Source organism: Bradyrhizobium agreste (genome assembly GCF_016031625.1).
Classification (GTDB): domain Bacteria; phylum Pseudomonadota; class Alphaproteobacteria; order Rhizobiales; family Xanthobacteraceae; genus Bradyrhizobium; species Bradyrhizobium agreste.
The window spans coordinates 519045-625273 of the sequence record NZ_JACCHP010000001.1 but is presented as its reverse complement, the minus strand read 5'-3'; the positions used below and the strand labels follow the sequence as shown (position 1 = coordinate 625273).

Genomic DNA, 106229 nt, shown 5'->3' with positions numbered 1-106229 from the left:
ATGCGGCCGCCGCGACTGGTTCTGAGCCCAATCCTCCTCGGCGGCCTCTGCCGTGGTCGCCCTAGCCAGCCATTTGTACGCGGTCTTCGGACTTATTCCGAAGCGACGGCACAACTCCCGCCGGTTCACGTCCGCCTGTCGGAACAATCGAACGAACTCTTTCCTCTGGTCCATGAGTGACACCTCGCGCCACGGCATGTCGGCCCTCCCAAGCCCTTCCATGCCGTCGATGTGTTACCCATGTCTCCGAACGGTGTTACCCATGTCCCCGGTCCGCACAACAAGCCCGGCCATGACGAAAGATACAGATGTCTGCAAAAGCGCGGTAAGCGTCGCCTCAGCGCATGCGATCCAACCGGCTCGCCTGGTACTTGGCGCGCCATGCCGGACCGGGTCCGCGCATGTAGTGCAGCTCGGGGCGATAGGGGTTGGCCGCGACGCGGATCAGCGTCTGCCATCTGGTGGCGACGAAGCTCAGGGGCTGGCGCAGCAGGCTCAGGGAAGCGAGCAACATGACATCACCTCAATGCGGCTTGCCGAGCATGGCGGTGAAGGGGAGATCGAAGATCTCTTCGCCGTCGTCGTCGCTGACATGGATCACCCAGTCGCGCCAGTCTTCGGCGCCGGGCGTCAGGATCATCGAGCGCATGATCTGGGACGCACGGTCGCGGGCCTCTGTGAGGTTGGACACGGCGGCGCCGTAGCGGTCGATCAGCGTGCCCTCCGTGTTCGAGCAGTGAAAATAGACCTGGACCATGTGCGTCTCCTATCGGGAGCAACTGGGATGGCAAACCGATACCACCCGAAGCATTCGCGAAACATTCGGGTCGAACCCGGTAAGGGAATTTACGGACATTGGTCGGCACGAAGATCGTTACAGGTTTAATCACAGGCGAGTGATGACTGGACGGCGCTGCGGCGGCATGGAACAACGTCCGCGGGAAGCCGGGGGTCACCGTGAAACAGTTCACATTCGCGCGCGAACGGCGAACTCTGCGCTTGCCTGCAGCGGTCGTTCTTGCAGCGCTTTGGGCCGCCGCGCTGCTCGGATTCGCCTCGGCTTCGTCCGAGCCGGTGAGAAAGAGCGGGTACGCCATCGGCACGGAAGCCTGCGGCAGCCGCGATCTCGCCTTTCCCAGGATCCAGATCGACATGAAGGTGGGATTTTGCGCCGGCCTCGTTGCCAGCGAAGAGGATCGTCTCAAATTTCCGCGCGCGATCGTCCAGGTGCCCGGCCGCGACCTGTTCGTGGTCGCCGACATGGGCGGCTGGGGCCACAGCGACGGGCGGCTGCTGCTGCTCGATCCGCGTGCCCCGCAGGGGCAACGCTTCAAGGATCTGCTGACGGGCCTCGAATATCCGTTCGCGCTCGTCATCGGCCCGGACAGGAAGCTCTATGCCTCGACCGCGGAGACGATCTTCCGGTTCGACCCGCTTGCGGACAATCCACGCAGCACGGTCGAGACCATCATCCGCCACTTGCCCGGCCGCCGGATCACGCTGCCGGATGGCAAGAGGCTCGATGAGAGCGCGCATCCGCTCAAGCAGTTCGTGTTCGACCGGAACGGCCGGCTGTTCGTCAATGTCGGCTCGCACAGCGACGATTGCATCACGCCTGCGCCGATCACAAAACCCTGCGCGGCGGCCGAGGGCGCCTCCGCGCTGGCCTCGATCTGGCTGTTCACGCCGCCCGCAGGCGGCGTCTTCCCAGCATTGAAACCCGGCGATCCCGACCCGCCGCACACGATCTATGCGCGCGGCTTGCGCAACTCGATGGCGCTGGCGCTGCACCCGATGTTTCCGGATGCCGGCTACGCCTTCCTGCAGGGCGAGAATGCCCGCGATCTGGCCGACATCTTCAAGCCGAACGAGGAGATCAACGCGATCGAGTCGGGCAGGCACTACGGCTGGCCCTATTGCTACGATGTGTCGACGCCGAGCCCCGAATTCAGGCTCGTGCTGCAATCGGGCGCGTACAAGTCGTTCTGCTCGGCCAATGCGCTCTACAAGGCGCCGCTCTCGCTGCTGCCGCCGCACGGCGCGCCGCTCGCGATGCTGTATTACCACGGCGCCAAATTCCCGGAGCTGGAGGGCAAGCTGCTGGTGGGTCTGCACGGCTATCGGCCGACCGGCAGCCGGCTGCTGGTCTATGACGTCGACGATCGCGGCTTTCCAAAACCCAGTGCGGCACCGGTGCGCTATCACGTCAGTTGCGCGGCCGAGCCGACCCGCAGTTTCCAGACCGATGCCGGCGAGGTCGCCGCCGCGCCGTTCGAGGAGCTGATCGCCGGCTGGCACCGCGTCAACGGCGCGCGGCCGCAGGGTGCGCCGGTCGGCATGACGGTGGCGGAGGACGGCGCGATCTGGCTGGTCGAGGACAAGAACCAGACCGTGATCCGGATCGATCGCGCGGCTGGCGAGCCCGCTCAGCCGCTCCCCTGCGATGCGCGCAGCCAGGCGATGATCGACCAGCTGGCAGCTTTCGTCGCCAGGGACGCGCAGAACAGCGTTCGCCTCACCGCCTTGCGCAAGGGCCTCGTCGAGAAGCACTGCGTCGGCTGCCATTCGGATTTCGGCCTGCGCGCGGGGCAATCGGATGCGGAGAAGGACAGGGCGGTGCTGCACTTCATGCTGTCGCAGGACGGCTGGATCTATCCGGGCGATCCCGACGCCGGCAGGCTGCGCACACGCCTGCGCGGCCTTGGCGCCGAGAAGCTCATGCCGCCGGGCGGCGAGAACCTGCCGAAGGCCGAGCCCGGCTATAAGCGCCTGCTCGATACGGCGGACCTGTTCGTCGCCAAAATGGTTCCGGGCACGCGCATGCGGATCAAGCCGGGTCCGCCGCAGCGGAAGTTCTTCAGCAAGGCCAGCAAGGAATGCGGCGAAATACCGGCCGGAAAGGTCGTCGTCGTGACACAAAGGAGCGCTGTAGACAGACCCGGCTTCAGCCGATTCTTCCGGCCAGCCGATCCCTATCTGAACGGCGAGTGCACCGACGGCGATGGCTATTACATCCGGCAGGAACTTCTGGTGCCTGTGCAGTAGCATCCTGCTCGTCGCCACGCTGCCGGCCGCTGCCGAAACAAGACTGTTCGAAAGCGCACAGGTGACGCCCGCCAGCGAATACACCTTCGGGATCGAAGGGCCGGCCGCCGATCTCGCCGGCAATCTGTACGTCGTCAATCTCGGCAAGCCCGGCACCATCGGCAAATTGCCCGCGGGTGGCGCCGCCTCGGAGCTGTTCACGACGCTCCCCGACGGCAGCGTCGGCAACGCGATCCGTTTCGATCGCAGCGGCACCATGTTCATCGCCGACTACAAGAAGCACAACATCTTCGCGATCCCCAAGGGTGCGACCGAGCCCGCGGTGTGGTTTCACTCCGACGAGATGAGCCAGCCGAACGACATCACGATCGCGCCCGACGGCACGATCTATGCGAGCGATCCGAACTGGAAGGGGCGCGAAGGCTACATCTGGCGTATCGCCAGGGGAGCCGACGGTACGGTGCAGGGACGGGTGATGTCGGCGCCACGCGCGATGGGCACCACCAACGGCATCGATCTCAGCCCTGACGGCAAGACGCTCTATGTCGGGGAATCCAGCAGCGGCCAGATCTGGTCCTATGCGATCAGCGGCAACGAGCTGACGGCGGCAAAACTCGTCAAGGCGTTTCAGCCCGACACCATCGACGGCTTACGCACCGACATTGCCGGCCGCCTTTACGTCGCGCGCATTCTCAAGGGCACGATTGCGCTGATGAAGCCGACCGGCGCGGTGGAGCGCGAGATCCCGCTGAGGGCCAAGGAGCCGACCAACCTTGCCTTCGGCGGCAGCGACGGCAAGACCGTCTTCGTCACCCAGCGCCAGGGCGGCTTTATCGAGTCCTTCCGCACCGACCAGCCGGGCCGCGAGCACTGCCTCCAGCGTGGACGTTGCTGAGCTTCGCAAGCGCTCTGCTTTCGGCGCAGGGCAGCGCGACGATGGCCGGCATTGTTCTTGCTTGCATCCGGCGGCCGTGGCGATCAAGACTCTGCGGCACGTCCAGTAGCATGCGACCACGGAGTGTTTGAGTGAAAGCCGTTTATACCGAACTGCACCGCAGCCACGATCCGCAATTCTTTTTGGTACGCGGTGTCGTCAAGCGCACCACCGAGCAGCCCGAGCGCGCCGACCGCCTGCTCAAGGGATTGAAGGACGGCAGGCATCAACTGGTCGAGCCCAAGATATTCGGGCAGGGGCCGCGCGCACGCGTTCACAGTCCCGAATATCTGTCGTTCCTGAGCGAAGCCTGGGACGCCTGGACGGCGCTCGGCGATTCCGGCCCGGAGATGATCGGCAATATCCATCCCGTGCGCCATGCTGCGACCTATCCGACCCACATCGTCGGCAAGCTCGGCTGGCACACCGCCGACACCGCGGCGCCGATCGGCCCGGGCACGTGGGCTGCGGCCTGCGCCGCCACCGACGTTGCGGTCACCGCAGCGCAGATGGTGATGGACGGCGAGGACGCGGTCTACGCGCTCTGCCGTCCGCCCGGCCATCACGCCTATCGCGACATGGCCGGCGGCTTCTGCTTCCTCAACAACAGCGCGATCGCGGCGGCGCATCTGCGGCAGAAGCATGAGCGCGTCGTGATCCTCGACGTCGATGTCCATCACGGCAACGGCACGCAAGGCATCTTTTATGCCCGGCCCGACGTCTACACGATCTCGATCCACGCCGATCCCGTTGCGTATTATCCCTACGTCTGGGGTTATGCGCATGAGCGTGGCGAGGGACCCGGCCTCGGCACCAATCTCAACATTCCGCTTCCCATCGGCACCGGCGATGACGGCTACATGCAAGCGCTCGACCTCGCGCGCAAGGCGATCGAATCGTTTGCGCCGGGCGCGCTCGTCGTCGCGCTCGGTCTCGATGCCTCCGAGCACGACCCGCTGAAGGGATTGGCCGTCACCACACCCGGCTTCCGCCGCATCGGCCAGGCCATCGCGAAGCTGGGCCTGCCGACCGTGTTGGTGCAGGAAGGCGGCTATCTCTCGGACATCCTCGGCGCGAATTTGACTTCGGTGCTGGCAGGATTCGAAGAGGCGCGGTGATGCTTACCTCTTCCCGCTTGCGGGGAGAGGTCGGAATTTGCGAGAGCAAATTCCGGGTGAGGGGGTACAGGTCCCTCGATAACCTCACGTGTGGAGAGAGGCCCCTCACCCCGACCCTCTCAGCGCGAGCGAATCTCGTCGCGTCCCCGTAAGAACGGGAGAGGGAGAAGAAGCCGCGTCGCTCGCGACTTAAAGCGACCCGCTCGGCGCAAGCGCCTTGCAGACACGCGGTGCGCCTCACTCAGCCGCTTCGCGGAGAGGCCAGGCATGGCGGCTGATGGGAAGGCCGCCGTCCGCGCGGGAGCCGTCGGCGATCGCGAGGCGATGCGCGGGCGACGGCGAGCACAGCGAGAAGCGCCAGCCATCGGGATCGTCGACGATGTCGGGCTTGAAGCTGATCTCGATGGCCTCGCGTGACACCTGCATGGCGAAGGCGTCGAGCGGCAGATTGAGCCCGAAGCCCCTGGCCTTCAGATAGGCCTCCTTGAGCGTCCAATAGTCGAAGAAGCGCTCGATCGCCGCGGGCTCCGGCAGTCCGCGCAGGGCTTCGACCTCCTCCGGCGCAAAGAAGCGAAGCGCGGTGGACAGCGGCGCGACGCGCCGCGACACGGTTTCGACGTCGACCCCGACGGCCTCATGCCGCGACACCACGCAGGCGACGCAGCCGTCGGCATGCGACAGGCTGAAATGCAGCGCGGTCGAGGTGGCTGGTGCTGCGACGAACGGCCGGCCATAGCGGCCCGCGCCAAACGACCAGTCGGTCGGCGCCACGTTGGAAGCGACTTGCGAGAGCGCCAGGCGCAACATGGCATGTGCGAAAATGTACTGCCGCCGATGCCGATCGAACACGAAGCGGTCGGCCCGGGCCAGCTCGTCAACCGAGAGCAGGCGTCGGCACGCATCGACCGCGCCCGGCGCGTCAATGGTCTCGATCAGTCCGACAAAGAGCTCGATTCTGTCGTCTGCCATCAATTGGGCCCATGGCGTCGGGCGAGGCCAAATCCCCGGTCCCCGACGGAAGAAACAACTGAGCAAGAATCAGCCGGGAGGACCGTTCCTAGCGGTCCACCCGGGCGAATTCTTGTCGATTTGCAGGCCGGTTTACACGCGCAAGCTTGTGCGAGCCGACAGCAAGCGGCCAATTCCGAAACTGAAGATCGAAAATTGAAGTCCCGAGCTTCGTGCGGCGTCCCGGCCGACGAACTTATTTCTTCTTGGACTTCTTCTTGGCCTTCTTCTTCTTGTACCCGCGCAGAGCCTTCAGGCTGTCTTCGACATCCTTCAGCTCGTCCGTGAGTTTCTGCTTCTCGAAATTGAGGAGGTCTTGCAGCGCCTTGCGGTCCTCCTCGCTGAGCGAGGTCTTCTTGGTAAATTTGGTGAAACCCATAACAACACTCCCCCGGTTGAAAATAAACATCCCAAATCAAAGGCCGGGAATAATCTTGCGCGCTGATGTCAAATAATCAAGATGCAACTTGATCATACACAGCTTTGGCGCGCGAACCCGCATTTCCCCGCGATGAGCGGCGTCAGGCGGCCCTGCGCGCGAGCAACCTGCCGAGTGGTGCGCCGGGCTGGGCGATCGCCGCCGTCAGCAGCGCGACGAGATCATCCATCCATTCGCCGATCGCCCGGCCCTCGAGCAAATCGCGCTTGTAATTGCAGGAGCCGGTAATACCGGTCGGGCGCTCCTTGAGCATCAGCGACAGCCAGGTCTGGTCGATCGGCAGAACCGGCTGGCCTTCGCGCGCGACGTTGCCGATCGATTCCGTCGCGATATCCGGGAGATCGAGCGGCCGGCGCAGCGGATTCTGCAGCGTGAAATAGACCTGGAGCAGCGAGGCCGGGTCGATCCCCTCCTGCTCCAGTCGATCGGCCAGGAGGTTGAACGGCAGCTCCTGCCGCGCATGCGCCTCGAGCACGCTCTGGCGCACCCGCTTCAAGGCCTGCGCGAACGTCAGATCCGGCGTGATCGTCGTGCGGACGATCACCGTGTTCTCGAACGGGCCGATGATTCGGTCGGTGTCCGGCTGGGCACGATTGGCCATGGCGGTCGCGACCGCGATGTCGGTGCGCCCCGTCCGGGCCAGCAGCATGGCTTTCAGGCCGGTGAGCAGGCACATGAACAGCGTGCAATTGTGCTGGCCGGCAAACGCCGTCAGGCGGACGATCAGCTCGTGCTCGAGACTGACCGGATGATGCCCGGTGGCGGCGCCCGGGCTCGCTTCGCCGTCGAAGAGGGGGCCCGCTCCACGCAAATTCTTGGTCCAGTCGGCAGCCTGCCGGCGCGCCGCGTCGGTGCCGCACCACCAGCGCTGCCAGCGTGCGACGTCTGAAAAGGCCGGTGGCGGGCTCGGTAACGGCGCGGACGGATATCCGGCCAGCGCCGCATAGCGGCTCGACAATTCCTCGAACAGCACGCCGATGGACCAGCCGTCGACGATGGCGTGATGCAGCGTCAGCAGCAGCACGTGGTCGACGTCGTGGAGCCGCAACAGCCGGGCGCGCAACAGCGGCGCGCGCGTGGTGTCGATCGGGGTATAGGCCTCCTGCTCGATCAGGAGATCGACCTTCCTGAGCTCGAGCGCCTTGCGCCGCTTGCTGTTGTGGGGATGACCCTCGCCGATCGTCTCGACTGTCATGATCCGGCCGAGCCTGCGCGGCGCGGCGATGCGGCTTTCCGCCTCTTCGCCTTTCCAGGCGAACGCGGTGCGCAGCGATTCGTGCCGGCGCACGACGTCGTCGATCGCCTTTGCCAAGGCGGCCGAATCGAGCGGGCCCTGCAGACGGAGGGCGAACGGCAGGTTGAACTGCGGCAACCCCGGCAGATTCCGTTCGATCTGCAGCATCTGGTCCTGCCCGATGGAGGGCGCAGGCAGCCCGCCCGCAGCTGATCGTGGCAGGCTTGCGGCAGGCTTGTGCGGCTTCGTGGCCAAGGCCTGGTCGACCCGCCGCGCCAGCCCCGCGATCGTCGGTGCTTCGAAGATGGTCTTGATCGGCAGCGAGACGCCGAGCGCCCGCCCGATGCGCGCCATCACCTGGCCGGCCAGCAGCGAATGGCCGCCGAGGTCGAAGAAATTGTCGGTAACACTGATGCGCCCGACGTTCAGCAGGTCGATCCAGATGTCGGAGAGCACCTTTTCGGTGAAGCGCCGTGCCGGGACGACCGCATCCGGGCCGGACGTTTCCGGCGGCATGGACGCCAGCAGCGCGGAGCGGTCGATCTTGCCATGGGCGTTGAGCGGCACCTGATCCAGGAACAGGAAGGCGGAGGGGATGGCGTGGCCGGGCAGGCGGCTCTTCAGGAAGTCGCGCAGCTCGCTGGCGCTGCTGCGGCTGCCGGGCCTGGCGACGACATGGGCGATCAACCTGACGTCGCCGCTCGCCTCGCGGTGCGGTTCGACGATGGCGGCGCGCACGCTTCGATGCTCGGCGAGCGCGTTCTCGATCTCCTTGAGCTCGATCCGGTAGCCACGAATCTTGACCTGATGGTCGGCGCGGCCGAGGCATTCGATCGTCCCGTCGGCGCGGCGCCGGGCCAGATCGCCGGTTCGGTAGAGCCGGCTGCCGGCCTGGCGCGAGAACGGATCGGGCAGAAAGCGCTGCCGGCTCTGCGCGGGATCGTTGATGTAGCCGCGGCCGATTCCGGCGCCGCCGATGCAGAGCTCGCCGATCACGCCGACCGGTTGCGGCTGGAGGTAGGCGTCGAGCACATAAAGCTGCGTGTTCGGCAGCGGCGCGCCGACCGGAACGTTGGCCGTCGCGGTCGCCGGCGCCTTGGTCAGGCGATGCAGGGAGGCGTCGTCGGAGCATTCCGAGGCGCCATAGGCATTGATCAGCGGCACCCTCGCGCAGCGGGCAAACCAGTCGCGGCAGAGGTCGACGGGCAACGGCTCGCCGGTCGAGATCAGCAGCCGCAGCTTCGCGAAGGCGCGCTGGACCTGCGCCTCGTCCATACGCTCGAGAATGAGGCGCAGCAGCGAGGGCACGATCTCGAGCACCGTGATGCCCTCGCGCTCGATTTCGCGCGCCAGCAGAATCGGGTCCTGCACGATCGCGTTGCCGCAGACATGGACGCGCGCGCCGACCATCGGCCCGGCGAGGAATTGCCAGACCGAGATGACGAAGCTCTGCGGCGCGGTCTGCGCGATCACGTCCTTGGCGGAGAGACCGAGCGCGCAGATGAGCGAGGCCAGATGGTTCGACAGGCCGCGCTGCTCGATCATGACGCCCTTCGGCGCGCCGGAGGAGCCGGACGTATAGACGAGATAGGCAAGGCTCGAGGCGGCGCGCCGTGCGGCGCGGGCTGGCTTGTTGGCCCTTGGCGCGACCGCGTCGTCGAGCTCGGCGACCTGGATGCGCTCGACCAGCGGTTCGAGCAGGGCCTCGGCCATGGCGGACTGAGCCCGTCCGGTCAACAGCACGCGGGCACAGCTCGATCCGAGGATAGTGGAGAGCCGTGCCGTCGGCTGGTCGGGATCGAGATTGAGAAAGGCCGCGCCGACGCGCTGCACCGCGATCATCGCGGCGAGCAGGTCGGGCCCGCGCTCCGCGAGCAGGGCAACCACGCTCTCGGCGCCGACGCCCTCGCGGGCCAGCCAGCGCGCGGCCGCCCCACTGCGGTGCGCCAGCTCGCGATAGGTCAGGGAGGTGCGACCGTCCGAGACCGCGACGGCGTTCGGCGTCTTCCTCGCCTGGCGATCGAAGCGGTCGCTCAAGTTGCCGCGCGCGGTGAAATTGGCCGGCACGCCCCGGCCTTTCGCCAGCGCTTGCCGGCGTTCGGCCTCGGTCAGGAGCGGCAGGCGCGAGACGCGCTGCTCCGGATCGGCAATGACGGCCTTGAGCAGCGTCTTGAACTGGGCGGCCATGCCTCCGATCGTTGCGGCATCGAACAGATCGGTGGCGTATTCGAAGAAGCCGCTGAAGCGGCCATCGGCCTCGACCAGTTCGAGCGTGATGTCGAACCGCGCCACCTTGGGGTCGACTTCCAGCCGCCGCGTCGACAGGCCAGGAAAGCGCGCCGCCTCGATCGAGGCGTTCTGGAGGATGAACATGATCCGGAACAGCGGATTGCCGTCGCTGCGGCGCCCGACCTGCAATGCGCGCAACACCTCCTCGATCGGAAGATCCTGGTTGCGGTAGGCGTCCAGCGTGACCTGCCGCACCCGCCGCAACATTTCGCCGAAGCTCGGATCGCCGCTGAAATCGTTGCGCAGGATCAGGGTGTTGGCGAACAGCCCGATCAGGCCTTCGCTCTCGATCTGGTTGCGGTTGGCGATCAGCGATCCCGTGGCGACGTCCTCATGCGAGGTGTGGCGGAACAACAGGCACTGGAACGCCGCGAGCAGCGTCATGAACGGCGTGACGCCCTGGTTCTGGCTCAGCGCGCGCAGCTCGGCCGACAGGGATCTTGAGAATTCGAGATAGTGGCGCGCGCCGTGCCCGCTCCAGACCTCGGGCCGCGGTCTGTCGGTTCGCAGCGGCAGCATGGTGACGCCGTCGAGCTGGGCCCTCCAATAGTCGAGCTGCTCCTTCGCCGCCGGCGTTTGCGCCCAGCTTTGCTGCCAGAGCGCAAAGTCGCGATACTGGAAGGCAGGCGCAGGCAGTGCGGCCGAATGCTTCTTGCGCGCCGCGGCGTAATGGACGGCGAGCTCCTCCCAGAACAGCCGCTGCGACCAGCCGTCGGTGGCGAGGTGATGGACGTTGATCACCAGAGCATGGTTGCTCCTGTCGAACGACAGCAGTGTGGCCTTCAGGGGCGGCTCGTGGGCCAGGTCGAACTCATGTTGCGCAAGCCTGAGCGCCTCGCGCCGGATTGCCGCAGGCCGCCTGGCGGCAGGGCATGGCTTGAGCTTGATGCGCTCCAACCGCGGCGTCGATGACAGCACGAGCTGCACCGGCTCGCCCTGGCGCTCGACGAACACCGAGCGCAGCGCCTCATGGCGCGTGCAGATCGCAGCGAGGCTCGCAGAAAGCGCGGCGGCGTCGACCAGGCCCTTGAGGACGGCGACTTCGACGACATTATAATTGTACCGGGTCGGGTCCAGCCGCGAGAGCACGTACATCCGCTGCTGCTGGAACGACAGCGGTGCGTCCGTGCCCGCAAGCCGGCGCCAGGCCGGCAGCGCCGTCTCGCGCAAGCTTGCGGCGGTCTCGATCCGGGCCGCAAGCGCTGCGACCGTCGGGCAATCGAAGATGTCCTCGAACGAGAAGTGGACATTGAAGCGGTCGCGCAGGCGCGAGCGCATCTGTGTCACCGCGAGCGAATCCGCGCCGAGCGCGAAGACGTCCTGGTCGGCGCCGACCTGCGGCAGCTCCAGCAGGCCGGCCCAGATCTGGGCGAGCTGGCTCTCGACCGCATTGCGCGGAGGCCGGGTCTCATTACTCGCCTCGACGGTTGCAATCAGCTCGGCAAGGGCATTGCGCTTGACCTTGCCGCTGGCGCCCTTCGGCAGCGCCGCCACGCTGCGGATCAGGCTCGGCACCTTGTAGGCCGCAAGCCGCTTTCGTGCGAATTGGCGCAACTGATCCGAGGTCGCCTCGGCATTCGGCCGCAGCACCACGACGGCCGCGACGTTCTCGCCTAACTTCTCGTGCGGGACCGCGAACACGCCGGCTTCCAGCACCGCCGGATGGCTGAGCAGGACGTCTTCCACCTCCAGCGGCGAGATCTTCTGCCCGCCGCGGTTGATGACATCCTTGATGCGGCCGACGATGAAGAGATAGCCGTCGTCATCGAGATAGCCGAGGTCGCCGGTCCTGAACCAGCCGTTGCGGAACGCGGCCCGCGTCGCCGCCTCGTCATTGTAATAGCCGCGGCTCATGTTCGGCCCGCGCAGCATGATCTCGCCGTGCGCGCCGCTTGCGAGCGCGCGGCCGGTCTCGTCCATGATCGCGATCTCCGGGCCGGCGGCGCGGCCGACCGATCCGACCTTGCGCAGCTCGAACGGATTGGCCGCGATCTGCGAGGCCGCCTCGGTCATGCCGTAGGTCTCGAGCACGGGAACGCCGAACGTTGTCTCCAGCCCGGCGAGAATCGCTGGCGCGAGCGAGGCCGAAGCCGACCGGATCACGCGTAGCGATGACGGTCGGGCGCGGTCCGGGTTCGCTTCCGCCGCGGTCAGCAATGCGCGATGAATGGTCGGCACCGCCGTGTACCAGGTCGGTTGCAACTCCCGCATCCAGCCGAAGAACGACGATGCGTCGAAACCGTCGGTGCAGATCACGCTGGAGCCCGCGGCCAGCGCCGTGAGCAGGCCGGAGATCAAGCCATGGGCATGAAACAGCGGCAGGACGTTGAGCAGGCGATCGTGCGGCGTGAGCGACAGCACGTGGCCGGCATTGTAGGCGGAAAGGCAGACATTGCGGTGGGTCAGCGGCACCATTTTCGGCCGCGCCGCCGTGCCTGACGTCAGCAGGATGAACGCATCGTCGTCGCCGCGCGAAGCGCCGCCGGCATTGGCCGGCCCGATCGCCGGAGCGATGAACGCGCAGCCGCCGAGATCGTGGGCAGGCCCCGCCACGAAATCGATCACGGCGATGTCGAGCACCCTGGCGACGTCACGGCTCGCCGAGTTCATGTCGGCCCGGGTCACGAGCGCCGTCAACTTCAGTTCGCTGAAATAGCGTTGCAGCTCGTCCGCCGTCAGATCGGGGCTGACGGGGACGCAGGTGCAGCCTGATGCGACTGCGATCAGCGCCAGCGCAGTATCGGCGCCGCGCGGCAGCGCGACCGCGATGCGGTCTGCGGGACCGATGCCGAGTCCACGCAAGGTACGAACCAGTTGCCGGATCGACGCGGCCAGTGTGCCATAGCTGAGCGCCGGCCGGCCGGGAGCGAGGAGTGCGGGTGCCGCCGGCATCCTGTGGGCGTAGAATTCGAGAAGGCCGCTGATATGCGCGAATACCTTCGTTTCGGCCGTGGAGCCGGCTGATGCTTCGTCCGCTCCGGATGCAATGTCCGACAACGCCATTCCCTTTTGGTCCGATTGAGTTATTCTTCCAAGAAGTTGGGGAATGCGTCCAGTCCGAGGTGAAGTTTCGGCCCCAAAATCTGTGGTTGAGGGGCCATCGAGCCCTTCGACGGAGTAAGGGTCGGGCAGAATCACGATGCTGGAGAACGAGCCGGGCACGGGTTTGGAAGACGGGCTGAAGCGCTGGCTCGAAAGTGCCGGCCTCGGCCACTACACCGATCTTTTCGCGCAGCACCGCCTCGATCTCGACGTCATCGGGGATCTCACCGAAGCCGATCTGGTCGAGCTCGGATTGCCGCTCGGCGATCGCAAGCGGCTGCAGCGGGCGATGGCGGCGCTATTTCAAGCGGAAACCACCGAGGCGCCAGCCGCGGCGGCGCGTCCGCAAACCCGGGCTGAGGTCGGAGCCGAACGGCGCCAGCTCACCACCATGTTCTGCGACATGGTGGATTCCACCTCGCTGTCCGCGCAGTTCGATCCGGAGGACGTCCGCGACATGATCGCGGACTTCCGCGAGACCTGCGTCCGGGTGGTCAAGCAGTACGAGGGCTTTGCCGCCCGTTTCGTCGGGGACGGTATCCTGGTCTATTTCGGCTATCCGACCGCGCATGAGGACGATGCCGAGCGCGCGGTGCGCGCCGGGCTCGAGATCGTGCGGGTGCTGTCGACGGCACGCGCGGTCGAGCCGCGCGGTGCGCTCAGCCATTCACCCGCCGTTCGCATCGGGATCGCGACCGGCCTCGTCGTGGTCGGCGATCTGGTCGGGCAGGGCACCGAAGAACGCGATTCCGCGGTCGGGGAAACCGTCAATCTCGCTGCGCGTCTGCAAAGCCTGGCGCCGCCCAACGGCGTGGTGATCTCCGCCTCGACGCAGGCGCTGCTGAAGGGGAAGTTCGACTACCGCAATCTCGGCGTCCATGACTTGAAGGGAATCCCCGAGAAGACCCAGGCCTGGCACGTGGTGCGCGCCTCGCGGGTGGAGACCCGCTTCGCCGCCGCCATGGGCACGCGGCTGACGCCGCTCGTCAACCGCGAGGAGGAGATCGCGCTGTTGATGGGGCGCTGGCAGCAGGCGAAGGACGGCGACGGCCAGGTCGTGGTCAAGTTCGGCGAGCCCGGCATCGGCAAGTCGCGCGTCATCCAGGAGATCTTCGAGCGGATATCGGGCGACCGCCACGGACAAGTCTCGCTGCAGTGCTCGCCCTATTACACCTCCACCGCGTTCCATCCGTTCGTCGAGCAGCTCAAATTCTCCCTCGGTCTCGATCGCGAGGATTCGGCCGCGCTGTCGCTGGCGAGCCTGGAGAACGCGATCGCCGCCGCTGACGGCGACATCGAGCAGGTCACCCCGCTGTTTGCCGCGCTGCTGTCGATACCGACCGGGGACCGCTATCCGCCGCTCGACCTGTCGCCGCAGCAGCAGAAGGATGCGACCGTCGTGGCGCTGGTCAACCATTTCCTCGGCCTTGCGCGCGAGATGCCGCTGGTGATCGTGTTCGAGGACTTGCATTGGATCGACCCGACCTCCCGCGAGGTGATCGACCTCCTGGTGGATCGGGTGCAGAACCGGCCGATCCTGGCGATCATCACCGCGCGCTCGGAATTCCAGCCGAGCTGGAACGCGCATTCGCACATCACCACCCTGGTCCTGAACCGCCTGAGCCGGCACCTGCGCACGACGCTGGTCGAGCGCGTCGCGGGACGCGAGCTGCCCAACGAGGTCGTCGAGGAGATCATCGTCAAGACCGACGGCGTGCCGCTGTTCCTGGAAGAGCTGACCAAGACGGTTCTGGAATCCAATCTGCTCACCGAGCGGCACGGGCGCTATGTGCTGTCGGGACCATGGCGGCAGCTCGCAATCCCGGCCACCCTGACCGACTCGCTCATGGCGCGGCTCGACCGGATGGGACCCTTCAAGCGCATCGCGCAGATCGGCGCCACGATCGGCCGCGAATTTTCCTACGAGACACTGCAGGCCGTCGCCAATACGCCGGCCGAGCAGATCGAGGCGGCACTCAGCCATCTGGAGCAGGCGGGGCTGATCATGCGCCGCGGCCATCCGCCGGATGCGCTGTACTCATTCAAGCACGTGATGATCCAGAACGCCGCACATGCGAGCCTGTTGCACAGCGAGCGGCGCAAGCTGCATGCGCGGATCGCCCAGGTGCTCGCCGAGATGTATCCGGAGAAGACCGAGCGCGAACCGGAGCTGCTCGCCCATCATTTGACCGAATCCGGCCAGAGCGAGGGCGCCGCCAGCTTCTGGCTCAAGGCCGGCAAGCAGGCGGCCAAGACCGGCGCCAATCTGGAAGCGATCGGCCATCTGCGCCGCGGCCTCACGGTCGTGCAGGCCAATGCGCGCATGCAGGGCGCGGACGAGATGGAGCTCAAGCTGCGCATTGCGCTCGGCAACGCGCTGATCGCCGCCAAGGGATACGCCGTGCAGGAGGTCGAGGAGAACTACATCCGCGCGCTGGAGCTCGGCCGTCAGCTCGATGACGACGAAAAGGTCTTCGCTGCCATGCGCGGGCTCTGGGTGTGCCATTTCATCCGGGCCGATCTCACCCGCGCGCACGATCTCAGCGTCGAGCTGTTGAAGTTCGCCAAGCGCGAGCGGCTGAACGAGCGGACGCAGCCGGCGCAGCAGACCGGCTATCTGATCGAGGCGCACCGCGCGATCGCAATGACCATGCTCTATCGCGGCCGCTTCGCAGCCTCGCAGCACCATTTGCACCGCTGCATCAACCTGTTCAGCCCCGATCTGCACTCCGACCTGATGGAACGGCACGGCATCGATCCCGGTGTCGTTTCGCTGTCCTATCTCGGTTACCTCCTGTGGTTCCTCGGCCGGCCCGACGCGGCGCGCCAGCACAGCGAGCAGGCGATCGCGAACGCCGAGAAGATCCGCCACCCCTTCACGCTCGCCTTCGCGCTGGTGTTCGGAGCCTATCTCCGGCAGCATTTGCGCGACGTCGAAGGCACGCGCGACCACGCCAACCGCGCCATGATCATTGCCACCGAGCACAATTTCCTGCACTGGAAGCAGCAGGCGGCGATCCTGCGCGGCTGGGCGCTGGCTCAGCTCGGCGAAGCCGACGAAGGCCTCAGCCAGATGCGCTTCGGCCTCGACGAGTACGAGGCGATGGATTCCTGGCTCGCCGGCTGCTGGTTTCGCTGTCTGCTGGCGGAAACTTACGCCAAGGTCGGGATGCGCGACGCCGCCTTGCGCGCGCTGGATGGTGCGCTTGCGACTGCAAGGCGGACCGGCGATCACTTCTATCTCGCCGAGGTCTATCGCCTGCAAGGCGAGATCACGCTGTCGGGTGGCGACCCGGCGTCGGTCCAGGAGGCGGAGGACCTGTTCGGCCTTTCGCTGGAGACCGCACGCAAGCAGGGTGCGCTGTCCTGGGAGCTTCGCACCGCCGTCAGCCTCGCGCGCCTGTCGCATCAAGCCGGCAAGCGCGAGCACGCCAGACTCTTGCTCACCCCGATCGTCGGCAAGTTCAGCGAGGGCTTTTACACGCCGGACCTGAAGCAGGCGTTGCAGCTCCTCGACGAGCTGGGTACGGACGCGCCGGTGCGCGAGCAGGCCGATCTGTGACATGAGCGATCTGGCCGCCGCGCGTGCGCGCTACGTGGAGTTGATCGCCAGGCGCGAGCGGATTGCCTCCAAGCGTCTCCTCGATGCGCTCGCCGCCGTTCCGCGCGAGCAATTCCTGCCCAGGGGGCCGTGGCGCATCAAGGGCGAGGCGGCGCGCAGCTACCGGCTGACGCCCGACGCCGATCCCGTTCATCTCTACGACAACGTGCTGGTCGCGATCGATGCCCGCCGCAAGCTCGACACCGGCCTGCCGAGCCTGTGGGCGCATTTGATCGACATTCTCGACGTCAAGCGGGCGGACCGTGTCGTGCAGATCGGCTGCGGCCTCGGCTATTTCTCGGCGGTGCTGTCGATCATGGTCGGCGAGAAGGGCCGCGTCCGTGCGATCGAATGCGACGAGCGGCTCGCGGCCCGGGCGGCGAGCTACTTGCGCGGCTATGGTAACGTCACGGTCGTCCACGGCGATGGGTGTGAGGACGTGGGCGAGCCCGCCGACGTGATCATCGTGCATGCCGGCTTCCCGCATCCGCACCCGCTCTGGCTGCGGTCGCTCCGTCCGCGCGGCCGTCTTCTGGTGCCGCTGACCCAGCGCGACCGCGAAGGCGCCGCCCTCAAGATCAGGCGGAGGGCCAGGGGTTTCGAGGCAGAGGCGATCCAGCAGATCCGGATCTTCCCCGGCCAGGGCCGCGGCGTGACCGCCCTCGACGACCGCGTCGCCGATTGGTGGCAGCGCGCCTCAGCCCTGGCACCGCTCCGCTTCCGCGCTCTGGAGCAGGGGTTGCCATCGGATTAGTCCTCCCCTGATCAATGCAGCAATTATCGGGAGTCCTGCCCTTTTTTGTTCGCGGCAGGTAGTCTATATTTTGAGCTGTCTCTGGGGAGACCGATGAAAGACAGGCTGAACGAGGGTGTAGTTGGCGACACCGCGAAGCTGATGATGCATCGGCTGATCGTGCGGAGGCTCCGACACGACCCATCATTGGTGGAGAAGGCCAAGGAAGCGCATATGCGGCAGGCCGACCAATTCGACGGCTGGCCTTTCGTGCGGGAATGGCAGAAATTGCTTGCGCTGCCAACCGGCGAGCTCGCGTCGAGGTTGATCAGCCGCGATCGTGAACTGGTGATGCTCCGCAACTCGTCACCGTTTTATCTCGTCGAAGGTGTTCATTTCGGCGACTACGATGCGAGAGTTCGGTTGCGAAGGGCCGCAAGACGCATTGTCGAACGCGGCTTGAGCGCCCGTCCTCCCTCTTCGCGCGGTCCTTGATGCCCGGAACCGGCGTGCTGCGCACCTTGGAGGATTTGCTCAGGGTCGTCAGGGCCCTCGCGTACGAATTTGAAACCGATACGGTGTTTGTGGTTGGCAGTCAGGCAATTCTGGCTTCCATGCCGGATGCGCCAGAGGCGGCAAGAGAGTCGCCAGAGATCGACGCGTTTCCGGCGAACGCGAGAATCTGGGAATTGACCGAGGCCAAGCGTGATGGTGTGCAGCCGATGGCATCCGAACATATCGATGGCCTATTCGGATCGGAGAGCCAATTCCATCGTACGCATGGGTTCTACATCGATGGCGTCGATGCGACTACGGCCAAACTCCGAGAGGCTGGCAGGCCCGAGCGGTCAGAGTGCAAACCGAAGTCGCGGGAAGAACGGTCACGGGTGTGGCGCCGGCGCCGGAGGACCTCGTCGTGTCCAAGCTTGCCCGGTTGGACGAGAGGGACAAGCGGTTCGTCGGCGCTATTCATGAGAGGCGCCCGCTGGACCTAACGCTGCTCGAGCGCAGGATTCGCGAAACCGATCTTGATCCGGCCGTAGCGGAGCGGGCAATCGCCTACATCCGAGGCCTGCAGTCCGAAGGCTAGTCCTCCGCAGTCGCACCTCGTTTCGCTTTACCTTGATTCCGATCGTGAGTTTCCAGCATCTCGCATTGCCGCTATCAGTGCGGCCGCCGATGCCCATCCGAGCGCGCTCCATGCATTCCGTTTCCCTGCTGACCGCCAGCTATGCCAAGGATATCGAACGTTTTTCGCTGCTCAGCGAGAGCATCGATACCTGGCTGAAGGGCTACACGCGGCATTATGTTCTCGTTAACGATGAAGACGTGCCGCTGTTCGCGCGCTTTGCGTCCGACAAGCGGGTCATCGTTCCGGCCTCGCATTATTTGCCGAAATGGCTGTTCGCGCTGCCGCCGGCGCTCCAGTTCGGCAGCCGGCGCGTCTGGCTGTCGCTGCTGTCGTCACCCGTGCACGGCTGGCACATCCAGCAGATCCTGAAGATCGCCGGCGTCCTCAATGCGCCGGAGCAGCGCGTCTGCATCCTGGATTCGGACAATCTGTTCTTCCGCGCGTTCGACGTCGGCCAGTATGCCGGGGCTGAGAAGACGCCGCTGTTCGTCACGCGCAAGGCGATTGGCGCCGACCACCCGTTGCACGGCCTGTGGCTGCGCACCGTCGATCAGCTTCTGGGCATCGACGGGCGCGCGTTCCCGGCGGACGATTATGTCGGCAACGCGCTGGTCTGGGACAGGGACACGGCGCGGGCGATGACCGACGCGATCAAGTCGGCGACCGGCTTGAGCTGGGCGCTGGCGCTGTGCCGGAAGAAGAAGTTCTCGGAGTATCTGCTTTACGGAAATTTCGTCGCCAATGCGCCGGAGCATCTGGCGCGACATCGGGTCACCGAAGACAGCATCGCGGTCTCGCACTGGGACGACACGCCGCTCGACCGCCCGGCGATCGAAGCGATGATGCGCACGGCCTCGCCGGAGCAGGTCGCGCTTTGCATTCAGTCCTATTCGTCGACCTCGATCGACGACATCCGCAACGTGTTCCGCCTCTCCTCGCGCGAGCGGCGCGCGCCGAGCCTCGCCCCCGATCATATCGGCGATATGGCCGCATTCGAGACGCCGAAGACACGCTGACTCTAAATATCTTTCGTGAACTTGCTGATGACGTCCATGAACGGCTTCGGCTTGAACTCGCCGTCGAGCGGCAGCGGACGGTTCGGCTGCTTGTCCTTGCGGGCGAAGGTGCCGTTGATCCAGCTGTAGCGATCCGAGATGCCCCAGGTCAGGATTGAGCGCACCGGACCGCTCGCGGCAACGGCCGTCAGCAGGTCGTCGACGCGCTTGGCGACCACGGCGTCGCGCTCCGCTGGACTGCCCGCCAGCTTCTGGTCGTCGACGTCGAGCTCGGTGATGAGCACATCGAGGCCCCAGGAACGCAGCTCGGTGACGAATTCGGCGAGCCCGTGCGTGTCGATATCGAGCTCGGCGTGCAGATGGGCTTGCAGCCCGACGGCGTGGAGCGGAACGCCCTGATCGAGCAGGTCCATTATGAGATTGCGATAGGCCGCCCGCTTGGCGATGAAGGAGTCCTTCGCCGATTCGATGTCATATTCGTTGATCGCGAGCTTGACGAAGGGGTCGGCCGCAGCCGCCGCGCGGAACGCCAGCGGAATCCAACGTTCGCCGAGATGTTGCGTCCAGAAGGTGTCGCGCCGGTCCTTCGGGCTGCGGGGATTGTCCGGGATCGGCTCGTTGACGACGTCCCATGACGTCAGCTTGTCCTTGTAGTAGGAAACGATGGTGCCGATGTGATCGAGATAGGCGCGTTCGACGCCCTTGCTGTCCTTGATCTGCTTGGTCCAGTCCGGAATGTCGTGATACCAGGCCAGCGCGTGGCCGCGCATGGTCAGATCGTTGTCGCGCGCGAAATCCAGGATCGCGTCGGCGCGCTCGAAGGCGAACGTATGGGCGTCCGGCCGCAGCATCGGCCATTTCAGCTCGAGCACCGGCACCACCTGTGTGCAATAGGTGCTGATGGCCTCGCCGAGCCGCGGATCGGCTTGCAGGTCCCACAACGTCGCCGCAGCGCCAAAGCCGGGACGACGCTGGGCGCGTTTCGAAGCCGGCACCGCGGACGCCGATGCGCCCGCAGCAAGGGCCGCGGCGCTGCCGAGGAGAAATTCGCGTCTGTCGAGCCTGGTCACGTTGCGACGTTCCTTCTGCAACCAACGCGCCTTCGTACCAAGCGGTGTCCTGCACCGCCCGGGTTTCATATCCTTCGGTTAACTCGCGGCGGAGTGGCCGCCTCAAGTGCGTGTGACGTCGCGGCGGCGGAAAACACCGGGATCGTGCCAAACATGGTTCCTTTTTGGTGATCGGTCCGCCCGTTCAGCACAGGGCAAATTTAACGCTAACGCGCGAAAGCGGCCTCAAGGCTTCATTCGCCGCCCAATCTGCAGACTTATGTGACACTCTTGAGAGATGTTGCGGCGCAGTTCGCCCGCCATGATCCGATTGATCGACCGTCGCCACACTCCCAGGACCGCTGCCGGTCAAGTGCTCGCATGCTGAACCGTCATTTCTCGATTTATCTCGTCGCCTACATCCTGCCTGCGGCGGTGGGTTTCTTCGCCGTCACCGCCTATACGCGGCTGCTGAGCCCGGCGGAGTACGGCGTCTATGTCGTCGGCATCAGCCTTGCGGGCATTCTGGGCGCGATCTTCTTTGCCTGGATCAAGCTCTCGGTGTCACGCTATCAGGCGATGTCGGCGGAGGTCGACTTTCGCGGTACGGCGATCGTGGCGTTCGCCCTGACGACCGCGGTGCTCTGCGCCACCACGCCGGTGGTTGTCCTGTTCCGCAGCGATGTCAGCGTCGAGCTGCTGCTCGCCAGCATGTTCGTGGCGGTCATGGCCAATGCGGTCGATGTCGGCCAGGAGTTCGAGCGCGCCAAATTGCGCCCCTACCGCTTCGCGGCGATCTCGATCGTGCGCAGCGTCTCCAGTGTCGGCTTCGGTCTTTTCGGCATCTGGCTCGGCTGGGGTGGAATGGGGCTGCTCGCCGCATTCGGTCTGGGGTCGCTCGCCGGCATCATCCTGAACCTCGTCGGCGACCGCACTGGGATCGCGCGCTTCCAGCGCAGCCAGTTCATGCAATTGGCGCGCTACGGCCTGCCGCTGACGCTGGCGGGATTGTCCGTGGCGGTCTATTCGGCCTGCGACCGGCTCATTGTCGCTTATCTGCTCGGCAAGGACGCTGCCGGCATCTTCGGCGTTGCCGCCGATCTGCCGCGCCAGTTCATGGTCATGATCGCATCCAGCGTCGCGGCGGCGACCGTGCCGCTGGTGTTCCGGTCATTGTCCGAGAACAACGGCGGGACGACGCGGGAGCGGCTGACCGAAAGCCTCGAGCTGCTGCTCGTCGTCGTGGCGCCCGTTGCAGTCTGGCTTGCGTTTGCGGCGGACCAGGTGGCCGGCACGCTCGTCGGCATCGACTTTCGCGCTGGCGTCTCGGCCTTGCTGCCGACGCTGGTGCTCGCGCGGCTTTTCGGCATCGCCAATCAGTTCTACGTGCAGATCAGCTTCCAGCTCGCGGAGCGGCCGTTCATGCTGGCGGCGCAATCCTTTCTCACGCTGGTGATCAGCGTCATCCTGATGTTCGCGCTGATCGGCGGCTACGGCCTTTACGGCGCGGCGCTGGCAACGCTGGCAACCGAGGCGATCGGCTTCCTGGTCGCACTCGTCCTGATGCATCGGGCCCATCCGGTCCCGTTCGAGCTCAATCGCCTCGCCGGCGTCGCCGCCTCCGCAGCCGCAATGGCGGCCGCAATTCTGGTGGCGCGCTCGCAAGCGGCCGGCACCGGCCTCGTATCGCTCGTCATCGTCAGCCTCGCCGGCGGCCTCGCCTATGCGGCTGCGGCCTGGCTGCTCAATGTTGCGAACGTGCGAACCTTGTCGCTGCGTGTGCTGCGAACGTTGAACCGCAAGGCATTGGGTGTCTAGTCGCGCCTCAATAGGCGCATCCCCCCGCGGCAGATCGGACATTCTGCCGCAGTGATCGAGACCAGCTTCGGGCCAGCCTCGGCTGGAGACCGCCTTCCGCCTGCGCGAGGCGTCGTATATGAGAGATTTGCCGCTGGAAGTGCCGAATCTCGCCACAGAGGGAACGTAAGGCGGCTGCGATTTCTTAATGCAATGATTCCAATGTGACACGTGAGCGACATCGGCCCACTGGCAGCTCGACCGAGGATGGCATGAAAAACCGATCGATGACGGCGCAATCCGTCAGGGCGGTGGGGCGCCGGGGGCCTGCCGGAATCATGGCGCTCGTGGCGGTGGCGAGCCTCGCAGCGGCAGCCCCGGCCGTCGCGGCCAAGCAGCCGCGCCAGGTGGCGGAGGCAGTGGCGCAGCGTGTGGCCGGCGAGCCGATCATGGCGATCGTGTCGATCAAGAGCCAGCAGGTCACGTTCTACGATGCGGACGGCTGGATCCTGCGCGCGCCGGTATCGACCGGCACCACGGGCCGCGAGACGCCGGCCGGCGTGTTCGCCGTCATCGAGAAGGACAGGGAGCACCGCTCGACGATGTATGACGATGCCTGGATGCCGCATATGCAGCGCATCACCTGGAACGGCATCGCCCTGCATGGCGGACCGCTGCCCGGCTATGCCGCCTCGCATGGCTGCGTTCGCATGCCGTTCGGCTTCGCCGAGAACCTGTTCGACAAGACCTATATCGGGATGCGCGTGATCATCTCGCCCCATGACACGGTCCCGACCGAATTCTCTCACCCCTCGCTGTTCGTGCCGAAGCCGGAGGCCATCGCGGCCGTGCCTGGCCGTGCCGACAAGCTCTCCATCGAGGCCGAGGAGGCGACAAGGGTTGCAGATGAGGCCAAGAAGGCTGCGGCCACCGCCGCGAAGGAAGCCGCCTCGCTCCCCGCCGCGCTGCGCAAGCTGGAACAGCAGAAGGCGCGCGCCGATGCCGAGCTCGCCTTCGCCGACAAGACGCTCGCGAACGCCAGGAACGATCAGGCCCGCGCCAAGGCCGAGGAGCTGAAGCAGAAGGCAGCAGCCAAGGCTGCCGACGCGGCGACGCAGCTCGAGGCCGCCAGGGCCGCCGCGCAGCCGAAGCGTGATGCGGTGGCCGCGACCAAGGAAGCCGCGAAGGCCGCTGCGGCCAGAAAGACTGAGGCCGTCAAGGTCGCGACCGACGCAAAGCTCGCGGGCGAACCGGTCTCGGTCTACATCAGCCGCGCGACGCAGAAGCTCTACGTGCGGCGGAACACGCACAAGCCGGCGCCCGATGGCGGCGGCGAGGTGTTCGACACCAGCATCGAGGTCCCCGTCACGATCCGCAATCCCGAGCAGCCGATCGGCACGCATATCTTCACGGCGATGGCAAAGACCGGTACGGGCCTGCGCTGGAGCGTGGTCACGATCGAGAACGGCGATGAGGCTCGCAACGCACTCGACCGCATCGCCATCCCGCAGGACGTGTGGGACCGCATCGGGCCCACCGCGTTGCCGCGCTCCTCGATCATCATCTCGGACGAGCCGCTGAGCAGCGAGACCAATTACCGGACCGAGTTCGTCGCGGTGCTGAGCAACGAGCCGCAAGGCGGCTTCATCACGCGCAAGCCGACCGCGCCTGCCATGATCGCCAGCGATGACGGCTGGGACAACGGCTTCGGCTTCTTCTACCAGCGCGATCCCTACGTACAGCAGGTCAATCCGCGCCGCCGCAGCCAGTATCAGTATTATCAGCCGGCGCAGCCGTTCCAGCGGGGCTTCTGGTAAGGGACGCGCCCTCGGCCAACGGGCCGCAGCTACGGGCGGGCCTCGATCACGATCGCCTGGATCTTGCCCTCGACCGGACCGGAGCCATGGCGGGCCCGGATTGCCTCGGCAACCATGTCGGTCGCAGCCTGAAGCTTGCCGGCATCCCTCGCTTCGATCTCGCTGCGCAGCGGCGTGCCCTGGCAGAGCGCAACGGCGACATGTTCGGCCAAAGGCGCACGGCTGGTTTCGGATCGGGTTTCGATCGATATGTCGCGGAAGCCTGCTCGTTCGAGATCGCCCCTGATGACGGCCTTGTCGTGATAGCCGTGCGGCGTCCGGATCATGAAACGCGGCGGATCATCGGGAAACAGCTTTGCGAGCGCGGCCGTGGCTTCATGCGTCAGCACATTGTCCTCGATGCGATCCCAGACGTTGAACACGAACGTGCCGTCGCCCTTCAGGACGCGCTTGACCTCTCCATAGGCCTTGATGCGGTCCGGAAAGAACATCGCGCCGAACTGGCAGCAGACCACGTCGAACTCGGCGTCGCCGAAGGGCAGGGCCATCCCGTCCGCCTGCCGCCAGGTGATGCGATCGTCGTTCGCCTGGCGCTGCGCCGCGACCGCGAGCATCGGCTCGTTGAGGTCGGTTGCAACGTATCGAACGCCGCGCGGCAGCGCCGCCGCCACGGCACGCGTCACCGCACCGGTGCCCGCAGCGATCTCGAGGAGTGTGGAAGGAGAGCGCGCGGCGACGCGTCTTGCGATGTCCTCCGCATAGACGGCGAAGATCATCGGCACCAGATACTCGTCGTAGATTTTCGGGATCGAACCGGCGAAGACCTTGTCAGTGTCGGGCATGCTCGCCTCGCTGAAGGTTCGGACACGAGGTGCACGTTACCATGGTTTGCCGCCAGAGCCAGCAACGGCGCAAATTGCGGGGAATCGGTTCTACGGTCTCCCGCCGCCGACCTCGCGGGTTCCCTGAGCGGGATGTAGGCAATATCCTATCGTTTGGCCGACCGCGCGCGACAAACGAGATGATCGAGCGAGATGTGCCCGGGTCCGTAAGCCATGAGGGCAAGTGCCATCGCTGCCCAGGTGAGATGGATCGGCCAGCCGTCCGGCACCGTGAGCTCGACGATCACGGTCATCACTAGCAGTCCGAGTGCTGCGAACCGCGTGCCCAGTCCCAGCACCAGCAGGATCGGCAACATGATCTCGCCGGAGCCCGAGAGGAAGGCCATCACCGTCGGGGCCGGAAAGTGATACGGCCCGCCCGGCAGATGCAGCATGAACTCGTCGCTGAACAGCGTCACCGCGGTGTCGTTCAGCTTGAGGAAGCCGCCCCATTTGAGCAGGCCCGAGCGCCAGAACGGCACGGCCAGCGCGAGGCGCAGCACCAGCTGGACGAGCGACGGCATCGCGAGCGCCTGCACCAGATGATTGGCTCTGTCGATGAGCGCGCCGGGCGACGGCAGGCCGCTGGCAGTCGTCATGTGTTGGTCCGTGATCATGATGGGTCTCCGCAACAGAGCGAGGTGAAGGCGCCGGCCTCGATCAGCCCGGCGATGTTCGCGGCAATGTCGAATTCGCTTGCCGCCTCCAGCGCCGCCGCCGCGGCTTCGCCGAGCGGCCGGCCCGACAGGAGATGGCGCGCGAAGACCGCACCACCGGGTGGAAGGCGGCGCACGGCGACGTCGAACTCGCCTCGCGTGATCAGGGCATCTTCCGGCGTTGAGGCATCGATCCGCATGACCGGTGCGTTGTCGCGGTTGGCCGCAAAGATCGTCACGGCGGCGTAGTCCGAACGCAGGCATCGCGCGGCCGGGTGCGGAATGAACACCAGATCAGCCAGGTGCTCGGGTGTCACCGCCGAGAGCCGGGCCGGCGAGAGCGGGGCGGCGTCGGCGGCGTGATAGGCATCGAGCCAGGCCCGCTCGAGACGCGCCACATCGGCGAGCCAGGGCATGTCTTGCGCATGCTCATAAGCTTCGATGAACTCCGGAAAATCGCGGCCATATTCGAACAGCAGCGGCGATGTCGGCGGATTGCTGCGCACATGGAAGCGGGCCATGGCGCGGAAGAAATCGGTGCCGGTGATGCGCTGCACCGCCGGATAGATCGCGGCGAGCGCGTCGATCAGGCTGACCGTGACATTGTTGCGGTAAACGTCGTACCGCCGGTCAGCGGCTTTGCCATTCGGGCCGGTCACGAGTTCAGGCGTGCTGCGCGCCGGATCCAGCAGCGCCGGCGCGAACGATGCAGCAAAGCACAAGCCTGGTTCAGGCGGCATGACGCTCTCCTGCCGGCACGGCCGAGTGATGACGGTCGAGGATGGCCTGGGCGGCGGCGGCCTCCGCTTGCAGCACCGGCCAGTCCGGAATCTTGCTGTCCCATTCGATCAGGGTCGGCACCGGCCCGCGGCGCCGGATCACGATCTCGTAGAGCTTCCAGACGGCATCAGTGACCGGGCCGTCGTGGCTGTCGATCAACAGCAGGTCGCCTTCGTCGTCGGCCTGCTCGGCATGCCCGGCGAGATGAATTTCCTCGACGCGCGACAGCGGGAAATCAGCGAGGTAGTCGAGCGCCGAATATCCATGGTTGGTCGCGGAGATGAACACGTTGTTGACGTCGAGCAGCAGGCCGCAGCCGGTGCGCTCGGCAACGGCGCGGATGAACTCGGTCTCGCGCATCGAGGATTCGCGGAAGGCGAGATAGGTCGAGGGGTTTTCCAGCAGCAGCGGCCGCCGGGTCGCCTCCTGCACCTGATCGATATGATCGCAGACGCAAGCCAACGTCGCGGCCGTATAGGGCAACGGCAACAGATCGTTGAAGAAGCTGGTCTCATGCGTCGACCAGGCGAGATGCTCGGAGACCAGCGCCGGCTGATAGCGTGCGACGAGGCTGCGGAAGCGTGCCAGGTGCGCCTTGTCGAGCGGCCGAGGCCCGCCGATCGACATGCAGACGCCGTGCAGCGAGAGCGGATGATCGCGGCGGATCGCCTCCAAGGCGCGATGCGGCGGCCCGCCGGCACCCATATAGTTCTCGGCGTGGACCTCGAAGAAGCCGCGCCGATTCTTTGCCTCGAGGATTGCCGGGAGGTGCTCGGGCTTGAAGCTCGTCCCGGCAACGCCGCCGATCGGCGTTGCGAAGCGGAGCGGCAGCGCTGCTGGCGGGGCTGACTTGATCGTGCTCATCGTGCTGCTCCGTTCGCGCTTCCCGTTGCGTCGGCCGTTACACCGGCTTGAGCGAACCCTTCTTGCCGTTCGGCAATTCGATGCTGGTGCAGGTGCCGCCCTGGACGAATTTCCAGGCATTACCCTGGAAGTCGACGGTCGAGGTGCCCTGGCAGGTTGTGCCCGGCCCCGCCGCGCAATCGTTCTGGCCCTTCAGCGCGACGCCGAAGCACTTCTCTTTCTTGGCGGCGATGGCGGCATCGGCTTCGGCCTTGGTCAGGGGGCCGGCGGAGGCAAGGGTCGCGAGCGCGGTCGATACCGCACCGGCGAGGACGAGGGAGGTGACGGCATGTTTGGCAGACATCGAGGTTCTCCTGTTCGAGGTGGCATCGCCTGGGCGGGGATGCGCGCATGGACTCCTTCGCTCCGCGCGCCGCCCGCGTTACGGCGGGCTGCTCACGAATTCGTGAGACCGATTGGATCGGGCGCACGGGCGGTGCGCTTGGACGGGGATTAGCGGGCAAGTGGGCGGCCAAATCCAATGCCTTGGCGCTATCGACACGTTAGAGCGAGAGCATTGGATGCGTCCCGCCAAACTTTGCAGAGGTAACGGACGGTAGGAAATCTGCGTAGAGCGATGACAGGAATCGTACCCACCCAAAGGCGGATACAACCATGGACATCGATCCCGCACGCCAGCTTCGCGCGGTCGCAAGGATGACGGTGAGCATCCGCCTTGCCGTGTCCGCGCTGGTCCTCGCCGCGATCCTGCTGACCGCGGCGCTCTCCAGCCTGCTGTGGTGGCGCACGGCCGAGGCGGCGAGCCGGCAGCTCGCCTCGACCATCAACGAGCAGATCGTGGCGGCGGTGCGCAAGGAGGTCTCGGCCATCGTCGACGAGGCGCGGGCCGCGCACACCGCAATCCGCACCCTGTTCCTCCAGAACGTGCTCGACACCCGCGAGGCCGACAAGCGCGAGTTCGTCTTTCTCTCGCAATTGCAGTCGCAGGCGACGATTTCCTGGGTCGCGTTCGGCTGGCCCGACGGCTCCTTCTTCGCCGCGCACAAGCTCGGCGATCGGCGCCTGGAGATGATGGAGATCTCGCTGACGGATCATCCGGGCGAGCGCCGGGTCGACGAATATGACGTGGTGCCCGGCGACATCGAATTCGCCAACCGCCGCTTCGAGCCGACCGATTTCCGCGTCGCCGATCAGGCCTGGTTCAAGGCCGGGCTCAGCGCCGACGACCCGCAATGGTTCAGGGTGATGGACCACGCGACCGGCGAGCGGCCGTCGATCGCCTTCGCCGGACCGATCGACGTCTACCAGGAGCGGCAAGGCGTGCTTGCGGTCATCATCGAATACACCAGGCTCGCGCGCTTCCTGTCGCAGCTGGAGGTCGGGCGCACCGGCACCGCCTTCATCGTCGACGGCAGCGGCGAGCTCGTCGCAGCGCCGGACAAGGACGCCGACGAGCTCCATCCGGCCCGCGGCGACACCGCGCTGCTGCCGCTGGCGCGGGCAGCGCTCGACCAGGCGGGCGAGGCCGGCCGCAAGCAGGCCTGGCGCAGCCGGCTCACCTCGGGCGGCGCGGCCTATGAGGTTGCGCTGACGCCGCTGCCGTTTCCCGGCTGGTCGCTCGCGACCATCATCCCCGAGGCCGAATTTCTCGGGCCGGTCGAAACGACATTGCACCGCGTGATCCTCGGTCTTGCCATCGGCGCCGTGCTCGCGGCGCTGGCCTCGGCGATGCTGGCGCGGTCCGTCATCGCCGCGCCGCTGTCGCGCGTCGTCGGCGAGCTGCGCCATGTCGAAGCCTTCGCGCTGGAGCAGGTCCGCCGCCATCCGTCGCGGCTCAAGGAGATCGCAAGCCTGTCGGGTGCAATCGCGGAGATGGCATCCGGCCTGTCCGCATTCCGCAAGTTCATCCCGGCGGATCTCGTCCGCGGCCTGCTGCGCCAGGGGGTCGAGGCGCGACCTGGCGGCAGCGTCCAGGAGCTCAGCGTGATGTTCATCGATATCGCCGGCTTCACCGGACTGTCGGAGCGGCTCGGCGATCGCGTCGTGCCGCTGCTGTCGCGCTATCTCGACCTCACCTCGGAGATCATCGTCGCCAATGGCGGCACCATCGACAAGTTCATCGGCGATGCCGTGATGGCATTCTGGGGCGCACCGCAGTCGCAAGACGATCACGCCGCGCGATGCTGCCGCGCCGCGCTCGCCTGTCGCAGAGCGATCGACGAGTCGGGCCTCGTCGACGATCTCGGCCAGCCGCTCCAGATCCGCATCGGCATCAATTCCGGCCGCATGCTGGTCGGCAACATCGGCTCGGAGCTGCGGCTGAACTACACCGTGATCGGCGATGCCGTGAATGTTGCGAGCCGGCTCGAAGGCGCCAACAAATCCTACGGCACGCAGATCCTGATCGGCGCGGCGACCGAACGTCTGGCGCGCGGTGCCGTGGTCACGCGCGAGATCGACAGCATCGCGGTCTACGGACGCGAGGAGGGGCTCTCCGTTCACGAGCTGATCGGGATGGTGAACGAGAACGCGGTTGGCAGCGACACGGTCGGCTGGATCGCGGATTACGAGCGCGGCCTCGCCGCCTATCGCGCGCGCCGATTTGCCGACGCGGTCGCCGATTTCGAGGCCGTGCTGAAGCAGCGCGGCCACGATCGCCCCGCCGAGCTGATGCGTGACCGCTGCCGTCGGCTCGCTGCAGCTGCGCCCGACGTCACTTGGCGGCCTGTGGCGGCATTGACGTCGAAATAGCGACATCATCCGGATCCGGGCTACAAATGGGGTACAACCGGAGCGACCGCCGAACATGAAAGTCACCTTGCTCAATCCTGAAAACTACACCCGCTCGCCGTGGAAGAACGGCGGCGGCATCTTCACCGACATCACGGATGCTCATCGGGCCGATGCGCCGCGGAAGGACTGGGACAGCCTGCTCTGGCGCTTTGCGTCGACGCCCATTCTTGCGCCCGGCCCGTTCTCCCATATGCCGGGCATCGACCGCTTGCAGATGGTCGTCGAAGGGCGCGGGCTGGTGCTGAAGTCGCCTGCGCAGGAATTCGACGAACGTGAACCTTTTACGACGGTGCGTTTCACCGGCGAGCTCGAGATCGTGACCGAGCTCGAGGCCGGTCCGGTCGAGGTCGTGAACCTCATGGCGCGGCGCGGTGCCGCGGAGATCGATCTCCTCGCACTGAAGCAGCCCGGCGACCGGCCGCTCGCTGCCGGCACGCATCTGGTCTACGCCCCGCGCGGCGAATGCCGCATCCGCCTCGACAATGAGGAATTTGCGATTCCGCACACCGGCACGCTGAAGCTCGAGCTGACCGGTCCGTCGCAGCTTGCGCTGGTCTCGGGGCTCGCGGTGCTGGGGTCGATCCGGCTTCTGGGCTGAAACCCCAAGCCGATGCGCACAACCCGTGCACCTGGCCAGGTTGACGCCGCCCGGCCGGCGCACGATATCTGCTCCGTTAAACCGCAGCTCGAGGGGCAGGACATGAATGCGCCAGACACATACGCCCCCACACAGGCCGACGACGTCATCGACTGGCTGACCAACGGCACGCGCGACGAGCGCTACATCGACGACATCTTCGCGCAGATGTGCATCCGCCTGCAGCAGGCGGGCATTCCGGTGCAGCGCGCGACGCTCCATGTGCTGATTAATCACCCGCAATGGCTGGGCGCACGGATGATGTGGGCCGACGGGATGCGCGAGGCGGAGATCGCGCTGGTCGACTATGACGTGCGCGAGCGGTCGGAATATATCGGCAGCGCCGCCAACGAGATCCATGACGGTGCCGCCGAAGTGCGCGAGCGGCTCGCGCAGGATTCCGCGCATCGCCGCAAGCACGCCCTCTATGACGAGATGAGGGCCAGGGGCCTCACCGACTATGTCGCCTGGCCGCTCTACCACACGCTTGGCAAGCGGCACATCGTCACTTTCGCGACCGCTCGGCCCGGCGGGTTTGACGACGCGCATGTCGCCGGCCTGAAGAAGCTGTTGCCGGTGTTGGCGCTGGTCAGCGAGATCCGCGTCAAGAATCGCCTGGCACGCACGCTGCTGGAGACCTATGTCGGCACGCACGCCGGCGAGATGATCCTGGCCGGCGCCACCAGGCGCGGCAGCGGCACGACGGTGCGCGCCGCGATCATGATCTGTGACCTCAGGGACTTCACCAAGATCTCCGACAACTGGCCGCGCGACGACGTCATCGGCCTGCTCAACGATTATTTCGACGCGATGTCGGAGCCGATCGCGCGGCACGGCGGCGAGATCCTGAAATTCATCGGCGACGGACTGCTCGCGATCTTCCCGCTTCATGATCCGAACGCGTGCGCTAACCTGCTGCACGCAGTGGCCGAGGCCCGGGACGCCATGGCCGCACTCAACGAACGGAACAGCGGGACCGGCCGCGCGCCGCTGAACTACGGCATCGGCGTCCACGTCGGCGACGTCATGTACGGCAATATCGGATCGGCCCGGCGGCTCGACTTCACGGTGATCGGCCCGGCCGTCAACATGGCCTCTCGCCTCGAGGCGCTGACCAAGACGCTCGGCAGGAACGTGCTGCTGTCACGCGATTTCGCCGAGCTTGTCGAGAAGCAGTTCGCGCTGGAGCATGTCGGCCGGCACGAGGTGCGCGGCTTCAACGCTCCGATCGAGCTGTATGCCTATCCGGCTCGCGCTATTTCCGGTTAGTTCCGGTGGCGTTGGGCAGGGCCTGCTGGCCGCCCTGGGTTTGCCGGGCCGGATCGTTGTCGCCCGGCCTCATCGTTGACGACTTCGCCGGTGCATTCGCGCCGCCGCTGTTGGCGTCCGACGACGTATTGAGGCTGGAGGCGCCCGCGCCGGTCGTGCCGCCCGTGTCCGGGGGCGGGGCTTGAGCCGAGGCCGCCATTTGCCGAGTGGTGAGACCCGGCGAAGGCCAATGCGCGGGAACGCGTGGTCGTTCCAAATTCAATGGGGTGGCCGAAAGCTCGCTGTATCACGCCGACCAGCGAGGCAGCGTCAGGCGCCGCCGACCGCTCGCGTGATGGTGCCGCTCCCGCCGCAGGTGGCGCAAGGCGCCCCGTCGATGCGTCCCTTGCCGTGACAATCGGGACAGACGTCGTCGCCGGTACCCTCAGTTCCGGGTGGGGCTTCGTCACCGGGATTGAGCGCTGCTTGCGTCGGGATCTTTGCATCTTGCGCGTGGACAGCCTTCGGCTTGGTCATCTGCGCCTCCTCGAAAACACCGCAACGCGCCTTGCCGCAGAAAGTGCCAATCGGCAGGTCGGAGAATCGCGCGACAGCGCCTATTGCCGATGCGGAACTGTCCGAATAGGCTTCCCGCACATCGTCCAACGGTCCTTCCCTCGGCCGCGCCTGCATGCCCAAATTCCTCCGCATCGGTGTCCACCAGTCGAACGTCTCCGGATACACGTCGAAGGCGTGGTGCGTCAGACGGGTCGGCTCGGCGGTGTTCCTGAAATGGGGCGCCGTCGAAGTGCATGGCACGGGTGCCGCGCGCAAGGTCTATTGGTCGCGTCTGCCGCAGGAGAAGACCGTTCGTTGCGGCAGTGCGCAGCGCGCGCAGGACTACACCAAAGCCGCGATCGCGCGGCGCCGCAGCCCATCGCTATGAGCCGCTGACCGGCCCGATCGCGAACCGGCGGCCGTCGGCCGCACGCAAGCCAGAGCTCAAGCAGGCGCTCGCCACCATCCTGATCGTCGACATCGTCGGCTCCACCGCGAAGGCGAAGCTCGGCGATGCGCGCTGGACCAAGGTGATGGGCCATTATTACGCGGCGGTTCGCAAGGAGCTGAAGACGTGCGGCGGCAAGGAGGTTGTGACCACCGGCGACGGCGTGCTGGCGACGTTCAAGAAGCCCGCCGCCGGCATCGCCTGTGCCACTGCGATCCAGCAAGCCGTGCGCACGCTCGGCCTCGAGATCCGCGTCGGCCTGCATGCCGGCGAATACACTATCAGCGGCGGCGAGATGGTCGGTCTCGCCTTCCACATCGGCACCCGCATTGCCGCGAAAGCGCGCGCCGGTGAGGTGCTGGTGTCGAGCGCGGTGAAGGAGCTGATGACGACGCAGGCGGCGATGGACTTGCGGGATCACGGCATGCATAGGCTGAAGGGCGTGCCGGAGCGGTGGAGGCTGTGGCGGCTGGAGAGGTGAAAGGGGAGCCACGGCCGATGAAGGTGGGCAATATTGCTTTGCCGTGGCGCTATGATGCTATGGCCGATTGCGCGCTCCAACTGGCTCAGCTGCGACGGCGTGCGACCCTGCGCCACCTGCGCGAGGCGCCGCCGCCCGATATCATTGATATCGTGATGAAGGGAGGATTTTGGCCATGGCTCTCTATTTGACGCGCTTTAGCTACACGCCGGAGACCTGGGGTCGATTGATGAAAAACCCGGAGGACCGCCGCGAAGCTGCACGCAAGTACATCGAATCGGTCGGCGGCAAGCTACACGGCTTTTGGTACGCATTCGGAGCGTACGACGGCTACAATCTCTGGGAGGCGCCCGACAACGTCTCGATGGCTGCCGTCGCAATTGCGATCGGCGGCGGTGGCGCGTTGTCGAAATTCGAGACGACGCCGCTGCTCACCGTCGAGGAGACCCTGGAGGCCCTTGGCCGTACGCAAGCCATCGGCTATCGGCCGCCTGGAACATAGTCAGGCGGGACCATCGCCTGCAGACGGCCGTCGCACCGCGCGAACAGCTTGCCTTCGCCTGCCGGCTCAATCGTGACACGCTCGCCGTTGGGGGCGCATTCGACCGGCCGGCTCTTGCCCGGCCCCGAGCATGGGTTTCGACTCGGGAACCGACGACCGCCCTCGTGTATCCAACATTCCGTTAAACGTAAAAACACCAAGCGCCTTTACGGGTCCTTCGCCACTGCTGCCCTAGCCTTCACGCGGCTGGGACAAATCCGATGGGCTTCTTCGCGCGGCTTCGCGACTCTTTCTCCGTGGGCGACACGAGCGATCAGCTCGGCCGTTCGCTGCTGGTCGAGCAGTTCCGGGTCCTGCGCAAGCAGGTGCCCGTTCTCTACGCCATGCTTCTGGTCAACAGTGTCAGCATCGGGCTGGTCCTCCCCGACACGGTATCGACGTGGCTGCGATTTGCCTTGCCGACCGCCCTCATGGCGGCGTGTCTGCTTCGGCTAGCGCAGTGGTTCCGGTTGAAGAAGGCCGATTTCACCGCCAATGAAGCGTACCAAGAGCTCGCGAGGGTTCGTCTCGTCACGGTGGTGCTCAGCTGCGGCTTCGTGATCTGGATCCTGGGGCTGTTCATGGCGGTCGATCCCAGCCTGCGCGCGTCGGTCGCCCTGCTGCTGTTCATGGGCTGCGTCGGGACGGCCTATTGTCTCGGCAGCTTTCCGCCGTCGTCCCGGCTGGCGATGCTGATCGCCGGCGTGCCGATCGGCACGCTGCTTTTGCTCTCGGGCGAGGGAATGCTGGTCTCGGTCGGGATCAATCTCCTGGTGTTGCTCGCTCTGCTCGCCCGGATGATCAACACCAATTTCCGCTCCTTCGTGAAGCTGGTCGAGACCCACGGACGGCTGTCCGAGGAGGGTGAGCGCGCGCGGGCCGCGGAGCAGACCGCGACGGCCTTTGCGGAGCGCTTCGACAGGGCGCTCAACAACATGTCCCAAGGCCTTTGCTTCTTCGACGACGATCAGCGCCTGATCGTCTGCAACAGGCAATATCTCGAGATCTATGATCTGGATCCGAAGCTGGTCCGGCCCGGCATGAAGCTGAACGAGATCGTCGATCTTCGCTATTCGGCCGGCAGCGCGCCAAAGATGTCGAAGCAGGACTATCTGGCCTGGCGCAACAGCGCTCCTGTGACCGCCAACGGTTCGGATACCACCGTGGAATTGACCAACGGCCGGATCGTGCGGATCCGGCATCGCCCGATGGAGGGAAAGGGCTGGGTCGCCACCCACGAGGACATCACCGAGCGTCATCGGACCGAGATGGCGCTTGCGAGAGCCAAGATCGCGGCCGAGCAGGCCGAAGCCGCCGCCCGCGCTGCGCACACCCATCTGACCGAAGCCCTCGACGTCGTCCCCGAAGGACTTGCCGTATTCGACAAGGACGACCGCCTGGTCCTGTGGAATCGCCAATACGCCGAATTCTACAGTGCCAGCCGGGAAGCCCTCGCCGCCGGCACGCCGTTCGAAACCATGCTTCGAACCGGCCTTGCCGCGGGACAATATCCTGATGCTGCGGGGCGTGAGGCGGAGTGGCTCGCCGAGCGCCTCGCGCACCACGCGCTGCCGCATGATTCGCACGAGCAGCATCTGGCGGGTGACCGCTGGATTCGCGTCGAGGAACGGCGCACCAGCGACGGCGGCAGCATCGGCGTCCGCATCGACATCACCGACCTCAAGCGCCGCGAGGCCTCGTTCCGCCTGCTGTTCGAGGAGAACCCGCTGCCGATGTGGGTGGTCGACGCGAAGCAGCGGCGTCTCATCGCCGTCAATGGCGCGATGTGCCGGCAATACGGCTATTCCCGGCAGGACCTGCTCGCGATGTCCGAACGCCAGCTCGAATGCGGCGAGCGGGCGGACGCCGAGCAGGACTACGAATTGCACAGGACCGCCGACGGCGAGGCGATCCAGGTCGCGATCGAGTCCCGGCCGCTGGTCTATGAGAGCCGCCCGGCCCATGTCTGCGTCGCCTTCGACGTCACGGAACGCAATCGGGCGCAACAGCGGGTGAGCTATCTGGCGGGCCACGACGCGCTCACGGAGCTGCCCAACAGGGCCGCGCTGGGCCAGCATCTCGGCGACGCCATCGAACGCGCGGAGATCACGGACGGCGCCTTCGCGGTGCTCTGCATCGATCTCGACCACTTCAAGGCGATCAACGACCGTTTCGGTCATGCCGTCGGCGACGCCGTGCTGCGCGAAGCCTCGCGCCGCCTGCAGGACGCCGCGCACGGAGCTTACGTGGAGCGCGTCGGCGGTGACGAGTTCATCGGCATCACCGATGAGCTGCCGCTGCCCGCCACCGCCGAGCTGCTCGCCACGCGCATGCGGGCGCAATTCGAGCGTCCGATCGAGGTCGCGGGGCACGCGCTGAAGATCGACCTCTGTGTCGGCGTTGCGCTCTATCCGCGCGATGGGGACAACGCCGTGTCGCTGCTGGCGAACGCCGATGCCGCGCTCTATCATGCCAAGCACGAGGGCAGGGGAGCCATCCGCCTGTTCACCAGCGCGATGGACCAGCAGCTGCGCGACCGCCGTGCGCTGGAGCACGATCTGCGCCTCGCCGTGGAGCGCGGCGAGCTCTATCTCGAGTATCAGCCGCAGCATCATCGCGACGGCACGCTGATGGGCTACGAGGCGCTGGTGCGCTGGCGCCATCCGGTGCGCGGCGTCATTCCTCCTGGCGAGTTCATCCCGGTCGCGGAGCAAAGCGGCGCCATTGCGCAGATCGACGATTGGGTGCTGATGGAGGCGTGCCGCGAGGCGGCGTCGTGGGATCGGCCGCTTCGGGTCGCCGTCAATGTCTCTGCGGCCCAGTTCCGGCGCGAAAACCTCGATGCGCAGGTCCGCCGCGCGCTGCGGGACAGCGGGCTGCCGGCCGGCCGTCTCGAGCTCGAAATCACCGAGGGCGTCCTGATCGAGAACGTGCCGCGCGCCAAGCGGACGATGCAATCGCTCAAGTCCTTGGGCATCCTGATCGCGCTCGACGATTTCGGAACGGGCTATTCGTCGCTGTCCTATCTCGAAGCATTCCCGCTCGACCGCATCAAGCTCGACCGCTCCTTCGTCGCCGCCCTCGGCCAGAGCGAGCGCTCGCTCGCCATCGTCCGTGCCGTGATCGGCCTCGCCCACGGCCTCGGCGTCCCCGTCCTTGCCGAAGGCATCGAGACCGAGGCCCAGATGGCGCTGCTCGTCCAGGAAGGCTGCGACGAGATGCAGGGCTATCTGCTCGGCCGGCCGCGGCGGCTGGAGGCGGAGAAGGTGGAGAGGGCGGTGAGGCGGGCGGCGTCCTGAGCGATGCACGCGGATTGGAGTTCAATCGACCTTGGTTCTAGGAGGTGAGGAGAACCGCAGTTGAGCGCGTCATCGGAGCGGACAATTATAAGTCGTGACGATAAAGATTCCACGACGCATCCGTTTGGAAGCAACGATTTCGCAGCTCGATCCGACGTGACGGAGCCACTCCGAAGCTCCACCGTCCTCAGCAAGAGTATCGCTTGGGTTCGAGACGAGGTAAGCGTTATTTTCCATACCTACCATGCCCCAGCTTTCCCAATCCAGCACGACCGCGTCTTTGTCTGCGAACCACCCTTCTATCGCGTCGCCGTGCGTGTGCGACCAAGCTAAGAACCGAAGTTCATCCTTCACTTGCGGCAGTGCCCAGAATGTCCCGCCGATCAGCGTGAGCATCACCGCAAGCGAGATCACGATCGAGCGCGCGCGGGATGACTTCCTCTCGACGACTGCCCAGATGCAGAGGCCGATGCAAACCAAGGCTACCGCTGGCAAGTAGAGCGAGATGAGAACGAGAAAGGTGCGAAGGCTCTTATCCCACGCAAAGGGAGCTGCAGTCATGACTGCGGCAATTGCGGCAACGAAGGGCAGCCACCGCAGCGTGCGGTCCTTTTCTTCGGAGGAGCTTGAGCGAACGAGGTCATAGTTCTCAAGTTTACCAAAGACGTTCACATCCGTTTTGCGCACCATCCAGCGCTCGACCAAGTAATTTACGCCAGCCGCTCAAATGCGCGCTCCAGTGTAGGATTGGTTTCGCCTGTTGCCGACGTCATCGCGTGATAGGCGGCGACCAAATCTCGAACGGGAATCGCGTGAAGCCGAGCGAATTGCAGAACCAGTTCAGGTCGTACTTCCGTGAAGAATGTGACGACATGTGCGATCCAATTTTGCCACTCTCTCGATGTGAGGCGAGCCACAAGATCAGTCGAATTGATCTTCCGGCGGTACGGAGCGTTGATTGTACCGAGAACGAGTTGATCGACGTCCCTTGGCTTGGAGGCACGGTTTGAAGAGCGTCCGACGCTCCTCGATTTCTTCGTCCCGCTTACGCCATGTCGCCGCCCGAGGTCCTCGGCGACTGCCTCCATAGTCGCCCGCTGGGCGTCGATCCGCGACTTCAGCGCCAACACGTCCTTCAGCTTCGTGCGGCGGTGCTTGCCGACATATCGGAATGGCAGGTCCCCGAGGTCCATCCGGTGCACGACCAGCGGTCGGGAGATTCCCAAAATATCTGCCGCGTGGTTCGGACTGAGCTCTTTATCTTCGGCGAGGATGGCGACACGCTCTCCCTGGAGAAGATGGTCAAGTGCCGTCTCAAGCAGCGCCGCGGCCTTTGGCGGTAGCGTGAACACCTGATTCCTGCCCGACTTGCGACGGACCCGGACCTCGACTTGATCGCCCCTGCCGAGCTTGTCGAAAGCCTTGGCCGCTTTGCGGTCCTGGACAGATAGCTCTACGAACTGCAGCACTTGGGAGGTCATGGAACGGATTTTCCTTCCGGACCAATGTAGGGGCTGACGCAGCTAACTGCAATATCTGAAACTTTGGATGGTCCAGCACGGTCACCGTAATCCCGGCCTCGGCGTCCCCGTCTTGGCCGAAGGCATCGAGAGACCGAGGCCCAGATGTTTCTCCTCATCCAGGAAGGCTGCGACGAGATGCAGGGGTGCCTGCTGGGGCGGCCGGGGCGGCTGGAGGCGGCAGAGCCTGCGGAGGCGATGAGGCGGGTGGCATTTTGATTGTCGCTCCGGTGTCGGAACCCCGGGCCGCCGTTCGTCTTGAATCCAAGCCGCCTCGAACCGGAGTTCTGCGTAAATGGCCCCGCGCGCCAATTGGAAAGGCTTCCTGAGACTGTCCCTCGTCACCTGCCCCGTGGCGCTCTATCCGGCCACGTCCGAGAGCGAGAAGATCTCGTTCAACCAGCTCAACCGGCAGACCGGCCACCGCATCAAATACGTGAAAGTCGATGCCGACACCGGCGACGAGGTGCCGAACGAGGACATCGTCAAGGGCTACGAGCTCGAGAAGGGCCAGTACATCGAGGTATCCAAGGAAGAGCTCGAGGAGATCGCGCTGGAATCCACGCGCACCATCGAGATCGACGAGTTCGTCGACAGGTCCGACATCGACCCGCGCTATCTGATCCGCCCCTATTACATCCGGCCCGACGGCAAGGTCGGCCACGACGCCTTCGCGGTGATCCGCGAGACCATCCGCGAGATGGACAAGGTCGCGATCGGGCGCGTGGTGCTGACCAACCGCGAGCACATCATCGCGCTGGAGCCGATGGACAAGGGCCTGGTCGGGACCCTCCTGCGCTACCCCTACGAGGTGCGCAGCGAGCAGGAATACTTTGACGAGATCCAGGACGTGAAGGTCACCAAGGACATGCTCGATCTCGCCAGGCACATCGTCAACCAGAAGGCCGGACGCTTCCAGCCTGAGAAGTTCGAGGACCATTACGAGACCGCGCTGATCGCGCTGATCAACGAAAAGCGCGCCGGCAAGGTCATCCGGCCGAAGGAGCGGCCGAAGGGCGAGAACGTCGTCGACCTCATGGAGGCGCTGCGCCGCAGCGTCGGCAAGGAGGCCGGAAAGGAGGCCGCGCCCGCGAAGGCGGACAAGCCGGCGAAGAAGCCGAGGAAGGCGGCGGCCGGCCAGAAGGAGATGCTGATGCCGATCGCGGGCAAGAAGGCGGCAGCGGCCAAGGAAACGTCCGCGAAGAAGCCGGCGGCCGGGGCGCGGCGGAAATCGGCATGAAGCATCCGGTGACCCCGGACGGATCGCCACATGGCCAGGAACACGCCTTATGCCGCCTGATACGCGAAGGTCCTTGCCGCAGGGCTCAAAGGCCCTCGTCAGGGCACTCCGGACAGGTATCGCCGATCGAATCGAGGACATCGTTGATCTCCGCGACGGCCTGATCGGCGGAGATGCCGTCCGGCGGATCCTGGCGCGCAAGCTCGACCGCGCGATGGCGCGCGTGCGGGTCAGCACGATCCTTGGCCCAGCCATGCTCCTCGCACTCGCAGATCGCGCCGGCCTCCTGCAGCACGTGGATGGCCCAGCCCCGTAAGGTCCGGATCGCCGGCCGGCGTTGCTTCGTCATCAGCATTCGAGATCGCTCCTGCGGGACGAATCCGTGCCCGCGCCAAATCGTTCCGCGCGTTAGCACGGAGCAGGGATTCCCAAACGGCAGGGCTGGGCGTGTCCACGTGTTCCGGTGGGCTGTGGAGAATGCGAGGTATCGGCGCGGGGTTTGCCTGCGCTGCAAGCACTCCGCGGAGCTGAGCCGGTTTCCCCCTGGAGGAACTCGGTACCGCGAGGCGACTTATGTCGCCATCGGTTCGGAGGTCTCGGCATGGCCATTGATGCATTCGCTGGCACCACGCCGGTGTTTCTCCCGGAGCAGTTCTTCGTTGGTCGCTTTGAAGGATGGGCGGTGGTTGAGAGCCTCGTCGGTGGGCTTCTGAAGCGAGCGACGATTGCTGCTCATGGCGAGTTGGACGCGGACACCGACACTGTCGTGCTGACCGAAACCTACACCTTCGATGATGGCCATAGCGACACGCTGCGCTGGACCATTCACAAGACGAGCGAAGGCCAATACACCGGCCATGAAAACCGCCTGGAAGGTGAAGCCACCGGCGAGCAGGCCGGTTGTGCTCTCCATTGGAAGTACACGCGCGACACGCCCCAAGGCGATGGCAAGTCGTTCAAGCTGAACTTCGATGACTGGTTCTATGCGATCGATGATCGCGCCTGCATCGTTCGCGGAAGTGCCGGGCGTGCAGGCATCCCGTTCGCCACGGCGCATGTGACTTATCGGAAGCTTTAGGTTGGAGAGCGAGGACTGCGGCGGCCCCTCGGCATCACCATTATCGAGGCCTGCTCGTGTCGCAGGCCCTCATGTTGTATATGACGTCCCTGGTTTACCTATTGCTGGATCGCTTGCACTGTCGGCTTTGGCCGCCGGCTGTCACAGCGGTACGAAGCGAGTTTTGAGCAGCGACGTGACCTCCTCACGGTACCATCAACGCAGTCGGGCTGCAGTGCTGAAAGTCAGCTACCTGCTGGTCGTAACTGCGGCCACATTTGTGCTCCCGGCCCTGTCTGCAACACATTCCCTCCGCTGGTTTTCTGTCTCGGTCTTGCTCGCCGTTCAGGTGCTAGCGCTGCTCATCTGCCGCGTTCCGACTGGTCAGGTGCTGCGTCCAGGTTGGCGGCTCAAATGGTTGTTCCTGTTCCTGATTGGCTCTTACACGCTGCTTCCGCCGGAGCATCCCGCAGCGGATCTCGTGCTGCACTGGCCAGTTCCCGGCCTCGGATGGGTGCTTCCCATTAATCTGACCGGCCTGGATCGCGCCGCGGTGATGTGCCTGCAGATTCTGACCGTGTTGCTCACCTCAGCCGTGGTTCGACTGACCGGCAGCCAGAACGACCTGGTCCATGGTCTGCAGCGGTTACGGTTGCCCGACTTGTTCGTTCACTCGCTCGACCGCACGCTCTCGCTGCTGAGCGGTTCCGACGAGCGAAGCCGGCACCGGGCGCGTGAAGTCGGTGGGGAATCGCGGGGCGGGGTCTTCACGGCGCTGAAGCGCTTGCTGCGCGGCGATGTCGGCCCATTCGTGCTGTCGATAAAGGCGAATGTTGAGCTTGCGGGCAGGCAATCCGATGGAGGAGGGGAGTCCAAGCTCGAAGCCAGACTCGCGCACGATGTCGCCATCGTGAGCGGCATCGCGCTCTGCATGGCATCCTTCAAGATGCTGAAATTCTTGCCGGGTCTGCCTTTTGCCTCGGGGCACAAAGCTGTTCTCCTGTTCCCGCTCTATGTGCTTGCCGCGCGTCTCACCTATTCGCGGTGGGGCGGCACGACCGCGGGCACGATCATGGGCGTCATCGGCCTGCTGCAGGGAGACGGGAGATTTGGCGTACTCGAGGTCCTAAAGCATATCGCCCCGGGCCTCGTGATCGACCTTGCAGATCCGCTGGTACGCCGGTTGCCCGTCTGGGCGCTCGGCTACTGCCTGCTCGGACTCCTGGCCGCTGTTGCCAGGACCAGCACGGAGCTGGTTCTTGTATTTCTTCTGGGCGCGCGGGCGGAAATATATCTTTTCCCCGCGGCTAAGCTGGTGCCGAACCTGCTGGCGGGATTTTTGAGCGGTTTCGTGACGTTGTTTGTGTTGCGCGTCTTTTTCCGGGAGCCAACCGTCCAGGATCGCAGCAATGATTCCGCGCATGTTCAAAGCTGACTTATCTGTCAGAAAACAATGCGTTAGTTCGCGATTTACCCCGGAACTCGCCCAGCCCTTGAACTGGCTGCTTTTCGCCCGAGAAACTCGGCCGCTGGTGCCCAAATCGTCGTCCGGGATCGTCCTGCGCCCAAAATGAACTGAACGTACAAACGAGAGTTAGTAAGCGCGGCTGCGCCGGGGAACCGCAGCGAAGCCTGCTGACTCTCGCAAAGGAGGTGGCCTGTGCGGGGCCGGTTCCTGTTGTTCGCAATGCTTGCTGGGCTGTGGTCTCTGGAATCGGCGTTGGCCACCGAGCCGAGCGACGTGCGCGTCGCTGCGGCCGCCGACCTCAAATTTGCCTTGGACGAGGCCGTGGACGTATTCCGTGCGCAGCATCCGAACGTCAAGCTCCAGGTCACCTATGGCTCCTCGGGAAATCTCTATGCCCAACTGGTGAACCACGCTCCCTTCGATGTCTTCCTCTCCGCTGACGTCGACTACCCACATCGCCTCGTTCGGGAGGGTCTGGCGTCCAAGGGTGACGAGTTCGTCTACGGGGTGGGACGGATCGTGATCTGGGTGCCTCGGTCCTCGTCTATCGACGTCGAAAAGCTCGGCATGCAGTCCCTGCTGAACCCTGCGGCGCGCAAGATCGCGATCGCCAATCCGCGTCACGCCCCCTATGGCCGGGCGGCGGAAGCTGCGATGAAGAGCGCGGGGGTCTACGAACAAGTGAAGGACCGGCTGGTGCTCGGCGACACCGTGCTGCAGGCGGGCCAGTTTGTCGAGAGCGGCAACGCCGACATCGGGATCATCAGTCGCTCTCATGCGCTTGCCCCATCACTGCGGGACAAAGGGAAGTTTTGGGAGGTGCCGCTCGACGCCTATCCCCGCCGTGTGCAGGGAGGTGTGATCCTGTCATGGGTGCAAAGCCGTTCCGCGGCCGAGGCCTTGCGCAATTTCATCCTGGGCGAAGAAGGCCGAACGATCTTGAGACGCTTCGGGTTCGACAGTCTGGAGGAATGAATGGACTTCGAGGCGATATGGGTCAGCGTCGAACTCGCGGCGATCACCACCCTTGTCCTGTTCGTCCTCGGGCTGCCTTTCGCCTACTGGCTGTCCGTGACGCGCTGGCGGCTGAAGTTCCTGCTTGAGTCCTTGGTCGTTCTGCCGATGATTCTTCCTCCGACCGTGCTTGGATTTTATGTCCTGGTTGCCATCGGGCCGATGAGCCCGTTGGGCCGGGTCTACGAACACATGACGGGACATGGTCTCGCATTCTCGTTTCAAGGCCTGCTGCTCGCGTCAATCTTCTATAGCATGCCGTTTGCGGTCCGGCCCTTCGCCGCCGCTTTCGCCAACGTTGACCGGCGCCTGATCGAGGCGTCGTGGTGTCTGGGCGTCTCGCGCATTCGCACATTCTTGCAAATCGCCTGTCCGCTCTCTTGGGCCGGCATCGTCACGGGCCTCGTCCTCAGCTTCGCGCACACACTCGGTGAATTCGGCGTCGTCCTCATGGTCGGAGGCAATATTCCAGGCGTCACGCGCACGATATCGATCGCGATCTACGACGAGGTTCAAGCGGTCAACTATAGAGGAGCTGCGATGGCCTCCCTCGTGTTGTTGGCATCGTCTTTCATTGCGCTCTCGGTGACGCATCTCCTCAATCGAAAGGGAGGATATGGAGCCTGAGCTCGTAGCGGAGTTCGAGAAGAACTTCCCAGACGGTCCTCCGATAAAGGTCCGGCTGCATCGCCCGCTCGGCCGTTTTTCCCTCACCGTCTTGTTCGGTCCCTCGGGCGCGGGAAAAACAACTGCTCTGCGATGCTTGGCCGGGCTCGATCGACCGCAGCGCGGCTACATCCGCTTCGGCGATGAGATTTGGTTTGATGCAAGCTGCGGCATCCAGGTGGAGCCGCAGCGACGCCAGATCGGGTATCTGTTTCAAGATTATGCTCTGTTTCCGCACCTCACCGTCGAGCGTAACATCGCCTACGGAATTCGCCGCCTCGGTGATGCAGAGCGGCGCAAGCGGATCGCTGAACTGACCGATCTGCTCGGTCTCGCCGGCCTGGAGGGCCGCTACCCTGGTCAGCTGTCGGGCGGACAGCAGCAACGCGTTGCGCTCGCCCGCGCATTGGTCTGCCGGCCGCGCCTTCTGCTGCTGGATGAGCCGCTCTGCGCGCTGGATCAGCCGACCCGGGAGCAACTTCGACGTGACCTGCGCCGTTGGTTGACGAAGTTGGGAATACCAGCCGTCATGGTGACTCACGACCGTGTCGAGGCCTTGGGATTGGGCGATCATGTCATCGTGATGGACCACGGCTGCGTTCGCCAATGCGGCCCGCCGCAGGATGTTTTTGCTGCACCGGTCGACCCGGCTGTGGCCCGGATCGTCGGTGTCGACAACATCGAGGGCGGCAAAGTCATTCGGAAGGTGAATGGGTTGGCCACCATACAAATCGGTTCAAGCGAGTTGCTCGCGCTGTCGGAAGCCTGCGTCGGCAGCCGGGTATGCGTTTGTATTCGTGCGGAGGACGTCATGCTGGAAAGGGGCGCAGTCGCCCGACAGAGCAGCGCACGCAACCACCTCGTCGGTCGCATCCGGTCGCTGGACCGTGAAGGTCCGATCGTGCGCGTGGGCATCGATTGCGGCTTTCTCCTCAAGGCGCTGGTTACGCACCAGGCTTGTGAGGACATGGGACTGTGCGATGGGATGGACGTGACTGCTTTGATCAAGGCGCCTGCCGTGCGCCTGATTGCGCGCGAGTGAGTCAGGAAACAATCACCGCTCCAGGAATGGCGGACTTTCTATCGAGGCCTGGCGAGGAGAAATGCATGTCGCGAGTTAGTCGGATTGGAGTCCGATCTGTGCCGGCGCTGCGATACCTGAAGGTTGCTCTCCCGATGCTCGTGCTGCTGACAGCGTCGCCGGCGCAAGCGCAGGTGCGTGCTACGCTGAGAGGGCACACCCTCGCGCTCGCCTCGGTGGCCTACTCGCCCGAGGGAAAATACGTAGCCACGGGCAGCTATGATCGCACCGCGAAGGTGTGGAACGCGACAAGCGGCAAGGAGCTGGTCACCCTGATTGGACACGAAGCCGCGGTCGAGGCTGTGGCCTTCTCGCCGGACGGCAAGGTCCTGGCAACAGGCAGCTATGACTCGACTGTCAAGCTCTGGGATTGGGCTGGCGGAAAGGAGCTCGTTACGTTTCGCGGCCATACAAACATGATCCGCTCGCTGGCCTTCTCACCCGATGGCAAAACCGTCGCTTCCGGCAGCCACGACAACACGATCAAGCTGTGGGACGTTGCGACCGGCACGGAGCGGGCGCAGCTCAATCACAAAGGCGCAGTACGAGCGCTGGCGTTCAGCCACGACAACAAGCTCCTGGCATCTGGCAGCAACGACTACGCCGTCAAGGTCTGGGATGTCGCGACCGGCCGTGAGGAAGCGACCCTGACACGGCACGGGCATGGCGTGCGGGGCATCGCGTTTTCCCCCGACGACAAGATGCTGGTCACCGGCAGCATGGACACGACAGTGCGGCTCTGGGATGTCGCCGCACGCGCCGAGCGCGTGATCCTTGAAGGATCACAGAACGAGGTGCTCTCGGTGGCGTACTCACCAGACGGCAAGCTCGTTGCCGCGGGCGGCCAGGACGACACTCTCAAGATTTGGGACCCAGCGAGTGGACGGGAATTGGCGAGCATCCCGGATGCGGGTGACCGCGTGCGCGCAGTCGCGTTCTCACCTGACGGCAAGACGCTGGTGACCGCCACGATGGATTCGCTGGCCAGACTGTGGGACGTCCAAGAGGTCCTCAAGCGCGGAATTCAGGTGCCCGCCGAAACGGTGAAAGACCAGGAGCAGGAATCCTTTGCTGGGCATACCGCTTATGTGACTGCTGTGGCGTTCACGCCGGATGACAAGATCCTGATATCCGGCAGCCATGACCACACGGCCCGGACGTGGGATGTCGGGACCAGTAAGGAACTTGCCATTCTCAAGGCTCACACCGGCGCGATCGTGACGCTTGCGCTCTCACCCGACGGGAAGATTCTGGCCACTGGCTCCTACGACCGAACGGTCAAGCTCTGGGATCTGGCAAGTGGCAAGGAACTTGCGACCCTGAGCGGCCACGCCAACATCATTCGCGCTGTGGCCTACGCACCGGATGGCAAGACGATCGCATCCGCGGGATATGATCAAGCGATCAAGATTTGGGACGTCGCGACTGCAACGGAGCTCGCCACGCTCCTCGGACATACGGGTGGTATCAAGGCGCTCGCTTACTCGCCCGATAGCCGCATGCTCGCATCGGGCAGCATCGACGGCACCATCAAGCTCTGGGATCTTGCTACGCGGAACGAGATCGCGACGATCGACGTGCACACGGGGCCGGTGCACTCGGTGTCGTTCTCTCCCGACGGCAAGCTTCTGGCGTCGGCAGGCGCCAGCAATGATGTGCAGCTCTGGAATGTCGCGACCCACGAAGAGCTCGAGCCTTTCAAAGGCCATACGCGCTGGGTCCGCTTTTGTGCTTTCTCGCCTGACGGCAAAATGCTGGTGTCGGTCGGGCTCGATAATATCGTGAGGTTCTGGGACGTTGCCAGCCGCAGTCAGGTTGCCGCGCTCACCGGGCACGAACGGCGGATTCATTTCGTAACGTTCTCGCATGCGGGCACGTCGGTCGCGACCGCAGGTATGGATCGTAACGTGAAGCTCTGGAGCGTGCCTAAGGAGCCGACCTCGCGCACCGCCGAGCAAAGCGCCAAAGACAATCAAGAAGCACAGAAGGAAGCGGGTGGCCGCGGAGCTGTGCGTTTGGCCTGCAAGGGTGAGATCGACAGGTTGTGTCTCGGTGAAGAGCACGTCGGGCGGTGCCTACGCAAACACAAGGACCAGCTATCCAGGGGGTGCCAAACCTCGATGGGACAAGGACATTGAGCTTAGGATCTTTTTGACGGCGACTGCGTGCTCCGGAGCAGGATGGAGGACAGGATGGACAAGGAAATCTTGGACCGAATGACGATGGCGCTGATGGGCGCGAGTCCCACCGACGATCAAATGATGGCGAGTCTCGACAATCAGCCGGTCGTGCAAATCCTCCCCGATGCCAACGTCGTCAAGGTCGGCGGCCAGAGCTTCATCGACCGCGGACGCGCCGCGGTGTTTCCGCTCATCGAGGAGATCGTCGAGAATCTTCCCCGCCACAAGATGATCATTGGGACCGGCGCCGGGACACGGGCGCGCCATGCCTACAGCGTCGGCCTGGACCTTGGCATGCCGACGGGCGTGTTGAGCGTGCTCGGCTTCTTCGTGAGCATTCAAAACGCCAAGATGATCCATTACCTCTTGGCCAAGCATGGGATTCCGTCAATCGAGCCGGCGCAATTCGCGCAATTGCCGCTGTATTTGGCAGAGCGGCAGGCCTGCGTTTCCGTCGGCATGCCCCCTTACGCGTATTGGCAGCCCAACCCGGCGATCGGGCGCATTCCGCCTCATCGCACCGACACCGGCTGCTATCTGATCAGTGAAGTGCTCGGCGCGCGCTCCATGATCTACGTAAAGGACGAAGATGGCCTTTATACCGCCGATCCCAAGAAGGATCGTGGCGCACGCTTTATCCCGAAGATCACCGTTGAGGAGCTCGAACAGCTCGACCTTGTCGATGTCGTGCTGGAGCGAAGCGTTTTCGAGTTGATGAAGACCGCAAAACACCGCCGGTCGGTGCAGATCATCAACGGATTGAAAAAAGGCAACCTTACCCGCGCGCTCAATGGCGAGCCGGTTGGGACCATTATCAGCGCGTGATCGGAGACCGAGCCATGTCATCATCAGATGCATCGCCTAATGAAATTCCGGCCGATGGCCGTCATCACGTCAAGTCAATGTTGATGCGCGAGAGTCTCCTGGACAAGAAGGTGATGTCATCGACCGAAACGCCGGTCGTTCGCATGCTGCCATTTGCTCACGTTATCAAGATCGGCGGACGATCCATCATCGATAACGGCCGGAAGGCGACTTATCCGCTCGTGGAGGCGCTCGCTGCTGCTCTTGAGAAATTCAAGCTCGTGATCGGGCTTGGCGGCGGCATTCGCAGCCGGCACGTCACGTCGATCGGAATGGATCTTGGCTTGCCGACCGGAGTGCTCGCGCAGTTGCGGATCATCGACGCGTTAGGCAATGCCCACTTGCTCGGGACGCTGCTCGCTCCCTATGGCGTCGTGGCAATCCCGCCGGAAATCCTTGGACACATGCTGCCGTTTTTCATCAAGTCAGCTCCGGGCGTCATCTGTAATGGCGATCCGCCGTTCTCGATCTGGGAGCATCCGCCACGTTTGGGCCGTATCCCGCCGCATCGCACGGATGCGGGCACATTCCTGCTGGCAGAGTGTTACGGATGTGCCACGCACACGCTGATCAAGGATGTCGATGGGCTTTACGATGCCGATCCGAAAGCCAACCCGAACGCAAATTTCATCAAGGAGATCACCGTCAGCGAGCTGAAGGAGCGTAACCTTGCCACGCTGCCGTTCGACCGGGTGCTGATCGATCTGCTCGCTTGTGCCCGTCAGGTGAAATGCTTTCAGATCATCAACGGTTTGAAACCGCATTTGCTCGAACCGGCGCTGCGAGGTGAACACGTCGGAACGATCGTACGCCAGGACGCCTCCCGAGACGCCACCAGCATCTAAAGGCGCTAACCCCTTCAAACAGGGCTACGAGCGCCGCGGCCCACTGAACAAGGTGAAAAGTCTCAGGAACTTAGAGCCGATATCTAAGTTGCCTTAAGTTTCTCAACTGGAGGAGTGCCATGCGGAGAACGATTCTGGCTTTGACAGTGATTTTTTTGACGCCGACGGCAGTGATGGCGTTGACGGCCGGCGGTGAGCAGGTCGGAGACCCTCAATTGGGAACTGCTGCGACTGCCGTTCAAGAGCGCCAAATCGCTCCCGGCGACATCGCCGGAAGCGGCCACGAAGGCTCCTCGGGAGGCAATGTGATCCTCGCCAAGGGCGACAAGACTGGAACCGGTCCGGGTCATGGCGGGCACAAGGGTGCCAAAAAGGGTGAGCACAAGGGCGGCCAGAAGCATGGCAAATCCTGAGTGTCAGTGTTCTTGAGCCGCCATAGGCTTCGCGTGACCCGCACGGCTTGAACGGCACACGCCATCCCCGACACGGCGCCCTGGTCCGCGCTTTACACCGTTGCGGACCACCGGCGCCGGATAGTCGGCAAACACGCCCGGCATCGGTGGTGCCGGCGTCGCGATTAATCACGCGGAAGCGCGCGATCGGCTTGGTTTGTGGTGACGGAGTGCCGGAGCCGGGCTAGTCGGTTTGCGGCGGGCACTCCGGACAAGAATCGCCAGTCGAATTGAGGACGTCGTTGATCTCCGCCACTTGGTCGGCGGAGACGCCGTTCGGCGGATCCTCGCGCGCAAGTTCGACCGCGCGTTTCCGCGCGTACGGGTCGGCCCGATCCCTGGCCCAGCCATGCTCCTCGCATTCGCAGATGGCGCTGGCCTCCTGCAGCACGTGAATGGCCCATCCCCGTAAGGTCCGGATCGCCGGCCGCCGTTCCCTGGTCATCAGCATGCGAGATCGCTCCTGCGGGACGAATCCGTGCCGCCGCCAAACCGTTCCGAGCGGCTAGCACGGGGCAGGGATTCCGAAACGGCGGCACTCGGTTTGTCCACGTGTTCCGCAAGTCGGCTTGCCTTTGCAATCGCCAGAAGGATCACGCCGTGGCTAGACTGCCGGTCGAGGCGCTCTCCCGCCTTAGCCGCCACAGAACCAGGCCATGCAGCATGAGGGCCAGGGGGACTGCGAAGGTGGGGACCATCACCAGCGGATAGGATGAAATCAGCAGGTTCGGCGCATCGAAGGCCAAGAGGTGGGCTCGTCCCGGGGACGTCATAGCCCCCATGGTCAGCGCCACGATGAGGTCGGCGATTCCGAACAGGCACCACCCGTAGGCCGCCCTCAGAGCGCCTGGCGCCTTTTGCGCCAGCAGCACTGCCACCACGACGGCCGCGCAGCCCGTCGTCACGTCACCAATCCCTGCAGGCAGTGCGAACTGCCACGGCAGGCGCCCATCCGCCCAGAGGATGAGGAATATTCCACCGGCAATGCGATAGATTTGCGCCGCGACGATCCAGTGCAGCGGTATCGCGGAGACGAGGCTTGCAATTCTTCCCGACAGGCGCAGGCCCACGGCAGCGGTCATCAGCGGGATCAGCAAGCCGAACAGCAAGGTCGGCGCTGCGTTCTCACTGGTCGCGACATAGGCATTTGCCGAACCCAGATACTGGGCGAGCGCCAGCCACGCCACGAGAATCACCGACAGCACGGCCGCAATTGCGTAACGCGATTGTGCCGGTCCTTCCATGCTGACGGCGCCGATCCAGATGAGGCCCAGTGCAATCGCCGCCACGAGTGGGCGGATGGCCGCCTCGAATGTCACGAGATAGTCGGGAACTGTCATGGCTAGACCCCATCTTTTGCTGTAACTATCAAACAGAATGTCACTATGATTTATGTAGTCAATTGCCAAAATCGTGATCATTCGCCAAGATGGAACCATGCCCAAGCAAAAGCCCGCCGATGGCCCGGTGGCCTACACACTCAGCATCATTGGAGCGAGCTGGACTTGCCTCATCCTGCGCGACCTCCTCACGCATGGTGCGAGGCGCTTTCAGGACCTGCAGGACTCGCTCGATGGCATCGCTCCGACCACGTTGTCGGAGCGTCTCAGGACGCTCGAAAAGAATGGCGTCGTGGAGCGGCGGTTCTATTCCATGAATCCGCCGCGGGCCGAATACGTGCTAACCGAGAAGGGGCGCGACCTCGGGCCGATTGTGGCCGCCATGCGAAATTGGGGGCGCAAGTATTCGGGTTGACGGGCCGCCTCGTCGAAACGGGTTGGCCGGCGACGGTGCTCAGCACCGACCGGCTTTCCGAGCAGTGGCCTCGCTGGGGATTCGGGAGCGTATAGGCAACACCGCGCCGGTTCGGGCCCCAACTGGACGGATCGGCAGCGCCTTGCACAACTCTCTCCCCAGTCATTGCGAGGAGCCCTTGCGACGAAGCAATCCAGAATCTTCCCGCGGAGGGCCCCTGGATTGCTTCGCTTCGCTCGCAATGACGGAGTGCGCTCCTCGCTGAGCGCCGAATCAAGGAGATCAAGATGGCCAGGAAGAAGGATGTGGCCAAGAAGAAGAGAACAATCCGCTCCACTGCCAAGCTCACCACGCTCGATGATTTCCTCGGCGAAAAAGGGGTTTACGGTGACAGTGCACTAAACTCGTCATCGAGCAGAGGCGGCGGACCGCGGTAACGCATTTCGTCCACCCTCGTCGGCCTTCGCCTTGCGGGCCTTCGGCGTTATAACCTTCGTCTCTTTGGGAGTTCGTGGCGCTGGCAACCAGACGTTAAGAGCGGCCGGCTCCATCCATTGAGCTACAGGCCGCACCGGGCGACGGCTCGCGAGACTGCGCGGCCGGCAATGGAGCGCGGTTCGCTGGCAAGGCGCTTCCCCCGCATCTCTCTAAATTGTGTCATGAAGTAGCTGCTGCTTGTGGTAGATGTGGCGGTGCGCAACAACCCAGGCAGGGGTAGAGCATGCAAGTGGCTGATCGTTTCGTCGGGCGTTCATCACGAAACAGGGCGATGCTGGGCATGCTTGTCCTACTCATCAGCGTCCATTCTGGCGCCGCGAGCGGACAGGGTAATGAGGCGGTGTGGCCGACAACGCATTGGCAAAACTCGACGCCGGAGGAGCAGGGCATGGATTCGGCCGCACTGGCCAGGCTTGTTGCGTTCGGTACCACGCGCAGCTTCGATAGCCTGCTGGTGACCCGCCACGGCCGCGTCGTGCTCGATGCATATTACGCGCCGTTCACCGCCGACATGCCGCACACGATCAACTCCGCCACCAAGGCGGTGGTCGCGACGCTGACGGCGATGGCCTACAAGGATGGCCTGCTAGATCGTCTCGATCACCCAATGTTGGATTTCTTTGCCGATCGTAGAGTCGCCGAGGGCGACGAGCGCAAGAAGGCCGTCACCGTTCAGCACCTGCTCGACATGACGTCCGGCCTCGATTGGGACGAGGGGTTTGAAGGCGGCCGCGAACAATCGATGCGGGACATGGGCGCGAGTCCCGATTGGGTAAAGTTCATCCTCGACCGCCGGATGGCGCATGCGCCGGGCGAGAGCTTCTATTACAACAGCGGCGGCTCGCATCTGCTGTCCGCAATCATCAGCAAGCTCACCGGAAAGAACACCGCCGATTATGCCAACGAGCGGCTGTTCGGCCCGCTCGGCATCGCGCCGCCATTCTGGCGCCGGGATCCGCAACGGCTTCCGATTGGCGGCTTCGGCCTCGCGATGCGGCCTCGCGACATGGCGAAGCTCGGCTATCTCTATCTGCGTAACGGCGAATGGGATGGCAAGCAATTGCTGCCAGCGGACTTTCTCGAGGCCGTCGGCCATGCCACCATCAACATGAACGCGCGGTCCGATCCCGCGCTGCGCTACGCCAACCAATTCTGGGCGATTCCCGGCAAGCACGTCTACATGGCGGTCGGATATCACTGCCAGGTGATCATGGTGCTGCCCGAAAAAGATATTGTCGCCGTGATGACGGCGCGGGATTTTTGTCCTTTGGGCAGACTGGCCGACGACATCTCCGGCGCGGTCAAGGCCGATTCTGTGCTGCCGGCCAACCCGGCGGCAGCCGGTCGACTGGCCGAGGTGATCGCGGAGGTCTCGACCGAAAAAGCGACCAAGGTCGGCGCCGCGCCGGCGATCGCTGCCGCGATCTCGGGGAAGACTTACAAATTCTCAGACAATGCGCTCGGCATCAAATCGCTGGTGCTCTTCCTGACCGACGAGAACCCACGCTACATCGTGCAGATGGCCGCGGGCGATCCGGCGCAGCGACAACTCGACGGGCCGATCGGGCTCGACGGCCTGTACCGCAAGAGCGCGCCGAGCTTCCTCGGCATTCGCGCCGCCAAGGGCTCGTGGCAGAACGAACAGACCTTCATCTTCGATTTCCAGTATGTGGGACTTGGCGAAACTTCGATCTGGACGCTGACCTTCGACGGCAACAAGGCAACGCTGCGCGGCAGAGCGCGGTACGGGCGCGAGGCGACGGCGGAAGGGACGTCCGGCGGTTGAGCGATGCGCACCGCGGTGGCAGTCGAGCACGATTTTCAGTTTTCCGCCGCCTGCTCGAAAATGATCGCTTCTGGTTTGCGGTGACAGTGCTGGCCCGCCTCCGCCCTGCGCTGGCTTCGGCGTGGCAGCCTTCCCACGTTTCGCTTTCGATGTGTGGCGCTGGCTCGCCGAGCCGAAGCTCGCGAAGCGAGCGAAGGCTGGTGGGCCCGGCAGGACTCGAACCTGCAACCAGACCGTTATGAGCGGCAGACTATCGATCACCTTCGCTGATTTTGCTGCGGTTTCGCCTGCGTTCGATCGCGTTTGTTGCGTTTCGATGCGGTCGTTTCTGGTGCGAAACTGGTGCGGTTGCCAGTTCGCGGTTCGGAGGTGATTGGCTCAATAGTCTCGCCTTCTTCAAGCGCTTTGCCATCGTCCTCTCAAGGCTGAAACAGGGGTTCGATCCCCCTAGGGAGCGCCAGATATTTCAATCACTTAGACCAGATTTGAAAAAGTCGTTGAATATCCGTCGAATAAGCAATGGCGGACATTGGCGAACGCTGGCCAGGCAAACAGTAGACGCAATCTCCATTCTCGTTTTCATCGCACGCCCAGCGTTGCTTCCGACGTACGACCGGAGACGATCGACAAGCAAAAGCCTGACCTGCGCTTCAAGGCGCGCCCCGATCTACCAGCCAAAGCGACACGCATCCTCGGGATGTGGGCAAGGCGCCCGCTGCACGTTTCCTAGTGTGCGCGGCGTACCTGCAGCACGCAGAGATTGCAGCGGGACAAGCACACCAGATCCAAAACCATCCAATAGAGCGGCCTCTTTTTCCTGCATCGCTCGGCTGCGCAACACGTAGCCGTTGGGACCGACGGAGGAGACGAGGGCACACTTGCGACGGAAACGCAGTGGACGCTTGCGCAGCGTGTTAGCTGCCGATCGGTGCGATCGCGACGCACGCGAGTGGTGCAGGATGGAAAAGGATTAATGTCTCCGTTCGGCCAGTTAATTGCATTCCGCGATGGGACCAAGGGAGGTGTTTTGTCCCGTGAGGCGTTGCCGAGTTGCGCGGTAGCAGCGGCAAATGCGCCACTAACTGTCAAGGCTTGGCTGTTGAGACTTCGCTTTTCACCGCAGACTGAAACATCTTCGGTGGTGGACACGCCGGCCTGCGCCATATGATCCGGCGTTCCGTATACGGGCACGCCGTTCACGATCGTCAAGCTCACATCCGATGGGGATGCCGTCACGAGGTTGGAGTAGGCATCGGGTGAATGACCACTCATCATAAAGATATCGGCATGTCTGCCGGCTTCGATCGTACCAAGCAACTGATCAACATGCGCCATGCGAGCCGGGATAGAGGTTGCCATTTCAAAGAGCTGCTTTGCTGAAAATAGCCCATTAAGCTTTGTAGTCGAGTAATCACTGGCGAACTTAAGCTCGGCCAGCATGTTGCTACTTCCGGTCGGGGACCAGTCCGGCGCTATCGCAATTGTCACGCCCTGTTGAGCCGCAGTCTCGACATCGGTTGTTTCGCCGTAAAGAACCAAATTGCTACGTGGCGACCAGACAAGCGATGCGCCGGCTTTGCTCATATCTGCAAAATCGGATGCAACGAGGCCAACGCCGTGGATGATCACGGTGCTGGCTGTGAGCAATTTGTCATCCTTGAGGAGGCCAAATTCACTCTGTGCTTCCGCATCGGTGCGCTTGCCTTCCGCAAGATGGATGAAGAACGCCTTAATGGAGCCGTCCCTTAAACCGCTCTGATATTTTAGAAGATCGGCAGGCTTCATGTCACCCGGCCAATCCGGAGCGATAAGCGAATAGTTCGGTGGCGTGACACCGAGCGGGTTCGCCACCGGCTCGTGCCCGATGTTCGTTCCGTAAAATCCGCTGTACCAGTCGAGATTGCGCGCAAGGCCCTTGATGCAATCGTACATTGGCTTGCCAAAAGCCGGCGCAGATACACCAAGAAGCGTTGTCGTGCCGCCAATGAGTTGCTTGATCTCAGCGAACTCGTCCATGTCGCAAAACTCGGCGGCAACAATGTTTCTTTCGGGTGCCTGAACCGCATTCTGATAAACTGGATCCCTGCGCCACTCATACCGATTGTTGTAGAGATGCGGCGGCGTCCAGCGTGGCAGCGTGTCGTAGATTGGGTGATTGTGTAGATCCACAAGGCCTGGATAAATGTAGTCACTCGACCGAACGATCTGGCCCTGCACGTTGGGTTGGGTCGCTGTCACCGAGACGATTTTGTCGTCTTTGATAAAGACCCAGCCATCTTGCACGACGCCTGACGGCGTCACGACATCTCCATTGAGCAAAAAATTTTGCGCGGCAGCTGATTGGCTGAACGCCATGATTATGACTGCGAAGCTAAGAGCGCGAAATTCTGCACTCAGGGTCTGTTGCGTTTGCATATTTGCCCCCGACGGTTTGAAGCCCACTCGGCCATTGGTACAATCGTCAGTTGCAGAAGGAGAGACCCAAAGCCGGAAAAAGTCGGCCTTTTAAGCGCCTTTATTCGAAGAGAGTTCAGGTGCGCGGCGTTCCCAAGTCGTCTCTTACAGCTGGGGCCATTCGAGCGAGAGCTTGTGTGCAAGCGAACGAGCTAACCCCGTTCGATGAATGTGGACGCCGATTTCGCCTAGCGGCGAATGGGGCGGAGACGTCCATGAGCACCAGTTGATGCTTGTGATGACGACATCGTCATCTCCCCAGAGCAGAAATTTCGCATGAAATCCTTCGGAGATCCGCAGCAATCGAACTCCGCGTTGTCTTACGTCGGCTGTGAGTCCCGCCGCGCCGATCCCGCTCACCTGACCTGTTGTGCTGCCATAAATAACGACCGGCTCGGTTCGGGCTGTCGCTGCGGCAACCTCGGCGGGGATGATCGCCCCAGGGAAAGCAGAGTTCCCGAACTTGTCGCTGGCCACCAGGAAACGACTTGGCTGACTTCCGCTGGCCTCCCTGAGAACCGCGTCGTGCGATGAGCCGAACACGAATCTCGCGAGGTGGGGACCGCCAATCGGCGGTCGCCGCGCAAGAGTGGATGCCCGTGTGTGCAGCTCCACCGCAGTCTCGGCACGCATACCCGGACGAGAGACGAGCGACGCAAGGCTTTCCAGCGTCTGCGCAACCAAAGCCGGTTCGCGAAGAACCACGGACATCTCGAACCTGTTGAAATTCGTGTAGAGCCAGTTGCACGATCCGACGACGGCGAGAAAGTTTTCCTGGCCGTCGTCGGCGGCGAGCAGTTTGGCGTGCGAACCGGTAGACCTCAGATGGATGCGAACGCGGTCGCGCAACAATTGGTCGGCCGCGATTTGTTGCGCCAACGCTGTCGCATGTTTCATGGTCTTCTCGCCCGGATCATCGGGGGTCCCGGATCCCCAAAAGATGTCGATCTTCGCCCCTTTGCGCACGGCATCCTTGAATTCGCGAGACCACGCGTTGAACCCATCGGCGCGAAGAAAGGTCGAGTGAATAAATATGCGACGCGTTGCCTGTCCTATGATTTTCCTAAAGATCGCGCGGTGCTCCTCACCGCCGAAAACCACGTCGTCGTCCTCGATCCTGAGCGGTGTAGGCGGAAGGAGCCCGTGCCCTTCGTCCTCATCATGGATCATGGAGTCGACGAGGATCGGCCGAGCCTTCTCGGAGGACTTCGAAACACGCGCGATCTCCGCCACGAGCGCCTGCGGCGCTGTGTCGGGGAGTCCTCGCATGTCATCGCCGTCCACGATGACCATCATGAATTCGTTCTGCCGTTCGAAGAACGTGTCCCCGTCAAAAAACAGCAAATTCTCGTCTTCGCGAAGAACCTTCTGAATGCGGGAAAAATTTTCACGTGGCGTTGTTTTCGGAAGCGTTCCCCGCACGCGAATATCGCGTACGTCGACGCCGTTCTCGCGCAACTTCTGGATCATGATGTCCGACTTGGTCTGGACGTCGCGGCGCCTGTAGACCGTTCCCGAGATGGTGTCGTAGACGAACGCCACGTTCCGCGTTGCCCGCTGCTTGGCCGTCGGAATCTCCGAGCCGCTCGCAACGACCGCTCTTCCGTAATCGGTGGTTCGGAATGCGGGAAGACCGTCGATGATCGTGGATTCGACCAGGCGGAAACGCATCATGCGCAGGATCATGACCAGGACCACGCGTCGCGGCAGGCCGAGATCGTCCGCGAGCTTGCTCGCAGATTGATCTTCACGCGACAGGGCCCACAGCACGAGTTCGTCGAGGGCGCTCCATCCACGGCCCTTTTCGATCACCGCGCGGGCCGAGGCCCGCCTGATCGGCACTGCGACAAGCACACTCATCGCCCCGCGCCCTTTATTTGGGTCGGCTTGACGATCTTGGCGGCCGGTTCCCCGCGCGCGCTTCGCGCCTTGGTGAGTTGATCCAATGTCTTGAGGAAACGTACCACGAAGGATAGCTCGTCTTTCGGATCGGAGGTTGCATGCCGCGTGGTCTCCTTGAGAAACTCGAGGGAGCCGACGATGACGAGCTGCTGCCGCGCCCGGCTGAGGAGCACGTTCATCCGCCGGGGATCCCGCAAGAACCCGAGAGCCGGAACCCCGGTTCGAGGATTGTTCCTGACAAGCGAAACAATGACGAGATCGGCTTCGCTCCCCTGAGAGGAGTCGACAGTTCCCCAAAACCTGTCGTCGCTGTTGAAGCTATCAAATCCGGAGAGGCCGTCACCTTTTGCCTTTACGACGTCGATCTCGTGCGTGAGGTGACGCACCTGGGCGCGATAGGGGGTCAGGACGGCGAGCGAGGGTTTCAGTCCGTCGTGCTCGCTCGAGAGCCGTAGATTCCGTAGCATGGCTCCGATCACTCTCGCTTCCGCGCGGTTGTTCCAGCGTGGCCGATCAGACTCAACAGGTTGAGCCTTGCCGGTTCGACTGACATACGGCATGTCGACGATAACGATCGGCGAAGAGGGGAAGTCGGAGCCAAACGAAAACGGAAGTGGCTTGGCGGCATCGGCGATCCGCTCGTCACTTGTGGTCAGGCGATCGTTGTAGAAACAGGCCGATACCAGCCGGGCAATGTCCGGGTCCATTCGGTGCTGAACGAGCAACTCGCTCGACGCCGCTTTTCGCGCGCCCCCCACGATCGCCCGGCGAGATTCGTCCTCCACCACGAGAGCTCGGAACGGTTCAAAGACCCGGATGGCCATGGTGCGGACACGGTCGAGCTGACTGTCGTCTGCGGCCACTGCAGTCAACTCCTCTAGGCCCGTATCATAGAACGCCGATCCGATGATCCGATCTGCGCCTTTGAGAAGCGATCGAACGACCGAGCCATCGGCCAGGATGGCGTTTATCCGCTCGCTATCGAAGGGCGGCAGCTGCTTGTGATCCCCAATGAAGAGCCGGCGCCCCGACAGCGACAGCGGTGCAAGCAAGTCCGGACCTGCAGCTTTCGCGGCTTCCTCTATGATCGCCCAGTCGAACTGCGAGCCCTCGTCGACCAGTCTTTCCACATCCGCGGATGTGGACGTCGAAAAGACCAGGTTCGCGGAGTCGAGCACAAGGGCCGTGTGGGCACGCATCCCTTCATTCTCGCGCTGCTCCGTATTGACAGCGTCGGGCCTTGCAGCCTGCTTGAAAGCATCCAACAGCTCCCGCAAACCGGACTGAAGGCCGGCCGGTGAGTTTGCTGCCAATGTCGATGCCGATGCCTTTTCGAGATATTCGATCGCCCGGAGCCTGATATCGGCGTCCGTCGAGATACTTCCTTCTGGTCCTGGTGATCTTACGACGATAGCGTCTGTGCCGTATTTATTGAGTACTCGATCGGTAGCCCGAAGGACGTGATCGAGAGCCTGATGGCTCTGGGAGCTGATGAGGATGCTTGCGGCTGGCTCATTGGCAAGTTTCCGCCGAATAATCTCGCTCACGAGCTTGGTCTTGCCGACCCCTGGAGGGCCCACGACCAGATGAGTTGGAGACGTGGACCACAGTGCCTCGAGCGCTTCACGCTTGGCGGGGTCAAGCTCTGTAAAGTGCCCGTCCTTTTCGAGAAGGTCGCTGGATGGCTTTAGATTCCGACGCGGATCGACAAACATGGTCACGAGATCGCGCTGTTCGCCGATTACGCGGGAAGTCCGCAGCCTTCTTTTGATCAAGCTCTCCGTGCCATGATCTCCCTTCTTGCGAAGGAACAGCGAGTCCTCGCGCCTCGGTAAGTCGAACGCCGAAAATTCGTAGATGCGTTCTCCGGCGTCGCCCCTTGTCGCCGTTTCAAAGCGGGCCGGTACGTCACCCGATCCGGTTCCCCCGAGCCCGCCAGAGGTGCTGATCCGCCAGTCGACGTCGACGCCCTGATCGTCCTTGTCGAACAGCTTTTCCATGACATCGGCGGTCGCGCGATCTCCGATGCTTGCCGCAATTTCGTCGCGCTCCGTGCTGCGGGGCATTAGCTGAACGATGATCTTCCCCGATTCTCGGCGTGTGCCGACAATCTCGATTGGAAGAATTTCGAGCGCCCTCAATATCGCCTCGACTGATTGCACGAGAAGGAACGCTTGACGCAGAGTTCGCGTCTCGGGATCTTCTTCAGTAGTCGCCTCCTTCACGAGCGGGAGTGTCCACTCCAGAATGTCGTCACTCGCCTTGGAAAGGGTTCTGGCGACGGCCTCCTTGTTCGGAAGAACTTCGATGCTGTGCCTCACCGGAAAGACGTCGCACTCTCGAAGCGCAAAATCTTCGTCGCGAGCCTTGATTGCTGTCACCACGCCGACCTGCCAGGTCTCGGTCCCGAGTTCCGTAAAGCGCTGTACCCGATAAGAAGTCGTGTCCGTCAGGACGAAAAGATGATCCGGGTCGTCCTCACCGGAGGCGGCCGCTATCCGCGCGCCAGTCGCGAGATCGCTTTCCACGAACAATCGCTGCGAAGGGACGTCGGCCGATTCGATCGTCTGCTCGCTGAGATCGTAGATCGTCTCCGACATCTTCTGATTGGGCCGAAACAAAAGAAGAAACTTCCCCGATCGAGAGTTGCCGTGTCCGGATAATTCCCGGCCTAACGCCGCGACGGCTTTGACGACGGCGGACGCCTCGACCACCTCATCGCGATCCGGGTCGATCATCATACGAAGAAAATCAATCTCACCTTCGATCAGTTCGATGGCCGTGCCGGCCGTAAAAGGATCCTCCTCTCGCACCTTGGCGGGATCGACTCCGACCAAGCTCGCGAAAAGACATCCTAAGGCCTTCCAGTCATTTGCATAGGAGTATGTCAGGCTTTCAAGCCGGCCTCTTGCCGCCTGAAGGGTCTGTGGCGCGGCGGCCCGCTCGCCGAGAACGAGACTCCATTCGAAGCCTCCGAGCCGGAAGTCAGGATCGGAAGTTCCCTCGGTGAAAACCGCGTATTCATCGATCCTGCCGTGCAGAAGGCCTCGTGAATGCAGGATGCTGAGCGCTCGCGACAGCCGCGCCAAATTTCGCCAGAGAACGATTCGACTTGCGGGAATATCGAGCGCTCTCATCCAGGAGCGGCGTGGCGCCGTGCGGAGCTTACCCGCCAACGGCATCGGCCCCGGCTCGTGTACGATACAAAAGGTGTCCGACGTCTCGATCATAGCCACGACGCCGGCGAAGAGGTCCTCCGCACCGGGGTAGCTCATGATCCGATCAACTTGCAGCCGCTCGTGACGCCAGATTTCCCGCAACTCATTGTCAGCTTCTGTCCCGGTCTTGGGCCAGTACTTCAGCAGGCGATCTTGACGGCTCTCCCGCTCGGTCCCCTCGATGAGGGCGGGGCGGAGACTCTTGCTCTGGGGTCCTTTTAGGTAATCGGCAGGAAGATCGAACAGGTCCTCCAACGAAGGCAGATGCGATTTTCGGGCCATGGGCGATCCTAGACGCGGCCGCGATTCGGTGACAGCACGAAAGGCATTGCTTCAACGGACTAGGGACTTCCTCGCCCAGGACCAATGGAAGCGGGGAAGAAACGAAGTTTGGGTTGACTCTTCAGAAACGCTGGAGCGCCATTCGAATGGCGAATCATCGAATCTTCCGGATAGGTGGATTTAAGCGTATGCGGTTTCGTAACCTTGAAAAATACCAGCGGGGCAAGTCCGGCAATACGATGGAACTAGGCATCCCCTTGCCGCAAACGCCCGATGGGCGGGTTTACCGATACTCGCCGAACGAGAACGCGCACCCGCGACATTTTGTACTCGGCAGCCGCGTTCCGGAATTCGCCCTGCCGGAAGCCATGACCCCGCGCATGTCGCACCGACCGGGCATTCCAGAAACGGTTTGTCCCTATAGCGGAGTTGTCGCGGCCGATAACGACTTCACCCATCCTGACGATCTCGCCGCGGCGAAGAAAATCGTCGAACATGCCGCACATGCAGACATGCAGGAGGCGATCCACGGGATGTTTGAAGATCTCGGGCGAAAGCTTTCGGGAAGCAAGTTTATCAAGGTCAAGACGGGCGGCCGGTCTGCACCCAAACCGGTGCCGCGCTTCCTCCGCAGTGACCTGCTGCGTGAACTGGTCTGCGACGAATGCGGCCGTGACTATGGCGTCTTCGCCATCTCGTTGTTCTGTCCCGACTGCGGCGCCCCGAACATTCATCTCCATTTCGCTCGCGAAGTGGCGCTGGTCAGGGATCAGGTCAAGCTCGCGGACGGTCTCGGGCAGGACCAGAGCGAGCTCGCCTATCGGCTCATGGGAAACGCGCACGAGGACGTGCTGACCGCCTTCGAGGCGACGCTCAAAACGGTGTATCTCTACAAGGTCGCAATGCGCCCACCAGAGTCGCGGGAAGTAAAGGCTGTCGGTAACGCATTTCAGAACATTGGGCGTGGCCGGCAACGCTTTGCGGAATTCGGCTTCGATCCCTATGCCACGCTATCAGCGGAAGCGCTCGCGGTTTTGACACTGAACATCCAGAAGCGTCACGTCATCGGGCATAATCTCGGCGTCGCGGATGCCGCTTTCGCCGAGCATGCGGCCGATGCCCGTCTCGGCGAGACCGTGCCGCTGGTCGGCGACGACATCCTGCAATTCGCGGAGATCGGGCAGATGGTCGTGAACGGCATTGACGCGTGGTTGGCGAACGGTTCGCCACCGCCAGTCGGAAATGCGACGACCAACCCGATCGTAGCACCTCGGGCGAGGGAGCCCGCCGCTGTGAAGATCGGAGAATTGGGGCCGCTCGCTATCAAGATTGGGCTATGGATCGCCAGAGAATCGACTCACGGTTACAGTGATTTCATACCCGAGGAAGAGCTCCTCGCTGCCTTCCCGGAGGCCTCGGTTGACGAAGTGGCGTTTGCGGTCGCCGAGCTGTCAACGGACGATTTTATCAACACGACCTCATTCATAGCCAAGCGACTTCCGCGCATGACGAGCAATCCCAGCCTCTACATCACGTTCGACCCGTATGCCCTGAAGACAGATCCCGCTGTCGACGTCGTTACGCTCGTGGACATGGTCTTGGCGAAGAAGGAAACAGCCCAGGTCGAGGAATTGCATAAGGAAACAGGCTGGCCGCTTCGGCGCTTTAACCCGGCTTTCGCCTATCTTATTTCACAAATCGATGAGCGTCGCGTCCTAAAAGGCGGCACGAATGAATATCCGGCGCGTGGCTTCTATCTCGTGGACCAGGATCGGGTGGAGTTGCATCGTTTCGGTTCTCGTCTGCGTCGATAACCGATCGTCCATCACTCCGGCGTCGAGGGAAGACAGAAAGCCGTCCTTCCGGCGCTTTGCCCACACGCAGGCATAGCTATATTAATCGAGCCCCATCGACCAGTGAGCGCGCCTATGAGCGAACCTAACGCCATCGAAGTATTTCAGGATCTCATACTCCGCGCGCCGGCCGGAGATATCTCTGTTATCCGGTCTGCCTTGGTCGGATATGTCTCCGGGCACTGGCAGCATGCGCCTGAGGCCGAGAAATCCTTGAAAAGAAACACCTCACTCGATGGCGATGTGATCGCTTTCCAGCGCGCGTCGGATGCGGTGCTGCCGGCGGCAGGCTTGACCTTGTGGTCCCGCCCGGACGGCTATGAGGTCTCAAACATCGTTCCGCGCGAGACGGGTAAACTTGGCTACGGGACGTACAATGCGCTTCTGCGGGAGTTTGCCGATTTAATCGCTCGGCCCGCCGCCATCGGTGGTGGATTTTTAGTCGAGGTTACATCTGACAGCCAATCCCTCCAGGACGTGTCCTCTCCCGATGTCGCCGCCGCCCTGAGGCGCTTCTCTGGTGCCGCGAACAAATCGACAGGGGCGACACATCCGGCAGATCGCAAGCGATGGATGCACTTTCTTATCCTCGCACATCAAAGCGGAGGCGCGCTTAGTACCGATTTTCTTACCCGCTGGCTGGTCGAGGCCGAGGGCTGGGACGACGAGTCGGCGCACGATCTGGCTATCCAATATGAGTTTGCGCAGGATCTGCTTCAGGCCTATGACGACGAGCGGACCTAAACCTCATGACGCCGCAAGAAGTTGCGCGCATTGCGGGGCTGGGTTTGCCGGTGCTTTGTACTGACACGTGCTCCGTTCTCGATATCATGCGCGATCCAACACGAGATGCAGCCCGCGCGCATGAGCGAGTTGCCGCGCAGGCGCTGCTGGCGGCGATGACGACGGGGCCTCAGCTCGTCGGCCTCGTCGCAGACCAGGTGCGGCGAGAGTTTGCTGAAAATGTACCAAAGGTCGAACAAGAGGCGATCCAAGCGCTGACGAAGCTACGTGAGCGCATCATCCGCGCGAACGAAATCGACAAGGTTTTCGGCGGAACGGGCGTCGTCGATCTCTCCCATTTGGATGATCATGTCCAGCGCGCGCATGCCGTTGCTGATCATTGGATGGCAGCTTCGGAGACGGTAAGGCCATCACCCGCCATCGCGGATCGGGCCTTTGCTAGGCTGATGGCGCCGCATACCCCGGGGAGGCGCGGGCAGTCGATGAAGGACTGCGTCGTGATCGAAACTTATTTGGAAGTCATCGTCGCGCTTCGCGCAGCCGGGCTTACCTCACCGATCGTGTTCGCGTCTTCCAATACCGCGGATTACGCTAACGAGCAGCGCGGCATATTGAACGCCGATCTACAGGCCGAATTTAGCCCGATCAACGTGCAATATGCGCCAAATCTTTCAGCCGCAAAACATTTGCTTGGGGTGTAATCGAACGAGAGAGCATCCGTTCTGCCTGGTGACTGTGGGGCGGCGGTCAGACCGCGCGCCAAAGTTTGATTACGAGCCTGGATCCTCTAATCATGCCATGTTATTGGGGCCGGACCCGATGGGGATGTTCATCTCTGGCTGCTGATAATGTCAGGTCAGCTAGTGTCTAATATTCGAGACAGCGGATGACTATCGGCCGGTTCAAAATGTTTGCATCGGCACGGCCGAGCTGTGCGAGCGCAACCAATAGCCAAGCGTCAGAGCCTCGTGACGATTGAAGAACGTCTCGAAGTCGAAGACATGCCGATCGCCATTTAGGTCCGCGAGCAGCACCTCGCTGCGGCCAAGACTACCGCCGCGCTGCGAACCACAATAGCCAACGATCGTCGCGAACAGATCGGTCTCGCGCACAATACCGAACCGCTCACGGAATGGAGGAGATTCCACGCAATACCGGCACGGGTTGGCAGGATCGAAATCAGTCTTGCGCCGCGTGCGATGTGGATGGCCGGTGACCAGCGCTACGATTGGCCGGCCGCCATGGCCTTGTTCGACAAAGCGCCAGAGCGTGGATGTCATGGTGTTGCCGAACCCTCTGCTCAGGCTCTTGACGAAGGCAAGGCTCGGAACCGAAGAGGTGGCCTCTTCCACAAAACGGCCAGCGAGAAAAAGCAGCTGGCCGGCGGCGTAGTTTGCCTCGGCCTCCATGATCTGGTGACACGCGGGTATGAGCGTCTGCTCTGTGTCACCCAACATCATGCCAATGTGCCAGGGGATGATGTCGTGGCCGATCTCGTGGGCCTCGTTCCAGCGGTGCTTAAGGATGGGCAGATCCTGGTCGAGCAGGATCCGCTTCTGGTCGGGCAAATAGAGGGCCTTCAGACTAAGACTTTGGACCGCATCGCGCAGGATCGTCGGGCGCAAGAGAACTTGAAGGCCCGCGACCTTCAGGCGCGAGAAAGTCTCCCGCAAAAGGCTGTCGTCCGTGGTCGAGTAGTAGCCGCGGTCGAGCTTCAACAGCTCCCGAACCAAGCGCAGGTCGACCGGCGGCTCGGGATTGCCAAGGCCCCGCAAGACCTTGTCAACCTGTCCGTCAATGTCGGCGATCGTCCGATCTTTGAGGCTGACGTTTTTCACTTCACTCGCTTAGGATCCTGCTCGCTCAAGACAGCTACGAACGCTTCAAGAGCGGAATTTTCTTCCGGAGTGAGCTTCTGCACAGCCTCGGAGCGCGCGGCAAATCGTACGGCTTCCTGCCGCAAGCCGGTGTCATTTGCCGCGGCTAGGCCTGCGAGCTGCATCAAGCGCCGCTGCGACACCTCAAAGGTCTGCGCCAGTTTGAAGACCGTTCGTGGCTCTGGAACATAATGGACGTCGTCCTCGATCACGAGGAGTTCGCTGGCGTCGAGGTCGGCAACCTCAGCCAGCCTCTCCATCGAAAAGCCGCGGCGACGGCGCATCAGGTTCACGAATTTGCCAAACGCGATCCGCGTTTCCTCGACGACGGTAGTCTGCCCGGTCGCAGTAGGCCGCTCCTCCGACACCGGATCGAACGCAAGCAAGCCGGCGCCGATGACGGCGTCGCCTTCACGACGTGCCCGAGCCATCCACCATTCTTTGCTTCGTTCAAGTTTCATCGTTCTCCTCCTTTTCGAAGAACGCGCGAGCCTGCTCGCTGGTCATCTCAAAGTATCTTAAATTCTGGTACGCCGCGTCCTGACCCAGATCGGTCATCCCGATCTTGCGGTAGAAGTTATCGGCCTGAGGCAGCGAATGCAGCCCCAGACGTCCCTTGAATCCCTCGTCTTCGCTGAGCGCGACGGCAGCCGTGATGAGAGCCGTACCGACGCCGCGCAGGCGCGGAGCGTTCCCGAGGTCTGGCCGGTTCCAGGGAGCGACTTCAAGGTAGTCCAGATAGACGAGCGGCTTGCCGCGCTGGTTGGCTTCCCGGCCCATTTTCGTGAGGTCGATTTGTGCGAGTCCTTGCGTCTCACCGAGGGCGACGACGCTGAAGCCGCGAAAGGCCAGCAGCCCTTGGACACGGGCTGTCTTCTTGTTCCAATCCCAGTGCCAGCTTTGCGGCCACTGGTCCATCGGCACGCCCTTGCGCGCGAGCTCCTGAAGTATGCTCAGCAGGGCAGGCCGCCACTTCGTCTGCCAGTCGTTGAGTTGCGCCTGCTCGATCGCATCGCGCAGCTCGGCTTCGACGCTTCCACCGCTCGCGACATCGAGAAGATAGATTTTCGAGACGTCGACCGTCATAGAAGCATCAACTCCGCCTTTTCCTTCGTCGCGTCGTTCTCGAACAAGAGCTTTTCGCCCTTTTCGACCCGAGCATCGATCGTCTGATAGAGGCGCAAGGCCTGCCGGAGCACGGCAGTCTTGGTGATGTCCTTCCGGGCCGACAATTCGTCCAGAACCCGCATCTCGGCGTCGGTGAGGTTCAGCGTCATGGTTCGCTTCGCCGTCATCTCATCCTCCGTCGTTGTCCGCAGCATATAGAGAATCAACCTATTTTGTCAACGTGAAATAGCTGTTTTACATGCCTTGAATAGCCAAAATTTAGCTATTATATCCTGATCTCAACGCCGCCGCCCCCGGGCTGCCGGCCAAAATGGAGCAGGATATGGGACGGCAACACGTCGGCCATTACGAGATCGCCGCCTTTGCGCAGGACAAGGTGAACCTGCCCAAAGAGACGGCGGATGAGTACCGGGCTCAGGCCCGGCGGCTTCGCGAGAAGCTCGAGGGTTATCTGTCCGAGCATCCGGACTTCACCCTGAAGAAGATGCTGCTCTCGGGCAGCCTGGCGAAGGGCACGGCGCTTCGCTCCCTCAACGACATCGATGTCGCCTGCTACATCAGCGGCGCCGATGCGCCGAAAGATGTGCGGGCGCTGCTCGACTATCTCGCCGAGCGGCTGCGCAAGGCTTTCCCCAACTTCAACCCCGACCAGGTCAAGCCGCAGACTTATTCCGTCACCGTCTCTTTCCGGGGGACGGGCCTCGATGTCGATGTCGTGCCGATCCTCTATGACGGCGACCCCAAGTGGTACGGCAACCTCGTCAGCCAGGACGACGGCTCGTTCCTGAAGACGAGCATTCCGCTGCATCTGGACTTCGCCGCCAAGCGCAAGCGCGCGCAGGAGAAGCATTTCGCCCAGGTCGTTCGGCTGGTGAAGTTCTGGGCGAGGCGCACGAAGCAGGAGCGGGACGGCTTCCGCTTCAAATCCTTCATGATCGAGATGATTCTGGCAAAGCTCTGCGATGATGGCCTCGATTTCGCCGACTATCCGGATGCGCTCCAGCACTTCTTCACCTACGTCGCCCGTACCGACATGCGGTCGAAAATCGTCTTCGGCGATTACTATCCGGCGTCCTCGGTCGGCACCTTCACCGACACGGTGCAGATCATCGATCCCGTGAACGCCACCAACAACGTCGCCCGGCTCTACACGACGGCGAATGCGGATGCGATCGTCGATGCCGCGCTCGACGCCGGCGACGCTATCGATGCGGCGCTTGCGGCTCCCAATAAACAACTGACCGTCGCCTATTGGCAGAAGGTCTTCGGCTCCTCCTTCCAGACGTGAGGTCGACGATGTCCCATAGCTACAGCTTTACCGAAAGCACGACTTTCACGGTCACCCACGCGCGCCACATGGCAGCCAAGGTCGCGACCGACCTGAAGCGCATGCAGCGCTTCTATGGCAAGCCGTCCGACGAAAGCATCGTGGACTACGAGACCGAAGCGACCGAGATGCTGCGGGCCGGCTATCTCGACACGGTGACCTACGGCTTCAAGAAGGACGGCAAGTGGATCGAGCCGACCCTACGTTACACCTCCCGCGACCTCGCTGGCGCCTCGGCTAACGACGACGACCCTGGCAAGATCCGCCCGGGCGCCGACGTCGGCGGCGCCTCCTTCTACAGCTACATGACCTACACGGCGGCCTGGGACCGCCTCAGCCAGACCGAGCGCGACGCCTTCAAGGCCAGCCTGCCGTTTTCGCGAGGCGGTGCCCCGGAGCCCGGAATATCTGGCTATCTGTCCAACGACCGCACCTATTCGTCCGGGGGCAGAGCCCTCGACCGCGCCACCGTCAGGAGCTTCTAATGAACACCAAGCCGACCCTCGACGAGCTGTTCGAGCGCCGCATCACTTATCCCGACATCGATCCGCAGGCGCGGCTTGCTCGGCTGGTCGGGCTCGACGAGCAGAAGAACCGCCTTGCGAAAATCCTCGGCCTGCTCGTCAATCCGGGCGGCCTTGCCGATTGGGCGAAGAAGTACCATCCGGGTGCACAGGCGCTGCTCGACACGGTGCTGCGACGGCCTCCGCTGATCGTGCTCGCTGGTGACGTCGGCTCGGGCAAGACGGAGCTGGCCGAGACGATCGGCGATGCGGTGGCGCGACAGGAGAAGATCGACATCACCCTGCTGCCGCTCAGCCTGTCCACCCGCGGCCAGGGCCGGGTTGGCGAGATGACGCAGCTGCTTTCGGCGGCGTTCGACTATACCCTGGCGGAGGCGACCAAGCTCAAGTCGGCGTCTGGCCGCTCGCGCGGGGCCGTGATCTTGCTGGTCGACGAGGCCGACGCGCTGGCGCAGTCGCGCGAAGCGGCTCAGATGCACCACGAGGACCGCGCCGGCGTGAACGCCTTCATCCGCGGCATCGACCGGATCGCCAATGCGAAGCTGCCGGCGGCCGTCCTGATGTGCACCAACCGCCTCAATGCGCTCGATCCTGCGGTGCGCCGCCGCGCGGCCGACGTGGTGAGCTTCGCACGGCCCAGCGACGAGCAGCGCCGCTTCGTGCTGTCCAGCCGGCTGGAACCCATCGGTCTCGGGCGTCATCATATCGATGGCCTGGTCTCGGCGACCGGGCCGCAGCGGGGCGGACGCGATTACGGCTTCACCTTCTCCGACCTGACGCAGCGGCTGCTGCCGACGATCGTGCTGGACGCCTATCCGACCAGCGCGGTCGATGGCGCGCGCGCGGTCGAGATTGCCCGGTCGATTGTTCCAACGCCGCCCTTCAAGGACGGCGAGATGCCGAGGTAAGACCTCCATGACCCAGGCCGTAACCGTCCGGCGCGACGGAGACACCTTCCAGGCGCGACTGTTTTGGTATCATGCGGCGCGCCTGCTCGATCCCGATAGCCCCGTCGTGCGCGTGGGCTTCGAGACAGGACCGAAGAGCTTCGACGACATCTGGGTCGAATACGATGCTGCGCGCAGCGCGGTCGACCACTATGGCGACCCACTGCGGCGCGAGCACATGCAGTGCAAATGGCATGTCACGCCCGGCACCTATGGCTACTCCCATCTCGTGGACCCGGAGTTCATCAACGCCAATGCCCGATCATTGCTGCAGCGGGCGCGAGAGGCGCAGCTTGCCCATGCCCCCCAGGGCTGCGGCGTGCGGTTCAAGCTGGTGACCAACTGGCGCCTCGACCGCGACGACCCGCTGCGCGAAATGGTCGGCACCCGCTCCGGCGCGATGCGGCTCGAGCGGCTATATGGCTCGGTGACCGACAACAGCAAGGCTGGCGCCGTGCGCAAGGCTTGGCGCGAGCATCTCGGCATCGATGAAGCCGAGCTTCGGCTGCTGGCACGCACGCTCGCCTTTGGCGAGGCGACCGACACTCTCGATGGGCTGCGCGATCAGCTTGACCTGTTATTTGCCTATGTCGGCCTGCAGCGCATTTCCGCCAACCAGAGCGCGTTCCCCTATGACGATGTTGTCTTCCAGTGGATGGCGCAGGGTCGGCTCGAATTCGACCGCGCCGGCTTCCGCGCCGTCTGCGCTCGGGAAGATCTGCTGGGCGCTGCGCGAGGCGGACCGTGGGTCTTTGGCGTCAAATCCTTCGAGCACGCCTTCGATCGGCTCGAGGAGCGTTGTCATGCCGTGCTGGACATGATCCCGTCCTTTGACGAACGATATATCCGCAGCGACGGGGACTGGGAAACAAAGCTCTATCCCGCGCTGCGAGGCTTTCTGCTCGCTGCTGCCAAGGACCAGCCGCGCCTGCGGCTTGCGCTTGACGCCCACGTCACGCTGGCCTTCGTCGCCGGCTCCATCATCAACATCAAGTCGGGCCGCCAGGTCGAGCTCGAGCAGCGCAGTACCGGCCGTCGGCTCTGGTCGGCCGATGATGCAATTTCCGATCCGAGCTGGCCGGCTCTCGTCGCGGAAACAGTGGAGCTTCGGAGTGACCAGCCGGATCTCGCTGTCGCGCTCGGCCTGACTCATGACGTTTCGGCCGATGCGCGCCGATACTGCGAAACCGCGCTTCCGAGTGTCGGCCGGCTTTTGATCCTGAAGCCGAGTTCTGGCTCAGGTGCGCAGTCGGTCACCTGCGGGCGCCACGCTTTCGAGCTCGCGGACGCTGCGACCAGCGCGGTTCGGGCGGTTAAAGCCGATGTGATCGGCATCGCCCATCTATTCATCGCTGCGCCCAATGCCTTCACGTTCTTTCTTGGCCAGCGCCAGACGGCGCTTGGCTCTGTTCGGCTCTATGAGTTTGATTTCGACGGCGGACGTGGCCGTTCCTACATGGCCGCTTTGACGCTTCCGTTCTCCAAGGCAAACGCATAAGGCAAACCCTAAGAGCGGCGCTGACCCATGATCCGCTAGGATATAGCGCCACGCGACCGCTTCCGTTGCGGGGGCCCGGCCGCTTTCGTCTTCAGCTGCGCGATCTCGCCCATCATCTCTTCTATCCGCTTGCGTCCGCGCGATCCCGGCGATCTCGCAACATTTCCGTCAAAAAGCGCACACTCGCTTGCGCGTCGCAGTGAGAAGGCAAGAATCTTGGAGCAGGAGAACTCGATCCGATGCATGAGCGAAAGTAGCGTCACCTCTGCCGGCGGGATCACGATCACGGAACGCAGCCTGGTGGTCTTGTTAATTAAGCGCGCTGCTCCACGGATTCGTCCATATCGACATGATCTTGCGCCGATGCGGTGCGGCCCCGTTGGTAGTCAGTCTCGTCGGTCACGCAGTTGGCCCTGTTAGGTCTTCCTTGACGCCGCGAGCGACGATCCGGAGCGTGCCGTCCGGAAGTGGCCGCTGCAGCTTCAAGGCCTCGTCCGGAGGTGCCGTCATCCAGGTCTCGACCTCGTCCGGCGTCGTCAGGATCACGGGCATCGCCTTGGGGTGGATGGCGCCGACCTCGGCATTCGGCTCTGTCGTGAGGAACGCGTAAAGGTCGTTAGTCGTCTTACCTTCCTTGACCTTCCGGACCGACGTCCAGTTGGTCCAGATGCCGGCGAAGCAGGCGAGGGGACGGGTCTCATCGAGCGCGAACCAGACGTCACCGCCTTCGGCCTTGTTGAACTCGCTGAGCGAGTTGAACGGCACCACGCAGCGATTTTCGACGCCGAGCCACCGGGCCCAGTGTTTGCTCTTCACATTGCGGATGTTGGTCGTGCCGCTGTCCGGCTCTATTCTGAGCAATTGCTTGAAATCGACTGCCTTGCCCTTGGCCTGCAGCTTTTCGGCTCGTTTCTTGGTGGTGTCCATCAGCGCTTTTGATGACGACGGCATTCCCCACCGCGCAGTAGCGAGTTCGCGGCCCTGGACCCCGTTGCGTACGATCGGCGCTTGGTAGTCCGGAAAAACTCCCGGCATTGGTGGCAGGTTGCCAACGTATCGGTTCACGACGCGAAACAGCGCGCTGATCGCGGCCTGGTTGGTCGTGATCGAATAAAGATTGCACATCGCTCAAGATTCGGTTCGAGGGTGGCGCGGCTGCCACGTCAACTGTAGCAGAGTCGCGGATGGACGCTGGCCCGCCTTGGCGCATTTGCGGCAGCGCAGCCGGCTGGCGAGATCGTGCACGAAAGTGGTCGGCGGGTGCTTCATCGCCGCGAGGTCGACGTCGCTCGGCGTCTTGCAGCGCGCGCACCTGATCTCCAGCCAGGCAAAGCCTCCATTCACGGCCTGGTCGATGGTCGGCGACGGATCGACCGGTTCGCCGTCACTCCACATCCGTTCATTCCAGCTTTCGCAAAGCAGCCTGTCAGCTTGCTGGATCATCGCCTCGCCTTTGGCCCGCATCTCCGCCGATTGGGTAACCAGAATGTTAGCCATCGCACGTGCCTTGCCGAGCTCTTTCGCCAGAGCCTTGCGATCGCCGCCCGACAGGGGCGTGGGGTGATACTTCGGGGCCATCCGGACATCCAGGTGCAAAGAGATCGGATCGGCAAATCCAGAGCGACTACGGCGTCTCGAACGCTGGCCAGCATCCGTCCCCTTCATGCCTGCCGGTGCGCTGCTGGCAGGTGTTATCGAGCAGCCGCTGCGCGACATCCTTCCAGAGCGCATTGGCGCCATACAAGCGAACGGCATCGGCGGTTTGAATTTCCACGGTCCGCTCGCAGCGGCTGCAGGAGACGCGGAGCACGTGGCCCCTAATTCCGAAAGGCGTCGCTGTCGGGCCCGAGCCACGGTCGCGCCGGCGCGACTCTTTGAGGACCGATTCCCAATATCCGGCCGGGAGAGGGGCGTCTGGACTCGCAGCGGACGGTGCTCGCCTAGGGCGGCTTCAGCGGCCAGTTTCTCCATCTGCTTCGGGGTCGGCATGCGCCAGCTCGCGGGTCGGTCGGTCATGCCCCAATTAGAACATAACAAGAACAAATGTCGAGTTCGACCAGGCAGCCGCTGAGAAAAATCCTCCTGTGGGCACGGGTGGCGATGCCGGAACCAAGCCCGGTCGTTCGTCTTGACTCCGGTATCAGTATCGGAGTTCCCCGGCATGGCCCCCCGCGCTAACTGGAAAGGCTTTCTGCGTCTTTCCCTGGTCACCTGTCCGGTCGCGCTCTATCCAGCCACCTCGGAATCCGAAAAGGTGTCTTTCAACCAGCTGAACCGAAAGACTGGCCATCGGATCAAGTACGCCAAGGTCGACGCCGACACGGGCGAGGAGGTCGACAACGAGGACATCGTCAAGGGCTATAAGGTTGACACCGATACCTTCATCGAGGTGACCAAGGAGGAGCTTGAGAACGTCGCGCTGGAATCGACGCGAACCATCGAGATCGACGAGTTCGTCGACCGTAGCGAGATCGACCCGCGATATCTCATTCGGCCCTACTACCTGCGTCCTGACGGTAAGGTCGGGCACGATGCCTTCGCGGTCATTCGGGAAACCATCCGCGAGATGAACAAGGTCGCAATCGGCCGCGTGGTGCTGACCAATCGCGAACACATCATCGCGCTCGAGCCTCTCGACAAGGGACTGATGGGCACGCTGCTGCGCTACCCCTACGAAGTCCGTTCCGCGGAAGAGTATTTCGATGACATTCAGGATGTCAAAGTTACCAAGGACATGCTTGAGCTCGCCAAGCACATCGTCAATCAGAAGGCGGGCCATTTCGAGCCGGACAGGTTCGAAGACCAGTACGAGACTGCGCTCATTGATCTGATCAATCAGAAGCGCGCCGGCAAACCAATCACCGCGAAAGCGCGTCCCCGCGGCGAGAACGTGGTGGACCTGATGGACGCGCTGCGAAAGAGCATCGGAAGAGAGGGCGCGTCCGCGACAGAGGCACCTAAGAAATCGGGAAAAAAGCCGCGCAAGGCGGCGGCCGGGTAGAAGGAAATGCTAATGCCGATCGCAGGCAAGAAGGCAGCGAAAGAGACCGCGACGAAGAGGTCGGCGGCCAAGCCGCAGCGGAAGTCGGCTTAGGTGTCGTGAAGCACCCGGTGACGCCGGAGGGCCACTATTTCGTCGTCCGTGGCAGGCTCTGACGAATGGCAAATCCCATCTCGACGAGGTCACGCGAGGTCATCTCGTCGGCCGTCTAATGGCGGCCCGGCGGGGCGGTGCGCGCGCCAGGAAAGCGGCCGACCGCGGGGCCGGGTGCATAGGACTGTGGACGAGGCTAAGCAGGCGAGCGGCGAGCTCCGTTACGATGCCACCGCCTCTTGTCCGATAGCATGAACGAAGTAGTGGCCTTGCTCGGGATGAAGACACCTGGTTCCCTTTGAGGCCGGTGGACGCGGTGTCGGCGGCAGCGCAGAATCGGACGTCAAATGAGAGCCGGCCGGTTCCTTTCGAGAGGGCGTTGCGCAGTTGATGAGGCGGTATAGCTGCTTCAGACAATCGCCACAAAGTTCACCGAGACGCTTCCCGCAATTAGTCTTCACGAAGGCCGCTATGTCTCACTATTCACTCGATGTATTGCGTCAGCGCTATGTCGTCGAGAAAAGACCGCTCGAGGCCAGCGTGGAGCAGATCTTGCGGGCCGACACCCGCGCGGGAGTCCGTGCCATCCTGGCTTCGATCGATAAGAGGCGCTTCGAAAACAGGTCCGAAGGGCAGCGCCTCCGCAAGATGCTCCGCTTCGAGACCTCTCTCTGGGAAAGCGGCCATCATGCCGTGGCAGGCGTGGACGAGGCCGGAATGAGCCCTCTTGCGGGGCCAGTGTCCGCGGGCGCTGTGATCCTGAAACCCGGCACGCGGATAGTCGGAATCGACGACTCGAAAAAGCTCGACGCCGCAGCCCGCGAAGAGCTTGCGAAGGAAATCAAGGAAAAGGCTGAGAGCTGGTTTGTGGCGTTCGTCGAAGTCGAGGAGATCGATGCGATCAACATCTATTGGGCAGGCATACAGGCTATGCAGCGTGCGGTCAGGGGGCTCGGCTTGACGCCGCAGCACTTGCTTGTCGATGCGAAGCGGCTGAAGGACATCGACATCCCTCAGCAGGCCATCATCAAAGGCGACGCCAAGTCCGCTAGCATCGCTGCCGCCTCCATTCTCGCGAAAGTCGAGCGCGACACCGTCATGCGGGCGCTCGACGTGCGTCACCCCGGCTACGGATTTGCGGATCACAAGGGTTACCCGGTGCCGGCCCATTACGATGCGCTTGCTCGGCTTGGCGCATGCGCAGCCCACCGGAGGTCGTTCGGACCTGTACGCAAAGCTCTCGGGTTACCGCCGCTGCCGCCGTGGCCTTCAGCATCCGAGTAGCGCGAAGCAGTTTGATCCACATCAGATCGTACGCTGCGTCCTAGCGTTGTTTTCGCGACCAAGTCCTTTCGCGAACGACATCCTTAGCCTTCTTGTCGGACCGCAGGCCGAGATAGACCGGCTGGCGCAGCTCGCCCTTAGCGGTCCACTCCGCGAATTTCACCTCGGCGATCAGCGAAGGGCGCACCCAGGTCGTGACTCCCTCATCCTTTACCTTGGCGGGGAAGGGTGACTTGGCCGTCTTGAGCCTCATGAGCTTTCCGTAAAGCTCTTCAAGAACCTGATGGCTGAAGCCGGTGCCGACGTGTCCGATGTACCGCCATGCATCATCTTCGCGTACAGCCAGCACGAGGGCGCCGAAGAAGGGCCGGGTTCGCCGCGGCGCCGTGAAGCCGGCGATCACCACCTCCTGCCGCTGCGCGGTCTTCACCTTCAGCCAATCGGCGGTCCGCCGTCCGGACGCGTACGGGCTGTCGGCGCGCTTGGCCATGATGCCTTCGAGATGTCTGCGCTCGGCTTCTGCGAAGAACTGCGTTCCCTTAGCCTTACGATGGTTGCTGAACGCGATCAGCTTGTGGCGCGGCAAGATGGCCTTGAGCCGCTTCTTGCGCTCGAGGAGCGACAGCGCACGCAGGTCCTCGCCGTTCGCGAACATGAGGTCGAACGCGCAGTACAAAAGCTTAGCCTGATGGCGCAGCGCGTTCTGAAGCAGCTGGAAATGCGAGACGCCGTCCTTTCCGATCGCGACGAGCTCGCCGTCGATCACGGCGTCGCCCTTCACGCCCTCCAGCGCTTTGGCGACGTCGACATAGCTGCGGCTGATGATCTTGCCGTTGCGGCTATAGAGCGAAACCTTGCCCCCACGGTTCTCCGCGATCATCCGGAAGCCATCGTACTTATCCTCGAAAACCCAGCGGGGGTCGTCGAACGGCGCGTCGGTGAGCGTAGCGAGCATTGGCTGTAGGCGTTTGGGCAGGGTCGACGTACGGCTCATTCAAGGGCCAATCCTTCAGTGCGTGTTGCGTATTGCACGGATGGCACCTTATCGCTCGAGGTGGCCAGGACCGGTTCGATGAAGCTGGGGAAAAGCGCCTTGACACAGATAGCCGTCGGCCTTTTACGCTGAAACGGCACTGAAGAACTCCAGGCTACGGCCGATTCAAATTGGCACAGTTCGAATCGTTCCGGAACCTGCGAATCCTTGTCGCGTTTGCTTCGATGTCACAACAGGAGGCACCGATGGCGGTAGCGAAGAAGAGCAAGACGGCGCGCGGACGAAAACAGGACCGGGCTCGGGTGGGTGGCGGGCAGCACTACGAAGTGCAGTACGAGGCGAAGAAGACGCGAAAGTCGGCATCGGCCGTGAAAAAGGCAGTCAAAAAGGTCGGCAATTCGCGCAAGCGTGTGGAGAAACGGCTGGGCCGCTGAGTCGAAGACGGGTCGGCGTCGGGGCCTAGCGCCGGTCCTCCTCGTCAGGGGGGCATTCTGGGCAGATATCACCGATCGAGTCCAGCACGTCGCGAACCGCGGCCTCCGCTGCTTCACGGGATACGCCTTCCGGCAGGTCTCGACGGGCGATATCGAAGGCCCACTCTCGGGCATGCGGATCGGCGCGGTCCTGCATCCAACCGTGCTCCTCGCACTCGCGGATGGCGCCGGCTTCCTTCAGCACGTTGATCGCCCAACCGGGCAGGGTGCGGATCGCCGGCCGTCTCTGCTTGGTCATCAGCATTTAAAGGTTCTCCCACGCTGAGACGAATCGTTTAGTCCCGCAGACGTTCCCCATCCCTAACACACGACTGGGATTCCGGATCGTGGGATCTCGTGGTCCTTCAAGGGCCAAATTTTACAGCCGGCCAGGTGGTGGGGTAGGCGAGAACGAACTGAAAGAAACCGTTTTCCGATACTTCAGACGTCTTATCCGTTTTGCGCGTGCGGCTGTCGCCCACCGCGCTCTCGTAAACCGAGCCGCGGAGCGTCTCGGCCCTGCGGATTCGCGTACGAGCAGGTCACGCCCTCGCGGGGACAGAAATGAAAAACCGGACCTTTATGCAGCAGCCTCCTGCACAAAGGTCCGGCCTTATCGTAGCGTGCCGCGATACCGAACGGCTGCAAAGGACGCTTCATATCCTTTGGAAGGTCTCGCTTTTCATCCGGGTTGCGACCCGGAGGCGGCAATAGATCAGTAGCCGATACGACTACTTCTTTTTCTTTGAAGTCTTCTTTGCCACCTTCTTGGTGGCTGCCTTCGCGGTCTTCTTTGCCTTCTTCGCTTTCTTGGCCATGTCGTCCTCTGTAAGAATTGGCTCTCAGTGAACATGCCCACGTCGTGCATCGACATGCGCACGAGTGAGACGATATCACAAAAGCAAAATTGATACCAAGGAGGCGTGAAGCCGCATTGAGTCGCTCGCCGGAGGCACTCGCCCTCGGGGCCGCCGTCATTGCATGCCGGCGTCGCTATCACTGCTCTTCGGTCGGGTGCCTTTTTAACCGGTCTTGCGACTGCACTCCGTCCGGGTCCCGCCACTACGCGTGGGCGCTATGCTGACCCTCCTGCGGGTGCCTCCTTTGTTGCGTCCCGCGAGCGCTCTTCGCTTTCGCTCCGCCCACGGGCCTCTCTTCCATAATCGTGAAACGCCTGTGGAAATGCCGGGCGGTTCTCGTATCATTGCCTGCATCACGTTCGCTTAGGCTTTGCGCGTGCGGCCAGAGCCGCACCGGGCTCTCGTGAACCGAGCCGCGCAGCGTCTCGGCCTTGCGGCTTCGATCCCTCGCGCTAGAGCTTTGGTGCTCCTCGCCGGGGGCACTCGGGAAAGGGGCTCGCCTGCGGCGATCGCTATCACTGCCCCGTTCCCGGGTGCCCTCTTAAACCGGTCTCGTCGCTGCACTCGGACCCGCGTGCCCGTTCGGGTCACTATGCTCACGCTCTCCGGGTGCCATTTTCCGTTGAGGCGATGCGCCGCTGGCGCACGCCTGATCGGAACTCCACCCAGGCAGATGCGCAGGGAGCTAAGAGTAAGAGTGCAGGCAGGGTTTTTCCGTGACGGGTTACAAGCTGCGAGAGAGGCTCGCGGTGCCCGTCGCGGAGACCCGCGATGTCAAACCCTACTGCGAGCGCGCGCCCCGGCCAGGACCGGGCCAACCTCTATACCGAAATTACCGACAAGATCATTGCCGAGCTCGAGGCCGGACGCGTCCCCTGGGTCCAGCCCTGGGGTACGGCCGCGGCAAAAGCGCCGCTGGCCATGCCGAAAAACGCGTCGACCAACCGGCAATACGGTGGGGTGAACATCCTCATCCTCTGGGGAGCCGTGATCGAACGTGGATTTACCGGTCAAAGTTGGCTCACCTTTCGTCAGGCCCTCTCGCTCGGCGGCCACGTTCGCAAGGGAGAGCGCGGCACCACGGTCGTCTACGCTGATCGTTTCGTGCCGAATGACGAAAGGCGACGCGCCGCCGAGACCGGCGAAGACGCGCAGGCAATTCCATTCCTCAAACGGTTTACCGTTTTCAACACCGATCAGTGCGAGGAACTGCCCGATGGCATCGCGGACGCTGCGCCGCCTCCGCCCGCCGGCTTCATCGAACCTACCGTCGACGCCCTGATCAAGGCTAGCGGAATTCCGTTTCGGATCGGTGGAGATCGCGCGTTCTATGCAACAGCCGAAGACTATGTTCAGGTCCCGCCGCCGCAGGCCTATTTCGAACCCATCAACTGGCACCGCACGGCGTTGCATGAACTCGGTCATGCGACCGGGCATCCCTCGCGCCTCAATCGCGACCAGAGCGGATCCTACGGTACGAAGAAGTATGCCTTCGAAGAACTGGTCGCCGAGTTGAGTTCCGCGTTCAGCTGCGCGTCGCTCGGGATCGTGCCAACCGTTCGCCATGCCGACTATATCGGCTCCTGGCTTGAAGTCCTGCGCGAAGACAATCGGGCCATCGTGCGTGCCGCCTCGCAGGCGAGCAAGGCCGCGGACTACTTGCTCGGCTTCGTTCCCGAGATCATTGAACCCGCGTCGCTGGATTCGGTTGTTGCCGATCACGAGGCGGCGTGATGCTTGGCCTTGTGACGGCGCGAGAGCGAGAGGAGGGGGAAGCTGTTCGCGACGGGTTGGAAGCCGAGAGAGAGTCTTTCGGCCGCCCGTTGTGGAGAGCCAAAATGACGAAAGCCGTACAAAAGATCACGCTGTCGCCTTCGCCGAAGCCGCCCTACCGGCCGCACCTGCCTTCGGATCTGATGGCAGATGGAATCCTATCGGACGCCCAGATCGAGAGCGTCATTTATGCCGGCGAGGCTTTTTCCGAATTTTTCGCGGGCTCCTGGACGGTCGATGCGAACTTTGATGTCGTGGCGGCCGCGCGCGATGAGGCAGAGAATGCCGTCCGTTTTCGCCGCGGCTGGTTTTTGGGCGACGGCACCGGCGCGGGCAAGGGGCGGCAGGTCGCCGGAATCCTGCTCGACAACTGGTTGAAAGGCCGCCGCCGTGCGGTCTGGATCAGCAAGTCGGACAAGCTGATCGAGGACGCGCAGCGCGACTGGTCCGCGCTCGGCATGGAGCGGCTGCTTGTGACGCCTCTGTCCCGGTTTCGCCAGGGTAGCGCGATCCGGCTTTCGGAAGGCATCCTTTTTGCCACCTACGCCACGCTACGCACCGACGACCGAGGCGAAAAGCTTTCGCGTGTCAAGCAGATCGTTGAATGGTTGGACTCCGACTTTGACGGAGTGATCGTCTTCGACGAGAGCCATGCCATGCAGAATGCGGTCGGGGGCAAGGGCGAGCGCGGTGACCCCAAGCTCTACGAGCCATTTACCGACTCGGAGGGCAACCTCTGCTCCCGGCCTGTCTATCGTGATGGCCAACCGGTTGAGAGCCGGGAAGCCGTCGCACGACGCGACAGACTCATCGAGAAACTCGCATCGCTCTCGCCGGTACCCGGCGCGCTGGATCAAATCGTGCAGCGCTTCGGCACCGAGATGGTCGCCGAAGTGACCGGCCGCTCGCGACGTGTCATCCGCAAGGGCGATCGGCTGGTGGTCGAAAACCGAGCTGGTTCGGCCAATCTCGCCGAGACATCGGCATTTATGGACGACGTCAAGCGGATCCTCGTGTTCTCCGACGCCGGCGGCACGGGGAGGAGCTATCACGCCGAACTGTCGGCGCGGAATCGCCGCTTGCGGGTCCATTACCTGCTCGAGCCCGGCTGGAAGGCCCACGCCGCGATCCAGGGGCTCGGCCGGACCAACCGAACCAACCAGGCGCAGCCACCGCTGTTTCGGCCCATCGCGACCGACGTGAAGGCCGAAAAGCGCTTTCTCAGCACCATCGCCCGCCGGCTCGACACCTTGGGGGCCATTGCGCGCGGCCAGCGCCAGACCGGAGGGCAGGGCCTGTTCAGGCCCGATGACAATCTCGAAAGTCAATACGCGCGTGATGCGTCGCGGCAAGTCTACACGCTGCTGGTGCGAGGCAAGGTCGAGGGATGCTCGCTCGAGAGGTTCGAGGATGCGACAGGCCTGAAGCTCACGGACGCCAATGGACTCAGGGATGATCTTCCGCCGATCACGACCTTCCTGAACCGGTTGTTGGCCCTCACCATCGATCTCCAGAATGTCTTGTTCACCGCCTTCGAGCAGCTTTTGACCGCCCGGATCGAGGGCGCGCTCGCATCGGGCACCTACGACGTCGGGCTGGAAACGCTCCGCGCCGAAAGCTTTGTCGTCACCGACCGACGGACCTTCTATGTCCATCCGGGTACTGGCGCCGAGACCAGGCTGCTCACGATCACCCAGCGACAGCGCAATCATCCTGTGAGCCTGGATAACGCTCTCGATCGCCTTTCCGATCATCGCGCTGTCCTGCTGATCAATGAGCGGTCAGGACGAGCCGCCGTGCAGGTCCCGGCGGCGAGCGTCATGCTCGACGAAGGCGAAATCGAGCGCCGCGTCCGCCTGATCCGGCCAATGGAGCAGCACCAGGTCTCCTTGAACATGATGGCGGAGAGCCATTGGGTCGATGCGGACCGTGAACGCTTCGCCGCAGCCTGGCTGGCGAAGCTTGCCGATGTCCCCAAGTTCACGGAGAGCAAGATCCACGTCGTGGCCGGCTTGCTGTTACCCATTTGGAAACGCTTCCCGAACGAATCGACTCGTGTCGATCGGCTCCAGACCGACGCTGGCGAACGCATCATCGGCCGTAAGGTTTCTGCCGCGTGGGTCGCAAACGTCGTCTCGGCGGACGCGCCTACGTGGTCACCGGACGCCGCCTTTGCGGCCGTGAGGGAGGGACGCACCGTCCTCGAACTCGCAGAGGGGCTCCAGCTTCGCCGCGTCCGGGTCAGCATCGAGCTGTCGGGATTCAACGACACGATGCGCGATCGCCTCCGCGCTTACGGCCTGTTCGGAGAGATCATCTCCTGGAAGCTGCGGATGTTCGTGCCCACGGACGCAAGCGGCGTGGCGATCCTGACAAAGGTGATCGACACCTATCCGGTTACGCGCGTCAGTGGGCGGGAGGCTGCGTGATGTCCCAGCAGCCTTACGAACTGGCACGCCGCCTCGCGCGCGAAGCCGAGGCCGTGTGCCGATACTATCTTTCCAATGGCAAGCGGGCGGGGCGGTACTGGGTGGTCGGCGACGTCCACAACACGCCGGGCCGCTCGATGTTCGTGCGGCTCCAGGAATCACCTAAGGGCCCCGCCGGCAAGTGGACTGACGCTGCGACCGGCGAGCATGGCGATCTCCTCGACATCATCCGCGAATCCCGCGGTTTGCGCGACTTCGGCGAGGTCGCCGAGGAAGCGAGGCGGTTTCTGAAGCTGCCTCGTCCTGAGCCGCAGCTGTCCTCGAAACCCATTCGCTCGTTTGCTCCGCCCGGATCGCAGGAAGCAGCCCGTCGGCTCTTTGCGATATCTAGCGCGATCGAAGGCACGGTCGTCGAGACGTATTTGCAGCGGCGCGGAATAGCCCGTGTCCACCATGGCGGCAGCTTGCGCTTCCACCCGCGTTGTTACTACCGACCGAATGAGCATTCGCCGACCCAAACCTGGCCGGCGATGATTGCCTGCGTCACGGACCTTGAGGGACGGATCACTGGAGCGCACCGAACCTGGCTCGATCCAGACGGCTTTGATCGCATTCGTCTCGGCAAAGCTCCGATCGACACGCCACGGCGGGCCATGGGCGACCTCCTCGGCAACGCCGTTCGCTTCGGCGTGGTGGACGACGTGCTCGCGGCCGGCGAGGGAATCGAGACCATGCTTTCATTGCGTTACGTGCTGCCGACTATGCCTATGGCCGCGGCGCTCTCGGCCAATCACCTTTCGGCCATGATGCTACCGCCTGGCCTGCGTCGGCTCTATATCGCCCGCGACGCCGACGCGGCCGGAGATGCCGTGCAGGCTACTCTGATACAGCGCGCGGAAGACGCCGGCATTGAAGCGATTGCATTGTCACCCCGGCTGGGCGATTTCAACGAAGACCTGCACGTCCTCGGTCTCGAGACCCTCCGGGCAGCGTTGCGGCTTCAACTCGTGCCAGAGGACGTCGCCCGTTTCCTCCAATCGTCGAGGCTAGCCGCAGAATAGGCCGGTGCTTCGATCGACGTTGTTAGGTCGGTCATAACGAGGCCATTGCCGGAAGAGGACGCGACCTCGGCCTTCTAGAGGGCGATCGGACGGCAACCGGACCGGGCCGGCAATGGCTACGTCCGGCTATTTTCCGCCGCGCTCGGGCAATGAGAAGACACAACAGCCATCAAACAAGCGCGCTTTGCATCGCGAAGCAAAATAGCCGGCCTCCGCCATCCTCCGCTGCCGCTTCGGCCCTTGCGGGTTCTGGCCCGTTCCGCCCGCCGTCTGAGTGATCGCCACGAAGGCCGCGATGGGCGCGGCCGATCCGGCAAAAGGTCCTCCAATGACCGACCACGACGACATTGAACCGCCGCACGCCTCTTCTCCAACTGACCACGTCCTCACCGAATTACAGCTCTTCGGCTACCGTCCCTTCGACGACCAGCCTGACCCGCGACCGCTTCCCGACGGCAAGATGATCGCAGGCGCTGTCGCCGATATCTTCGACGCCCTGGCCGCGACGTTGAGCGACACGCGGCTCGAGGCGGACTTAGGCGATCTGCTCTGGTCGACAGTCAACCTGTTCCATCGCGCCGTCCACCGCGTCGAACGCCAACTGGACGATAACGAGCAAGCGCAGCAGAAAAGCCAGCGCGAGCAGAACGGCTCGGAAGTCCGATCGGTCGAACTCGAGCGTCTGACGGCCGAAGGCATCACGTTGATCGAACGCCGCAACTGCCTGGAGCTCTTCCGCGACCAGGCCATCGAGCGGTTTGAGACACACACCGGCTCATTCTGGCGTCCGCGATCGGGCTCGCTGGTGAACCACCGCACGCTGACCGCAGCGATGATCGACTCGCGCGACTTTATCGCCGCCAAGCGCCGCGCCGAGACCGAGGTCATGCTGCCCTCAGGGCCGAAGATCGCGCTCACCGGAGGGCTAGACTTCAATGACCACCACCTCATCTGGGACCGCCTCGACAAGGTTCACGCCAAGCATCCCGACATGGTGCTACTCCATGGCGGCTCGCCGAAAGGAGCCGAACTGATCGCATCCAAATGGGCGACGACCCGCAAGGTACCTCAAATTGCTTTCAAGCCCGACTGGACGAAACATGCCAAGGCTGCGCCCTTCAAGCGCAATGATGCCATGCTCGAACTCCTGCCGATCGGCGTCATGCACTTCCCGGGCACGGGAATCCAGGACAACCTCGCCGACAAGGCGAAGCGGCTCGGCATCCCTGTCTGGAGGTTCGGCGGCGCGTGAGCGCCGTTCGCGGTCGATCATCGAAGCGGAGTGGCATGCGCCGCAACTCCGCCTCGTTTCGATTTTAGCTCTGAGGTTGCGCCGTGGTGGTGGTGGAAGGCGCGACTGGTAGATTTATGCACATGGAGCCACCACCATGCTCGCCCTTGGGCTTGTTCTCAACACATTCGGAATTGGCTTGTTCTGCTGGGCGATCTTTGCGCTCGCTGTGTATGCCCTGCCGTTTTTCGTCGCACTGAGTATCGGGATGACAGCGTTGCAGAGCGGCGCCGGCCTCGTTGGCGCGCTGCTTGTCGCAACGGCCGGCGGTACGCTGACGCTTGTCCTCGGCCAGGTTGCCTTTGCTGTTACTAAGTCCTTGGCCTTGCGCATCGCGATCGCGGCACCATTCGCTGTTCCCGCCGCCGTCGCCGGCTATCATGTGGTGTTCGCCGTGTCCCATATCGGAGTGCCTTCGTTGGCCTGGCGTGAGGTCTTCGGCTGCATCGGCGCAGTTTGCATTGGCATTACCTCATGGACGCGCTTGATGGTTTTGGCAGAGACCCGCCCGTTCGACCGCGTAGGGTGGTGGAGAACTCGTCCTAAGCAGTTCTTACGGCAGCATGGCCCGAGGGGATGACCGCTTTCCGCCTTCATCGTCGAACAGGTGCGCTTAGATCGGCGCGGTGAACGGGGACGATCGAAGCCTGAGCGCGGCGAGGCAAGCCTCCTCTGAATTCCTCGATCAAATAACCCGGTATTCGGCCTGGCCCACGCATCCGCGGCGCAGCGTGTAAACCTCGACCCGTTCCTGGAAGACGATGCCGCCCTTTGCAGCAGATTGTTTCTCTTTCCGCGCTGAATCGTTCCGACCCCTTGTTCATCAAAACCGAGATAGCCACGCTTCTCCAGAGATTGTGGTTCAAGCACGCGGACGCACGTGGCCTCGTTGATGGCTTGATCTGGCCGAAGACCGGCTTCGCCTCGATCGTCTGAGCCGCAACGCCGTTGCTGCGACTTTCTTCCCCTGGGCTTCGCCCATTCCTCGCGAGGCAAGAAAGTCGCCACAACGACGTCCTCCGCTGCACTCCGGCCCGCGAGCGGGTGCGTCGCCGATCGTCTTCGGCCCTAGATCGCCATCGAGGCCGCGGTGGTCGCGGGCTCGAAACACAACAGGAGAAGAGACATGGCTATCATCGGTTCTTTCAAGAAGGTCGGTAACGAATTCCAGGGCGAGATCGTGACCCTGAGCCTAAAGGCCAAGGGCGTCCGCATCGTCGCCGAGACCAACCGATCCAACGACAACGCTCCCAGCCACCGCATCTATGTGGGCCGGGCCGAGATCGGCGCGGCCTGGTCGAAGCGCTCCGAAGAGGGCCGCGACTACCTCTCGCTCAAGCTCGATGACCCCTCGTTCAACGCGCCGATCTACGCGAACCTGTTCGATGACGAAGGCGGTGAAGGCTACACCCTGCTCTGGTCGCGGCCGCGCAAGACCGGCGAGTAAGAGCGCACCAGTAACCCCGCCCGAGCAAATCGGGCGGGGCTTCATGCCCGTGGCTGCGCGCAAGAAATTGAGCAACTTAAGCTAGGCGGATGCGCAAAGCTAACGCATCCTTCGCCCGGATGCGTGCCAAGACACCCGGCACGATCCAGAGGCGGAACCACAACTCGCGGGGGAGAGCTGAACCCTCGTCCATGCCCAAGCTCCTACGAGCGGACCTGAATGATCGTCTTGCCCTGGCGGCGCTGGGCTGAGTTGAAGGTAGCGACCGCGTCGTCGAGAGAGGCGACCTTTCCGATGTTTGTCCGCAGTCTTCCGTCCCGCACCCTCTGGACGATCTCACTCAATTGACCGCGATCGGCTTCGACGACGAAATCGATGGCCAAACCGTCCAGCGGCCGAGCCTCCGGCGGGCCGACGACACTCACCAGCGTCCCTCCGCCTCTGACGAGGGCTGCAGACTGCTTCTGGATCTCGCCGCCGATGACGTCGAAGGCTAGATCGACGCGGCCGACATCTTTGAGGGCGTCGTGCTCCAGGTCGACGAATTCATTCGCGCCGAAGTCGAGCGCTTTCTGCCGGTCCGCTGCGCGTCCTGTTCCGATGACATAGGCGCCAGCCTCTCGTGCGAGTTGAACGACCATAGAGCCGACCGCACCGGCCGCACCATGCGCAAGCACGCTCTGGCCTGCCTGAAGTCGGCCATGCTGGAAAAGCCCTTGCCACGCGGTCAAGCCCGAGATCGGCAGGCTCGCACCCACCTTGAAATCGACGTCACCCGGCAATGGCGCCAGATTGCGCGCCTCGATGGCAATATATTCAGCCAGCGAGCCATCGCGATACCAGTCGGCAAGGCCGAATACGCGCTGTCCCACCGACAATCCCGTCGTGCCGTAGCCAAGAGCCGTGACGATGCCGGCGAATTCGTGCCCAGGGATCGAGGGAGTTCGATTCTGGTCGCGGCGATCGGTCCACGTCGAGGGCCATTCCAATTCCGTCGGAACGAATCCCGATGAGTGAACCTCCACGACAACGTCGTTTATCGCTGGTCGAGGTTCGGGCCGTTCTATCAGCTTCATCCCGGAAAACCCGGCAGCCTGGTCCGTCACGATAATCGCTTTCATCTTCGACTCCTATATGTGTGGTGTTTTTTCAAATTCCGAACTTCCCGACCGTGCTCAGATTGAGCCGGCCGGTGCCACCGCGGGGAAAGTCCTTGTCCGGATGGAACACGTTGTTGAAGAAGTTCGTCAGCGAGTACATGGCCACAAGCGCGACGATCTCCATGATATTCGCATCCGTGTAGCCCGCATCGCGAACGGCTTGCAGATCGGCGTCTGTGACATGGCCCCGGTTCTCGATGATCTTGCGTGCAAACTGGACGGCGGCGTCCCGCTTCGGATCCGTGGCATGACCCTTTCGAGCGAGAATGATGTCCTCGGCCGGGAGCTTGGCCATACACTCGGCCGTGAAGCTGTGCACCGTCAGGCAGTAGTCGCAGCCGTTCACTTCGGAGACCGCAAGGCCGATGCTGTCGCGCGTCTTGACGTCGAGCGCCTTGCTCAAGGAGCCGAGCAGAGCGGCCCATGCGTTGAACGCGATCGGGCTTTGCGCGAAGGTCGCCATCATGTTTGGCGTGAACCCGATGTTCTTGGTGAACATATCGAGGGTCGGTTTCGAATCAGCCGGCACGTGTTCCGGCTTCAGAGCGGCAGCTCTGGCCATGATATTTCTCCTTAATGATTGGCTTTGGGATTGGCTATGCGAAGTGCAGCACATCGACCACGGGCAGGCGCGGCTTCTGCGGCCAGTTGCCGGGCCGCTCCGGCCCGACGGTCAGCAGCATGACCGGGATTTCGTCTTCGGCCAGGCTGAACTCTCTGTGCACGGCTTCTGCATCGAAACCGATCATCGGTGTCGACCCCAGGCCTAGCGAGCGGGCTGCATAGACGATAGCTGCGGCGCCGAAGGTCGCGGAGCGCACGGCCTCGTCGCGCTGGCGCTGCGGGTGGTTGTCGTACAGGCTGCGAGCCGGCCCCTCCCATTCCGGCACCATATGTGCCGGCATGATTCCGGCTTCCACGACGGGCGCCAGGCGCTCAGGGACGGTGCTGGCATCAGCCAGTTGGCCGATGATGATGAAGGTGACGGCTGCTTCGGTGATTGCGGGCTGATTCCAGGCGATCGGAAGCAGCCGCGCTTTCGCTTCGCTTGAGCGCACGGCGATGAAGCGCCAGTTCTGCAGATGGAAGGATGTCGGCGCCGAAGTACCGATCCGCACCAACTGTCGGATCTGGTCGTCACTGAGAGTAGCGGTTGGGTCGTAGTACTTCGCGGCACTGCGGCTCAGGATGGTCTCAATGACGACGTTTGTCGGCAGCGGCACCGCGAGCCAGCGGGAGGTTTCGCGATTAGCTGCGGTTGTGGGGGTGTCGTGCATTGGGTGGCTCCTCATCAAGTGATTACGGAGCCAACCTACTGATGCATTTGATGATTTCGAGCCTCTATAGGCTCAATATGATGCTCAAAAGGATCATTTTGTCTCGGTCTGCATGTCTGCAGGCTTCTCGCCGTTGTGAGCCCGTCGGCGCCATTCCCCTGGGGTCATCCCCAGTCTCTCCGCAAACACACGCCGGAATGCCGAAACGGATTGATAGCCGACTGCCTCGGCCACCGCTTCCGTGCTGATCCCTGGCTTCCTAAGCTCGTTGGCGGCCATGCTCATACGAAGATCGGTCAACAGGTCGAGGGCTGAGCGGCCTAACTTGTCCTGAAACTGGCGCATGAATGTTGCGCGTGACATGCTGCATAGATTGGCCAGATCGGGAAGCGTCCAAAGTCGCGCTGGGTCTGCGAAGAGTGCCGCAATGGCCGGCGCCAACCTTGGATTGCGAACAAGCGCCAGCAAGCCGTCCGTCGATGTTCCGGCTTCGCTCGCTGCGCGGAGAACCAGCGTGAACAGGACCGAAGAAAGCGCGTTGAGAATGGCTCGTCCTCCCGCTTTGTCACCGGCGGATTCCATTCGCATCAGGCTGACGAGTCCGGAAAGTTGACTTGACGCCGACGGGACGTCCTCTTCTCCACGGTTTTTCATAGCCCGCACGACCAGATTGGCTGGCAGGTAGTTGCGGACCAATCGATCGTGGGGTGGCATGACGAAGAACCGTCCGCACAGCAGATCTAGTCGCTCACCTCGTGCATCGTTCTCGCTCAACATCCATCCTGCAGCGCCCCTGCTTTGGTGCGTGCTGACTGGCGTTTCGCCGCTGCCGTCGTGCAGCATATGCGCCGACCCGTGAGGGAGCAGCACGATATCCCCGCTCTCAAGCTCCTGCACGGTTCTCGAATCGGGGTCCTCCAAAATGGCACGACCCCTGACTATGACATGGTAGGGGATCTCGTTCGGCGCCGCCCTGGGCCAGACGATACGCCATGGTGCGCCGTAGGCGCAGCGGACCTCAAGCTGGCCGGTAACGGTGATGATTTGCAGGAGATGACTCAACCAGTCGGCTTGAGACATAAGACCTCTAAAACGTGAATCGCCGACGCAGCATATCAATTTAGCGACGCCTTCGGCGAAGGCATGGCGTTCCGTCCTCATTGATCCCGGCGACGAGGGCCAGGAGGCTCAGTTTCTGATTGACCCCACATCGGCGGTGAGTTCAGTGATCCTCAATCCCCACTTTGACCATGGGGGCTCAGACTCGCATAGGAGGTCGGCGCAGCGCTTCATGACGATGTCGTTCCTCAACGGCAGCTACTTCCGCTTCAATCGCTGCTTGAACGCGCAATCGGCAAACTGTACGGCCTCTATCTGGTCGACTGCGGCGACCCATTATGCCGGATAGTGGCGATACTGGTCATCGATATTTACGGGCGCGGACCAGAAACGCGGTAGCCATCATCTAATCCTAAGGGAAGCGAAGCGAGTGAACGTCGGCTTGTGGCCCCTTCTCGGATCTCGCTCAATCTCTGGTTCTGCGCCGCTGTTGAAGACTAAGCGGCCCTCAGGATTCATGAGGACACGCCCAGTCGTAGGTCATAGAGGTGCCTCTCTGAGGTTCAAGCCCGCTTTTACGGTTTTTCTTTTCGGCTCGCGAAGAAGGTCGCCTCGTCGGTCTGTCGAATGCGCATAAAGTCCGGCTTTTAAGGAAGCGAGGCCCCAACGCATTGAGGGCCAAATGAAAATATTGGAAGGATTATGCAAACACCGCCGCTCGCTCTCGACGTGGCTGACCTGGCTCCGACAGAGCCAGCGTTGACACCTTACGATGAGCAGCACGTTGTAACCTACGTTCTCCTTCTGCAGGCCGAAGGTGAGGGGGCGGACTGGCAGGAAGTCGCTCGAATAGTGTTGCATGTCGATCCGAAGCATGAGCCAGATCGCGCGCGCAATGCATATCAGAGTCATCTCGCTCGCGCTAAGTGGATGACCGAAGAGGGACGTCTCTCGGCGCGGGCTCTGGCTAGAAGAAGTTCATCGACGGAAGCCCATCTTGGAAATGATCTTCTCCCGCCAACTAGTGGTCATGCGAGAGCACCACGTGGTGCCAAACTAGGGGCTTCCTACAACCGCCTCGTTCATACCTATTGCGCTGCAATCCTTGTTAGTCGCGCAATGGGGCGTAAGCAATGCCTGAATTCGACTGGCGGTCGCCGGATTCCTACAAGAGCCTACAAGACGCTGAAATCACCGACATCGCCTGGGAATGTCTTCGTCGCAATGCGGATTATCGACGCGAATATGAGGCGATGATCGCCAGTAGCCCAGCTGGCGAAGTGACCGGGGAATTCAGGAGGAGGTGGGGTCTCTGCTTTCGCCCATGACCCGCAGAGGTCCTTCGACGAGCAGACGATCTTTTGGGCGCCCGAGGTTCTAGCGGCGGTCGTTCCTGTCAAGGTCGCAGTGGCCGACGACGGCAGGGTGCCGTCTCAGCCACTGCTCGACCTTACAGCCGGCCAGGTGCGCCGAGCTGTCGACGGCTGGCATGCGGTCCTGCGCATCGGTTCAGTGGACCACCGTATCTGGTCCAAAGAGTTGCGGTACTCGGCGCGTCATACGCAGCCGAATTGCCGTTTGATGGCGATTTCGACGCGCGCGCCTATGCAGCCCGCCGGCTGTGGCGCGCGATCAATGGACGCGCGCCAGGTCCCGCCTTTCATCAATTATCGAAACAGCGGCGCGAGCGCTTGAGTGCTGCGATCCGTGCGCTCGATGCGCATAGCGCGGGAGGAAGCTATCGCGTTATCGCCGAAACGCTGTTCGGCAAGAAGCGTATCCCCGATCGCGCCTGGAAGACGCATGATCTACGCAATCGGACGGTCCGCTTGGTGCAAGGCGCCCTCGCGTTGATGCGCGGTGGTTATCGCAAACTTCTGCGGCCCGGGCGCAGGGACGAGTAGCGCAGTCGCTCGAGGGGTGCCGAAAATCATTCCTCCAACATTCGGCATCCCCCTCCGAGATCTTGCTCCTCCATGATGACCGCACACACGCCGGCCTAGCCAAGCGTGGTGCGCTGTCCTCTTGGAGTCCTCAAATGCCCGATCCGATGGCCGGTCTTCCCCCGCGATTCCTGCGTACACCTGAGGCCGCGCGCTATCTTGGCCTGTCCGGTCGCACGCTCGAGAAGCACCGCACGTACGGTACGGGACCGACGTATCGGAAGATTGGCGGACGTGTCGTCTACGCCCTTGATGACCTGAAGGCGTGGGCCGACCGGGGCGCCAAGACATCGACCTCCGATCCCGGGAATGGGACCGTGCTGCCGGCCAAGAAGCAGCCTGCCTTGCGCCCTTATGCGGGCCAGGAACGTCGCTGATTGCCGCGTGAGAGGAAGAACCATGCGGCGCAAGCACCATTCCGAGCGTGAGCAGCTTGAGCTCTTTCGGGCGTTGCCCGGTGATCTTGCGCCCCGCGACGCGCAGGACCTGATGGCTTATCCGTTCTTTTCGCTGGCAAAGACCAAGCGAATCATACCAATCGATTTCCGCGCGGGTGCGATCGCAATTCGTGTCGAAGCCGTGCCGGAGCACGGCATGGCGACCATCTGGGATGCAGACGTTCTGATCTGGGCCGCTTCGCAGATCGTCGAAGCCCGTGACGCCGGCCTGAAGACGTCGCGCCTGATGGCTGCAACGCCGTACGAGATTCTGACGTTTGTTGGCCGCGGCACCAGCGCGCGCGACTATGACCGGCTGAAGGCCGGTCTCGACAGGCTTCAGTCAACGACCGTGCTGACATCGATCCGACAGCCGGCAGAACGGCGGCGACATCGCTTCTCCTGGATCAACGAGTGGAAGGAGACGGCCGATGCAAATGGTCGTCCATTTGGCCTCGAGCTGATCCTGCCTGATTGGTTCTACGCTGGCGTCATCGATGACGCGCTCGTGCTGACGATCGACCGTGCTTATTTCGATCTGACGGGCGGACTTGAGCGTTGGCTGTATCGCCTTGTGCGCAAGCACGGCGGTCGGCAGCACGACGGCTGGAGTTTTGATCTTGTGCATCTCCATGCCAAGTCGGGCATCCTCTCGCCGCTCAAGCACTTTGCTTATGACGTACGCCAGATCGTCCAGCGCCAGACATTGCCCGGCTATCAACTCGTGCTCACGCGCGATCCTGATGGCACCGAGCGGCTGAACTTCGCGCCTACGCCCGTTGATCCCTTAACGGCGCGCCTGCGCCGGCGCGGTCTCATTCCGAATTCGGAGGACAATCTGTGAATCAGCTCGTGCTATCAGGGACCGCAACCCTCGTGCTATCGGGGACCCGATCCTCGTGCTATCGGGGACCGAAATCGAGCTTAAGAGCTTGTTTCTGCGCGCTTTCCGGCCGCTCTAACTTTACTAACCAGAAATCCTTCGGATTTCCTCTAACGGACCAAGCTGAAAACCACATCGCAGGCGCGTGGCAACCGCGGGCCGTCAATTCTCCTTTCCGGCACGACCCGCACAGGTGCTTCACCGCCGCCAATGCTTATAGCTGCCCATTCGCCTCGTCGGGAGCGGCAGCATGAGCGTTCTCACCGAAGTGGAGGTCCTGTGGGTCGAAAAGCGGATTGAAAACCGCATTCGGTTCGGTCGTATTGTCAAGGAACGGAAGCTTGATCGCCACCGACGTGTGCTGTCATTCGCGCCAGGCAGCATCTTTGGCTTCGTTCGCTGGACGTCCAATGACTTTGGAACAGTCATTTCGCGGATCGACATCCTGCGTGCGGTCGCGCCTGGACAGCGCTGCTCGACCGTCCCTTATGTGACACCCGGCGGAGAGATTTTGCTTCGTCTGTCCGGCTCGCCAAAGGTCGAGCGAGTGCTGCAAATGACCGATGCCGTTGAGGCACTCGGCATCGATCCGGCTGATGTCGCGCCTGATCATTGGCATCACGTTCATAACCGTCTGACCGTCAACGAAAACCCGCGCCCCTATACGAAAGCGCGCCATCAGGCCTGGCTTCACCGTCAAAGGGTGATGCGATGACAGGCGGCTTGAAGACGCTGGCGGTGACGTTTGGGGTCGCTGCTGCGCTCGTCGCGACGATCGTCCTGGAACCGCTGCCGGTTTACATCTGGAATGCGTCGGCAAGCGTGCCGATCGGTCTCTATCGCCTGCGACCGGCTGAACGCTTCCACGTTACGGAGTTGGTCGCCGTGCAGCCGCCGGAGCCGCTCGCGACATTCCTTGACCTGAACGGCTATCTGCCCATCGGCGTCCCCATGCTCAAGCGGGTCCTTGCGCTGCCCGGGCAGACGGTCTGCAGAAGCGGGCCCACGATCTCGGTCGACGACATTGCAATGGGCGAAGCGCGGGATCGCGACGGACGCGGCCGGCCGCTGCCGAAATGGCAGGGCTGCCGCGTTGTCGGCGACGGCGAGCTGTTTCTGATGAACTGGCAGTCGGACGATTCTCTTGACGGCCGGTATTTTGGATTTCTTCCGGCATCCAGCGTGATCGGCCGTGCGATGCCGGTGTGGACGTGGGAGGAGTGATCTCGTGGGTATTCCACGTGTTCTCCTCGCCCTGACCCTGTTCGATCGATTGCGGGATCCTTGCCCCGTCTCGATCGATCTCTGCAAGGCTGACGCGAATCCTCCCGCATGCTTGAGTCGGTCGGGCACGCGCGTTTGTGCTGTCGTTCCCCTGATGCTTCTTTTGACCACGATTGACAGCGCTGCTTTGGCCCAGAGCGGATCAGCCGCCCCGCCGGCGATAAGTCAGACCGCTCACGCATTTGCCGGCTTCGTCAATGAAGCCTCACAACGCTTTGCGATTGCGCCGAACTGGATCCGATCGGTCCAAAGCATCGAGAGTGCTGGTGACGTGCACGCCAGATCGCCGAAAGGCGCAATGGGCCTGATGCAAATCATGCCGGCGACTTGGGCGGAACTTCGCGAGCGCTACAATCTCGGGAATGACCCCTACGATCCGCACGACAATATTCTGGCCGGCACGGCTTACTTGCGCGAACTGCTCGATCGGTATGGCTCGCCTGGCGTGTTTGCCGCGTACAACGCGGGACCTGCTCGCTATGAAGAGCATCTCGCAGGCGGCTCTTTGCCGGACGAGACGCGAGCATACGTCGCAAAGCTTGCAAATCTGCTTGCCATCGAACTGCCGCCGAGGTGGACGTCCAGCCGAGAGTCATCAGCAGCTGCGGCGCCATTCGTCATGCGATCCGATCTCATGAAACCGCGCCATCGGCTGCTGGCGCTTATGCCGTCGAGCGGTGTCAGGACCGCAATCTCGGCACCCCATGTTTCGCCCATGGTGCCTCGGCCTGTTGGCGTCTTCGTCCCTCGATCGGCTTCGGGAGTATCGCAATGAGCAAATGTGCAGGTTCGCAAGGTGATGGCGTATGGGCGATGCCTTCGGCCCGCGCTCTACTCGTCGCTTCGCTCCTCACCGAGCCACCCTTCGGGTGTCTCGGCCCTTCGGGTAACGATCGCTATCGCAAGCGCTCGGAAGCAGTGGGGGCTTCGCGAGTTGGCTGCCAAGTCGCGGCGGCTCTTTCGGGAACCGGCGACCGGGAGACAACGACGGCAGGACGGCGAGATAAAAGGGGCTCGCCGGTCGAACCGCAAGCCATTGACATGGCTTGTGTTCTGGCGTGCCGGTCGGTCGGGGCGCGTGCCGCGCCTTGCGCTTTGAACAATGTGATCAAGGGCATTTTCGGCACTGTAGCTGTTTTAATGCTGTTAGAGGCTCGGCCATGACCGCCGGCGATAGCGATCTGCGCATTCGGCCCGGGCGTATCCGCAGCACCCGCGCGCCGACGCCCAAGAGCTTCATCAACCAAGTGCTTCGTGCCGCGAAGAAGGCCGGTCACACTTCTGGTCAGGTGACGGCCGGCAGGCGTTCTGCGGTCTACGGACGTTCGACGTTCGGCCGCGGCCGGCTCGCTTTTAATCGCAGCCGGTTGTTCAGTCCGACACGGCGCGTGGTGGTGAAGGCGCGCGTCGTTCGCCACAAGGGACGAGCCTTCCGTTCAGCACCACTGATCGCCCATCTCTCATACTTGAAGCGCGATGGGGTGACCCGGAGCGGCGAGAGGGCCGAGATGTTCGACGCTGGCGGCGACCGGGCTGATGGTGCGGCTTTCGCTGAACGTTGCAAGGACGACCGGCATCATTTCCGGTTCATCGTCTCGCCAGAGGACGCCGGCGACATGACCGACCTCAAGGCCTTCACCCGCGATCTCGCCAAGCAGATCGAGACCGATCTCGGCACGCGCCTTGATTGGGTGGCTGTCGATCATTGGAACACCGACAACCCTCATGTTCATCTTCTCGTTCGGGGAGTAGATGAGGAAGGGACGGATCTCGTGATCTCCCGCGACTACATCAGCCAGGGCCTGCGCTCACGCGCCGAGGAACTGGTCGCCATCGAACTGGGACCAAAACCAGAGCACGAGATCCGCAATTCGCTGGAGAGGGAAGTTACAGCGGAGCGATGGACGCGGCTCGATCGGGAGATCCGGCTGGCGGCAGATGCGACCGGCTATATCGATCTTCGCCCAGAGAGTCCCGGCAAGTCCGATCCTGAGATCAGGCGTTTGATGATCGGTCGCCTTCAGCACCTGGAGAAGATGGGCCTTGCTGCATCCGCCGCGCCCGGGGAGTGGATGGTCGGGCTGGAAGCCGAGCGCAGCTTGCGCGACCTCGGCATGCGCGGCGACATCATCAAGACCATGCACCGCGCCTTCACCGAGCGCGGAGAAGCTCGCGGCATTTCCGACTACGTCATCGAGGGGGAACAGCCGACATCTCAGCTCATCGGACGACTGGTCGACCGAGGACTGCATGACGAACTGACCGGCGAGGCCTATGCCCTGATCGATGGGACAGATGGACGAGCGCACCACGTGCGCTTTCGAGGCCTAGAGGCTTTCGAACATGCTCCGCCGGCGGGCGGTATCGTTGAAGTCCGATGCTTCGGTCAAGCCGGCGATCCGCGGCCAACCGTAGTGCTCGCAACCCGTTCCGATCTCGATCTCCGTGAGCAGATCACAGCGAGAGGGGCCACCTGGCTCGACCACAGGCTGGTTGACCGACATCCCATGCCGCTCGCGATGATTGGCTTCGGCCGAGAGACCCGCAACGCCATGGAAGCGCGCGCCGAGCATCTGGTTCAGGAAGGTCTGGCGCGACGGCAGGGACAGCGCGTCATTCTGCAGCGCGACCTCCTGAACACGTTGCGCCGACGCGAGCTGGACGAGGTGGCTTCAAAAGTCTCGGCCGACGCCAGCCTGCCTCATGTGAACGCCGCGTCCGGGGAGCATGTGGCGGGCACGTACCGCCATCGGCTGACGCTCAGCTCGGGGCGCTTCGCCATGATCGACAACGGGCTCGGCTTCCAGCTCGTGCCCTGGTCGCGCGAACTCGAAAAGAGGCTCGGCCAGCACGTCACCGGCGTCGTGAAGGACGGCGGCGGTGTCGAATGGGCCTTTGGTCGAAAGCGCGACCTCGGCCTCTAGCAATCTCTCCAATTCAGTTGCGGAAAGGCGTGCGAGATGTCCGGAACCAAAATCCTCTGGGGACAAGTGATCGTTGTCGGCCTGATCGTTTTAGTGGCCATCTGGGGGGCAACTGAGTGGACGGCTTGGCGGCTCGCCTGGCAGCCGGAGCTTGGGCGACCCTGGTTTGAGCTGTTCGGCTTCAAAATCTATTACCCACCGGTCTTTTTCTGGTGGTGGTTCGTCTACGACGCCTATGCGCCGCAGGTCTTTGTCGAGGGTGCCTTCATCGCGGCGTCGGGGACTGTCGTTTCGATCGCGGCGGCGATCGGCATGTCGGTGTGGCGGGCGCGCGAGGCCAAGAACGTCGAGACTTATGGCTCGGCGCGCTGGGCTGATGCGGACGAGGTTCGAGCGGCCGGACTTCTCGGTCCGGATGGTGTGGTGTTGGGCAAGCTAGACCACGACTACCTGCGCCATGACGGGCCGGAGCACGTCTTGTGCTTTGCGCCCACTCGGTCCGGCAAGGGGGTGGGCTTGGTCGTTCCTTCGTTGCTGGCCTGGCCGGACTCGGCCATCGTGCACGACATCAAAGGTGAGAACTGGCAACTGACGGCCGGCTTTCGCTCGCGACATGGCCGCGTACTGTTGTTCGACCCGACCAACCCGAAATCCTCAGCTTACAATCCGCTGCTCGAGGTCCGGCGCGGGGAATGGGAGGTTCGTGACGTCCAGAACGTCGCCGACGTCCTGGTCGACCCCGAAGGCTCACTCGACAAGCGGAACCATTGGGAGAAGACCAGTCATTCGCTCCTGGTCGGCGCCATCCTCCATGTCCTCTATGCCGAGGCGGACAAGACGTTGGCCGGCGTGGCCGGCTTTCTGTCCGACCCGAAGCGGCCGATCGAAGCGACGCTGAAGGCGATGATGACAACGCCGCATCTTGGCGAACACGGCGCTCATCCCGTGGTTGCCTCGACCGCGCGCGAACTCCTCAACAAGTCCGAGAATGAGCGCTCTGGCGTCCTGTCCACCGCGATGTCGTTTCTCGGGCTCTACCGTGATCCCGTCGTGGCCCGGGTGACCTGTCGTTGCGACTGGCGGATCGCCGATTTGATCGCAGATAGCCGCCCTACGACGCTGTATCTTGTGGTGCCTCCCTCGGATATCTCACGGACCAAGCCCCTGATCCGGCTGGTGCTGAACCAGATCGGCCGACGCCTGACCGAGGACTTGCACGCCCGTGACCGCCGGCATCGAGTCCTGATGATGCTCGACGAGTTCCCAGCGCTCGGGCGGCTTGATTTCTTCGAGTCTGCGCTCGCTTTCATGGCGGGGTACGGCCTTAAGAGTTTTCTGATCGCGCAATCGCTCAATCAGATCGAGAAGGCCTACGGGCCCAACAACGCCATCCTCGACAACTGTCACGTCCGCGTCAGCTTCGCGACCAACGACGAGCGGACCGCCAAGCGGGTGTCCGACGCGCTGGGCACCGCGACGGAAATGCGGGCGATGAAGAACTACGCCGGTCACAGGTTGAACCCCTGGCTGGGTCACCTCATGGTCTCGCGTCAGGAGACGGCAAGGCCACTGCTGACCCCGGGCGAAGTCATGCAGCTTCCGCCAATAGACGAGATCGTCATGGTGGCGGGCACGCCGCCGATCCGCGCGAAGAAGGTCCGCTACTACGAGGATCGGCGATTCACCGAGCGGGTTCTACCGCCGCCCAATCCGGCGAAGGCCGGTCGATCATCGCGAACGGACGGATGGTCAGCGCTCGGAACGCCGAAGCTGCCGGGAGGTCCAACTGACAAAACCGCGGAGGTCGAGGAAGACACCGCGAACAGTGGTCTTCGGCGAGAGCCCGAACTGCCCGACCACGTGGCAATCGTCAAGGAGACGACCGAGCCGACACCGGCAGAGGAGTTTGCAGTTGTTCTTGACGACGATGAGGACGCGGTCCGTCAGTCCCGGCTCTTGCGACAACAGATGCGAGGTGTGGCCCGTCAAGCCGCACTCGACCCGAATGACGGCATGGAGCTCTGAGGCATCATGCGCGACCGGATGAATGTGTATTTCCCGCCAGAGCTTCTGAAGCAGATCTCGGAACTCGCCGATCGCAAGAAGCTTTCTCGTTCTGCGATCGTGGAGGCGGCGGTTGCTTCGTTTCTGTCACCGGACGGAGCGGACAGGCGGGAGGCAGCATTTACTCGGCGCTTGGATCTGCTGTCGCGTCAAATGCAGAGGTTAGAGCGCGACGTCGCTCTGACGGCGGAGACCGTGGCCCTCTTCATCCGGTTCTGGTTGACGATCACACCACCGTTGCCAAACGACGCGCAGGCGGCCGCGCAAGCAAAAGGCAGGGAGCGCTTTGAAGGATTTGTCGAGGCGCTCGGGCGCCGTTTGCAAAAAGGGCAAAGCTTTCTGCGCGAAATCCCAGAAGATATCCGCCGTCAGGAACCGGCCGAAGAAACCTGATTGAACCGGTAGAAAGACCCTTTCGCCGGTCCTTCTTTTTCTACGCCAGCCTACGACCGCAGCAGTTCAGCCGATCTGACAAAAAGCTGGACGCGCTATCGGCTCGCACGAGCTGAGAGCAAAAGGGGCCAGCATGCAAATCTCAACAACATGGCGTCGAATCGCGTTCGTTTTTCTCCCTTTCGCTGCCGGATACTATCTTTCGTATCTGTTTCGAACGATCAACGCTTTGATCGCCAGTCGTCTCAGCTCGGATACTGGGCTTGGGACTGCCGACCTCGGGTTGCTTACGTCGGTCTATTTCCTTGTCTTCGCGGCGGCTCAGATCCCCATCGGCATTTTGCTGGACCGCTTTGGTCCGCGTCGCGTCCAGAGTGTTCTACTCTTGATTGCCGCGGCGGGCGCCGGACTGTTCGCGGTATCGACCAGCTTCCTGTCATTCTTGATCGCGCGTGGAATGATTGGGCTTGGCGTCGCGGCGGCGCTGACGGCAGGGCTGAAGTCCATCATCCTTTGGTTCCCCAGGGAACGAGTCGCCTTGCTTAGCGGCTACATGATCATGCTGGGATCGCTCGGAGCGGTGACCGCTACGGCTCCCCTTGAACACCTACTCGCCTGGATGGGCTGGAGGCAACTCTTTGAGATCCTGGCGGCCGCTACCGGTGCCACGGCCATTTTTATCTATGTCGTGGTGCCCGAACGAGGCAATGTCCCATCGATAGCGTCAACCTCCACGACCTTAAGCTCTGTTTTTGGAGATCGGCGCTTCTGGCGAATGGCCCCGTTGTCGGCGGCTTGTATTGGATCGGCCTGGTCCCTGCAGGGATTGTGGGCATCGCCATGGCTGACCGACGTGGAGGGGCTTGATCGCGCAAGTCTCGTCAGACAGCTTTTCATGATGTCGATCGTACTTAGCGGTGGTGCCTGGTTATTCGGTATGACGGTCCATTGCATCAAACGAAGGGGAATAGGGGCGGAGACAATATTGGCGCTGGTTGCAGTTCTGTTCATCGCAGCTGAGTTTGCCTTGATCCTGCGAACGCCTCTGCCATCCATCTTGCCTTGGTCAGTTGTCGCAATTGTCGGAACGGCAACCGTGGTCAGCTTCGCGGTGATAGCAGATTACTTTCCGCCCGAGCTTGCCGGTCGTGCCAACGGCGCCTTGAACGTTTTGCACTTTGGTTGGGCGTTTCTAGCACAATACGCGACAGGTCTGATTCTGGAGCAATGGTCTGCGAATGATGGCCATAGGCCCTTCCAAGCCTATCAAGTCGCGTTCGGTTTCAACGTAGCACTGCAGATCGCGGCGTTCGTCTGGTTCGCGATGCCCTGGCGCCGATCAATCGCTTCGTGGATGAGTTCAATCCTCTTCTTCAAGCCGACTGATGTTTTCTACGCTGTCGAGTCAGTTGGGTTGTATGAGGATTCGGTCATCCTGCTGCCCGCGGATGACGATGCGGAGTGGTGAGCAGCAACTCGCAGCGAACGGATACGATTAAGTAGCCGTCAAATATCGGTTCCCAGTCTTTCTTTTTGTACGCCAGCCTACGATCACCGAAAGCGCTTGTTGCGCCAAGTCCATTGGTCGCTTTTCTAATTGTCCCCATCTGAGGGCGCTCTTTGGGCGTCCTCATTCGTGGGGGCGAACCGTGGCAATCCATTCTATTCAATCGGAAGCGAGTTCGCGCGGTGCGCGAATGCTGCGCAGCGCGCTTGGCTCGGCGGTTGCGGGCTACCTCGAGGATGAAACGATCATCGAGGTAATGCTCAACCCAGATGGGCGGCTGTGGGTCGACCGGTTGTCGAATGGCCTGATCGACACAGGCGAAACTCTGTCCGCAGCGGATGGCGAACGCATTGTTCGCCTGGTAGCGCATCACGTCGGTGCCGAGGTGCATGCCGGTTCGCCACGGATCTCGGCCGAATTGCCTAGGACCGGCGAGCGCTTCGAAGGTCTTTTGCCTCCGGTCGTTGCAGCACCGACCTTTGCTATCCGCAAGCCCGCCGTCGCAGTGTTTACGCTCGACGACTACGCCGCGACGGGGATCATGACCTCGGAGCAGGCCAGGACCCTGAAGGATGCGGTCGCCGCACGGAGGAATATCCTCGTCGCCGGCGGGACATCGACCGGCAAGACAACCTTGACGAACGCGCTCCTGGCCGAGGTCGCGAAGAGCTCCGATCGGGTCGTGCTGATCGAAGATACGCGCGAGCTGCAGTGCAAGGCACCCAATCTCGTCACTTTGCGGACAAAGGATGGTGTGGCCACGCTATCGGACCTCGTTCGGTCCTCGTTGCGACTGCGTCCCGATCGTATCCCGATTGGAGAGGTCCGCGGTGCCGAGGCGCTCGACCTGCTCAAGGCCTGGGGCACCGGTCACCCCGGGGGCATCGGCACTATCCATGCGGGCAGCGCGCTCGGAGCGCTGCGGCGGCTAGAGCAACTCATCCAGGAAGCCGTCATCACGGTTCCGCGTGCCCTGATCGCCGAGACCATAAACATTATCCCCGTGCTGGCGGGGCGCGGTGCTGACCGTCGCCTCGCTGAGCTCGCCCTGGTCTCGGGCCTTGGCGCCGCCGGCGACTACAGCCTTTCAACAGCAGGAGACTGACATGTGTCAGCAATTTCCCTTTCTTCGAGGTGCATCGTTGGCAGCCTTCAGCACGGTGTTTTTGGGAGCGGCGCCGGCATGGGCGGCTGGCTCGAACATGCCGTGGGAGCAGCCACTCAATCAGATCTTGCAGTCGGTCGAAGGTCCGGTCGCTAAGATAATCGCCGTCATCATCATCGTGGTGACCGGGCTCACGCTCGCGTTCGGGGACTCGTCAGGTGGTTTCCGCAGGCTGATCCAGATCGTGTTCGGTCTGTCGATCGCGTTTGCCGCCTCGAGCTTCTTCCTGTCGTTCTTCTCCTTCGGCGGCGGCGTGGTGATCTGATGGATGATCAGGTGGCAGGCTTTGTCGTGCCCGTTCATCGCGCGCTCACTGAGCCAATCCTGATGGGCGGCGCGCCGCGATCGGTTGCGATCGTGAACGGCACGCTTGCGGCAGCCCTTGGGCTCGGACTTCGGCTGTGGATTGCCGGTCTTGTCCTCTGGTTCATCGGCCATATGGCCGCCGTCTGGGCCGCCAAGCGCGATCCCGCCTTCGTCGATGTGGTGCGCCGACACCTGCGCATTCCCAGCCATCTCAACGTCTAAGATCTCGGTCATGATGAACCTTGCCGAATATCGCCATTTCAACACCCGTCTTGCCGACTTTCTGCCCTGGGCCGCCTTGGTCGACGAGGGAATCATCCTCAACAAAGACGGTTCGTTCCAGCGGACGGCGAAGTTCCGTGGGCCTGACCTCGACAGTGCGGTACCGGCCGAACTTGTCGGCGTCGCCGGTCGCCTGAATAACGCCTTGCGTCGCCTGGGATCTGGCTGGGCCGTATTCGTCGAGGCGCAGCGTCATTTTGCGGGGGCCTACCCGCCTAGCTCCTTTCCGGATGTCGCGTCTGCGCTGGTTGATGCGGAACGCAGAGCTCAGTTCGAGGAGGCGGGTGCTCATTATGAGTCCAGCTACTTCCTGACCTTCCTCTATCTGCCTCCAGAGGAAGGGGCCGCCAGGGCAGAGCAACTGCTTTACGAGGGGCGCGACCGCACCGTCGGAGCCCACGCGCGCGAGATCCTCCAGGGGTTTATCGACCAAACGAACCGCGTGCTTCAACTCGTCGAAGGGTTCATGCCGGAATGCATCTGGCTCGATGATCAGGACACGCTGACCTACCTGCATTCGACGATCTCGACCAAGCGTCATCGCGTTCGGGTGCCAGAAATTCCGATGTACATCGATGCGCTTTTGGCGGATCAGCCGCTGACCGGCGGGCTCGAGCCGATGCTGGGTTCGGCCAATGTGCGGGTGCTGACTATTGTCGGCTTCCCGGGCACCACGATGCCGGGGATCCTGGACGACCTAAATCGTCTGGCGTTTTCGTATCGCTGGTCAACCCGGGCGATCATGCTCGACAAGACCGACGCCACAAAGCTGTTGACCAAAATTCGTCGCCAGTGGTTCGCAAAGAGAAAGTCTATCGGCGCCATCCTCAAGGAGGTCATGACCAACGAGGCGTCGACGCTGCTCGATACCGACGCTCACAACAAAGCTATCGACGCCGACGCGGCGTTGCAGGAGCTCGGGTCGGATCAGATCGGACAAGCCTTTGTCACGGCAACCATTACCATCTGGGACCGCGATCCCAATGCGGCCGACGAAAAACTACGGTTGGTCGAGAAGGTCATTCAGGGTCGCGATTTCACCTGCATGATCGAGACGGTGAACGCCGTCGAAGCTTGGCTCGGCAGTCTGCCAGGGCATGTCTATGCAAATGTGAGGCAGCCGCCGGTATCGACACTCAACCTCGCCCATATGATTCCGATGTCGGCCGTGTGGGCCGGCGAAGCCAGGGACCTGCACTTGAAGGGTCCGCCTCTTCTGTTTGGCAAGACCGAGGGATCAACACCGTTCCGATTCTCGCTCCACGTCGGTGACGTCGGCCATACCCTTGTGGTCGGACCGACGGGGACTGGCAAGTCGGTACTGCTCGCTCTGATGGCACTGCAATTCCGCCGTTACCCGAACTCCCAAGTCTTTGCATTCGATTTCGGTGGTTCAATCCGGGCGGCCGCGCTCGCCATGGGGGGCGACTGGCATGATCTCGGCGGCGCGCTGTCCGACGGAAGCGAAAACCCCGTTGCGCTGCAGCCGCTGGCCTGGATCGATGATGCTTCCGAGCGCGGATGGGCCACGGAATGGATCTGCGCGATCCTGGCACGGGAAAAGGTCGAGATCACCCCGGAGGTCAAGGATCATTTGTGGTCAGCGCTGACATCTCTCGCCTCGGCCCCGAGGGAGGAACGCACCCTCACGGGACTGTCAGTCCTGTTGCAGTCGCACTCCCTAAAACGCGCCTTGCAACCCTATTGCCTGGGCGGATCCTCTGGCCGGTTGCTTGATGCCGAATTCGAGCGTCTCGGTGAGGCATCGGTCCAGGCGTTTGAGACCGAAGGCTTGATCGGAACGAGTGCTGCGCCGGCCGTGCTGGCGTATCTCTTCCATCGTATTGGGGACCGTCTCGATGGCCGGCCGACGCTCCTTATTGTCGATGAGGGTTGGCTTGCCCTCGATGATGAGGATTTTGCCGGTCAGCTCCGGGAATGGCTAAAGACGCTTCGGAAGAAGAACGCGTCCGTCATCTTCGCCACCCAGTCGCTTTCTGACATGGATGGGTCCGCAATCGCGCCGGCAATCATCGAAAGCTGCCCGACCCGCCTGTTGCTGCCGAACGAACGCGCGATCGAACCGCAAATCACTGCCATCTACCGCCGCTTCGGCCTCAATGACCGCCAGATCGAGCTACTGAGCAGGGCCACGCCGAAGCGCGACTACTACTGTCAATCCCGTCGTGGCAACCGGATGTTCGAACTCGGGCTCGGCGAGGTTGCGCTCGCATTCACCGCGGCGTCGTCAAAGACAGACCAGGCTGCCATCGCGCAGCTCCTCGCCGAACACGGACCTGACGGCTTCGTGCCGGCCTGGCTCCAGCACCGTGGCGTCGCTTGGGCGCTAGACCTGATCCCCAATCTCGTCAATCTGGAGAAATCGCTATGAAGCCTCTTGGTCTATTGGCGGCCGCTAGCGCCATCTCTCTCCTGCTTGGCGTCACGGTGCCCGCACGGGCGCTGATCGTCTTCGATCCCAACAACTACGTTCAGAACGTCCTGACTGCCGCACGAGAGCTGCAGCAGATCAACAATCAGATCACCTCGTTGCAGAACGAGGCGCAGATGCTGATCAACCAAGCGAAGAACCTGGCTAACCTGCCGTATTCCTCGCTGCAGCAACTGCAATCCTCGATCCAGCGCACCCAGCAATTGCTCGCCCAGGCGCAGCGCATCGCCTACGACGTCCAGCAGATTGATCGCGCCTTCTCGACGAGCTACGCGCCAGCTACTCGTAGCCAGTCCAGCCAAATGCTTGTCACAAACGCGCAATCGCGGTGGCAAAATACGTACGCGGCAACGCAAGACGCGCTCCGGGTTCAGGCCGGAATCGTCGGCAACCTCGATACCAATCGCATCCAAACGTCCGCACTTGTAACGTCAAGCCAAAGTGCCGGCGGCGCCCTGCAGGCAACTCAAGCCGGCAACCAGATCCTCGCGCTTCAAGCGCAACAGCTTGCCGATCTCACGGCGGCCGTGGCGGCGCAGGGTAGGGCGCAGAGCCTCGAAGCCGCTCAGCGCGCCTCAGCCCAGGATCTGGGGCGAGAGCAGCTCAGACGATTCCTGACGCCAGGACAGGGCTATCAATCCTCCAACGTGCAGATGTTCCATTGATGACCGATGTAAAGGCATTCAGGGCGCTCTCGCTGCTTACGACAATCGGCCTAGTGGCCGTCGCCGCCTGCACGATCCAACTCAGTGGTGGAGACGATTCTC

General features: G+C 62.9%; 95 protein-coding genes and 4 pseudogenes (1 of these 99 only partly in view). 65 read left to right on the top strand and 34 right to left on the bottom strand.

Annotation, left to right across the window (positions count from 1 at the left end):
• The 3 genes from HZZ13_RS02570 to HZZ13_RS02560 all read right to left on the bottom strand — a co-directional run.
• A partial coding sequence (locus HZZ13_RS02570) for a helix-turn-helix domain-containing protein (protein ID WP_246504256.1) occupies positions 1–198 on the bottom strand: 198 nt, incomplete at its 3' end.
• 139 nt (positions 199–337) lie between these two features.
• Complete coding sequence (locus HZZ13_RS02565; RefSeq protein WP_197958061.1) at positions 338–514, bottom strand: hypothetical protein; 177 nt, start codon at positions 512–514, stop codon at positions 338–340.
• 9 nt (positions 515–523) lie between these two features.
• The gene (locus HZZ13_RS02560) at positions 524–757 is read right to left on the bottom strand and encodes a DUF6894 family protein (RefSeq protein ID WP_197958060.1); all 234 of its coding nucleotides are present in this window, start codon (positions 755–757) and stop codon (positions 524–526) included.
• A 200-nt stretch (positions 758–957) separates the two neighbouring features.
• On the opposite strand from HZZ13_RS02560, the gene HZZ13_RS02555 reads away from it, so the two are divergent.
• From HZZ13_RS02555 to HZZ13_RS02545, 3 genes are all read left to right on the top strand, one after another.
• Positions 958–3045, top strand: a complete 2088-nt coding sequence (locus tag HZZ13_RS02555) for a PQQ-dependent sugar dehydrogenase (protein WP_197958059.1) — start codon at positions 958–960, stop codon at positions 3043–3045.
• Positions 3002–3940 carry an SMP-30/gluconolactonase/LRE family protein gene (locus HZZ13_RS02550; protein ID WP_197958058.1) on the top strand — a complete coding sequence of 313 codons (939 nt, stop codon included), beginning with the start codon at positions 3002–3004 and terminating at the stop codon, positions 3938–3940. Before HZZ13_RS02555 ends, HZZ13_RS02550 begins: the two co-directional genes overlap by 44 nt.
• 131 nt (positions 3941–4071) lie before the next feature.
• Complete coding sequence (locus tag HZZ13_RS02545; protein WP_197958057.1) at positions 4072–5097, top strand: histone deacetylase family protein; 1026 nt, start codon at positions 4072–4074, stop codon at positions 5095–5097.
• A gap of 237 nt (positions 5098–5334) precedes the next feature.
• Here the strand turns inward: HZZ13_RS02545 and HZZ13_RS02540 are convergent, their stop codons facing one another.
• The 3 genes from HZZ13_RS02540 to HZZ13_RS02530 all read right to left on the bottom strand — a co-directional run bounded on the left by HZZ13_RS02540 (position 5335) and on the right by HZZ13_RS02530 (position 13070).
• Positions 5335–6066, bottom strand: a complete 732-nt coding sequence (locus HZZ13_RS02540) for a 4'-phosphopantetheinyl transferase family protein (RefSeq protein WP_197958056.1) — start codon at positions 6064–6066, stop codon at positions 5335–5337.
• 235 nt (positions 6067–6301) lie between these two features.
• Positions 6302–6484 carry a hypothetical protein gene (locus HZZ13_RS02535; RefSeq protein ID WP_197958055.1) on the bottom strand — a complete coding sequence of 61 codons (183 nt, stop codon included), beginning with the start codon at positions 6482–6484 and terminating at the stop codon, positions 6302–6304.
• 142 nt (positions 6485–6626) lie between these two features.
• The gene (locus HZZ13_RS02530; protein ID WP_197958054.1) at positions 6627–13070 is read right to left on the bottom strand and encodes a non-ribosomal peptide synthetase; all 6444 of its coding nucleotides are present in this window, start codon (positions 13068–13070) and stop codon (positions 6627–6629) included.
• A 136-nt stretch (positions 13071–13206) separates the two neighbouring features.
• On the opposite strand from HZZ13_RS02530, the gene HZZ13_RS02525 reads away from it, so the two are divergent.
• From HZZ13_RS02525 to HZZ13_RS02505, 5 genes are all read left to right on the top strand, one after another.
• Positions 13207–16671, top strand: a complete 3465-nt coding sequence (locus HZZ13_RS02525; protein WP_197958053.1) for an ATP-binding protein — start codon at positions 13207–13209, stop codon at positions 16669–16671.
• A gap of 1 nt (position 16672) precedes the next feature.
• Positions 16673–17464 carry a protein-L-isoaspartate O-methyltransferase family protein gene (locus tag HZZ13_RS02520; RefSeq protein ID WP_197958052.1) on the top strand — a complete coding sequence of 264 codons (792 nt, stop codon included), beginning with the start codon at positions 16673–16675 and terminating at the stop codon, positions 17462–17464.
• A 93-nt stretch (positions 17465–17557) separates the two neighbouring features.
• Positions 17558–17938: a hypothetical protein gene (locus tag HZZ13_RS02515; protein ID WP_197958051.1), complete on the top strand. Its 381-nt coding sequence runs from the start codon at positions 17558–17560 to the stop codon at positions 17936–17938.
• A gap of 358 nt (positions 17939–18296) precedes the next feature.
• A complete protein-coding gene (locus HZZ13_RS36670; RefSeq protein ID WP_311972586.1) occupies positions 18297–18533 on the top strand; it encodes a DUF6036 family nucleotidyltransferase in 237 nt (78 codons plus the stop codon).
• A 110-nt stretch (positions 18534–18643) separates the two neighbouring features.
• Positions 18644–19591: a DUF6492 family protein gene (locus HZZ13_RS02505; protein WP_197958050.1), complete on the top strand. Its 948-nt coding sequence runs from the start codon at positions 18644–18646 to the stop codon at positions 19589–19591.
• A gap of 2 nt (positions 19592–19593) precedes the next feature.
• Here HZZ13_RS02505 and HZZ13_RS02500 read toward each other — a convergent pair whose 3' ends face one another.
• A complete protein-coding gene (locus HZZ13_RS02500) occupies positions 19594–20661 on the bottom strand; it encodes an endo-1,4-beta-xylanase (protein ID WP_197958049.1) in 1068 nt (355 codons plus the stop codon).
• A 360-nt stretch (positions 20662–21021) separates the two neighbouring features.
• On the opposite strand from HZZ13_RS02500, the gene HZZ13_RS02495 reads away from it, so the two are divergent.
• Together HZZ13_RS02495 and HZZ13_RS02490 are read left to right on the top strand one after the other, a co-directional pair.
• Positions 21022–22458 (top strand): lipopolysaccharide biosynthesis protein, encoded by a 1437-nt coding sequence (locus tag HZZ13_RS02495; protein WP_197958048.1) that lies wholly within the window; start codon positions 21022–21024, stop codon positions 22456–22458.
• Positions 22459–22709: 251 nt separating this feature from the next.
• Positions 22710–24254 (top strand): L,D-transpeptidase, encoded by a 1545-nt coding sequence (locus tag HZZ13_RS02490; protein ID WP_197958047.1) that lies wholly within the window; start codon positions 22710–22712, stop codon positions 24252–24254.
• A 29-nt stretch (positions 24255–24283) separates the two neighbouring features.
• Here HZZ13_RS02490 and HZZ13_RS02485 read toward each other — a convergent pair whose 3' ends face one another.
• From HZZ13_RS02485 to HZZ13_RS02465, 5 genes are all read right to left on the bottom strand, one after another.
• A complete protein-coding gene (locus HZZ13_RS02485) occupies positions 24284–25096 on the bottom strand; it encodes a class I SAM-dependent methyltransferase (RefSeq protein ID WP_197958046.1) in 813 nt (270 codons plus the stop codon).
• A gap of 146 nt (positions 25097–25242) precedes the next feature.
• Positions 25243–25752: a DoxX family protein gene (locus HZZ13_RS02480; protein WP_197958045.1), complete on the bottom strand. Its 510-nt coding sequence runs from the start codon at positions 25750–25752 to the stop codon at positions 25243–25245.
• The gene (locus tag HZZ13_RS02475) at positions 25749–26531 is read right to left on the bottom strand and encodes an HvfC/BufC N-terminal domain-containing protein (protein WP_197958044.1); all 783 of its coding nucleotides are present in this window, start codon (positions 26529–26531) and stop codon (positions 25749–25751) included. Before HZZ13_RS02475 ends, HZZ13_RS02480 begins: the two co-directional genes overlap by 4 nt.
• The gene (gene bufB, locus HZZ13_RS02470) at positions 26521–27435 is read right to left on the bottom strand and encodes an MNIO family bufferin maturase (protein WP_197958043.1); all 915 of its coding nucleotides are present in this window, start codon (positions 27433–27435) and stop codon (positions 26521–26523) included. The genes HZZ13_RS02475 and bufB overlap by 11 nt, the downstream gene beginning before the upstream one ends.
• Positions 27436–27472: 37 nt before the next feature.
• A complete protein-coding gene (locus HZZ13_RS02465; protein WP_197948905.1) occupies positions 27473–27778 on the bottom strand; it encodes a BufA1 family periplasmic bufferin-type metallophore in 306 nt (101 codons plus the stop codon).
• 311 nt (positions 27779–28089) lie between these two features.
• Between HZZ13_RS02465 and HZZ13_RS02460 the strand changes: the two genes are divergently transcribed.
• The 3 genes from HZZ13_RS02460 to HZZ13_RS02450 all read left to right on the top strand — a co-directional run bounded on the left by HZZ13_RS02460 (position 28090) and on the right by HZZ13_RS02450 (position 32134).
• A complete protein-coding gene (locus tag HZZ13_RS02460) occupies positions 28090–30186 on the top strand; it encodes an adenylate/guanylate cyclase domain-containing protein (RefSeq protein ID WP_197958042.1) in 2097 nt (698 codons plus the stop codon).
• Positions 30187–30241: 55 nt separating this feature from the next.
• Complete coding sequence (locus tag HZZ13_RS02455; protein ID WP_197958041.1) at positions 30242–30826, top strand: HutD/Ves family protein; 585 nt, start codon at positions 30242–30244, stop codon at positions 30824–30826.
• Between the two features lie 102 nt (positions 30827–30928).
• Positions 30929–32134, top strand: a complete 1206-nt coding sequence (locus tag HZZ13_RS02450) for an adenylate/guanylate cyclase domain-containing protein (RefSeq protein ID WP_197958040.1) — start codon at positions 30929–30931, stop codon at positions 32132–32134.
• Between the two features lie 309 nt (positions 32135–32443).
• Here the strand turns inward: HZZ13_RS02450 and HZZ13_RS02445 are convergent, their stop codons facing one another.
• A complete protein-coding gene (locus HZZ13_RS02445; protein ID WP_197958114.1) occupies positions 32444–32650 on the bottom strand; it encodes a hypothetical protein in 207 nt (68 codons plus the stop codon).
• A 154-nt stretch (positions 32651–32804) separates the two neighbouring features.
• On the opposite strand from HZZ13_RS02445, the pseudogene HZZ13_RS02440 reads away from it, so the two are divergent.
• The 4 genes and pseudogenes from HZZ13_RS02440 to HZZ13_RS02425 all read left to right on the top strand — a co-directional run bounded on the left by HZZ13_RS02440 (position 32805) and on the right by HZZ13_RS02425 (position 37440).
• Positions 32805–33600, top strand: a pseudogene (locus tag HZZ13_RS02440) (adenylate/guanylate cyclase domain-containing protein).
• 17 nt (positions 33601–33617) lie between these two features.
• Positions 33618–33791 carry a hypothetical protein gene (locus tag HZZ13_RS02435; protein WP_197958039.1) on the top strand — a complete coding sequence of 58 codons (174 nt, stop codon included), beginning with the start codon at positions 33618–33620 and terminating at the stop codon, positions 33789–33791.
• Positions 33776–34102 (top strand): GYD domain-containing protein, encoded by a 327-nt coding sequence (locus HZZ13_RS02430; RefSeq protein ID WP_197958038.1) that lies wholly within the window; start codon positions 33776–33778, stop codon positions 34100–34102. The genes HZZ13_RS02435 and HZZ13_RS02430 overlap by 16 nt, the downstream gene beginning before the upstream one ends.
• A 260-nt stretch (positions 34103–34362) precedes the next feature.
• Positions 34363–37440, top strand: coding sequence for an EAL domain-containing protein (locus tag HZZ13_RS02425; RefSeq protein WP_197958037.1), 3078 nt, complete (start codon positions 34363–34365; stop codon positions 37438–37440).
• Between the two features lie 69 nt (positions 37441–37509).
• Here the strand turns inward: HZZ13_RS02425 and HZZ13_RS02420 are convergent, their stop codons facing one another.
• Both HZZ13_RS02420 and HZZ13_RS36665 read right to left on the bottom strand, forming a co-directional pair.
• Positions 37510–38145 carry a hypothetical protein gene (locus HZZ13_RS02420; protein WP_197958036.1) on the bottom strand — a complete coding sequence of 212 codons (636 nt, stop codon included), beginning with the start codon at positions 38143–38145 and terminating at the stop codon, positions 37510–37512.
• 5 nt (positions 38146–38150) lie between these two features.
• Entirely contained in the window at positions 38151–38921 is a 771-nt protein-coding gene (locus HZZ13_RS36665) for a MerR family transcriptional regulator (RefSeq protein WP_246504254.1), read from the bottom strand.
• A gap of 334 nt (positions 38922–39255) precedes the next feature.
• Between HZZ13_RS36665 and ku (HZZ13_RS02410) the strand changes: the two genes are divergently transcribed.
• Positions 39256–40200 (top strand): non-homologous end joining protein Ku, encoded by a 945-nt coding sequence (gene ku, locus HZZ13_RS02410; protein ID WP_197958035.1) that lies wholly within the window; start codon positions 39256–39258, stop codon positions 40198–40200.
• A gap of 85 nt (positions 40201–40285) precedes the next feature.
• Here the strand turns inward: ku (HZZ13_RS02410) and HZZ13_RS02405 are convergent, their stop codons facing one another.
• Complete coding sequence (locus HZZ13_RS02405) at positions 40286–40555, bottom strand: hypothetical protein (protein WP_197958034.1); 270 nt, start codon at positions 40553–40555, stop codon at positions 40286–40288.
• Between the two features lie 246 nt (positions 40556–40801).
• Here HZZ13_RS02405 and HZZ13_RS02400 point away from each other — a divergent pair, with 246 nt between their 5' ends.
• The 9 genes from HZZ13_RS02400 (at position 40802) to HZZ13_RS02360 (ending at position 49788) form a co-directional block, all read left to right on the top strand.
• On the top strand, positions 40802–41278 hold the full coding sequence (locus tag HZZ13_RS02400; RefSeq protein WP_197958033.1) for a DUF3833 family protein: 477 nt from the start codon (positions 40802–40804) through the stop codon (positions 41276–41278).
• Between the two features lie 214 nt (positions 41279–41492).
• The gene (locus HZZ13_RS02395; RefSeq protein ID WP_197958032.1) at positions 41493–42692 is read left to right on the top strand and encodes an energy-coupling factor transporter transmembrane component T family protein; all 1200 of its coding nucleotides are present in this window, start codon (positions 41493–41495) and stop codon (positions 42690–42692) included.
• A gap of 285 nt (positions 42693–42977) precedes the next feature.
• Complete coding sequence (gene modA, locus HZZ13_RS02390) at positions 42978–43700, top strand: molybdate ABC transporter substrate-binding protein (RefSeq protein WP_197958031.1); 723 nt, start codon at positions 42978–42980, stop codon at positions 43698–43700.
• Positions 43701–44366: a molybdate ABC transporter permease subunit gene (gene modB, locus HZZ13_RS02385; RefSeq protein ID WP_197958030.1), complete on the top strand. Its 666-nt coding sequence runs from the start codon at positions 43701–43703 to the stop codon at positions 44364–44366. It begins immediately after the preceding gene.
• The gene (locus HZZ13_RS02380) at positions 44356–45447 is read left to right on the top strand and encodes an ABC transporter ATP-binding protein (RefSeq protein ID WP_197958029.1); all 1092 of its coding nucleotides are present in this window, start codon (positions 44356–44358) and stop codon (positions 45445–45447) included. The genes modB and HZZ13_RS02380 overlap by 11 nt, the downstream gene beginning before the upstream one ends.
• 134 nt (positions 45448–45581) lie before the next feature.
• Positions 45582–47624, top strand: a complete 2043-nt coding sequence (locus HZZ13_RS02375) for a WD40 repeat domain-containing protein (RefSeq protein ID WP_197958028.1) — start codon at positions 45582–45584, stop codon at positions 47622–47624.
• A 54-nt stretch (positions 47625–47678) separates the two neighbouring features.
• Positions 47679–48491: an amino acid kinase family protein gene (locus tag HZZ13_RS02370; RefSeq protein WP_246504253.1), complete on the top strand. Its 813-nt coding sequence runs from the start codon at positions 47679–47681 to the stop codon at positions 48489–48491.
• Between the two features lie 14 nt (positions 48492–48505).
• A complete protein-coding gene (locus HZZ13_RS02365) occupies positions 48506–49375 on the top strand; it encodes an amino acid kinase family protein (RefSeq protein WP_197958027.1) in 870 nt (289 codons plus the stop codon).
• A gap of 119 nt (positions 49376–49494) precedes the next feature.
• Positions 49495–49788, top strand: a complete 294-nt coding sequence (locus HZZ13_RS02360) for a hypothetical protein (protein WP_197958026.1) — start codon at positions 49495–49497, stop codon at positions 49786–49788.
• A 223-nt stretch (positions 49789–50011) separates the two neighbouring features.
• On the opposite strand, the gene HZZ13_RS02355 is transcribed toward HZZ13_RS02360, so the two are convergent.
• Positions 50012–50278: a hypothetical protein gene (locus tag HZZ13_RS02355; RefSeq protein ID WP_197958025.1), complete on the bottom strand. Its 267-nt coding sequence runs from the start codon at positions 50276–50278 to the stop codon at positions 50012–50014.
• Positions 50279–50420: 142 nt separating this feature from the next.
• Entirely contained in the window at positions 50421–51167 is a 747-nt protein-coding gene (locus HZZ13_RS02350) for a DUF8737 domain-containing protein (RefSeq protein WP_210349181.1), read from the bottom strand.
• Between the two features lie 97 nt (positions 51168–51264).
• Between HZZ13_RS02350 and HZZ13_RS02345 the strand changes: the two genes are divergently transcribed.
• The 3 genes from HZZ13_RS02345 (at position 51265) to HZZ13_RS02335 (ending at position 53866) form a co-directional block, all read left to right on the top strand.
• On the top strand, positions 51265–51582 hold the full coding sequence (locus HZZ13_RS02345) for a winged helix-turn-helix transcriptional regulator (RefSeq protein ID WP_197958023.1): 318 nt from the start codon (positions 51265–51267) through the stop codon (positions 51580–51582).
• Positions 51583–51869: 287 nt separating this feature from the next.
• Entirely contained in the window at positions 51870–52019 is a 150-nt protein-coding gene (locus tag HZZ13_RS02340) for a hypothetical protein (RefSeq protein ID WP_197958022.1), read from the top strand.
• Positions 52020–52468: 449 nt separating this feature from the next.
• The gene (locus HZZ13_RS02335; protein WP_246504252.1) at positions 52469–53866 is read left to right on the top strand and encodes a serine hydrolase domain-containing protein; all 1398 of its coding nucleotides are present in this window, start codon (positions 52469–52471) and stop codon (positions 53864–53866) included.
• Positions 53867–54592: 726 nt separating this feature from the next.
• Here the strand turns inward: HZZ13_RS02335 and HZZ13_RS02330 are convergent.
• The 3 genes from HZZ13_RS02330 to HZZ13_RS02320 form a co-directional block, all read right to left on the bottom strand.
• A complete protein-coding gene (locus HZZ13_RS02330) occupies positions 54593–56281 on the bottom strand; it encodes an amidohydrolase family protein (protein ID WP_197958020.1) in 1689 nt (562 codons plus the stop codon).
• Between the two features lie 144 nt (positions 56282–56425).
• Entirely contained in the window at positions 56426–58180 is a 1755-nt protein-coding gene (locus tag HZZ13_RS02325) for a phospholipase D-like domain-containing protein (RefSeq protein WP_197958019.1), read from the bottom strand.
• Positions 58177–61722, bottom strand: coding sequence for an AAA domain-containing protein (locus HZZ13_RS02320; RefSeq protein ID WP_197958018.1), 3546 nt, complete (start codon positions 61720–61722; stop codon positions 58177–58179). Before HZZ13_RS02320 ends, HZZ13_RS02325 begins: the two co-directional genes overlap by 4 nt.
• Positions 61723–61910: 188 nt before the next feature.
• Between HZZ13_RS02320 and HZZ13_RS02315 the strand changes: the two genes are divergently transcribed.
• The 3 genes from HZZ13_RS02315 (at position 61911) to HZZ13_RS02305 (ending at position 65020) form a co-directional block, all read left to right on the top strand.
• Entirely contained in the window at positions 61911–63536 is a 1626-nt protein-coding gene (locus HZZ13_RS02315) for a hypothetical protein (protein ID WP_197958017.1), read from the top strand.
• 114 nt (positions 63537–63650) lie between these two features.
• Positions 63651–64319, top strand: a complete 669-nt coding sequence (locus HZZ13_RS02310; RefSeq protein WP_197958016.1) for a DUF1889 family protein — start codon at positions 63651–63653, stop codon at positions 64317–64319.
• A 5-nt stretch (positions 64320–64324) separates the two neighbouring features.
• On the top strand, positions 64325–65020 hold the full coding sequence (locus HZZ13_RS02305; protein ID WP_197958015.1) for a hypothetical protein: 696 nt from the start codon (positions 64325–64327) through the stop codon (positions 65018–65020).
• A 201-nt stretch (positions 65021–65221) separates the two neighbouring features.
• Here the strand turns inward: HZZ13_RS02305 and HZZ13_RS02300 are convergent, their stop codons facing one another.
• Genes HZZ13_RS02300 through HZZ13_RS02285 form a run of 4 tightly spaced genes read right to left on the bottom strand, consistent with a single transcriptional unit; the run spans position 65222 to position 67491 of the window.
• Complete coding sequence (locus HZZ13_RS02300; RefSeq protein WP_197958014.1) at positions 65222–66157, bottom strand: ImmA/IrrE family metallo-endopeptidase; 936 nt, start codon at positions 66155–66157, stop codon at positions 65222–65224.
• On the bottom strand, positions 66154–66657 hold the full coding sequence (locus HZZ13_RS02295) for a helix-turn-helix domain-containing protein (RefSeq protein ID WP_141381990.1): 504 nt from the start codon (positions 66655–66657) through the stop codon (positions 66154–66156). Before HZZ13_RS02295 ends, HZZ13_RS02300 begins: the two co-directional genes overlap by 4 nt.
• Positions 66647–67282: a GNAT family protein gene (locus tag HZZ13_RS02290; protein ID WP_197958013.1), complete on the bottom strand. Its 636-nt coding sequence runs from the start codon at positions 67280–67282 to the stop codon at positions 66647–66649. Before HZZ13_RS02290 ends, HZZ13_RS02295 begins: the two co-directional genes overlap by 11 nt.
• Positions 67279–67491 (bottom strand): ribbon-helix-helix protein, CopG family, encoded by a 213-nt coding sequence (locus HZZ13_RS02285; RefSeq protein ID WP_009734077.1) that lies wholly within the window; start codon positions 67489–67491, stop codon positions 67279–67281. The genes HZZ13_RS02290 and HZZ13_RS02285 overlap by 4 nt, the downstream gene beginning before the upstream one ends.
• 155 nt (positions 67492–67646) lie before the next feature.
• On the opposite strand from HZZ13_RS02285, the gene HZZ13_RS02280 reads away from it, so the two are divergent.
• From HZZ13_RS02280 to HZZ13_RS02265, 4 genes are read left to right on the top strand one after another with little or no spacing between them, the layout of a single operon-like run.
• Complete coding sequence (locus HZZ13_RS02280; protein WP_197958012.1) at positions 67647–68612, top strand: CBASS oligonucleotide cyclase; 966 nt, start codon at positions 67647–67649, stop codon at positions 68610–68612.
• A gap of 8 nt (positions 68613–68620) precedes the next feature.
• Positions 68621–69136, top strand: a complete 516-nt coding sequence (locus HZZ13_RS02275) for an HORMA-1 domain-containing protein (RefSeq protein WP_197958011.1) — start codon at positions 68621–68623, stop codon at positions 69134–69136.
• Positions 69136–70083, top strand: coding sequence for an AAA family ATPase (locus HZZ13_RS02270; protein WP_197958010.1), 948 nt, complete (start codon positions 69136–69138; stop codon positions 70081–70083). The genes HZZ13_RS02275 and HZZ13_RS02270 overlap by 1 nt, the downstream gene beginning before the upstream one ends.
• 7 nt (positions 70084–70090) lie before the next feature.
• Entirely contained in the window at positions 70091–71620 is a 1530-nt protein-coding gene (locus HZZ13_RS02265; RefSeq protein WP_197958009.1) for an SAVED domain-containing protein, read from the top strand.
• 399 nt (positions 71621–72019) lie between these two features.
• Here HZZ13_RS02265 and HZZ13_RS02260 read toward each other — a convergent pair whose 3' ends face one another.
• Genes HZZ13_RS02260 through HZZ13_RS37320 form a run of 3 tightly spaced genes read right to left on the bottom strand, consistent with a single transcriptional unit; the run spans position 72020 to position 73394 of the window.
• Entirely contained in the window at positions 72020–72745 is a 726-nt protein-coding gene (locus tag HZZ13_RS02260) for an SOS response-associated peptidase (protein ID WP_197958008.1), read from the bottom strand.
• A gap of 3 nt (positions 72746–72748) precedes the next feature.
• Complete coding sequence (locus tag HZZ13_RS02255) at positions 72749–73198, bottom strand: hypothetical protein (protein WP_197958007.1); 450 nt, start codon at positions 73196–73198, stop codon at positions 72749–72751.
• A gap of 46 nt (positions 73199–73244) precedes the next feature.
• Complete coding sequence (locus tag HZZ13_RS37320; RefSeq protein ID WP_311972585.1) at positions 73245–73394, bottom strand: hypothetical protein; 150 nt, start codon at positions 73392–73394, stop codon at positions 73245–73247.
• 387 nt (positions 73395–73781) lie between these two features.
• Here HZZ13_RS37320 and ku (HZZ13_RS02245) point away from each other — a divergent pair.
• Together ku (HZZ13_RS02245) and rnhB are read left to right on the top strand one after the other, a co-directional pair.
• Positions 73782–74714 (top strand): annotated as a pseudogene (gene ku / locus HZZ13_RS02245) (non-homologous end joining protein Ku).
• Between the two features lie 471 nt (positions 74715–75185).
• Complete coding sequence (rnhB, locus tag HZZ13_RS02240; protein WP_197958006.1) at positions 75186–75998, top strand: ribonuclease HII; 813 nt, start codon at positions 75186–75188, stop codon at positions 75996–75998.
• Between the two features lie 40 nt (positions 75999–76038).
• Here rnhB and ligD read toward each other — a convergent pair whose 3' ends face one another.
• A complete protein-coding gene (ligD, locus tag HZZ13_RS02235) occupies positions 76039–76992 on the bottom strand; it encodes a non-homologous end-joining DNA ligase (protein ID WP_197958005.1) in 954 nt (317 codons plus the stop codon).
• A gap of 245 nt (positions 76993–77237) precedes the next feature.
• Between ligD and HZZ13_RS02230 the strand changes: the two genes are divergently transcribed.
• Positions 77238–77426: a DUF3606 domain-containing protein gene (locus tag HZZ13_RS02230; protein WP_197958004.1), complete on the top strand. Its 189-nt coding sequence runs from the start codon at positions 77238–77240 to the stop codon at positions 77424–77426.
• A gap of 25 nt (positions 77427–77451) precedes the next feature.
• Here the strand turns inward: HZZ13_RS02230 and HZZ13_RS02225 are convergent, their stop codons facing one another.
• On the bottom strand, positions 77452–77730 hold the full coding sequence (locus tag HZZ13_RS02225; RefSeq protein WP_197958003.1) for a hypothetical protein: 279 nt from the start codon (positions 77728–77730) through the stop codon (positions 77452–77454).
• Positions 77731–79096: 1366 nt separating this feature from the next.
• On the opposite strand from HZZ13_RS02225, the gene HZZ13_RS02220 reads away from it, so the two are divergent.
• The 7 genes from HZZ13_RS02220 to HZZ13_RS02190 all read left to right on the top strand — a co-directional run bounded on the left by HZZ13_RS02220 (position 79097) and on the right by HZZ13_RS02190 (position 86326).
• Positions 79097–80059, top strand: a complete 963-nt coding sequence (locus tag HZZ13_RS02220; protein ID WP_197958002.1) for an ArdC family protein — start codon at positions 79097–79099, stop codon at positions 80057–80059.
• A complete protein-coding gene (locus tag HZZ13_RS02215; protein WP_376707016.1) occupies positions 80059–82527 on the top strand; it encodes a strawberry notch C-terminal domain-containing protein in 2469 nt (822 codons plus the stop codon). The genes HZZ13_RS02220 and HZZ13_RS02215 overlap by 1 nt, the downstream gene beginning before the upstream one ends.
• On the top strand, positions 82527–83588 hold the full coding sequence (locus HZZ13_RS02210) for a DUF7146 domain-containing protein (protein ID WP_197958001.1): 1062 nt from the start codon (positions 82527–82529) through the stop codon (positions 83586–83588). Before HZZ13_RS02215 ends, HZZ13_RS02210 begins: the two co-directional genes overlap by 1 nt.
• Positions 83589–83916: 328 nt before the next feature.
• Positions 83917–84840, top strand: a complete 924-nt coding sequence (locus HZZ13_RS02205; RefSeq protein WP_197958000.1) for a DUF2493 domain-containing protein — start codon at positions 83917–83919, stop codon at positions 84838–84840.
• 136 nt (positions 84841–84976) lie between these two features.
• Positions 84977–85459, top strand: a complete 483-nt coding sequence (locus HZZ13_RS02200; protein ID WP_246504251.1) for a hypothetical protein — start codon at positions 84977–84979, stop codon at positions 85457–85459.
• Between the two features lie 191 nt (positions 85460–85650).
• Complete coding sequence (locus tag HZZ13_RS02195) at positions 85651–85815, top strand: hypothetical protein (RefSeq protein WP_197957999.1); 165 nt, start codon at positions 85651–85653, stop codon at positions 85813–85815.
• A gap of 190 nt (positions 85816–86005) precedes the next feature.
• Positions 86006–86326, top strand: a complete 321-nt coding sequence (locus HZZ13_RS02190) for a DUF736 domain-containing protein (RefSeq protein ID WP_197957998.1) — start codon at positions 86006–86008, stop codon at positions 86324–86326.
• Positions 86327–86529: 203 nt separating this feature from the next.
• On the opposite strand, the gene HZZ13_RS02185 is transcribed toward HZZ13_RS02190, so the two are convergent.
• From HZZ13_RS02185 to HZZ13_RS02170, 4 genes and pseudogenes are all read right to left on the bottom strand, one after another.
• Positions 86530–87447 (bottom strand): NADP-dependent oxidoreductase, encoded by a 918-nt coding sequence (locus HZZ13_RS02185; protein ID WP_197957997.1) that lies wholly within the window; start codon positions 87445–87447, stop codon positions 86530–86532.
• A gap of 54 nt (positions 87448–87501) precedes the next feature.
• Positions 87502–88048 (bottom strand): annotated as a pseudogene (locus HZZ13_RS02180) (carboxymuconolactone decarboxylase family protein).
• 34 nt (positions 88049–88082) lie between these two features.
• The gene (locus HZZ13_RS02175; RefSeq protein ID WP_197957995.1) at positions 88083–88763 is read right to left on the bottom strand and encodes a nitroreductase family protein; all 681 of its coding nucleotides are present in this window, start codon (positions 88761–88763) and stop codon (positions 88083–88085) included.
• Positions 88764–88856: 93 nt separating this feature from the next.
• Positions 88857–89843: an AraC family transcriptional regulator gene (locus HZZ13_RS02170; RefSeq protein ID WP_197957994.1), complete on the bottom strand. Its 987-nt coding sequence runs from the start codon at positions 89841–89843 to the stop codon at positions 88857–88859.
• A 681-nt stretch (positions 89844–90524) separates the two neighbouring features.
• On the opposite strand from HZZ13_RS02170, the pseudogene HZZ13_RS36660 reads away from it, so the two are divergent.
• The 18 genes and pseudogenes from HZZ13_RS36660 to trbK-alt form a co-directional block, all read left to right on the top strand.
• Positions 90525–90767 (top strand): annotated as a pseudogene (locus HZZ13_RS36660) (DUF2285 domain-containing protein); the annotation flags it as partial.
• A 188-nt stretch (positions 90768–90955) separates the two neighbouring features.
• Complete coding sequence (locus tag HZZ13_RS02165) at positions 90956–91150, top strand: transcriptional regulator domain-containing protein (protein ID WP_197957993.1); 195 nt, start codon at positions 90956–90958, stop codon at positions 91148–91150.
• 243 nt (positions 91151–91393) lie between these two features.
• Complete coding sequence (locus HZZ13_RS02160) at positions 91394–91726, top strand: DUF2285 domain-containing protein (protein ID WP_246504250.1); 333 nt, start codon at positions 91394–91396, stop codon at positions 91724–91726.
• Positions 91727–91860: 134 nt separating this feature from the next.
• A complete protein-coding gene (locus tag HZZ13_RS02155) occupies positions 91861–92142 on the top strand; it encodes a helix-turn-helix transcriptional regulator (RefSeq protein WP_197957992.1) in 282 nt (93 codons plus the stop codon).
• Between the two features lie 22 nt (positions 92143–92164).
• Entirely contained in the window at positions 92165–93046 is an 882-nt protein-coding gene (locus HZZ13_RS02150) for a replication initiator protein A (RefSeq protein ID WP_197957991.1), read from the top strand.
• Positions 93047–93335: 289 nt separating this feature from the next.
• Positions 93336–93800, top strand: a complete 465-nt coding sequence (locus HZZ13_RS02145) for a DUF2840 domain-containing protein (protein ID WP_197957990.1) — start codon at positions 93336–93338, stop codon at positions 93798–93800.
• Complete coding sequence (locus HZZ13_RS02140; RefSeq protein WP_197957989.1) at positions 93797–94309, top strand: S26 family signal peptidase; 513 nt, start codon at positions 93797–93799, stop codon at positions 94307–94309. Before HZZ13_RS02145 ends, HZZ13_RS02140 begins: the two co-directional genes overlap by 4 nt.
• A 4-nt stretch (positions 94310–94313) precedes the next feature.
• Entirely contained in the window at positions 94314–95144 is an 831-nt protein-coding gene (locus tag HZZ13_RS02135; RefSeq protein WP_197957988.1) for a lytic transglycosylase domain-containing protein, read from the top strand.
• A gap of 385 nt (positions 95145–95529) precedes the next feature.
• Positions 95530–97293 (top strand): relaxase/mobilization nuclease domain-containing protein, encoded by a 1764-nt coding sequence (locus HZZ13_RS02130; protein WP_197957987.1) that lies wholly within the window; start codon positions 95530–95532, stop codon positions 97291–97293.
• 36 nt (positions 97294–97329) lie between these two features.
• Positions 97330–99318: a conjugal transfer protein TraG gene (locus tag HZZ13_RS02125; protein WP_197957986.1), complete on the top strand. Its 1989-nt coding sequence runs from the start codon at positions 97330–97332 to the stop codon at positions 99316–99318.
• A gap of 6 nt (positions 99319–99324) precedes the next feature.
• Positions 99325–99750, top strand: a complete 426-nt coding sequence (locus HZZ13_RS02120; RefSeq protein ID WP_197957985.1) for a ribbon-helix-helix domain-containing protein — start codon at positions 99325–99327, stop codon at positions 99748–99750.
• 133 nt (positions 99751–99883) lie between these two features.
• Positions 99884–101218, top strand: a complete 1335-nt coding sequence (locus HZZ13_RS02115; protein ID WP_197957984.1) for an MFS transporter — start codon at positions 99884–99886, stop codon at positions 101216–101218.
• Positions 101219–101447: 229 nt separating this feature from the next.
• The gene (gene trbB / locus HZZ13_RS02110; protein ID WP_197957983.1) at positions 101448–102362 is read left to right on the top strand and encodes a P-type conjugative transfer ATPase TrbB; all 915 of its coding nucleotides are present in this window, start codon (positions 101448–101450) and stop codon (positions 102360–102362) included.
• A gap of 1 nt (position 102363) precedes the next feature.
• Positions 102364–102687 (top strand): TrbC/VirB2 family type IV secretion system protein, encoded by a 324-nt coding sequence (locus tag HZZ13_RS02105; RefSeq protein WP_197957982.1) that lies wholly within the window; start codon positions 102364–102366, stop codon positions 102685–102687.
• Entirely contained in the window at positions 102687–102950 is a 264-nt protein-coding gene (locus HZZ13_RS02100; protein ID WP_027571460.1) for a VirB3 family type IV secretion system protein, read from the top strand. Before HZZ13_RS02105 ends, HZZ13_RS02100 begins: the two co-directional genes overlap by 1 nt.
• 10 nt (positions 102951–102960) lie before the next feature.
• The gene (trbE, locus tag HZZ13_RS02095) at positions 102961–105402 is read left to right on the top strand and encodes a conjugal transfer protein TrbE (protein WP_197957981.1); all 2442 of its coding nucleotides are present in this window, start codon (positions 102961–102963) and stop codon (positions 105400–105402) included.
• Positions 105399–106127, top strand: a complete 729-nt coding sequence (gene trbJ, locus HZZ13_RS02090; RefSeq protein ID WP_197957980.1) for a P-type conjugative transfer protein TrbJ — start codon at positions 105399–105401, stop codon at positions 106125–106127. Before trbE ends, trbJ begins: the two co-directional genes overlap by 4 nt.
• Positions 106127–106229, top strand: partial view of a putative entry exclusion protein TrbK-alt gene (trbK-alt, locus tag HZZ13_RS02085; protein ID WP_197957979.1) — the beginning only. It continues 269 nt past the right edge of the window; 103 of the gene's 372 nt are visible here — the first part of the coding sequence; its start codon is at positions 106127–106129; the stop codon falls past the right edge of the window. The genes trbJ and trbK-alt overlap by 1 nt, the downstream gene beginning before the upstream one ends.

What these genes read in the sequence shown, in the direction of transcription:
- HZZ13_RS02340 (WP_197958022.1), top strand. Translation starts at nt 51,870, where the DNA reads ATGGCCAGGAAGAAGGATGTGGCCAAGAAGAAGAGAACAATCCGCTCC.
- HZZ13_RS02310 (WP_197958016.1), top strand. Translation starts at nt 63,651, where the DNA reads ATGAGCGAACCTAACGCCATCGAAGTATTTCAGGATCTCATACTCCGC.
- modB (WP_197958030.1), top strand. Translation starts at nt 43,701, where the DNA reads ATGGACTTCGAGGCGATATGGGTCAGCGTCGAACTCGCGGCGATCACC.
- HZZ13_RS02480 (WP_197958045.1), bottom strand. Translation starts at nt 25,752, where the DNA reads ATGATCACGGACCAACACATGACGACTGCCAGCGGCCTGCCGTCGCCC.
- trbJ (WP_197957980.1), top strand. Translation starts at nt 105,399, where the DNA reads ATGAAGCCTCTTGGTCTATTGGCGGCCGCTAGCGCCATCTCTCTCCTG.
- HZZ13_RS02450 (WP_197958040.1), top strand. Translation starts at nt 30,929, where the DNA reads ATGAATGCGCCAGACACATACGCCCCCACACAGGCCGACGACGTCATC.
- HZZ13_RS02530 (WP_197958054.1), bottom strand. Translation starts at nt 13,070, where the DNA reads ATGGCGTTGTCGGACATTGCATCCGGAGCGGACGAAGCATCAGCCGGC.
- HZZ13_RS02275 (WP_197958011.1), top strand. Translation starts at nt 68,621, where the DNA reads ATGTCCCATAGCTACAGCTTTACCGAAAGCACGACTTTCACGGTCACC.
- HZZ13_RS02475 (WP_197958044.1), bottom strand. Translation starts at nt 26,531, where the DNA reads ATGCCGCCTGAACCAGGCTTGTGCTTTGCTGCATCGTTCGCGCCGGCG.
- HZZ13_RS02430 (WP_197958038.1), top strand. Translation starts at nt 33,776, where the DNA reads ATGGCTCTCTATTTGACGCGCTTTAGCTACACGCCGGAGACCTGGGGT.
- HZZ13_RS02540 (WP_197958056.1), bottom strand. Translation starts at nt 6,066, where the DNA reads ATGGCAGACGACAGAATCGAGCTCTTTGTCGGACTGATCGAGACCATT.
- HZZ13_RS02325 (WP_197958019.1), bottom strand. Translation starts at nt 58,180, where the DNA reads ATGAGTGTGCTTGTCGCAGTGCCGATCAGGCGGGCCTCGGCCCGCGCG.
- bufB (WP_197958043.1), bottom strand. Translation starts at nt 27,435, where the DNA reads ATGAGCACGATCAAGTCAGCCCCGCCAGCAGCGCTGCCGCTCCGCTTC.
- HZZ13_RS02200 (WP_246504251.1), top strand. Translation starts at nt 84,977, where the DNA reads ATGCTCGCCCTTGGGCTTGTTCTCAACACATTCGGAATTGGCTTGTTC.
- HZZ13_RS02285 (WP_009734077.1), bottom strand. Translation starts at nt 67,491, where the DNA reads ATGACGGCGAAGCGAACCATGACGCTGAACCTCACCGACGCCGAGATG.
- HZZ13_RS02165 (WP_197957993.1), top strand. Translation starts at nt 90,956, where the DNA reads ATGCCTGAATTCGACTGGCGGTCGCCGGATTCCTACAAGAGCCTACAA.
- HZZ13_RS02215 (WP_376707016.1), top strand. Translation starts at nt 80,059, where the DNA reads ATGCTTGGCCTTGTGACGGCGCGAGAGCGAGAGGAGGGGGAAGCTGTT.
- HZZ13_RS02175 (WP_197957995.1), bottom strand. Translation starts at nt 88,763, where the DNA reads ATGCACGACACCCCCACAACCGCAGCTAATCGCGAAACCTCCCGCTGG.
- HZZ13_RS02290 (WP_197958013.1), bottom strand. Translation starts at nt 67,282, where the DNA reads ATGACGGTCGACGTCTCGAAAATCTATCTTCTCGATGTCGCGAGCGGT.
- HZZ13_RS02280 (WP_197958012.1), top strand. Translation starts at nt 67,647, where the DNA reads ATGGGACGGCAACACGTCGGCCATTACGAGATCGCCGCCTTTGCGCAG.
- HZZ13_RS02185 (WP_197957997.1), bottom strand. Translation starts at nt 87,447, where the DNA reads ATGAAAGCGATTATCGTGACGGACCAGGCTGCCGGGTTTTCCGGGATG.
- HZZ13_RS02205 (WP_197958000.1), top strand. Translation starts at nt 83,917, where the DNA reads ATGACCGACCACGACGACATTGAACCGCCGCACGCCTCTTCTCCAACT.
- HZZ13_RS02460 (WP_197958042.1), top strand. Translation starts at nt 28,090, where the DNA reads ATGGACATCGATCCCGCACGCCAGCTTCGCGCGGTCGCAAGGATGACG.
- HZZ13_RS02155 (WP_197957992.1), top strand. Translation starts at nt 91,861, where the DNA reads ATGCCCGATCCGATGGCCGGTCTTCCCCCGCGATTCCTGCGTACACCT.
- HZZ13_RS02190 (WP_197957998.1), top strand. Translation starts at nt 86,006, where the DNA reads ATGGCTATCATCGGTTCTTTCAAGAAGGTCGGTAACGAATTCCAGGGC.
- HZZ13_RS02140 (WP_197957989.1), top strand. Translation starts at nt 93,797, where the DNA reads ATGACAGGCGGCTTGAAGACGCTGGCGGTGACGTTTGGGGTCGCTGCT.
- HZZ13_RS02345 (WP_197958023.1), top strand. Translation starts at nt 51,265, where the DNA reads ATGCCCAAGCAAAAGCCCGCCGATGGCCCGGTGGCCTACACACTCAGC.
- HZZ13_RS02445 (WP_197958114.1), bottom strand. Translation starts at nt 32,650, where the DNA reads ATGACCAAGCCGAAGGCTGTCCACGCGCAAGATGCAAAGATCCCGACG.
- HZZ13_RS02380 (WP_197958029.1), top strand. Translation starts at nt 44,356, where the DNA reads ATGGAGCCTGAGCTCGTAGCGGAGTTCGAGAAGAACTTCCCAGACGGT.
- HZZ13_RS02520 (WP_197958052.1), top strand. Translation starts at nt 16,673, where the DNA reads ATGAGCGATCTGGCCGCCGCGCGTGCGCGCTACGTGGAGTTGATCGCC.
- HZZ13_RS02260 (WP_197958008.1), bottom strand. Translation starts at nt 72,745, where the DNA reads ATGTGCAATCTTTATTCGATCACGACCAACCAGGCCGCGATCAGCGCG.
- HZZ13_RS02120 (WP_197957985.1), top strand. Translation starts at nt 99,325, where the DNA reads ATGCGCGACCGGATGAATGTGTATTTCCCGCCAGAGCTTCTGAAGCAG.
- HZZ13_RS02105 (WP_197957982.1), top strand. Translation starts at nt 102,364, where the DNA reads ATGTGTCAGCAATTTCCCTTTCTTCGAGGTGCATCGTTGGCAGCCTTC.
- HZZ13_RS02370 (WP_246504253.1), top strand. Translation starts at nt 47,679, where the DNA reads ATGGACAAGGAAATCTTGGACCGAATGACGATGGCGCTGATGGGCGCG.
- HZZ13_RS02455 (WP_197958041.1), top strand. Translation starts at nt 30,242, where the DNA reads ATGAAAGTCACCTTGCTCAATCCTGAAAACTACACCCGCTCGCCGTGG.
- HZZ13_RS02225 (WP_197958003.1), bottom strand. Translation starts at nt 77,730, where the DNA reads ATGCTGATGACCAAGCAGAGACGGCCGGCGATCCGCACCCTGCCCGGT.
- HZZ13_RS02115 (WP_197957984.1), top strand. Translation starts at nt 99,884, where the DNA reads ATGCAAATCTCAACAACATGGCGTCGAATCGCGTTCGTTTTTCTCCCT.
- HZZ13_RS02350 (WP_210349181.1), bottom strand. Translation starts at nt 51,167, where the DNA reads ATGACAGTTCCCGACTATCTCGTGACATTCGAGGCGGCCATCCGCCCA.
- HZZ13_RS02515 (WP_197958051.1), top strand. Translation starts at nt 17,558, where the DNA reads ATGAAAGACAGGCTGAACGAGGGTGTAGTTGGCGACACCGCGAAGCTG.
- HZZ13_RS02335 (WP_246504252.1), top strand. Translation starts at nt 52,469, where the DNA reads ATGGATTCGGCCGCACTGGCCAGGCTTGTTGCGTTCGGTACCACGCGC.
- HZZ13_RS02150 (WP_197957991.1), top strand. Translation starts at nt 92,165, where the DNA reads ATGCGGCGCAAGCACCATTCCGAGCGTGAGCAGCTTGAGCTCTTTCGG.
- HZZ13_RS02355 (WP_197958025.1), bottom strand. Translation starts at nt 50,278, where the DNA reads ATGCTGATGACCAGGGAACGGCGGCCGGCGATCCGGACCTTACGGGGA.
- HZZ13_RS02230 (WP_197958004.1), top strand. Translation starts at nt 77,238, where the DNA reads ATGGCGGTAGCGAAGAAGAGCAAGACGGCGCGCGGACGAAAACAGGAC.
- HZZ13_RS02315 (WP_197958017.1), top strand. Translation starts at nt 61,911, where the DNA reads ATGCGGTTTCGTAACCTTGAAAAATACCAGCGGGGCAAGTCCGGCAAT.
- rnhB (WP_197958006.1), top strand. Translation starts at nt 75,186, where the DNA reads ATGTCTCACTATTCACTCGATGTATTGCGTCAGCGCTATGTCGTCGAG.
- HZZ13_RS02270 (WP_197958010.1), top strand. Translation starts at nt 69,136, where the DNA reads ATGAACACCAAGCCGACCCTCGACGAGCTGTTCGAGCGCCGCATCACT.
- HZZ13_RS02550 (WP_197958058.1), top strand. Translation starts at nt 3,002, where the DNA reads ATGGCTATTACATCCGGCAGGAACTTCTGGTGCCTGTGCAGTAGCATC.
- HZZ13_RS02505 (WP_197958050.1), top strand. Translation starts at nt 18,644, where the DNA reads ATGCATTCCGTTTCCCTGCTGACCGCCAGCTATGCCAAGGATATCGAA.
- HZZ13_RS02255 (WP_197958007.1), bottom strand. Translation starts at nt 73,198, where the DNA reads ATGGCCCCGAAGTATCACCCCACGCCCCTGTCGGGCGGCGATCGCAAG.
- HZZ13_RS36665 (WP_246504254.1), bottom strand. Translation starts at nt 38,921, where the DNA reads ATGACCTCCCAAGTGCTGCAGTTCGTAGAGCTATCTGTCCAGGACCGC.
- ligD (WP_197958005.1), bottom strand. Translation starts at nt 76,992, where the DNA reads ATGAGCCGTACGTCGACCCTGCCCAAACGCCTACAGCCAATGCTCGCT.
- trbE (WP_197957981.1), top strand. Translation starts at nt 102,961, where the DNA reads ATGATGAACCTTGCCGAATATCGCCATTTCAACACCCGTCTTGCCGAC.
- HZZ13_RS02560 (WP_197958060.1), bottom strand. Translation starts at nt 757, where the DNA reads ATGGTCCAGGTCTATTTTCACTGCTCGAACACGGAGGGCACGCTGATC.
- HZZ13_RS02210 (WP_197958001.1), top strand. Translation starts at nt 82,527, where the DNA reads ATGTCCCAGCAGCCTTACGAACTGGCACGCCGCCTCGCGCGCGAAGCC.
- HZZ13_RS02375 (WP_197958028.1), top strand. Translation starts at nt 45,582, where the DNA reads ATGCTCGTGCTGCTGACAGCGTCGCCGGCGCAAGCGCAGGTGCGTGCT.
- HZZ13_RS02320 (WP_197958018.1), bottom strand. Translation starts at nt 61,722, where the DNA reads ATGGCCCGAAAATCGCATCTGCCTTCGTTGGAGGACCTGTTCGATCTT.
- HZZ13_RS02535 (WP_197958055.1), bottom strand. Translation starts at nt 6,484, where the DNA reads ATGGGTTTCACCAAATTTACCAAGAAGACCTCGCTCAGCGAGGAGGAC.
- HZZ13_RS02170 (WP_197957994.1), bottom strand. Translation starts at nt 89,843, where the DNA reads ATGTCTCAAGCCGACTGGTTGAGTCATCTCCTGCAAATCATCACCGTT.
- HZZ13_RS02495 (WP_197958048.1), top strand. Translation starts at nt 21,022, where the DNA reads ATGCTGAACCGTCATTTCTCGATTTATCTCGTCGCCTACATCCTGCCT.
- HZZ13_RS02400 (WP_197958033.1), top strand. Translation starts at nt 40,802, where the DNA reads ATGGCCATTGATGCATTCGCTGGCACCACGCCGGTGTTTCTCCCGGAG.
- HZZ13_RS02485 (WP_197958046.1), bottom strand. Translation starts at nt 25,096, where the DNA reads ATGCCCGACACTGACAAGGTCTTCGCCGGTTCGATCCCGAAAATCTAC.
- HZZ13_RS02405 (WP_197958034.1), bottom strand. Translation starts at nt 40,555, where the DNA reads ATGCTGATGACGAAGCAACGCCGGCCGGCGATCCGGACCTTACGGGGC.
- HZZ13_RS02265 (WP_197958009.1), top strand. Translation starts at nt 70,091, where the DNA reads ATGACCCAGGCCGTAACCGTCCGGCGCGACGGAGACACCTTCCAGGCG.
- HZZ13_RS02490 (WP_197958047.1), top strand. Translation starts at nt 22,710, where the DNA reads ATGAAAAACCGATCGATGACGGCGCAATCCGTCAGGGCGGTGGGGCGC.
- trbB (WP_197957983.1), top strand. Translation starts at nt 101,448, where the DNA reads ATGCTGCGCAGCGCGCTTGGCTCGGCGGTTGCGGGCTACCTCGAGGAT.
- HZZ13_RS02100 (WP_027571460.1), top strand. Translation starts at nt 102,687, where the DNA reads ATGGATGATCAGGTGGCAGGCTTTGTCGTGCCCGTTCATCGCGCGCTC.
- ku (WP_197958035.1), top strand. Translation starts at nt 39,256, where the DNA reads ATGGCCCCGCGCGCCAATTGGAAAGGCTTCCTGAGACTGTCCCTCGTC.
- HZZ13_RS02295 (WP_141381990.1), bottom strand. Translation starts at nt 66,657, where the DNA reads ATGAAACTTGAACGAAGCAAAGAATGGTGGATGGCTCGGGCACGTCGT.
- HZZ13_RS02525 (WP_197958053.1), top strand. Translation starts at nt 13,207, where the DNA reads ATGCTGGAGAACGAGCCGGGCACGGGTTTGGAAGACGGGCTGAAGCGC.
- HZZ13_RS02435 (WP_197958039.1), top strand. Translation starts at nt 33,618, where the DNA reads ATGAAGGTGGGCAATATTGCTTTGCCGTGGCGCTATGATGCTATGGCC.
- HZZ13_RS02305 (WP_197958015.1), top strand. Translation starts at nt 64,325, where the DNA reads ATGACGCCGCAAGAAGTTGCGCGCATTGCGGGGCTGGGTTTGCCGGTG.
- HZZ13_RS02365 (WP_197958027.1), top strand. Translation starts at nt 48,506, where the DNA reads ATGTCATCATCAGATGCATCGCCTAATGAAATTCCGGCCGATGGCCGT.
- HZZ13_RS02330 (WP_197958020.1), bottom strand. Translation starts at nt 56,281, where the DNA reads ATGCAAACGCAACAGACCCTGAGTGCAGAATTTCGCGCTCTTAGCTTC.
- HZZ13_RS02425 (WP_197958037.1), top strand. Translation starts at nt 34,363, where the DNA reads ATGGGCTTCTTCGCGCGGCTTCGCGACTCTTTCTCCGTGGGCGACACG.
- HZZ13_RS02565 (WP_197958061.1), bottom strand. Translation starts at nt 514, where the DNA reads ATGTTGCTCGCTTCCCTGAGCCTGCTGCGCCAGCCCCTGAGCTTCGTC.
- HZZ13_RS02145 (WP_197957990.1), top strand. Translation starts at nt 93,336, where the DNA reads ATGAGCGTTCTCACCGAAGTGGAGGTCCTGTGGGTCGAAAAGCGGATT.
- HZZ13_RS02125 (WP_197957986.1), top strand. Translation starts at nt 97,330, where the DNA reads ATGTCCGGAACCAAAATCCTCTGGGGACAAGTGATCGTTGTCGGCCTG.
- HZZ13_RS02130 (WP_197957987.1), top strand. Translation starts at nt 95,530, where the DNA reads ATGACCGCCGGCGATAGCGATCTGCGCATTCGGCCCGGGCGTATCCGC.
- HZZ13_RS02360 (WP_197958026.1), top strand. Translation starts at nt 49,495, where the DNA reads ATGCGGAGAACGATTCTGGCTTTGACAGTGATTTTTTTGACGCCGACG.
- HZZ13_RS02220 (WP_197958002.1), top strand. Translation starts at nt 79,097, where the DNA reads ATGTCAAACCCTACTGCGAGCGCGCGCCCCGGCCAGGACCGGGCCAAC.
- HZZ13_RS02465 (WP_197948905.1), bottom strand. Translation starts at nt 27,778, where the DNA reads ATGTCTGCCAAACATGCCGTCACCTCCCTCGTCCTCGCCGGTGCGGTA.